This is a genomic window from Streptomyces flavovariabilis (assembly GCF_000725785.1).
Classification (GTDB): Bacteria; Actinomycetota; Actinomycetes; order Streptomycetales; family Streptomycetaceae; genus Streptomyces; species Streptomyces hawaiiensis.
The window spans coordinates 55801-169042 of record NZ_JNXD01000011.1; the positions used below are offsets into that span (position 1 = coordinate 55801).

Here is a 113242-nt window from a genome sequence, read left to right on the forward strand (position 1 = left end):
GGCTCCGGCGGTGCGGCCTGCTGTTCGTCCACCGTCTCGGCGGACAGGGTCCGGCTCTCCGACATGGGTTGCTCCCTCCGGCATGCTCAGTACGAGTCCGTTCGAACTTAACATGCAGTACGATTGAACTCGTACATAGGATTTCGGTTATAGGGAGTTGCCTATGTCTGCGACGGTTCGACAGGAGCCGGTCATCAAGGTGCTGCCGGAGCCGGAAGACCTGCCGGAACCGCTGCCCGAGCCGGCGGTCGCGGAGCTGCGGCTGGAGACCGTGCTGGGCGCGCTGAGCGACCCCCTGCGCCTGCGGATCGTGCGCAAACTCCTGCTCGAGTCGGAGGAGTTCGACCACTCCTGCGGCTGGTTCGGCCTCGACCGCCCCAAGTCCTCCCTCACCCACCACTTCAAGGCCCTGCGCGAGGCCGGCGTCACCCGCCAGCGCCAGTACGGCCTGGAACGCCGCAGCCACGTCCGCGTGGACGACCTCAACACCCGGTTCCCCGGACTGGTGGACCTGGTCGCGGCGTGGACCCCGCCCGACACGCCCTGAACCGGGGCTCGTTCTCCCCGCGCGTGCAGCCGCCGGCCCCGCTACGGTTCCGGGGTCGGGCAGCACGAGACGGGGGTCGTACGTCGCCATGGGCATACGAGGGAAACTGCGCGGGTGGTGGGAGCGGGGGCGGCTGCTCGCGGCGGACCATCCGCTCCTGGCCGACATCGGCGTCGCGCTGCTGGTCCAGGCCGCGATGACCATGCCGTTCCTGGTGCCGCGCGCGCCCGGGCTGCCGCCGGCGACCTGGGGGGCGTACGGGCTGAGCACCCTCACCGTCCTGCCCCTGGTCTGGCGGCGGCGCGCTCCCGTCGCCGTGCTGTTCGCCGTAATGGCCACCACCGCCCTGTACGGGCTGACCTTCGAGGGGCCCGGGCAGCCGCTGCCGTACACCGGGCTGGTCGTCGTCTACACCGTCGCCGCGCTGTCGGCCCCGCGCAGACGGCTCCTCGTCGGGCTCGTGCTGGTGGTCGCCGTACCGGTGGGCGTGTGGCTCAACACCCGGTCGGCGCGGGAACTGACCTTCTCCCTCTTCGTGTTCGCCGCCGCCTACGGGTTCGGGCGGCTGACCGACGCCCGGCAGCGCGCCCACCGCATCCAGGCCGAGCAGGCCGCCGCACGCGAACGGGCCCGGATCGCACGGGAGATGCACGACATCCTCTCCCACGCCGTGAGCCTGATGATCGTGCAGGCCGAGGCCGGGCCGGTGGCCGTGCGGGCCGCTCCCGAGCGGGCCGAGGCAGCCTTCGACGCCATCTCCGCGACCGGGCGGGACGCCATGGCGCAGTTGCGTCACATGCTGGGAGTGCTGCGGGACGGCGGTGACGACACCGGCGGCACCGCCCCGCGCGAACCGCAGCCCGGGCTCGCCGCGCTGCCCGGGCTGCTGGACCGGGTGCGCGGGAGCGGGCTCCACGTGGTGTACCGGACCGTGGGACACATCGGGCCGGTGGCCGACGAGATCGGGGTCACCGTCTTCCGGGTGGTCCAGGAGGCCCTGACCAATGTCGTCAAGCACGCGGACGCGCACACCGCCACTGTCCGGCTCTCTTGCCGGACGGCCGTGTTGGAGATCGTCGTGACCGATGACGGGCGTGGGGCGCACGCGGTGTCCCGGCGGGGCGGGCACGGGCTCGTCGGGATGCGTGAGCGGGCCGCGGCGCACGGGGGCAGCGCGGTCGCCGGGCCCGGAGCGGGCGGGCGCGGGTTCGAGGTGCGGGTGCGGATCCCCGTCTCGGCGGCGGCGGAGGTGGGGCCGTGACGATCCGTGTCGTGGTCGCCGACGACCAGGAGCTCGTGCGCAGCGGCTTCGCGATGATCCTGGACGTACAGCCGGACATCGAGGTCGTCGCCGAGGCGGGTGACGGCGGCGAGGCCGTCGAGGCGGTGCGTCGGCACGCGCCCGATGTGGCGCTGCTCGACATCCGGATGCCCCGCGTGGACGGCATCGAGGCCTGCCGTGCGATCAGCGCGGCGGGCGACTGCCGGACGGTGATGCTCACGACCTTCGACTCCGACGAGTACGTGTACGACGCGCTGCACGCGGGCGCGAGCGGCTTCCTGCTCAAGGACGTCCGCCGGGACGACCTCGTGCACGCCGTGCGGGTCGTCGCCCGGGGCGACTCGCTGCTCGCCCCCTCCGTCGCCCGGCGTCTGGTGGAGCAGTACACCCGGCCCGCCTCCCGGACCCGCCGGCCCGACTCCCGGCTCGACGTCCTGACCGCGCGGGAGCGCGAGACGCTGCTGCTGCTCGCGCGCGGCCTGTCGAACGCCGAGATCGCCGCCGAACTGGTGGTCAGCGACCACACCGTCAAGACGCATGTCGGCAACGTGCTCGCGAAGCTGGGCCTCAGGGACCGGATCCAGGCCGTGATCTGCGCCTACGAGACCGGCCTCGTCGCTGCCGGGGATCCCCCGCCCGGGGGAGCCTCCCGCTCCGGGTCCTCCCCCGCGTCGGCGAGGAAGTGACGTCGCGGGACCGCCTGCGGGGGCGATCCGCGCGGCGGCTCCGCCGCGGAGGATGAAGCCGTCGCACAACGTCGCCCCATCTCACCGGAGTCCGCCATGAAGACCCGTACCAGCCTGCTGACCGCCGCCGTGCTCGTCGTGGGGCTCGCCGCGGGACCGTCCGTGCTCCCGGCCGCGGCCTCCACCCCCTCCGCGTCCACGGCCGCGCCGTCCCCGGGCCCGGCCCTCGAAGCCGCCATCGCGGGCCTTCCCCGCGCCGACGCCACCGCCGCGCTCGTGCGGGTCGGCGGCAAGGAGGGCACCTGGCGCGGCAGTTCGGGCGTGCACGATCTGAAGACCGGCCGGCCCGCCGATCCGGCGGCTCGCTTCCGCGCCGGGTCCGTGACCAAGGTCTTCACCGCCGCGGTCGCCCTGCAACTGGCCGAAGAAGGACGGCTCGACCTGGACCGCAGCGCCCGCTCGTACCTGCCGGAGCTGATCCCCGCGTCGTACGGCGGCGTCACCGTCCGCCAGCTCCTCAACCACACGCACGGCATCCCGGCACCGGACTTCCCCGGCACCACCGTCGAGGAGCGGTACGCGAACCGTTTCCAGGTCCACGACCCCGAGGACATGGTCCGCTCGGCGACGTCGAAGAAGCGCGAGTTCGCGCCGGGCGAGCGCCAGCACTACCTCAACATCGGCTACACCGTCACCGGCCTGCTCATCGAGCGGGTCACCCACGACTCCTACGAGCGTCAGGTCGCCCGGCGCGTGCTCGGGCCGCTCGGCCTGCGGAACACCTACCTCCCGGGATCCGCCCCCCGCATCGCCGGGCCGCACAACCACGGCTACCAGACCATGCGCCTCGACGACGGCACGACCGGGCTCCGGGACGTCTCCGTGTGGGGTGCGACGGACGGATGGGCGGCCGGGGACATCATCTCGACCACCGCGGACCTGGAGCGCTTCACGGGCGCCCTGTTCCGGGGGCGGGTCGTGCGCGGGCCGCTGCTGGAGGAGATGTTCACGCTGCCCGAGGTGACCGACTTCGGGACCGGGGAGCCGGCCGCCTACTCCGCCGGCCTGTCCGTGAAGGTGCTGGGCGGGCGCGAGGTGTGGGGCAAGACGGGCGGGCGCTGGGGGTACAACGCCGCCATCGCCTCCACCCGCGACGGCTCCCGCACCCTCGTCTACAGCGTCAACTCCACCGACGCCAAGGGCCAGGGCATGAACAGGACCGCCGAGAACATCATGGTGGCGGCCTACGGCAGGCCGTAGGGCACCGCGTCACGCCGGTGGCGTCGCCCGTACGAGGCCGGTCTGATAGGCGATGACGACCAGTTGCGCGCGGTCCCGGGCGTGGAGCTTGGTCATGGCCCGGTGGATGTGCGTGCGGACGGTCAGCGGGCTGACCGTGAGGTCCTCGGCGATCTCCGTGTTGGACCTGCCCTCCGCGGCCAGCGCCATCACCTCGCGTTCACGGACCGTGAGGTCGGCGAGGCGTTCGGGGGGAGCGAGGCCGGTGCCGGAGGCCGGCGCCATGAGGAAGCGGGTGATGAGGGAGCGGGTGGCGACGGGCGAGAGGAGGGCCTCTCCGGAGGCCACCGTGCGCAGGCCCGTCAGGAGGGTGTCGGCGGTGACGTCCTTGCCGAGGAAGCCGCTGGCGCCGGCGCGCAGGGCCTGGGCGACATAGTCCTCGGTCTCGAACGTGGTCAGGATCAGCACACGGGTGGCGGACAGCTCCGGGTCCGCGCACAGCTCGGAGGTGGCGGCGAGGCCGTCGGTGCCGGGCATGCGGATGTCCATGAGGACGATGTCGGGGTGCAGTTCGCGGGTCAGGTCGACCGCCTCGGCGCCGTCGGAGGCCTCGGCGACGACCTCCATGTCCGCGCAGGAGTCGATGAGGATGCGGAAGGTGGCCCGCAGCAGGGCCTGGTCGTCGGCGAGCAGCACCCTGATGCTCATGCGGGGGTTCCTTCCGCGAGGTGGACGGAGGGTTGCAGGGGCAGCGCGGTGGTGACCTCGAAGCCGCCCTGCGGGCGGGGGCCGGCGCACAGTTCGCCGCCGAAGGAGAGGGCGCGTTCGCGCATGCCCATGACGCCGAAGCCGCGGCCCCGGGCGACCTCCGGCTTGCTGGGGCCGTCGTTGGTGACCGTGATCAGCAGCCGGGAGCCGGTGTAGGCGAGGAGCACGTGCGCGGCTTCGGCCGTGGCGTGCTTGGTGACGTTGGTGAGGGCTTCCTGCACGATCCGGTACGCGGTCAGGTCGACACCCGGCGACAGCGGCTGCGGCTCCCCTTCCGTGGCGACGGTGACCTCCAGGCCCGCCGACTCGCACGCCGAGACCAGCGCGGGCAGCCGGGACAGGCCCGGGGACGGCTCCAGCGACGTCGAGCCGGGCATCTCGTCGTCGTGGCGGAGCAGGCCCAGCGCGGCCTTCAGCTCCCGCAGCGCGGAGGACGTGGTGGCGGTCAGGTCGTTGAGGATCTTCTGGGTCTGCTCGGGGCGGGTGAGGGCGAGGTGCGCGGCGGTGCCGGCCTGGGCGTTGGCCAGGGCCATGTGGTGGGCCACGACGTCGTGCAGCTCCCGGGCGATGCGCATGCGCTCCTCGGTGACGCGCAGCCGGGCCTCCTCCTCCCGGGTCCGCTCCGCGTGTTCGGCCCGGGCCTGCACGGCCCGGAGGTAGGCGCGCCGCAGCCGCGTCATGTTGCCGGCGGCGAGGGGCAGCATCAGCCAGAAGAACGGGCCGATCGTCCTCAGCAGCAGCGAGAGCTGGTCCATGGAGTCGGTGAAGACGGCCGCGACGACCACCGCCAGCATGGTGCCGATGCCGTAGGCGCGGGTGGTCCTGCGGTCGGTGAGGGCGGCGAGCCAGTACAGCGCCGCCATGATCGGTGCCAGCAGCAGGGGCGTAAGCAGATAGCCCATCACGACCGCCGTCACGGTGCAGCCCATGGTGACGGTGACGACGGCGCGCGGGTACGCGCGGTGCCTGAGCAGGGCGAGGCAGGCCACGCCCATGACCGCGACCCCCGCCTTGTCCTGGGCGGGCGGTTCGGCGCCGGGCAGGGCGAGGGAGGTGCCGAAGGTCGCACAGGCCATCAGTGCCAGGGCCATCGCCAGGTCGACGAGGAAGGGGTGCTGCTCGGCGAATCCCTCCAGGCGATCCGCGTAGCGCCGCTCCAGGGGAATGCTCATCGGGCTCTCCGGTCGGTGGGGCTGGGACCATCGTGGTCGACTTCGGGCCGGAACGCCCGGGGGGCCGCCCGTGTCCTTCGCCACGGGCGGCCCTGGGCGCGGGTTCCTCAGGTGCGCGCCGGCTCCAGGCCGGGTGCGGCGGCGGGGGCCGGTTCCCGCTGGGGCCGGCTGAGGGCCTCGCCCTCCACGTCGACACGGGGCAGCGCCCGGTCCAGCCACTTCGGCAGCCACCAGGCCTTGTCGCCGAGCAGGGCGAGGACGGCCGGCACGATCGCCATCCGGACGACGAAGGCGTCGAACAGGACGGCGGTGGCCAGCCCGAAGCCGATCATCTTGATCATGGAGTCGCTCTCGCCGATGAACCCGGCGAACACCGCGATCATGATCAGGGCGGCGGCCGCGACCACCCGGGCGCTGTGCCGGAAGCCGGAGGTGACCGCCTGGGCGGGCGACTCGCCGTGGACGTACGCCTCCCGCATCCGTGAGACGAGGAACACCTCGTAGTCCATCGCGAGGCCGAAGACGATGCCCACCAGGAAGATCGGCATCAGGCTCATGATCGGGCCGGTCTGCTCCACACCGAGGAGCTCCGCGCCGTGGCCCTGCTGGAAGACCACGACGACCGCGCCCAGGGACGCCAGCACCGACAGCAGGAAGCCGAGGGCCGCCTTCAGCGGGACGAGCAGGGACCGGAAGACCACCAGCAGCAGCACGATCGCCAGACCGACCACGACGATCAGGTACGGGACGAGCGCCGCCTGGACCTTCCCGGCGATGTCGATGTTCATCGCGGTGGTGCCGGTGACCTCGTAGCTCGCGCCGGTGCCGGACTCGATGCCGGGGCGCTCGTCGCGGATGGTGGTCACCAGGTTCTTGGTCTTCTCGTCGGTCGGCGCGGTGGACGGCACGGCCGAGAAGACCGCGGTGTCGCCGGCGCCGTTGAAGCGGGCCGGGGAGACGGACACGACTCCCTCGGTGCCGCCGATCTCCTTCGCGACGGTGGCGGCGGCGGCCTTCGGGTCGGGGGCGCCCTTGGCGTCCACGACGATGGTCAGCGGCCCGTTGAAGCCCGGCCCGAAGCCCTCGGCGAGCGCGTCGTAGGCCCGGCGCTCGGTGGTGGAGACCGGCTTGGCCTCGTCCCCGGGCATGCCCAGCTGGAGGCCGGCCGCGGGCAGCGCGAGGGCGCCCAGGCCGACGACGCCGAGCAGCAGGACGGGTATGGGGCGGCGCAGCACGAACCGCGCCCAGCGGGTGCCGGCGTTGGCCTCGGTGCTCGCCTCGATCCGGCCGCTCCTGCGGGCCCGCCGGCTGAGCACGGCGTTCGGCCAGAAGCCGAGGAGCGCCGGGACGAGGGTGAGGGCGATCAGTACGGCGACGACGACCGCGCCCGCCGCGGCCAGCCCCATCTTGGTGAGCATCGGGATGCCGACCACGGCGAGCCCGGCCAGCGCGATCACGACGGTGAGCCCGGCGAACACGACCGCGGAACCGGCCGTGCCGACGGCCAGCCCCGTCGCCTCCTGCGGTGTGCGGCCCCCGGCGCGCTCCTCCCGGTAGCGGGAGACGACGAACAGGGCGTAGTCGATGCCGACGGCGAGGCCCAGCATCATGGCGAGGGTGCCGGTGGTCGTGGACAGGCCCAGGGCGCTGGCCAGGGCGAGGATCGTGGCCATGCTGACGCCGACGCCGATCACGGCCGTCAGCAGGGGCAGCCCGGCGGCGGCCAGCGAACCGAAGGTGATCAGGAGCACGACGGCGGCGATCGCGACGCCGATCACCTCGGCCGTGCCGCCCGGCCCGCCCTCGGCGGCCAGCGCGGTGCCGCCCGCTTCGACGGTCAGCCCGGAGTCCCGGGCCTGGTCGACGGCCCGCTCCAGGTGGCTGCGGGTGGCGTCGGTGAGGTCGTTCGCGCCGACCTTGTAGGTGACGGTCGCGAAGGCGGTCGTGCCGTCCTCGCTGATCGTCTTCGCCGCGAAGGGGTCGACGGCGCTCGCGACCTGCGAGCCGTCGCCGAGTCCGGCCACGGCCTTCTCGATGGAGGTCCTGTTCCCGGCGGCCGTGACCTTCTCGCCGCCCGGCGCGATGAAGACGACCCTGGCCGTCGCGCTGTCTGCCGTGGCCCCGGGGAAGCGCTGCTCCATCAGGTCGAACGCCTTCTGGGACTCGATGCCGGGCATCGAGAACTCCTCGTCGGCGGCCCCCGGCGCTTTGAGGGCGCCCAGTCCCACGGCGGCCAGGACGGCCGCCCAGACCAGGGCGACGTACCAGCGCCGCCGGAAGGCCAGACGGCCCACTCGATACAGGAAAGTAGCCACGGCAGGAGATCTCCACATCTGGTGTCGAACGTCTGCCAAGCCTGTCCGTGGGCGTGTTGTCCCGTCGTCGTGCGCCTGCCGACAATCCCAGGTACTCGGAACGCAGTACCGGCGGGCGGTCCGCTCCACCTCGGGTACGAGATTCCCGAGCCATCCGCTCCGGCCTGTGCTACCTTGGCTGGTGTTGCAGTTTTGGTTCCCAGAGACTTCGAGTGCTCTATCGACCTTTGTCGACGAGCACTCTTTTTGTTTCCGAGGATTTTCGGATCTCTCCGGAGGGTGATCATCACAGCGACCCCGAATCCGCAAGGTGCGGATCTCGGGTACTGCCCCCCAAGGGAGATGCACATGGCAACTGGCACCGTGAAGTGGTTCAACGCGGAAAAGGGCTTCGGCTTCATCGAGCAGGAGGGTGGCGGCCCGGACGTCTTCGCCCACTACTCGAACATCGCCACCTCCGGCTTCCGCGAGCTTCAGGAAGGCCAGAAGGTTACCTTCGACGTCACGCAGGGCCAGAAGGGCCCGCAGGCCGAGAACATCGTTCCCGCCTGACGCGTACGCGAATGCCCTGAACCGGGGCCCGCACCCTCGCGGTGCGGGCCCCGGCTCGTTTTGCACTTCTCCGGCTCAACTCTTGCGAATCCTGCGGCCCTCCGGTGCCGCCGCGCATTCCTCGACGCGTGCCGCATCGAGGAAGGTTCCCCATGGACCGCACGGCTCGCAAGAACAACGGCTCGTCCCACTCCCGTGGCAACGGCTTCCGGCCCCGAAAGTCGGGCGGCGGTGGCACCGCTTCCCGCCCGGCGGGCGGGTCCCGCGGTGGGCGCCGTCCCGCCCCCAGCCAGGAGTTCGCACCGCCGGCCACCGTCACCCCGGCGCTGCCGGCCGTCGAGGCGTTCGACGACCTCGACCTGCCCGAGCGGCTGCTGGCCGCGCTGCGCGCCGAGGGCCTGACCGCGCCGTTCCCGATCCAGGCGGCGACGCTGCCCAACTCGCTGGCCGGGCGGGACGTCCTGGGCCGCGGGCGCACCGGCTCGGGCAAGACGCTCGCCTTCGGGCTCGCGCTGCTGGCCCGTGTCGACGGACAGCGGGCCGAGGCCCGGCAGCCCCTGGGCCTCGTCCTCGTGCCCACCCGCGAGCTGGCCCAGCAGGTCACCGACGCCCTCGCTCCCTTCGCCCGCGCGCTGCGGCTGCGGCTCGCCACGGTGGTCGGCGGCATGCCGATCGGCCGGCAGGCGAACGCGCTGCGCACCGGTGCCGAGGTCGTCGTCGCCACTCCCGGCCGGCTCAAGGACCTCATAGACCGAGGCGACTGCCGCCTGGACCACGTCGGCATCACGGTTCTCGACGAGGCCGACCAGATGACCGACATGGGCTTCATGCCGCAGGTCACCGCCCTGCTCGACCAGGTGCGCCCCGGCGGGCAGCGGATGCTGTTCTCGGCCACCCTGGACCGCAACGTCGACCGGCTGGTCCGCACCTACCTGCACGACCCCGTGGTGCACTCCGTCGACCCGTCCGCGGGCGCGGTCACCACGATGGAGCACCACCTGCTGCACGTGGAGGACGACGACAAGCACGCCACCACGACCCGGATCGCCGCCCGCGACGGACGCGTGATCATGTTCCTGGACACCAAGCACGCCGCCGACCGGCTGGCCAAGAAGCTGCTGGCGGTCGGCGTGCGCGCCATGGCCCTGCACGGCGGGAAGTCCCAGTCCCAGCGGAACAGGACCCTGGCCCGCTTCAAGGACGGCAACGTCACGGTCCTGGTGGCCACCAACGTCGCCGCCCGCGGCATCCACGTCGACAACCTCGACCTCGTCGTCAACGTGGACCCGCCCGGCGACCACAAGGACTACCTGCACCGCGGCGGCCGTACCGCCCGCGCCGGCGAGTCCGGCACCGTCGTCACCCTGGTCCTGCCCCACCAGCGGCGCGAGATGACCCGGCTGATGGCCGACGCCGGCATCACCCCGCAGATCACCCGGGTCCGCTCGGGCGAGGCCGACCTGAACCGCATCACCGGGGCGCAGGAGCCCTCGGGCGTGCCCGTCGTCCTCACCCCGCCGGCCGCCGAGCAGCCCCCCGCGCGCACGGGCTCCTCCCCGAACGCCCGGCGGGGCAGGCCGCCCCGGGGCCGTCGCCGCTGAACCGGTTCCCGAGAGGCGCTACGTGTTCGGTTACAGCCGCAGCACCGTGCCCTCCCCGTTCGACGACAGGAGCAGGGAGCCGTCCGGGGCCGCGGCGAGGCCGTCGAAACGAGGGGCCAGGCCCGGGCCGCCGTGGGCGAACAGCGCCGGGTCGGGGCGGCGCCCGACGCCCGGGGGAAGACCGACCGGCAGGTCGTCGGCTTCGACGCGGCGCTCGCCCGTGGTCAGGGACACCGACCACAGCCTGCGGTGCTCGACGTCCACGGTGAACAGGGCCTCGCCGTGCCTACAGCATCGGGGTGGCCATGGCGGACTCTGGCAGTCGGCGAGCAGGCCGGGGCAAGAGGGAACGCCCTGAGCGGGTCTCCTTCAGGAGGCTCCTCAGCGTGTGCCTCTTCTCCTACGCCGTTTCCTGGTCCGTACAGGCAGGGCAGTGGTGGTCGACCTCGCTCCTGCTCGTGGCACTCACCGTCATGATCGCCGTTGCCTGAAGCGGCCCGTGCGCTCACCCGCCGGGGCGGCGTCCTCGTCCGCGGCCGCCGGGGCGCCCGCCCGCTGCGTCATCGCCCCCGCCCCGGCGCCGCCGTACTCGCCCGCCGCACCAACCGCGTGGGCACCAGCGTCGTCCCGTGCTCGGCCCCGTCCTCCCGCATCTTGCTGAGCACCCCCTCCACGCACAGCCGTCCCACCTCGGCGAAATCCTGGTGGATCGTGGTGAGGGGCGGAAGGAAGGACGCGGACTCGGGGATGTCGTCGAAGCCGACGACGCTGACGTCGCCGGGGACGCTACGGCCGCGTTCGTGCAGGGCGCGGAGCAGGCCCAGGGCCATCTGGTCGTTGGCCGCGAACACCGCCGTGCAGTCCGGGTCGTCGGCCAGCCGGAGGCCCGCCCGGTAGCCGGATTCGGCCGACCAGTCGCCGCGGACCGGGGGCGGCGGGGTGCGGCCCGCCTCGGTGAGGGTGGTGCGCCAGGCGTTGGCGCGGCGCTGGGCGGCGAAGGAGCCCTCCGGGCCGGCCAGGTGCCACACCGTGTCGTGCCCGAGGTCCAGGAGGTGCCGTACTGCGTCCCGGGCACCGCCCGCCTGGTCGGTGTCGACGACCGTGTAGCGGTCGCCGGCGTCGGAATCGGCGACCACGACCTGCACGCCGGGCGGGAGGGAGACCGTCGCCGCGTCGAGCAGGTGGATCTCCATGATGACGATGACGGCGTCCACGGCGAGCTCACCCAGCCGGGAGAAGGCGCCGTTCACCTCGTCCTGGGTCGGGACGGCCACCGGCAGCAGGGTGACGGCGTAACCGTGCTCGGCGGCGGAGTTGGCGATGGCCTCCAGGGTGCGGATGTTGCCCATGGTGGAGAGGGAGAATGTGATCACGCCGAGGGTGCGGAACTCGCCCCGGCGCAGCGCCCGGGCTGCGCTGTTGGGGCGGTAGCCCAGCTCCCGCATGGCGGCCAGGACCTGCGCGCGGGTGTCCTCGGTGACGCCCGGGAAGCCGTTCGAGACCCGGGAGACCGTCTGGGACGAGACCCCGGCGAGCTGCGCGACGTCCGCCATGGACGCGCCCTGGCGGGGCCGGGCCGCACGCCTTCTCGTACGGCTCGTGCCCCCCGGCGCGCTCTCGCCGTCCACTGTGCCCACCTGCCCTCGTTTCCCCACCGCGCCACCGGCGCGGGTTTTGGTCCGGAACGACTCCTTGACCCCTGAGATTCGGACAGTGTAGACATCCCGCCAGTGGATGTTTACGTAAACATTGCCTAGTCGGAATCGTACGAGAAGGCGTCAGATCCGCACCAGTCGCACCACGTAGGCCCCGATCTCTGCGTCCGCCGGGACGCGCGGCACGCAGAAGAGCTGGAGTACTCGAGATGGCACACCGCACCCGTAAGAGAAGGCTCCTCGGGGCCATCGGCGTCACCTTGGCGACCGGAACCGTCCTGGCCACCGCCACCCTGCCCGCCGCGCACGCCGAGCCGGCCGCTGCCGGGACGGCTGCCGCCGCGGCCGGCGTGACCGTCCGGCCCGACCCCTCCTACTCGGGGGAGAAGTTCGAGGGCTGGGGCACCAGCCTGGTCTGGTTCGCGAACGCCACCGGCGACTACCCGCCCGCGGTCCGCGAGAAGCTCTACAAGCTCCTCTTCGGCGACGAGGGCCTCGCCCTGAACATCGCCCGCTACAACATCGGCGGCGGCAACGCCCCCGACGTCAAGGACTATCTGCGGGCCGGCGGCGCGGTCGAGGGCTGGTGGAAGGCCCCGGCGGGCACCACCCGCGAGGACGTCGACTGGTGGGACGCGGACGACCCCGCCGACTGGAACAAGAACGCGGACAAGACGCAGCGCTGGTGGGTCGACCGCATCAAGAAGGACATCACCCACTGGGAGACCTTCAGCAACTCCCCGCCCTGGTTCATGACCGAGAGCGGCTACGTCTCCGGCAACTTCGACGCCGGCAAGGACCAGCTGAAGACCGGCTCCGTCGACGACTTCGCCAAGTATCTGGTGGGCGCGACCGAGCGGCTGGAGAAGGCGCACGGCATCAAGGTCGACACGCTGGACCCGTTCAACGAGCCGAACACCGACTACTGGGGCACCAAGCTCGGCCCGGACGGCGAGCCGGTCGGCGGCCGCCAGGAGGGCGCCCACATCGGACCCGAGCTCCAGCAGAAGGTGCTCCGCGCGCTGGCCCCGGTCCTGAAGAAGTCCCGGTCGGACGCGGACATATCCGCCATGGACGAGACGAACCCCGGCACCTTCGCGACGAACTGGAACTCCTACCCCCAGGAAGTGCGCGACCTCGTCGACCAGATGAACGTCCACACCTACGGCACCGGCCAGCGCACCACCGTCCGCGACCTGGCCAAGGCCGCCGACAAGCCGCTGTGGATGAGCGAGGTCGAGGGCGACTGGGGCGACGGCCAGAGCTTCACGGACATGCGGCCCGGCCTGGGTCTCGCCCAGCGCATGGTGGACGACCTGCGTGAACTGGAGCCCAAGGCCTGGGTGTTCTGGCAGCCCGTCGAGGACTACGACAACATGAAGCCGGGCGGGGAGTCCGCCAAGGGCGGCAACTGGGGCGAGATCCAGCTCCCGTTCAGCTGCACCTCGAAGGACACCCTGAAGTCCTGCCCGATCTACACCAACACCAAGTTCGACACGGCCCGCAACTTCACGCACTTCATCAAGCCCGGCGACCGCCTGATCAAGACGGACGACACGTCCAGCACGGCGGCCGTCTCCCGCAAGGGCGACGCGGCGACGGTCGTCCACGTCAACAGCGCCACCGAGGCGCGCGAGGTCACGCTCGACCTGTCGAAGTTCGGCCGGGTCTCCTCCCGGGCCACGGTCACCCCGGTGGTGACCAGCGCCGACGGCAAGCTGGAGAAGCAGAAGCCCGTCCGTGTCACCGGCAAGCAGGCCACGCTCGGCGTGCCCGCCCAGTCGGTGACGTCCTTCCTCGTCAAGGGCGTCTCGGGGGTCGCGAAGGACGCGGCCGAACTGCGCAAGGGGCACACCTACCGCCTGACCGGCGTCCAGAGCGGCAAGGACCTCACCATCGCCGGCAACGGCACGGGCCTGGTCATCAGGACCCCGGACGCGGCCGACCCGAGCGGCCGGCAGTGGCGGGTGGAGCAGATCCGCGGCGAGGACAACCGCAAGCGCTACGTCCTCACCGAGACCGGCGCGGACAAGCGCCTGGCCATCCGTGACGGTGCCCTGGTCGCCGAACCCGACGAGGGGCGCCGCGACGAGGCCGCGCAGTGGATCGCGTCCACGACCGGCGACGGCACGTGGACGCTCGTGAACGCGGCGACCGGCCAGCTCCCGGACGTCGGAGGCCAGTCCACGAACGACGGCGCCTCGGTGGGCGTCTGGCAGCCGAACTCCGGGTCCAACCAGCGCTGGAAGGTCACGGAGGTGGCGGCCGACTAGCGCTTTCGCGTCCCGCCCGGCTTCTCCCCGGCGCCCCCGCCCGCCATCGGATGTCGATGGCGGGCGGGGGCGCCGTCCTGGCTTTCCGCCGTCACCTTCAGCGGGTCGGCGGGGTGAACTCCGGCTGGTCCAGCACCCGCAGCCAGCTCCCGTCCGGCTGCCTCCGGACCACCTGTGCCCGGGCCCCCGCGCCGTCCTTCGGCGGGGTGGAGGTGAGGGCGATGTCGCCGTGGATCAGGGTCGGCAGGGGCTCTTCGGGTTCAAAGCGGGGGCGGTCGGCCAGGACCTTTTCCCAGAGGGTGCGGATCGCTTCCCGGCCCACCGTGCGCTCACCGGGCGGGTAGGCCAGGACCGCGTCCTGCGCGTAGAGCGCGGCGACTCCGGCCGCGTCACCGGCGTTGGATCGTTCGACGAACAGGCGGGTGATGTCCTCGGGGCGCATGGCCTTCTCGTACTCCGGCACGGGGTCTCCTGACGTCGGGGTTCCTCGGTGCCTCCCAGCCTCGTCCGGCGGCCATCAGAAGTCCAACAGATGGATGTGATGGGAACTAGAATTCCCAGTCATGGAATTGAGGCAGCTGGAGTACTTCGTCGCGGTCGCCGAGGAGCGGAACTTCACCCGGGCCGCCGAGCGGGTGCACATCAGCCAGTCCGGAGTCAGCGCCCAGATCCGCCAGTTGGAGCGGGAGCTCGGGGCCGAGCTCTTCGACCGGTCGGCGCGCACCGCGACGCTCACCGCCGCGGGCCGGGCGGCGCTCGACCACGCCCGTGCGACGCTCGCCGCGGCCGGGGCGGTCGGGCAGGCCGTGGGTGAGGTGACCGGCCTGATCCGGGGCAGGCTCGTGATCGGGATGGTCATCGGCTGCACCCTCACGCCCCTGTTCGAGGCCCTCGCCGCGTTCCACCGGGCCCATCCGGGGGTGGAGATCTCCCTGCTGGAGGACAACTCCGACCGGCTCGTCGAGGCGGTGCGCCTCGGCACGGTCGACGTGGCCCTCGTCGGGACGGCCGCCGCCCCCCAGGGACTGGAGATGCTGACGATCATCAGCGAGCGACTCGTCGTCGTGGTTCCGGAGGACCACCCCCTCGCGTCCCGGCGGCGGGTCGCGCTGCGGGACGTCATCGCCCATCCGATCGTGTGCATGCCTCCGGGCACCGGCCTGCGCACCGTCTTCGACGGTGCCTGCGCCGCGCGGGATCTGCGGCCCGGGATCGCGCTGCAGGCCAGTGCCGCGGACGCCGTCGCGGACCTGGCGGCCCGCGGGCTCGGTGTCGCCGTCCTCAGCGAGTCGATGGCCGCGGGCCGTGGCGGCCGGGTCGCCGTCCGCGTCATCGACGACGTCGACACACCGGCGCTGCTCGCCCTGGTCTGGCGGAGCGGGCAGAGTCCCGCGGTGCGGGAGCTGCTCGCGCGGTGCGGGCGGGCGTTCGGCGGACCCGGCAGGCCCGCGTAGCGGTCAGCGTCGTCCGATGACCTCCGCGACGCGGATGAAGCCGTCCTGCCCGTGACCCAGCCCGATGGTGCGGCGGGCCATGCCCTCGGCCGCGCGCATGACCCCGGCGTCGATGCCGTGCGACTCGGAGACGTGGACGATGTGGGACATGGACGACACGGCCGAGGTGAGCGGGTTGCCCTCGCCGGAGTAGGTGCCGGCGTCGGCGTCCGCGGCGGTCCCCGCGAACAGCGGCGGGAGGATCGCGCCGATGCCCTGGGCGAAGGGCGCCAGTTCGGTCGCGGTGACGCCCTCGGCCCGGGCCACCGCCAGGGCGTGCGCGTAGCCCGACATCGCCGTCCAGAAGATGTCGAGGAGGGCGATGTCGTAGGCCGCGGCCCGGCCCGCGTCCTCGCCGAGGTGCGTATGCGTGCCGCCCAACGCCTGCCGTACCGGGGCGAGTTCGTGGTAGAGGTCGTCGGGTCCGCTGTACAGGAAGACCGCGTCGGGGGTGCCGATGGTGGTCGTCGGGGTCATGATCGCACCGTCCAGATAGCGGACGCCGTGCGCGGTGGCCCAGCCGGCGGTGTCGCGGGCCCGGGCCGGGGTGTCGGCGGTCAGGTTCACGACCGTACGGCCCTTGAGGGCGGCCGCGACCTCCTCCTGGCGCAGCACGGCGTCGGCGGCGTCGTAGTTCACCACGCAGACGACGGTCACCTCGCTCGCCGCCACCGCTTCGGCCGCCGATGCCGCGCCCGCCGCACCGCGGTCGAGGAGTTCCCGGTCCCGGCCCGGGGTGCGGTTCCAGACGGTGGTGCGCAGGCCCGCGTCGACGAACGCACCGGCCAGGGCACGGCCCATCGGCCCGAGACCGAGGACGGTGACCGTGGCGGACGGGTGATCGGCGGACGGCCGGCCGGAATGCGCCGGGGCCAGGGAAGCGCTGTGCGAGGACACTGTGAACTCCTTTAATATGCACGACAATTGACAGCGAAAGGGGCGGATATGACGCGTCGGCGCCAGGATTCGGACGTCTGCGGAGTGACTGCCGCGATCGCCGTGGTCGACGGCAAGTGGAAGACGGCCCTGCTCTGGCTGCTGGAGTCGGGCCCGCACCGCCCGGCGGAACTGCGGCGGCGGCTGCCGGGCCTCTCCGAGAAGGTGCTGACCGAGGCCCTGCGGGAGATGGCCGCGGACGGGCTGGTGCACCGGGAGGTGTACGACGTGCTGCCGCCGAAGACGGTCTACTCCCTGACCGCGTTCGGCCGTGAACTCGCCGAGGCACTGGCGCCGTTGTCCGACTGGGGCCACCGTCGCCTGGAGAGGCTGGCCGAGGCCGCCCGGCCGGCCTCCTGAGGCGGGTGCCACCTCCGTCCCTTCCCCGTCCTGTGCCTCACCGGCCGCCCACCACCAGGTTCGCCCGGTGCCGGCGCCCCGCCAAGTCCCCACAAAAAAGTGGGTGTTCCGGTCGGCTCCGGGGCGGCCCGCCCGGCCTCGTCCGCGCGTCCCGGACCAGGTCGGTTAGCGTGGCCCGGTAATCAGGCTGTTGCAATGGGAGAAAGGACGCCCCCATGGCCGGGCTCTACCCCGCCGGCATCGAGCCCCACGCGCACGGCATGCTCGACGTCGGCGACGGCAACCGCGTGTACTGGGAGACCTGCGGGAATCCCGCGGGCAAGCCCGCCCTCGTGCTGCACGGCGGGCCCGGATCGGGGGCGGGGCCGTTCTGGCGGCGGCTGTTCGACCCGGCGGCGTACCGCGTCGTACTCCTCGACCAGCGCGGGTGCGGGCGGAGCACACCCGACGCCGCCGACCCGGGGACCTCCCTCGCCGCCAACACCACACCCCGTCTGATCGCCGACATCGAGCGGGTGCGGCAGCACCTCGGCATCGAGAAGTGGCTGGTCCTCGGCGGCTCCTGGGGCGTGACCCTCGCCCTGGCCTACGCCGAGCGGCACCCCGCGTGCGTGTCCGAGCTGGTCCTCTTCAGCGTCACCAGCACCACGCGCCGCGAGGTGGAGTGGGTCACCCGGGACATGGGGCGGATCTTCCCCGAGGAGTGGGCCCGGTTCCGGGACGCCGTGCCGGAGGCGGAGCGCGACGGGAGTCTCGTGGACGCCTACGCCCGGATGCTCGCCGACCCCGATCCGGCCGTACGGGAGCGGGCCGCGCGGGAGTGGTGCCGGTGGGAGGACGTGCACGTCTCCACCCGGCCGGGGCACCAGCCGGACGCCCGCTACGACGACCCGCGCTTCCGGATGCGCTTCGCCCGGCTCGTCACGCACTACTGGCGGCACGCCGCCTTCCTGGAGGACGGGGCGCTGCTGCGCGACGCCGGGAAGCTGGCCGGCATCCCGGGCGTGATGGTCCACGGCCGGATGGACATCAGCGGACCTCCGGACATCGCGTGGCGGCTGGCCCGGGTGTGGCCGGACGCGGAACTCGTCCTGATCGGCGACGAGGGGCACGGGCTGTCGGGGGATGCCACGACGGAGGCGGTGCTGGCGGCGACGGACCGGTTCCGGCCGGCCCGCAGCTCATAAACGGTCCGCACCCCGAAAGACGGGCCGAGCCGGTGCGGACGCCCGTGCCGGATCGAGCCGCTCACCGGCCCCCGGCCGCCCGCTTCGCACCACACGTCGCCAGACTGCACCACCGCCGCCGCCCGCTGTCGTCGAGGAACAGCCAGCCGCAGTCCCGGCTGGGACAGCCGCGGACGGTGAAACGCCTCGGATCGGCGAGCAGTTCGCCCGCGCTGCGGGCCACCGAGCAGACGGGCAGGCGCAGACCGGCGGAGGGCGACGGCTGCCAGCGTCCGAGACCGTCCTCGCCACGCGTGAACACCGAGAGCCGCGCGGCGTCCTCCACCGCCGCGGCCACCGCCTTGAACGCCCGTCCGTCCTGCGGATCGGTCAGGCAGGCGTACAGGCCCGTACGCAGCCGCCGGGCCTCCTCGAGGACGGCGGCGGCCTCGGCCGGCTGCCGCAGGGCCTGTTCGCGCAGCCGGGTGACCTGCCGCTCCTCGACCAGGTCGAGGTGACCGGCCCACACGGCGAGCGTGGCGTAGCCGCGCAGCCAGTCCGACCCGGGCAGCCGCTCCCCGCCCCACCCGGCGTAGGTGTTGCAGAACTCCAGCGCGGGGTGTCCGCTCGTACTCCACGGCAGCCACTGGTCGCCGACCCGGACCGCGTAGACGGGCCCGGGCGGCCGGTCCAGCCGGGGATCGCCGAGCAGGATGCGTTCGTGGAGCGTGCGCAGCTCGCGGCCGGGCTCGGTGCCGAGTTCGTCCGCCAGCAGGTCCCGGGTACGGCCGTACAACCGGAGCGCGTCGGCCTGGCGGCCCACCCGGTACAGGGCGGTCATCTGGGCGCCGACCAGCCGTTCCCGGCTCGGGTGCTCCACCAGCAGAGGCGTCAGGTCCGCCACGACACCGTCGTGCAGACCCAGGGCGAGCTGGGCCTCCGCTCGCCGCTCCACGGCGGACAGGCGCAGTTCGCCCAGTCTGCCGCCGAGGCGTGTGCGCAACCGGTCGTCGGCGACGTCGGCGAGCAGCGGGCCGTGCCACAGCCCGAGGGCCTGGTCGTACAGGCGGATCCGCTCCGCCGGGTCACCGGCATCGGCCGCCTGCCCGACGAGCCCGACGAACTCCTGGACGTCGATCCCATGAGGGCCCTGCTCCACGGCGTAACCGTCGTGCCGGGTCTCGACGGACACCCCGTGCGGTCTGAGCGCGGCGCGCAGGCGGCCGACGTAGGTGTGGACGGTGGCGCGGGCGGAGGCGGGCGGTTCGCCGTCCCACAGCAGGTCGATGAGGCGGTCGGTCGGGACGGCGCGGCCCGCGTGCAGCAGCAGGACCGCCAGCAGGCACCGCTCCTGGCGGCGGCTGCCCACCGGCACCTGCCGTCCCTCGTGGCGGGCGGCGAACGGACCGAGCAGTTGGAACTCCATGGCTGTCGAGCAGCCTAACGGGACGTCCATGGTCAGGCTTTGGTCAGAGACCGGGGAGAGACTGGCGCACGCCGCTTCCTTCACACCTCTGCCCAGGGAGAACCATGCGCCGAACCACCTTCGCCACGCTGGCACTTGCCGCCGTGCTCCTCGGGACGCAGCCCGCGTCCGCGGAGACGGCGACGGAGACGGCGAAGGGCTGGGAACCGGCGCCGTCCGCGCCGTGGGACGTCGGCGCCGGCGTGCGGTGCGACTTCCCCGTCCACGGCGAGCCCGTCGTCGACAAGGTGGTGCGCCGCGTGCTGAGCACCCACCCCGACGGCTCCGTGCGGCGGGTTGCCTACAAGGGAGACCTGGTCGTACGCGTCACCAACACCGGGACCGGCGCCTCCTACGACGCCGACGCGAGCGGCTCGGCGGTCGTCGAGCACCGGCCCGACGGCTCCCAGCACTGGGCCGTGCACGGGCCGGTGCTCGTCGGGGTCGGCCAGGACCAGGGCAGTCTGCCGCGCGGCCTGTACCTCGTCGACGGTGTCTACACGATGGAGATCAGCCCCACCGGATACAAGTCCGTACGGCTCCTGCACGGGACGACGGACGCCCTGTGTGACCGCATCGACTGAACGGGCCTGCCCTCCCGGACAACCGTCAGGGCTCAGTGCGCCTCGTAGCTGCTTTGAAAGTGGACGGAACCACAACTACCGCCGCGTGTCGCAGAGATCGCGTGGAAGTAGGTCCACAGGGTCGATCTCCTGCCCCTCCCCCTCCCATTGAGCTAGAAACTTCAACGACCCAGCCACGCCACAGGGTGCTCGCTGCGGTTCCCACCCCTTGACCCACCTTGCGCAGGCCCGTAGAACTGCACGAAGAAACCGGTTACTACCACTTACTGCCCATCACTGGGGAAGGTCCCACCATGAGAGCTTGGGGAGAACGGGAACAGCCCGCCGCGGGCAGAACGGCCGGCCACCCGGCGCCCGCGTCCCGCCGGGTCGTGCTCAAGAGCGCGGCCGTCACCGCCGGGCTGGCCGCGGCCGGGATCGCCACGACCGGCCCGGCCCGCGCCGCGGACGACCGGACGGGCCGCCCGGAGAGCGTCACCGCCCGCATGGGCGGAACCTCCATCACCCTGTCCCTGGTGGACAACGCGCTCCGCTGGTCCGCCCGCCGCGACGCCCGGACGGTGATCGGCACCTCGGCTCTGGGCCTCAGGCTCGGCGACGGCACCGTCCTCGGCCGTGACGTCCAGCTGATCCGCGGGCGGCACCGCACCCGCCGCACCACCTGGACGCCGGTCTACGGCCGCAACGCGACGGTCACCGACCACTACCAGGAACAGCGCTGGGACCTCAGGGACACGGCCACCGGCATCCGGTTCGGCGTGCACACCCGCGCCTACAAGACCGGCGTCGCCCTGCGCTACGTCTTCCACGGCCAGGGCACCGCCACCATCGCCGATGAGCTGACGACGTTCGTCTTCCCCGACGGCACCACCGTCTACAGCGCCCGCGACGAGAACGCCTACGAGCCGGTGGCGCCGGGTGCCATACCCGTCACCGGCACCTCCGGCACGGACAACGGCCCCCTGACCGACCTGCCGCTGACCGCCACCCTCCCGGGCGGCCTCATCGCCTGCGTCTGTGAGTCGTCGCGGGTGGACTACCCGCGCCTGATGCTCGGTTCGGTGCCCGGCGAGCCGAACGCCCTCTCCACGTTCCTCATGGAGCACACCGCCCGCGGCACCGGCCCGGTGGAGACGACCACGACCGTCACCACGCCCTTCGTCACCCCGTGGCGGGCCGTGGTCATCGGCGCCGGCCACGCCGAACTCGTCGACAACGCCGAGCTGGTCCTCAACCTGGCCCCGCCGAACACCCTGGCAGACACCTCCTGGATCAAGCCCGGCAAGGTCTTCCGCTGCGAACTCACCACCGCCGCCGGCCTCCAGGGCGTCGACTTCGCCGTGGCCCGGGGCCTTCAGTACATCGAGTACGACGCCGGCTGGTACGGCCCGGAGTTCAGCACGCCGGACGCGACCGAGCCGATCGCCGCGATCGACCTGCCGTCGGTCATCTCGTACGCCACGAGCAAGGGCATCGGACTCTTCCTCTACGTCAACCGGCTGGCGCTGACCGAGTCGGACTCTCTCTTCGCCCTCTACAAGAGCTGGGGCGTGCAGGGCATCAAGCTCGGCTTCATCAACGACGGCACCCGGTCGATGACCGACCAGATCATCGACTGGGCGAAGGTGGCCGCCAAGTACGAGCTGCTGATCGACATGCACGACGACGTCCGGCCCTTCGGGTACGAGCGGACGTACCCGAACTGGATCAGCTTGGAGGGCGTGCGCGGCAACGAGCAGTTCCCGACCGCCACGCACAACGTGACACTGCCGTTCACGCGGAACATCGGCGGCCCGATGGACTACACGATCTGCTACGGCCAGTCCCGCGACAGGACGACCAACGCCCACCAGATGGCGATGGCGGCGGTGTACTACCAGCCCCTCAACTTCCTCTTCTGGTACGACAAACCGTCCAAGTACAACAACCCGGCCAACTGGCCCGGCCTGCCCTGGTTCGACGCCGTCCCGGTCACGTGGGACGAGAGCCGCACCCTGGCCGGCTCGATCGGCGAGTACGTCGCGGTCGCCCGGCGCAACGGCTCCGCCTGGTACCTGGGCGCGATGACGAACGAGACGCCCAGGACCCTGTCGCTGCCGCTGTCCTTCCTCGGCGGCGGCACGTACACGGCGACGGTCTACGCCGACGGCACTCCGGGCGCGCACCCGTACCAGACCCCGGTCGTCGTCGGCACCCGGACCGTCACCAGCGGCGACGCCCTCGATGTGGCGATGGCCCCGGCGGGCGGTCAGGCGGTCGTCCTGAAGCCGAGCTGAGCACGCAGGGCGGGGGGTTGTCCCCAGGGTCCGGGTCCACCGACCGGTGGACGGCAGGTTCAACCGAGTGCCTCTGTCCGGCAACCGCCCAGGTCAGCCACGCTTTTGGGCATGAATTCATTGTCTGTGCGCGTGGCGCGCTGGAGTGCCCGGCACCCCTGGCGGGCGATCGTCGGCTGGCTGGTGTTCGTGGCGCTGTGTCTGGGCGCCGGCAGTGCCGTCGGCACGAACAGTGCGAAGACGGCGGACTACCGGGTCGGTGAGGCCGGCCGTGCCGAGGCCCTCGCGGCCGAGGCGCATCTGGAGCGCAGGGCCGCCGAACAGGTGCTGATCTCCTCCCGTTCGGGCGGTGCTCTCGACCGGGGCGCCGCCAGGGAAGCGGCCGAGGAGCTCGGCGACCGGATGCGGGCACTGCCCGAGGTCGCGGGCGTGGCCGCGCCGTCGCTCTCCGGGGACCGGCGGATCCTCATGGTCGAGGTGACGCTGAAGGGCGAGGAGCGGGACGCGAAGGACAAGGTCGACGCGCTGGTGGCGCAGACCTCGGCGGTGCAGAAGAAGCACCCGGCCCTGCTGCTGGAGGAGACCGGAAGTCCCTCCATCAGCAAGGGAGTCGACCAGCAGCGCAGTGACGACCTGGCGCTGTCCGAGGCGATCACGTTTCCCGTCACCCTGGTCACGCTGCTGATCGTGTTCGGGTCGGTGACCATGGCCGGGATCCCGTTGCTGCTGGCGCTGTCGTCGATCGCGGCGGCGGTCGGTCTTTCGATGGTCGTCTCGCACGTGTCGCCCGACGCCGGGGTCGGCACCAACGTCATCCTGATGATCGGCCTCGCGGTCGGCGTCGACTACACACTCTTCTACCTCAAGCGCGAGCGGGAGGAACGGGCCCGCTCGGGCGGCCGGCTCTCCTCCGAGGCACTGGTGGAGCTGGCCGCGGCCACCTCGGGCCGGGCGGTCGTGGTCTCCGGGCTGGCGGTGGTCGCCTCGACGGCGACGCTGTACCTGGCGTCCGACGTGATCTTCTCCTCCCTCGCGACCGGCACGATCGTGGTCGTGCTGGTCGCGGTGGCCAGTTCGCTGACCGCGCTGCCCGCGCTGCTCGTCAAGCTGGGACAGCGGGCGGAGCGCCGGGCACGGCGGCGGCCGGCGCGGCGGGTACGGGACCGGAGCGGTGACAGCCGGGTGTGGAGCGCTCTGCTGAGGCCCGCCGCCCGGCATCCCCTCGCCACCCTGTGCGTGTCGGTCCTCGCGCTGCTCGCCCTCGTCACCCCGCTCGCCGGCCTGAAGATCACCGAGATGAGCCGGGACACGCACTCCCGGGACATCCCCGCGATGCGGGTGTACGACCGGCTCAACGAGGCGTTCCCCGAGCAGCGGGTGACCCACCAGGTCGTCGTCCGGGCCGGCGCCTCCCGGTCGGCGGAGGTCGGTGCCGCCCTGCGGGAGGCGGCCGGGCGGGCGGAGGCCGACCCGCTGTTCACCGGGGCGTCCCGGATCCGGACCTCGTCCGACGACCGCACCCACACCCTCGAACTGAAGGTGCCGTACCTCGGCAACTCCGACCAGGCCCACGACTCCCTCGACCGCCTCCGGGACGGCATCCTGCCCGCGACCGTGGGCCGGATCGCCGGAGCCGAGTACGGAGTGTCCGGGGACGTCGCCCGCTACGCCGACTATCCCGCCCATCAGAACGGCAAACTGCCCCTGGTGCTCGGCGCGTTGCTGCTGGTGACGTTCGCGATGACCGTGTACGCCTTCCGTTCGGTGGTGCTCGGGCTGCTCGGCGTCGCCCTGAACCTGCTGTCCGCCGCGGCGGCGCTCGGACTGCTGGTCCTCGTCTTCCAGGGCACCTGGGCGGAAGGCCTGCTGGACTTCGCCTCCACCGGGTCGATCGGCTCGCGCGTGCCGCTGTTCCTCTTCGTGATCCTCTTCGGGTTGTCGATGGACTACCAGGTGTTCGTGGTGAGCCGGATCCGGGAGGCGGCTCTCGCGGGCGTGCCCACGCGGCAGGCCGTGCTGGACGGGATCCGTTCCTCGGCGAGCGTGGTGACCAGCGCGGCGGTCGTGATGACGACCGTGTTCGCCAGTTTCGTCTTCCTGCACATCATCGAGATGAAGCAGATCGGCTTCGTCCTGGCGGCGGCCGTGCTGATCGACGCGTTCGTGGTCCGGGTCATGGTGCTGCCGGCGGCGATGCTGCTGCTGGGCGAGGCGAGCTGGTGGCCCTCCCGCCCGGGGCCCCGCGCCACCGCCACTGCGGAGAAAAGGCCGTCCTCCCGTCCGGCGGTCGACGTACGTTGATCGGTATGACCGCTCTCGCCGGGTCCACCGCCGACGCCTTCTGGGCCACGTCACTGCGCCGCTGGAACGCGGTGTGCTGGCTGCTGTTCGCCGTGATGGCCGTCGGGCTGGTCGCCATGGACCGGCCCGGCGCCGGCAAGTACGCGGCGCTCGCCCTGCTGGGCGGGATGGTGCTCTGTTACGCGGTCCTGGACCGCTTCCCGTCCAACCCCGTCGTACGGCCGCACGTCTACTTGTCGGTGCTGGTGGTCGCGCTGGGCGGACTGGCGTATCTGCGGGGCAACTACGCTGCACTGTTCATGGTGACGCTGCCGCACTACTGGATGTTCGGGCGGACGCCACGGGCCTCGATGGCGTTCCTGGGGCTCGCCACGGCCGCGACACTCGCCGGGAACGTGCTGCGGCAGGACGGGTGGACGGTGGAGTTCTTCACCGAGGTGCTCGTGTCGACGCTGATCGTCGTCGCCGTGGGGGTGCTGATCGGGCTGTGGGCGCACTCGGTGGTCGCGCAGAGCGCCGAGCGGGCCGGGCTGATCTCCGAACTGGAGCAGGCCCAGGCCGAGTTGTCCGAGGCGCACAAGCGGCAGGGCGCGGCGGACGAGCGGGAACGGATGGCGCGGGAGATCCACGACACCCTCGCCCAGGGCTTCGCCTCGATCATCGTGCTGGCCGAGGCGGCCCGGGCGGGGCTCGGCTCCGAACCGGGCCGCAGCGCCCAGCAGTTGCGGTCGATCGAGTCCACGGCGCGGGAGAACCTGGCCGAGGCCCGGGAACTGGTGGGCTCACCGCAGCGCCCCGGGCAGGCGGCCGCCGGTTCGGTGGCCCGGACACTGCGCCGGACCCTGGACCGTTTCGCCGAGGACACCGGTCTGACCGTCGACGCCGAGCTGGAGGACCTGGAGTGCGACCAGCAGACCCGGATCGCGCTGCTGCGCTGCACCCAGGAGTCCCTGGCCAACGTACGCAAACACGCCCGCGCCTCCACGGTCGGTGTGGTCCTGGCCCGGGGGCCGTACGGGGCGGAGCTCGAAATCACCGACGACGGGGCCGGGTTCGTGGTGGAGGAGTCGTCGGGTTTTGGTCTGGACGGGATGCGCAAACGGCTGGCGGAGCTGGGCGGGAGACTGACGGTGACGAGTTCGGTGGGTGACGGCACGCGCGTGCTGGCGCTGATACCCCTGGGGGCGGCGGCATGACCGGAGGACCGCTGCGCATCATCGTCGTGGACGACCACACCGTCATGCGGGCCGGAGTGGTGGCCCTCCTGGCCTCCGGGACGGGCATCGAGATCGTCGGCGAGGCGGGCGACGGCCGCGCGGCCCTCGGCCTCGTCGAACGCCACGAACCCGATGTCGCCCTGGTCGACCTGCGCATGCCCGTCCTGGACGGAGTGGCCACGACCTCCGAGATCGTGGCGCGCTTCCCCCGCACCCGGGTGCTGATCCTCACGACGTACGACACGGACGCGGAGATCGAACGCGCGGTGGAGGCCGGGGCGATCGGCTACCTCCTCAAGGACACCACCCGCGAGCAGCTGGCCGACGCGATCCACGCGGCGGCGCGCGGGGAGACGGTGCTGGCGCCCCGGGTGGCCGAGCGGCTCGTGGCCCGGATGCGCCAGCCCGCCCAGGTCCCCCTGACGGCCCGCGAGGCGGACGTCCTCAACGCGGTCGCCGACGGCCTCACCAACGCCGAGATCGGCCGCCGGCTCGTCATCGCCGAGGCCACGGTGAAGACGCATCTGCTCCGCCTGTTCGCCAAGCTCGACGTCAACGACCGCACGAGGGCGGTGGTGGTGGCGATGGAGCGGGGGCTGTTGCGCAGGCCGTAGCCCGTCACGACCCGATGTCCACCCCGCGCGCCGGGGCCGCAGTCCCGTCGTTTCGTCGGAGCCCTCGTGCGGCTTTGCCATCTCTTTACAACCCGCGGGGCCGCCGCCTCGTCTCTCCGCACGATCTGTCACCCAGCCCGACCGTCGGGCGGACCGACGAAGGAGTGCGATTCCATGCGCCGAACTGTCCTCAGTGCCCTGGCCCTCGCGGGCACCGCCGTACTGATGGGCACGGGGCCCGCGTTCGCGGACGGGGCGGCGACCCCGAGCCCGGTCCCGGCGTCCGCCGCGCCCACCGCCCAGCCGGAGGAGAGCGCCGAGCCGACCCGGACCCCGGAGCCCACCCGGGCCGCGCCCAGTGCGGAGCCGACCCGGGCGCCCGCCGACGACCAGGTCTCCGTCGTGCCGAGCGGCGCGCCCGACACCGGTGTGACGGCGTCCTCGGCGTCCGGGACCGACGGCACGGCGATCGGCGCGGGCGCCGCCGCGGTGCTCGCCCTGGGCGGCGGCACGGTGTTCGTCGTACGCCGCCGCCGGGCGACCGGGGCATGAGCCCGTTCTCCAGGCGCGCGTTCACGGCCGGGGCGCTGGCGTCCCTGCTGACGGCGTGCGGGGGCCGGGAAGCCACCGCACCGCCGCCGAAGACTCCGCCCCGGCCGGTTCCGGTCAAGGGGGCTCGCCCCCTGGGCCGTTCGGTCCCGGTCCGGCTGCTGATCCCGGCGATCGGCGTCGACACCCCGGTCATCCGGCTGGGCCTGGCGGCCGACGGCACGGTGCGGGTGCCGCCGGTCACGGCCCACGACCGGGCGGGCTGGTACCGGCACTCGCCGACGCCCGGCCAGACCGGCCCGGCGGTGCTCCTCGGCCACGTCACGGTCGGCCCGTACGGCGACGGCGTCTTCCGTCACCTCGCCCGGCTGCACCGGGGCGACCGGATCGTGGCGCGCCTGGAGAACGGCACGGCGGCGGAGTTCGCCGTCACCTCCGTACGCACGATCCCGAAAACCGACTTCCCCGCGGACGACGTCTACGGGAACGTGAACCGCCCGGAGCTGCGGCTGATCACGTGCGGCGGAGCGCGGACCGGCGACGGTTACGCGGACAACGTGATCGTGTTCGCGGCGCTGAGCGGTGCCGGGTCCCCCACCCCTGGAGAGCGTTGAAACGGTCCCGCGAGAAGGCAGCGTCCGAGCTGTTCGCCGCCCTCTACCCGCGCCTCGCCGGCTGGTGCCGCCGGCTCGTCGACGACGACGGCACGGCCCACGAGATCGCCTCGGAGGCGTTCACCCGGCTCTGGGCCCGCTGGACGTCCGTGGAGGAGCCGCGCGGGTTCCTCTACGTCACCGCGGCCAACCTGGTCCGGGACCACTGGCGCAAGCTGGAACGCGAGCGCCGGGCCATGCACCGCGTCACCTCGGAAGCCGCCGTACGGCCCCACCCCGAACAGGCCGACCCGTCGGTGCGGCTGCTCGTGCAGTCGCTGCCGGAACGACTCCGCGTCCCGATCCTCCTCCACTACTACGCTGACATGCCGATCCGGGAGGTGTCCGCACTGACCGGGCGCAAGGAAGGAACCGTCAAGGCCGACCTGCACGCGGCCCGGGAACTGCTCCGCGTCCACCTGAGGAGAAGCCTTGACCACACGCCTTGACGGCGACCCGGGCGACCCGGAGTCCGCCTCCGACGACCCGCTCGCCGTGATCCTGCGCCCCCCCTCCCCCGACTACCTGGGCGCGCCCCCCGGCCAGTACGAGACGATCCGCCGCCGGGCCACCCGGCGCCGCCTGCTGCGCACCGCGGCCGGGGCGGGCCTGTGCTGCGTCGCGGCCGTCCTCATCACGCTCCCGCTGCGCCACACGGCACCCGAGCGCCCCACGACTCCGACGATCCCGATGGCCCCGCCGACCCCGCGGACGACGCCGCCCGGCCCCTCCGCTCCCCCCACCCTTACGCCGTCCCCGTCCGAGTCCCGCCCGGGCACCGACGGCCCCCGCCCGTCCAGCCCCCGTACCCGCGTCCCCGGCGAGGAGACCAGCCCGGCGGCGGTGTCCCGCGTCCCGTCGGCCGCACCCACCTCGATACGGCCCGTACCGTCGGCGGCCCGCCCGAGCACGGACCGGCGGGCGGCGGCCGGCAGCCGCTGACCGGCACCGGCGGGACCCGGGTCAGTCACCCGGCCCCCGCCGCCGCATCCGCTCCGCCACCTCGCCGCCCTCGGTCTCCCACCAGGGTCGGACCAGTTCGGCAGATCCCCGAAAAGCGGGGGCCACGGGAGCGAGTTCGCCGTCGAGACGGCGGTCCAGTACGGCCGTCCGGGCCCGCTCGGCGCGCATCCACTGCGCTAGGACCGCCAGCAGGAAGGGGATCGCGACCAGCTCGGCGATGCCCAGCATGGCGCCGCCGCCCACCTGCTGGTCGTGGTGGACGTCGGGGGACCAGGGCGGCGCGTGGTGCAGGTACCAGGCGCCCGCGATCAGGGTGCCGTGCGTCATGACCACCAGCCCCGGGAGCGCGTCGACGACCCCGTCCAGGAAGACCAGGGCCGCCCGGACCGGGTGGGTGCACCAGGCGGGCAGGGCCTGCTCGCGGGTGAGCACCGGCAGGACGAACAGACAGCCGGCCGCCAGCAGATGCAGATACATCAGCTCGTGCAGCCAGCCCACACGCAGGGCGGTGGCGAAGTACGGCGTGAAGTAGACGGTCAGTTCGGTGGCCGGCACCAGGACCGTGCTGACAAGCGGGAACGTCAGCAGCCTGACCAGCCGGCCGGTCAGCACCCGGCGCACCCGGGCCGCGCCGCCCTCCGGCAGCGCCTCCACCGCGAGCCGCAGCGGGTCGCCCAGGGCCAGGCCCAGCGGCGCGAGCAGATCGAGCCCGACGTTCTGCACGGCGGCGGGCCAGAACAGTTCGCGGTCGTAGACGGCCAGGCCGGACATCGTGGCCACGACGATCGCCCCGAGCCCGAGCAGCACGAAGGCGGCGAGCCGGGCGGGCGGCCAGGACCCGCCCCGCCCGCGCACCCGGACGACACCCCAGCCGTAGAGCCCGCCCAGCACGGCGACGAGCAGCAGCGCGGGTACGTCCGGCTGCCACGATCCCAGCAGCCGCACGGCGGTGGGTTCCGGCAGGTACACAGCCGACAGTTCGCTCACCAGCGGACGATAGCGCCGCGAGCCGCGGGGGCCGGCGGCAGGGTGGGCCGGGCGGGCTCCCGGTAGCCTGGCCGTATGGCACTGGCATGCAACGCCCTGCCTCACTGCTTCCTCTGACGCCGCGGTGAGGACGGCGACGTGAGTTGGTCACGTCGCCGTCCTCGGCGTACCCGCCCCCCGCTGCCGGTTCCCGGCAGCCGGCCGGCGGGCGCCGACGCCCCACCGTCCCGCCGTCCGCACGCGACGCCCCCCGCTTCCCGGCGGAGCGCCGCGCTCCGAGGAGCACCATGCCGTCCGACCGACTCCTGTCGTCCGTCCTGACATGCCCCCTGTGCCCAGCCGGCCTCGAACACACCCGTGGCGCCCTGCGCTGCGCAAGCCGGCACACCTTCGACATCGCCCGCCACGGCTACATCAGCCTGCTGACGGGCCACCGGCGCGCCCCGAGCGCCGACTCCCCCGACATGGTCCGCAGCCGTGCCGCGTTCCTCGGCGCCGGGCACTACGACCCGCTCGCCCGCACCCTCGCGGAACTCGCCTCGGAACTGGCACCGTCCGACGCCACCGTCCTGGACGCCGGTGCCGGCACCGGCCACTACCTCGCGGCAGTCCTGGACGCCCTCCCCCGGGCCCTGGGCCTCGGGCTGGACAGCTCCGTGCCCGCCCTGCGCGCGGCGGCCCGCGCGCATGCCCGTGCGGAGGCCGCCGCCTGGGACGTGTGGCAGCCGTGGCCCGTACGCACCGGCTGCGCCGACCTCGTACTCAACGTCTTCGCACCCCGCAACGGGCCCGAGTTCCGCCGTGTCCTCGGCCCGGACGGGGCGCTGCTCGTCGTCACCCCCACCGGTCGGCATCTGCGCGAACTGCGCGCCTCCGCAGGGCTGCTGGCCGTCGACCCGGGCAAGGAGGAACGCCTGCGCCGGACCCTGGCGGCGCACTTCCGGCACGAGCGCACCGAGTCGCTGGAGCACGCCATGAGCCTCACGGCCGAGGAGGTCGCCGCCCTGGTGACCATGAGTCCGGCCGCGCATCACGTCGACACGGCGGAACTGCGCTGCCGGGTAGCGAAGTTGGCGGCACCGGTGCGGGTGACCGCCTCGTTCGTCGCGTCGGTGTACCGGCCCGCTTCCTAACCGGCCTGGGCCGGCCGGTCCGTGTGCCGCGGCTGTGCCGCCGTCAGCGTGTGGACCATGACGGCGGCGGCTCCGGCCGCGGCCACGATCACCAGGTCGGCGACGAGCAGGGGGAGGACTTCGCTGTAGGCACGGGCGATGACCTCGTCGGTGTCGTCGGCGTAGACGATCCCCACGCCGCCGGCCAGACCGGCCAGCCACAGGCCCCACCACCAGTTGACGACGGCGGGCAGCCGCCGATCGGGGAAGACCGAGCGGTGGACGTCCGCGACGACGCCCCGGGGTATCCACAGGTTCACGACGGGCACGATCCAGCCCAGCCAGAGCCAGAGGTAGCCGTAGCGGGGCTCCGCGCCCGAGAGGGCCTTGGCGTTGTCCCGCATCCGGTCCAGCCAGAACAGGAACACGAGGGCGCAGACGGCCGTGATGCCGCCGCCCACGGACGAGACCAGGTGGTAGGAGTCCTCCAGGGCGTTCAGGGGGCGGTGCACGCCGTCGCCCTGGTCGGGCGGGCCGGACGCCGGCTCTCCGGCCGCGGCGAGCCGGACGTGCCAGAGCGCCCGGGCCAGCCAGGCGGCCCCGGCGAGGGCGAGGGCCGCGATGGCGCAGTGGGCCGCTCCCCGGGCGGGGCGCACGGCGGGGGCGGTGAGGGGGGTCTGTTCTTCGTTCACTTGATCATCCTGTCGTACGGAGTTCCGAGGCCCGGCCCTCCTCGTCGAACAGCACCTCCAGGACGTGGTCGACGGCGTCCCGGTCGAGGGCGCCGAACACGTGCGGGAACAGGGTGTCGCCGGCGGCCCCGGGCGGCGGGGCGGGGGCCGCCGCCTCCCACTCCACCCTGGCGGTGAGCCGCGCCTCGTCGAGGGCGAGCACCAAGAGGGGCCGGGGGGCGTCCCGGTAGAAGGCGTTGACGACGGCCAGCGTGGTCGCCTCGTCCGGGGAGCAGTGCACGAAGCCCTCCTCGGCGAGGGAGGCGGGCGCGTACGCCTGGCCGGTGGCGGTGGTCCAGTCGGTGCGCGGTACGACGTGATAGATCATGGCCCCGTTATAGACGGCGACGGGAGTCCCGGGAGCTTCAGGGCGGCGATGGTCCGCCGGGTCGCCTCGGCGATCAGGGCGTCGGAGGGCTCGGTGTCGTAGCCGGGCCGGTCGGTCATGACGGCCAGGACGAGCGGCCCGGTGCGGGGCGGGTGGACGATCGCGATGTCGTTGGCCCGGCCGTAGTTGCCCGTGCCGGTCTTGTCGGCCACCTTCCAGTTTCCGGGGAGCCCGGCCCGGATGCGGCGGGCGCCGACGTCGGTGGCGTTGCGCGAGAGCCAGTCCATGAGGAGCCGGCGTTCGCGTGCGGGCAGGGCGGTGCCGAGGAGAAGCCGGCGGAAGTCGGTGGCGATCGCCTGCGGGGTGGTGGTGTCGGCGGGGTCGTCCGGCGGTACGTCGTGCAGTTCGGGCTCGTAGTGGTCCATGCGGCTCACGGTGTCGCCGAGTCCGCGCAGATAGGCGGTGAGCCGGGCGGGGCCGCCGATGTCGCGCATCAGGAGGTTGCCCGCCGTGCCGTCGCTGTGGCGGACGGCGGCGTCGCAGAGCTCGCGCAGGGTCATCCCGGTGTCCACGTGCTTGCCGGTGACGGGCGCGGTGGAGCGCAGGTCGGCCTCGGTGTAGGTGACGCGGCGGTCCAGGCCGCCCGGGGAACGGTGGTGCAGGACCGCCGCCGCGGCCAGCGCCTTGAACGTCGAGCAGAACGCGAAGCGTTCGCTCGCCCGGTGGACGACCGTGACGCCGGTGCCGGTCGCGACGGCGTAGACGCCGACGCGGGCGCCGTACGCACGCTCGAGGTCCGCCAGCCGGGCGCGGCGGACCGGGGGCCCGCCCGACGGCGCGCCGGTGGGCGTGGGAGTCCGGCTCACACCGCCTGCGGGACGGTCGTCCGTCCCGCAGGCGCCGAGAGGGACCAGGGCCGCGGCAGCCAGGAGAGCACGCCGGGACGGCCCGATCCGGTCAGCGCTCATACGGCGGGCTCCAGCAGTCCGGTCGGCGGTCATACGGCGGGCTCCTTCACGGCGGACACACGCACGGCCCCGGGCGCTCCCGGCGCGGGCATGCGGGGTGCCGCCGTCATGCGGAGTCGCCCGGGGCCGTGGCGAGCAGGCTGTGGACGATCGGTCCGGCGGAGCCGCCGCCGGTGACGCCCTCCTCGACGACGCAGGCCACGGCGACGTTGCCGCGGTGGGCGACGAGCCAGCCGTTGTTGTCCTGGTCGTCGGAGACCTCGGCGGTACCGGTCTTCGCGCCGATCTCGCCGGGCAGATCCGCGAGGATCTTCGCGGTGCCGTCGGTGACGGTGGCGCGCAGCATCGCGCGCAGCTGGGTCACGACCTTCCGCGGGAGCGGGGTGGTGCGGGTCGTGTCCTCGTTGCCGGCGGTGAGCGAGGGCTGGTGGAAGGTGCCGGTCACGGCCGTCGCGGTCACGGACGCCATGATCAGCGGGTTGGCCTGCACCCGGCCCTGCCCGATCATCGAGGCGGCCTTCTCGGTCTCGTCCTTGGGCGCGGGCACCGACCCGTCGTACGTGGGCGCCCCGACGTGCCACTCCTGGCCCACGCCGAAGTAGGTGCGGGCGACCTCCCCCAGCTTCCCGTCGCCGAGCCGGTCGCGCAGGCTGATGAACGCCGTGTTGCAGGACTCGGTGAAGTCCTTGCGGAAGGTGGCCCCCGGGTGCTCGGAGAGCTCCACGTTCTGGAACTTCTTCCCGACCGTGAGGTATTTGGGGCAGTCCACCACGTCGTCCGGGGCGACGGCGTCCTCGATGAGCAGGGCACTGCTGGTGACGATCTTCCACGTGGAGCCGGGGGCGTAGGTGCCGGAGAGCGCGCGGTTGAAGCCGGTGGCCGGGGAGTTCGCCACGGCCAGGATCTCACCGTCGTCGATGCGCAGAGCGACCAGCGCGGCGTTCCTGCCGTCGGCGTGGGAGGCGAGGGCCTTCTCGGCGGCGGACTGCCACTCGGCGTCGAGCGTCGTGCGGACGGGGCCCTTGTCCGCCCGGGTCGTCTTCGCGCCGAAGGCCGCCTCCGTGCGCTCCACCTCGCCGGTGACCCGGTCCACCAGGCGGATCGCGCCGCGTGCTCCGGAGTCCGTGCCGCCGCCCCCGCCGAGCCGGCTCATCAGAGGTGCGAGCGAGGGGAACGCATCACCGGAGAGTCTCGCGCCGTCCCGGTCGGCGACCTCGGGTGGCTTCGTCTCCTCCCGTTCGAGACGGAACTTCTCGGTGTCGCTCAGGCGCGGGTGGACGAGGGTCAGCGTCCAGTCCACCTTCCAGGTGCCGTCGCCCTGCTCGCGCAGCGGCAGCTTCGACTCGTAGGTCCAGGTGCCCAGGCCGGTGACGGGCATCCGCGCGGTGAACGGGACGGTGACCGCGCCGTCCTCGCTCTCGGCGGCGGGCTCAGCCGTGAGCTCGGGCTCGTCGATGTCGAGTCCGGAGGTGAAACTGGCCAGTACCCGCTGTGCCGTGCCGGGGCTGGTCGTGCGGCCCGCCGCGCTCTCGATGCGGCCGGCGGCCCAGTCGGCGAGGAACGCGCGGGCCTGCTTCCCGGCCGCGGGGTCGGGCCCCGAGTCCCGCTCGAAGGGGCCGAGACCGGCCGCGTACGCCCCACCCGCGACGGCGGCCAGCGCCGCCGTCCCGGCGATGACGGCCCGCGTGGTCTTGCGGCGCGGTCCGGGACCGCCGGTGGTGTGGCCGGAGTAGTGGGCATGAGAGTCCATACGCCGAGAACAGCAGCGACCGGGCACTCTGTCCAAGACGCGTATCGATGTCGGATCAATATGCAGCCGATATGATTGCTGCTCGTGGACCTGGTGCGGCACCTGGAGTGCTTTGTGGCTGTTGCAGAAGAGTCACACTTCGGCCGTGCCGCGACCCGCCTGGGCATGGCCCAGCCTCCGCTCTCACAGCGCATCCAGCGCCTGGAGAAACATCTGGGCGTCCGCCTCTTCGAACGGACGAGCCGGCAGGTGACCATCACCGAGGCCGGGGCGCTGCTGCTGGCCGAGGCGCGGGAGGTGCTCGCCCGCTCGGAGGCGCTCATGGCCACCGCCCGCCGGATCCGCGACGGCGAGACCGGCCTGCTGCGGGCCGCACTGCCGCCGGACGTGTCCGGCGAGACCGTCGCCGCACTGCTCGCGCACTTCTCCGGCGCCGCTGCCGCGGGCCTGGAACTGGAGCTGCACGAGCTGCCCACCGCCCAGCAACTGGAGCGGTTCGCCGCGCACGACCTGGACGTCGGGCTCATCCACCACCCCTGTGACGTCTCCGGTCTCGAGCTGGGCCCGGTGCTGCGGCGCGAGCTGGGCGTCCTGCTGCCCGGCGGCGCGGCGGCGGCGGGCCTCGACGAGGTGCCGCTCGCCTCCCTCACCGGCTACGACCTGATCCTCTTCCCCCGCGCCGGCGCCCCGGCCGTCTACGACGACCTCCTGACCACCTGCGCCCGCAACGGCTACACCCCACCGGCCGTGCGCCACGCCCAGGGCATCAGCTTCGTACGCGGACTGGTGCTGTCGGCGGAGGCGGTGGCGTTCAGTCCGCGTGACACGCATGCCCATGGGGAGGGGGTTCAGCGGCAAGGCCCCGCCTCCGGCGTCGTCTGGCGTCCCCTCACCGGCGCCCCGCTCGCCCTGCGGCACTCCGTCGCCTGGCCCGGCGGGCGGGGCGACGCCGCCGTCGCCGTGTTCGCCGAGGCCGCCACGCGGGCGCTGCGCGACACCGCCGGGGCGAGCCCCGATTCGCCCGCTCGTCCGCTGCATCTGCGCCCGGCCTCGGAGTACTGGCTGTGACCGACGCTCTCGCCCGTATCCACGCGGCCTTCGCCGACGCCGGGGTCACCGGCCGGCTGCACGCCCTGGACATCGACTCCGGTGCGCAGCTCGACGCCGGTGCGGACCAGCCGGTCTGCACCGCCAGCGTCCACAAGCTGTGTCTGCTCGTCACGCTCCACGAGCAGGCCGCGGCCGGGATCCTGGACCTCACCGAGCAGGTCGAGTGCCCTCCGCAGAGCCGCACCACCGGTCCGACGGGCCTCGCGGCGATGCTCGACGGCGCCCGGCTGTCCCTGCGCGATCTCGCCTACCTGATGATGTCGGTCAGCGACAACGCGGCCGCCGATCTGCTGCTGGAGCGCGTGGGCCTCGACGCCGTCAACCGCAGCACGGCCCGGCTCGGCCTCGGGCACACCCTGGCCGTGCACACCTTCGGTGAACTCCTCGCCACCATCAAGGAGGACGCCGGGCCGGGCGGCGCCCGGTCCCTGGCCGACCCGCTCGTCGTCACCCGGCTGCGCGCGCTCGACCCGGCCCGCAGCAACCGCAGCACCCCGCGCGACATGACCCGGCTGCTCGCCGCCGTCTGGCGCGACGAGGCGTGCACACCCGAGCACGGCGCGGCCATCCGCCGCATCCTCGGCCTGCAGGTGTGGCCGCACCGGCTGGCCTCCGGCTTCCCCTTCGACGACGTCCACGTCGCGGGGAAGACGGGCAGCCTGCCGACGGTGCGCAACGAGGTCGGCGTCGTGGAGTACCCCGACGGGGGCCGCTACGCCGTCGCCGTCTTCACCCGCACGGCCCGCACCTCCGCGCTCCTGCCCGCCGCCGACGCCGTCATCGGCACGGCGGCCCGGCTGGCCGTGGACGCCCTGCGCGCTCCCTGAGCAGCAGAGCCCCGCTGGTCAGAGCTGGAACTCGGCGGGAGACACCCCCAAAGACGCGCAGGCCTCGCGCAGGACCGTCGCCTCGGCCTGGGAGAAGTGGCCGTCCGCACCGGCGATGACCATGCCCGTCTGGATCACGGCCCTCGCCTCGGTGGGCTTCTTGGCGGCCTTGGCGATCTCCTGCATCGCCTCCGCCTTGCCGAGCTGGAAGTTGGCGATCAGCTGGTCCACGTGCTTGTTGAAACGCGTGCGCAGTTGCTCCGGCGGGAAGTTCTGCAGCACGTCGTTGCTGAGGATCATCGACTCGACCTGCTGGCGCTCGGCCGGGTCCACCTGCCCGTCGGCCGCCGCGACCAGGGCGCACATCGCCATGCTCGCGTCCCGGTACGCACCGCTCTTCAACTCGTTCTTCAGCGACCCGAGCTGCGTCTTCAGCAGACCGACCAGCTGGGCCTTGCCGCCACCACCGGACCTCGTCCCGCCGCTGTGCCCACCGGCCGTGGCGCCGCTGTGCCCACCGGTCGCCGCACCCCGCCCGCCCTGACCCTGCTGGAGAGCCTTGGCCTGGTCCTTGAGCCGGTCCCACACTGCCATTGACGTCACCTCGGTACTAGTCGGCATCACCTGCGCACTCGCTCACGCGCGCACACCCACCCAACGCCCGACCCCCGGGCAAAGGTTCCGCAAAACGAAACGGAGACCGCCCGCCCCCGGAAGCCGGGTGCGGGCAGTCTCCGTGACGGGGTGTCAGGCGTTGTCGCGTGAGCGGAGCTTCAGGCGTTGTCGCGTGAGCGGAGCTTCAGGCGCGGGGCGAAGCGGAACGCGGCGAAGCCCACTGCGGCCAGGGCCGCGGCCGCCGCGAGGACGAGGCCCATGCCGCCCGCGCCGGTGGAGGCGAGGCTGCCGCCGTCGAGGTCGGTCGACGTGCCGCCCGTGGTCGAGGTGCCGTCGCCGCCGGTCGTGCCGGCGGTGCCGGTGCCGGTGGCCGACGGGCTCGGCTCCGCGGTGGGGCTGGGGTCGGTCGTGGGGCTCGGGGACGGGGAGCCGGACTCGTCGCCGGGGCCGGGCTCCTCCGAGCCGTCACCGGGGACGACCTCGACCGCGAACTGGGTCATGGCGTCACCGACCGACGCGGCGACGGTGTACGTGCCCGTGCCCTCACCGGCGGTCAGGGCCGGGGCCGTCGCCTCGCCGGAGTCGTCGGTCTTCACGCGGACGACCCGGTCCTCGCCCTCGAAGCGGGGAGCGTCCTCGGCCGTGTCCTCGACGCGGAACTCGACCTCGGTGCCGGCCGGCGCGGTCTTGCCCGACTTGACCACCCGGGCGAGCAGCGCGTCGGCGAAGTCCTGCCCCTGCTCGGTCTTCTGCTTGTCGCCGGCGGCGGCGCTCACGACGTACGGGGACTCCTTGACCCGCACGGTGAAGGCCGTCGACGCGCCCAGTGTCTCGGCCCGGACGGTGAACGAGCCCTCCTTGCCGCCGCTCAGGTTGATCCACGGGCTCTGCGCACGGCCCTGGGCGTCGGTCGCCACCACGGTCTCGTCGTCGTCCGGCCCGCCGGTGAGGTAGAAGAGCGGCTTCAGACCGTCCGGGTCCTCGATCGTGTACGTGACCGAGGCGTCCGCGACCGGCTTGCCGTCCTTGCCCCGGGCCACCACGGCCAGCGGTTTGACGTCGTGGCCCGGCTGGGTCGTCACGTCGGTGCCGGAGACCTGGGCCAGCCGGTCGACCGGGAGGCCCCGCCACTGCAGGACGATCCGGCCGGGGCCGCCGGGCGCATTGACGCCGCCCTCGGCCACACCGGAGTCGATCGGGTTGTCGGAGTCGGCCCAGAACGGGTCGGTCTTCTCCGGCGCCTTGTAGCCGCTGCCGACGACGAACCGGGCGTCGTCCACCCGGGCCGGTTCGGCGTAGCTGGAGCCGCCGCCGCCGCTGCCGGTGGTGGGGTCGTTGCCGGTGGACGAGCCGGTCTCGGCGCCAGTGCCGCCGCCACCGCCCGCGTAGCCGGCACCGCCGCCGCCACCGGCGTAGCGGCCCGCGCCGCCGGTGCCACCGGCACCGCCCTTGGCGTGGTCGGCACCCGCGGCGCCGTTGCCGGTGCCCGCGCCGCCCTTCGCGCCGGTGGCACCCTTGCCGCCGCGGCCCGCCTCGGAGGCGTCCTGGCCCGACTCGCCGCCGGCGGCGCCCGCCTGGCCGTGGGCCATGTCGCCGCCACCGCCGCCACCGCCGCCGGCGATGACCAGCGCCGAGCCGGTGCTCGTGCGGATGCCGCTGCTGTTGCCACCGCGCTCGGCGCCGGTGTTGCCGCCCTTGCCGCCGGGGGCGTCACCGGCGTTCAGTCCCGCGACGGCGAGGCTCAGCGCCTCGCCAGGGCTGACCTTCAGGGTGCCGGCGACGAAGCCGCCCGCACCGCCGCTCGTCATGGAGTTGCCGGCGCCGCCCTCTCCCCAGGCCCGTACGTCCAGGCTCGTCACCCCGGACGGCACCTCGAACCCCTGCTTCCCCTCCGAGGGAAGGAACAGGCGGCAGCCGGAGAAGCCCTCCGTCGGTGTGCAGGCCTTCCCGGCGAGCGCCGTGCTGCCGGCGGCCGTCGCGGCAGGGGCGCCCGTCAGGGCGGTGCCGGCGGTCAGCGCCACGAAGGTCAGGGCCGCGGCGCCGCGCCGGAATGCGGCGCGGCGCAGCACGGCGGAAGCGTGATGCATCAAGGAAACTCCCCAACTTGTCACAAGCTCCCCCCCGGGAGCCATGAACTGCTCGATCAGAATCGAACACGACTAGTGGGACAGCTGATCAAACCTGAGGCTGTCGGTCAACCGAGAATGGTTGATTCCGGACCTGGGCGCATGGGGGTCCTTCGGCACGCCGTCACCCCGCAAGGCTTCTCACGTCCGGCTCGTGGCGCATGCGGGAAGGCCGGGCCCGGCTCCCGAGCGGCACACGCGGGGACGCGACGGCCGGGCCCGGCCTTCCTCTGGCCGCAATCTGCCACCCGCCGGACCGGTCCGCCTCCCGGGCGGGCCCGAACGGGGACGGGGGCCGGGCCGGGCGGGCCTGTGATGATGAGCGCCTGCCGCCCTCGCCACCCTCACGGTGCCGGCCCTCGCGGCCGGCCTGGTGTGGGGCGCGGTGGCGTCCGGCCCGGTGGGCTTCCAGGTCTCGGTGTTCTTCCTGGTGTGCGTGGCGGTCGCGGGGCTCCGCGGGGCCGCGACCGCCGCCCGTAAGATCCTCTTCGTCCGGACCGTCCCGCGCCGGCCGCCCTGGCCCTGGCCCTGGTGCTGCTCGCGCGCCGAGTCAGACGCCCTGCGTCACGGCCCGCTCCATGATCCGGCCGGCCTCCGCCTCGTCGGTGTCGGGCGGCACCACCAGCAGGTCCCAGCGGCCCCGGCCGGGGACCAGCAGGCAGACGGTGTGCGGGGCGGTCGGCGAGTCCGTGCGCCCCACGTGCACCGCCTGGCCCGCGACGACCATCCGCTCCGGGCAGGCCGGCCAGCTGTCCCCGTTGACCAGGACGCTGCTGATCCGGCCCCAGCCGCCCGGCAGTCCGCCGAGCAGCCCGGGCAGTTCGGCGGCCAGGTCGTACGAGCGGGGCCACCACGCCCCGTCGATCTTGCGGGCCGTGCGGCCTTGGCGGGGCTGGTCCGCGATGCGCAGCCGGGCCTCGGACGGCGCGGGGACGGACGGCGGGGGCGAAGAGGCGGAGGTCATCGAGGGGCTCCTGCTGCGGTGGGGGTGCGTGGCCAGGAGGTGGCGAAGCCGCGGGCCCGGCGGGGAAGGTCCTGGAGTGCGTGGAGCGCCGAGGGCGAGACCGGTTCGGCCACCGGTTGCGGCATACCCCCGGTTCCTCCACCGTACCCCGCGGGGCGGCACGGGGGCCGGGGCCGCCCGTACCGCCCCGGTCGGTCACAAGCCGTAGCGGCTCTTCAGGTGGCGCCAGAAGTCGCGCAGCATCCACGTGTCGAACTCGGTGATCTGCGCGGCGCTGCCCGCCTTCATCAGGAAGCAGCACTGGCCGGTCGGCGACCAGTCGTAGAAGTCGTCGAGGCCGAAGGTGTGGCCGACCTCGTGCAGGTAGATGTGGATGTTCTCCTGGCCGAGGGCGCCGGTGAAGTACTCCTGGCCCATGCGCTGGCCCCAGTCACCGCCCGCGCCGCCCTGGAAGCCCTTGGTCAGCCACAGCGACTGGTCGTAGTGGCGGGCGGCGCCGCCCGGGCACCTGGAATAGTCGCCGTCCTGGTGGAAGAAGCGCCCGCAGTCCGGGGCGCACTGCGGGGAGCCGCCGCTGTCGAGGACGCCCGCGTAGATGTCGACGGAGTTGTCGGTCCACTGGAGGGTGGAGCGGTTCTTCACCGCCCAGCCGACGATGTTGACGGGGACGGTGGTGTACGGCCAGGCGTTGTGCCCCTTGCCGTTCACCACCATCGCGGACATCCACTTGCCGAACTGCTTCTTCAGCGCCCCGTGGATCCGGTCACGGAGGGCGGCGCTGACGGGGGCGTCGGACTCCCAGCGCACGCAGTAGTTGACGCTTCCGCGGTTGGCCATGACCTGGTCCCAGCCGTAGTTGCGGAAGCCGTACAGGTTGCCGTAGGTCGACTCGACGTGGTTCCACACCTCGTTCAGGGGCTGGACGAGGTGTGCGGGCGGGTTCCACTCGTCGGCGGCCTGCGCCCTGCCGGACGCCATGCCGGGCGTGGCGAACGCCGCCGCCAGGACGGCGAGCACGGTGACGAGCCGCGCGAGGTGTCTGCGCATGGTGATCTCCTCGTGTGGGGGGAGAGTGTCACCGTGAGGTCGTCACCGGCGCGGCCGAGGTTGCCCGGTGTGCGGCAAGGGGCATTCCGGGCGCTTTATCGCATTTTGTCGGTGATACTTGGGGCATGAATACGGCAACGTATGCAGAACTGGCGGCGTCGTCAGATCACGCGGTCGCCGTGACCATCGCCTTCGTCGGCGGGCTGATCGTGGCCGTCGGGCTGATCTGGGCCGTGCGGGTCGGGATGCGGGTCATGGACAAGGACACCCATCACCCCGCTCCGGAGGAGCAGCCGCACATGCCGGACACCGGTCCGGTCCGCGAGATGCGGGAGATGCGGGAGCCCGACGACGTGCCGGTCGTGTCGCGCGACGGTCAGCGGCTCATGCCCCATGAGCTCCACCGTGCGAGCACCAGGACCGGGAAGGACCAGAAACCGCGCCGCTGGTCGCCCGGATCCAGTGGATCCTTCGGCGGCGGCGGACTCGGACGCACGTAAGGCCCGAGAGCCGGAGAACCCCAGGGAGGCGACATGGCTGCCCGCCACCGGACGCGCTGGGCGACGGGAGGGGCGGCCCTGGCGCTGGCCCTGTCCGCCGCGCTCGCGGGCTGTGGCGGTGACGACAGCCCCGCGGACGCCGCGAGCAAGGCGGAGTCCGCGGTGGGGTCGATCGCCTCGGCGGCCGGCGAAGCGGTGGAGTCCGCCTCGGCCGAGGCCAAGCAGCGGCTCGACGACATCCAGGACGGTGCCGATGCCAAGGACGACGTGACGGCCGGCCCGCCCGTCTCCGGGTCCGACGGCCGGGTCCGCACGGAGCTCACCGCCCGCAACACGGACGACTCGGCCCGGTCCTTCGCCGTCCAGGTCGACTTCCGGGACGCCGGGGGACAGCTGGTCGACACGGTCATCGTCACGGTGGACCACGTGCAGGCCGGCCAGTCCGCCACGGCCACCGCCCGCAGCACCCACGACCTGTCCGGTCAGGTCCGGACCGAGGTGGCCCGGGCGGTCCGCTACTGACCCTCGTCGTCCTGCACTACCGCACCACGCGAGTGCCCCGCGCCCCCGGGGGGCGCGGGGACCTGCGCGACCAGCCACGCCCCTCAGGGGCGCGGGGAACTGCGCGACCAGCCACGACGGCGCCGCAGACCGAACACGGCCTGACACGGCCTGACACGGCACGCCACGGCACGCCAGGCACGCCACGGCACTCCCCGCGGAGCGCTCAGCGTCCGAGCCACACCGTCGTGTCCGGCCCGAGCCTGCCGTCCTCCAGGGGCGCGCTGCTCAGCAGGACCTCACCGGCCGGCAGGTCGACCGCCGCGCCGGACAGGTTGGCGACGCAGCGCCAGCCCTCGCAGCGGTCGAACCGGAGCACGCCGTCCGGGGCGTCCGCCGCCCAGGTCAGTTCCTCTCCGTCGAGGAGTTTGCGGCGCAGTCGCAGGGCCGTGCGGTACAGCTCCAGGGTGGAGCCCTCGACTCCGTCCTGGGCGTCGACGGCGTACACGGCGAAGCCGGGCGGCTGCGGCAGCCAGGCACCGCCGGGCCCGAAGCCGTACGACGGTCCGGCCGTCGTCCAGGGCAGCGGCACCCGACAGCCGTCGCGGCCCTTGCGGACGTGACCCGTCTGCTCCCAGATCGGGTCCTGGAGCACCTCGGTGGGCAGGTCGGCGACCTCGGGCAGGCCGAGCTCCTCGCCTTGGTAGAGGTACGCCGAGCCGGGCAGCGCCAGCATCAGCAGGGTGGCCGCCCGGGCCCGGCGCAGCCCGGCCGCCTCGTCGACGGCCGGGGCGTGGCCGCCGGAGAGAAGCCAGGCGTTGAGGTCGGTGTCCGGCGGCAGCGTGAGGCGGGAGGCGTGGCGGATCACGTCGTGGTTGGACAGCACCCAGGTGGCCGAGGCGCCCGCCGCCCGGGCGGTGGCGAGCGAGTCGGTGATGACCTGCCGCAGTTCCTCCGCGTCCCAGCCGGCCTGGAGGTACTCGAAGTTGAAGGCCTGGCCGAGCTCGTCCGGGCGGGCGTACAGCGCACGCCGGGCGCCGGGCACCCAGGCTTCGGCGACGGCCATGCGGGGCGGGCGGTAGGCGTCGAGGATCTTGCGCCAGTCGCGGTAGATCTCGTGCACGTCGTCGCGGTCGTAGAAGGGGTGCGTGCCGGGCGGCATCGCGGTGAGTGCCTCCTCGCGGCTCAGCTCGGGCCGGCCGAGGTCGCGCAGGGGTTCGCTCAGGTCCTTGACGAGGGCGTGGGCGACGTCGATGCGGAAGCCGTCGACCCCGCGGTCGGACCAGAAGCGCAGGGTGGTGCGGTAGTCGGCGCGGACCTCCTGGTTGTCCCAGTTGAGGTCGGGCTGCTCGGGGGCGAACAGGTGCAGGTACCACTGGCCGTCGGGCACCCGCTTCCAGGCGCTGCCGCCGAAGACGGACTGCCAGTCGGTGGGCGGGAGTTCGCCGTGTTCGCCGCGGCCGTCGCGGAAGACGTACCGGTCGCGGGCCGCCGAGCCGGGCCCCGCGTACAGGGCCTCCTGGAACCACGCGTGCCGGTGTGAGGAGTGGTTGGGCACGATGTCGACGATGACCTTCAGGCCGAGGCGGTGGGCCTCGGCGACCAGGGCGTCGAAGTCGTCGAGGGTGCCCAGGCGCGGGTCGACGCCCCGGGGGTCGGCGACGTCGTAGCCGCCGTCGGCAAGCTCGGACGGGTAGAAGGGGCTCAGCCACAGGGCGTCCACGCCCAGGGCGGCGAGGTGGGTGAGGCGGCGGGTGATGCCGCGCAGATCGCCGAGTCCGTCGCCGTCGGCGTCGGCGAAGCTGCGGGGGTAGATCTGGTAGACGACGGCCTGGCGCCACCAGTCGGGGTCCCGGGACGACAGGTCGAGGGTCGAGCGATCGGTCACGCGGTCTCCTTCGCAGGGCATACGGGCGACAGCATTGAATCTGTCCAGAATGCCGGGAAAAGGAACCATCGCGCTGATCGGAGTGATCCATTCCTGCTGTGATGAAAGTGTGATAGTGGCGCAACTTCCTTTGCATCACCGCAGGTTGACAGCGTGCTGCGGCGCCGCCACGATGGGGCTCACTGAGGCGCATGTGACCAATGGGCCCAGTGTTTCTCAGACCACTCACCCCCCGGTGCGGCCCCGGCAGCCGTGCGCCGCGCGCTGCCCGCATGCCGTCACCCGGGCTCTGCACACGCCAAGAAATGGGATACGCATGTCCATAGCGAGACGTGTCACCGCGCGCCGCCTGCTGGGGACGGGCGCCGCGGCCCTCGCCCTCTGCGCCGCCTCCGCCACCACCGCGTTCGCCACCGGTACGCCCGGCGGCGACGGCTGGTCGTCCGGCGGCAGCTACAAGCCCGGCACGGGTGCGGGCACGGAGACCGGGACCGATCGCTGCCAGTTCTCGCTCGACGGCACGAACTTCTACGACTCGGTCAAGGTCGACGACCAGAACCTGAAGCCGACCCAGGACGGCAAGGTCCACATCAAGGTCCGCACCGCCGGTGACGCGGCCACCTGCACGGCCTCCCTGGCCTCCTACCTCGCCCACGGCGCGACGTTCGCGACCTCCGGCGAGCAGGTGTTCGTCGACTTCGACACGGTGACGGTCAAGCCGGGCGGCACCGACTCGCTCGACATCGCCATCCCGGACCAGGGCTGCTTCGGGCAGATCGACCTTTACCGGGGCGCGGTCAAGTTCGACGGCGAGCTCGACGCGAAGGACGGCTTCGAGCACGGCGAGCTGCCCAAGGGCCCGGACCGCCCGGTCATCAAGGACAAGCTGATCGCGGCCTGGAACGGCGGCACGAAGAACTGCACGACCCCGCCGCCGGCGGAGGAGGAGCCGCCCGCCTCCACGCCGCCCGCGACCCCGACCGAGCCGGCCGAGGAGACCACGCCCCCGGCGTCCCCGTCCGAGCCGGCCGAGCCCTCGACGCCGCCGTCCTCCGACACGGACACGCCCACCCCGAGCGCCTCCGAGTCGACGCCCGTCGCGCCCGAGCCGAACGGCGGTGGCGGCGACCTCGCCGAGACGGGCGCCAACAGCAGCACGGGCCCGATCGCCATCGGCGCGGCCGCCCTGCTGGCGGGCGGCGCGGCCCTCGTCGTCGCGACCCGCCGTCGCGCGGCCAAGCGCAACGCGTAAGCACCGCAACCGGCCCACGCCGGGCCGCGGCCCGGCGTGCCGCGTGGCCCGGTAGCCGCGGCAGTCGCGCCGCTGGGGCGGCACCCGTCCCGAAGAGGCGGCACCCCGTAGCGCCGGGCTGCGCACGCCCCCGCCCTGACGGTGTCCCACCAGGACTCCGTCGGGCCGGGGGCTTCGGACGGGGCCGCTACACCGTCTGCAGGTACAGGTTCACGTACCGCTCCACGTCCACGTCCAACGCCACCTCCACCAAGGGCTGTTCGCGCATGCCCTCGTGGATCTCGGACTCGCCGGGGACCGGCCGGCGGTCGACGATCGTCTGGCCGCGCGCGGGCCCCGGCGCCAGGACGACCTCGACCGGCAGGCGCTCGGTGGTCAGGCCCTTCGGGTCGACGACCGCGCAGACCGCACCCGCGTCACCGAGGCCGCCCATCGGCGTGGGATCGCCGGACGTGGCCGGGTCCCGGTGGGCGAGCAGCTCACCGGCCATCCGCAGGCTCGGCTCCGCGCTCGCCCGCAGCCGCTGCACCTCCCCCGCGGGCACCAGGACCTTCTTGAACACGTCCAGTCCGTACATCGTGATCGGCACCCCCGCGGTGAGCAGCACCGCGGCCGCCTCCGGGTCGTGCCACACGTTGAACTCCGCGACCGGTGTGGCGTTCCCGGTCGCCACCGCGCCGCCCATGAACACGATCCGCTCGATGTTGCGGGTCACCTCGGGGTGCGTCCGCAGCAGCAGCGCGATGTTCGTCAACGGCGCCATGGGAATCAGCGTGACCGGCCTCGGCGAGGCGAGGATCTCGCGGCGCAGCAGCGTCACCGCGTCCACGTCGACCGGCACGCGGGTCGGCGCGGGCAGCCTCAGGTCGGCCATCCCGTCCTGCCCGTGCACATGCCGGGCCGTCCGTACGGGCTCGATCAGCGGACGCTCGGCACCCCGGGCGACGGGGATGTCACCGGCGCCGGCCACCTCCAGCACGGTCAGAGTGTTGCGGACGACGCCGTCCACGTCCGTGTTCCCGGCCACGCAGGTGATGGCCCGCACGTCGAGCGCCGGGTGCCGTACGGCGAACAGCAGGGCGAGGGCGTCGTCGACGCCGGTGTCACAGTCGATGATCACCGGGATGCGCTGACCGTCCGTCACGGCGAGGACTCCTTCCAGTGGGGCGGCGGAAAAGCTCCGCAGCAGCGACCTTACGGCCTGGGCTGCGGCCCGCTCCGGGCTCCTGCCCGCGTCAGGACCGGCGTATCGCCGTGACGTCGGACTCCAGCGGCCGTCCGGCCCCGGAAGGCGGCCCGGAAGGACGGCGTCACCGTGTCGGTGCCGGCGTTCGACGTCGCGGGCGACCGGATCCAGCACGTCTATGCCGTGCTCAACCCCGACAATCCGGCCCTGGACGGCCCACTGACCGGCGCCGCCCGCCACACGAACGGACGCGGCGATGATTCCGGCCCCGGTGGCCGGTCGTTACGGGCAGGAGACGACGAAGGAGTACCGCCATGCCCGCACAGCGACCGACCACCGAGCTCGACGCCCGCTACAGCTCGGCGCTCAACCCCCGCCCGGGCGCCCCGGAGGTGACGGCCACCGAATGGGCCGAGGCGCAACGGCGGTTGGAGGCCGCCGAGATCTTCTGGGTGTCCACGGTGCGGCCCGACGGCCGGCTGCACGTCACGCCCTGCATCGCCGCCTGGCACGACGGGGTGCTGTACTTCTCCACCGGCCGCGGGGAGCAGAAGGCGAAGAACCTCGCGCACGTCGCGCACTGCGCGCTGACCACCGGGACGAACTCCCTCACCGACGGGTTCGACCTCGTGGTCGAGGGCACCGCCGAGCCGGTCGGCGACCGTGCGCGGCTGGAGGAGGTGATCACGGCGTTCGAGACGAAGTACGGGCCGCACATCACCTCCCCCGAGGGCACGTTCCACGGCCTCGGGGACGAGTTCCGCAGTGGCGACGCGGTGGTGCTCGCGGTGGCCCCGGGCACGGCGTACGGCTTCGGCCGGGACAACGGGGTCTACAGCCACACGCGGTGGACGTTCTGACCCCGTCCCGGCCTGCGGTGATCCCGTCCTACGACGGGTCCCAGAGCCCGGGGCCGCGGGCCGCCACCCGGTCGCCGACACGGCGCAGCAGCTCGGCGCCGGGCAGCACCTCGGGCCGGCGGCCGTCGCGCAGGCGCGGCGCCACGAGACCGGCGGCGGCCTCCCGCCCGCCGATCACCGCCTGGTACGGCACCAGCCGGGCCGCGCGGATCCGGGCGGCGAGGGTGCCCTGGTCGGGTCCGGCGACCTCGGCGCGCAGACCGAGCTCCCGGGCGCGTCCGGCCAGGGCGTGGGCGGCCTCGAACTGCTCCTCCCCGACCGGCAGGACCGCCAGCTGCACCGGTGCCAGCCACGGCGGGAAGGCGCCGCCGTGCTCCTCGAGGAGGTGGGCGACCGCGCGCTCCACGCTGCCGATGATGCTGCGGTGCACCATGACCGGGCGGTGTTTGGCGCCGTCGGGGCCGATGTAGTGCAGGTCGAAGCGTTCCGGCTGGTGGAAGTCGATCTGGACGGTGGAGAGGGTGGATTCCCGGCCCGCGGGGTCGGTGATCTGCACGTCGATCTTGGGGCCGTAGAAGGCCGCCTCCCCCTCGGCCGCCTCGTACGGGATGCCGGAGCCGTCCAGGACCTCCCTCAGCAGGGCGGTGGCGCGCCGCCACAGCTCCGGGTCGGCCACGTACTTGCCGCCCTCGCCGGGCAGGGACAGCCGGTACCGGGCCGCGCGGATGCCCAGGTCCGCGTAGGCGCGGCCGATCAGCTCCAGGGCGGCCCGGGCCTCCTGGACGGCCTGCTCCAGGGTGCAGAAGATGTGCGCGTCGTTGAGGGTGATGGCCCGCACCCGGGTCAGACCGCCGAGGACGCCGGACAGCTCCGAGCGGTACATGCCGCCCACCTCGGCCATGCGCAGGGGCAGTTCGCGGTAGCTGTGGGAGCGGGAGCGGTAGATCAGGGCGTGGTGGGGGCACAGGCTGGGGCGCAGCAGGACCTGCTCGGCGCCCAGGTCCATCGGCGGGAACATGTCGTCGCCGTAGTGGTCCCAGTGCCCGGAGATCTCGTACAGCTCCCGTTTGCCGAGGGCCGGTGAGTAGACGTGCCGGTAGCCGGCCCGGCGTTCCGCGTCGCGGATGTACTCCTCCAGGGTGTGCCGCACGATCGCGCCGTCGGGCAGCCAGTACGGCAGCCCGGCGCCCATCAGCGGATCGGTGTCGAACAGGTCCAGTTCACGGCCGAGTCGGCGGTGGTCGTGCATGGTGACTCCTCGCGGTCGGGAGGCGAGCACCACGCGGCGAAGCCCCGGGGCACTCGCCCCGGGGCTTCGGACATCTGGGTCAGCTGTCAGCGCGCCGGGACACTCTCCGGCGTCGTCGTGGCGGACGGGTACGACTGGGCGCGCTGCATGGACGGGACCGTAACAGCGGGGCCGGGGGCGGGGCGACGGATTTTCGGGCAGGGGGCCGCGGGTGTCCCGGTCCGCTCACCCGGACGGCCCGTATCGCTGGTGGGCGGGCGGTCGCGGTGGTGCCGTAAGAGCACCCACCCGATCTTGGAGAGCCGCCCGTCCGGAGGCGCCTCCATGAGCCCCCCGCAGGAGGCACCCCGATGACCCGAGCCCCGGCCACCCGTACCCTCCTCGCCTCCGCGCTGTCCGTGACCGCCCTGCTGGCCACGGCCGGCTGTTCCGTGGAGGACGAGCCGCGGCCCCGGTGGTTCTCCGCCTCCCCGTCCGCCTCCGGCGCGTCACCCGCCGTCGAGCAGCCCGCCGGTTCCGGCGCCGCCCTCACCGAGGCGCAGGCCCGGGCGGCGCTGGTCACCGAGGCCGATCTGGGGGAGCCGTGGGGGCCGACCCGGGGCGCGCGGACCTGGCGGGACGGCCTGCTCAAGGCGACCACGGAGGACCGGGAGTGCCAGCGGCTGCTGGACGTCCTCTACACGGAGGAGCCCTTCGGCGCCCCCGAGGGCCCGCAGGCGACGTCCGCGCTCGACGACGGCGACACCGACGCCCAGTTGCGCTACCGGGTCGCCGCCCATCCCCCGGCGGAGGTGGACCGCACCCTGGACTGGATGAAGTCGCTGCCCGGCAGGTGCGGCCAGTTCACGGCCGCGACCCCCCGCGGCGGCGTCCAGGGCGTGGAGGTCCGCGACCTGCCGCTGCCGCCGGTGGGGGATGCCCGGCAGGCCCTGCGGGTCACGCTGGCCGGCGAGACGGAGGAGGGGGAACTGACGTACCTCACCATGGATCTCGCCGCCGTCCGCGCCGGCGAGGAGACGATCACCCTCACCCACGCGGGCCTCGACGAGGTGTACGCGGAGGCCACCCAGCGGGCCGTGGAGCTCGGGGCGCGGCGCCTGGCCGAGATCAGGAAGCAGGGCAGGGCACAGATCTGACGCTCCCGTCCGGGCGGTCAGTACCGGTCGAAACGCGTGCGGTGGGCGATCACGTCCCGCGCCACGTCCACGGCCGTACGCCCGCGGGCGAAGGCGTCCGCCCGCAGTCGCGCGAGCGCGTCGTCCGCGCCCACGCCGAGCTGCGCCATGATCATTCCGACGGCCTGGTAGACCTCGTCGTGGTCGGTGGCGAGCCCGCTCAGCCAGTCCTGCCCGTCCTGCGTCTCCGGCTCGTCCCCGTGCGGCAGTGCCATCAGGGCCACGGTCATCACACCGGCCACGATCCGGGCCACGTGCAGCTGGCGGTCGGTGAGTCCGCCCGGGCGGTCGCGGTACAGGTCGAGCGTGCCCACGCACACCTCGCCGCTGCCCAACGGCACCGCGTACACCGCCCGTACCCCGGCCTCCGTCGCCTGCTGGGCGAAGACCGGCCAGCGTCCCGCGTCCCGGCCCGTGGTCAGGTCGCAGGCGAGCACCGGCGCGCCGTCCTCCAGCGCGCTCTGGCAGGGGCCGTCGCCCAGCGTCGCCTGGATGTGCGCCAGGTGCGCGGCCTGGGCGCTGCTCGCGCTCAGCTGCACGGGCATGCCCTCGCTGCGCAGCGACACGCTCGCTCCGATCACCGGCAGCAGTTCCACCGCCACCTCGCACAGCCGCCCGGGCACCTCTCCGGGCTCGGCGCCCCGCACACCCCTGGCGATCACGTCCGCGGCCCGGGCTCCGTCCGGGTCCGGACCACCGCCCCCGGTGCGGCCGGGGCCCCGGCCGCCACCGAAGGCGCCTCGGGGATCGTCCCTGGGCCGCACGGGCCACCGCCTCCTTCGATCACCGCGGCTTGCGCCATTGCCGGGTCCGGGGCGGGCCGTTGGCGGCGGCAGGACGTCCTGCCGTCCGCGGCCGGCAACGCGAGAGGCGTCGGCGGACCGGCCGTGCGGTGACCGGCTCACCGGTTGCCGCCACCCGCCGGGCCGCGGCCGGCCGCCGGACCACCGGTACAGCCGCCCACCGGGCCGTGTAGCCGCCCGGATCACTCCGGGTCCTCCCGGGATGGTGCCCCGACTACCCGTTGCCGGTGCGGCAAAACCCCTGGACGGGGCCGTCCCCGTGGGGGCTCGGCCTCAGCGTTTCTCGTACGGGTCGTCCGGCTGCGGCACCCGTCGTACGGAGGTGGCGTCGATGACCGGTGGCCAGGCGGCTTCCGAGCCCGGCTCCCCCTCGGGGTGCCACGTGCCGGTGACCGTCACCCATGTGTCGACCGGCGGCGCCTGCGCACCGCGTACCTCGGCCTTGGCGGCCGTGGCGTCGGCGGCGCAGCAGGAGACGAGGAGGCGGGTGACGTACCAGGTGCCGTCGCCGCCACGGGTGACGAAGCCGGTGAGCCGGAGCGTTCGGCCCTTCAGGGAGCGGCCGCTGTCGTAGACCGCGCGGGAGCCGAACTCTCCGAGGGTGAGGCCGAGCGGGTTCCCGGACGGCAGGGCCGGGAAGGTGCCGACGCCCTGGGTGGCACGCCGGGCCGCCTCGCGCTCCGCGCTGTAGGAGCCGAGGGCGGGCGGCGGGAACAGCAGGAGGGCGAGGGCGGGAAGCGTGAGGAACCAGGCGACCCGGGGGCCGGCGGGGCCGTGGCTGTGCCCTGCGTGGCCGCCGTCGTCCCCGTGTTCGGGCGCGTCCTGCCCCCTGGCCGTCAGCACCGCCACGGCCACACCCAGCAGCACCAGCGTCACCCCGGACACCACCAGATACGGCCGCAGTCCCGTCTGGACGTAGCGCAGATACAGCTCGCTGAAGAGCGACACCCGCAGGATCGCCGCGCCCACGAGCGCGAGCAGCACGGCCGGTCCGTAGCGCCTCACAGCAGCCACCACCCCACCAGGACGCTGCTCGTCACGGCCACGACCCACGTCGCCGCCGAGAAGCGCACCGCGAAGGCCCTGCCGAACGTGCCCGTCTGCAACGCGATCAGCTTCAGGTCCACCATCGGCCCGACCACCATGAACGCCAGCCGCGCGGTCGGGGAGAAGCCGCTCAGCGACGCCGCCACGAACGCGTCGGCCTCACTGCACACGCACAGCACGACCGCCAGCACGGCGAGCAGCAGCACCGACAGCCAGGGCGACCCGGTGAACACCTCCAGCAGCGACCGGGGCACGACGATGGCGAAGGTGGCCGCGGCCGCCGCCCCGAGAACGAGGAACCCGCCCGCGTGCAGGAAGTCGTGCTGAAGTCCCGAGACGAAGGCGCGCGGTCCGCCGCCCGGCGCCGGCCCGCCGCTCCGCTTCGGCAGCCGCAGCCATTCCTCCCGCCCGAACCGCGCCCACAGCCAGCCCATCACCACGGCCGTGCCGAGCGAGGCGAGCAGCCGGCCGAGGACCATCTCGGGTTGCCCCGGGAAGGCGATCGAGGTCGCCACCAGGACGACCGGATTGATCGCGGGCGCCGACAGCAGGAAGGCGAGCGCGGCCGCCGGCGCGACACCCCGCCGCATGAGGCTCCCGGCCACCGGCACGGACGCGCACTCGCAGCCGGGAAGCACGACCCCCGCCGCCCCCGCGACCGGCACGGCGAGCACCGTACGGCGGGGCAGCACCCGCTGGAACACCCGCTCGGGCACGAACGCGCCGATCGCCGCCGACACGACCGTGCCCAGCAGCAGGAACGGCACGCCCTGGACGGTGATCGCGGTGAACACCGTCCACCAGGCCGCGACCGGCGGCGTGTAGAGGTCGAGCGCCAGCATGGGCCCGAGCACGGACGCCACCGTCGTGATGGCGAGCAGGGCGGCACCGCCGAGGACGGCGTACACCAGGGCCCGCAGGCCCAGCCGTATACCGTCGGCCACTGTCCGTTGGTTCTCCACGCGCCCGCCCCGGTCGTTCACATCCCGAGAGGGAGGCTAACCCGCACGGCCGTGTGAAGGCCCTGCCGTCTCACAGAGGGGGCTGTGCGGGCGCGGGACCGAGGGTGGTGGTGCCGGGGGCCGTACGGTGCCCGAGGCCCGTCCGGTAGGCGTCCAGGGCCGCCTCCACCCGCCCGGTCCGCCGCAGCAGGTCCCCGAGCAGCCGGCACAGGTCGGCCAGGTCACCGGCGGCACCGGCCCGCTCCAGCAGGCTCAGGGCGCGGACGTAGTGCTCCTCGGCGTCCTCCGTGCGGCGGGCGTCCTCGGCGATGATGCCGAGCAGCCGGTGCGCGGCGGCGGAGTGGACGGCGCCGCGCTCGGAGGACAGGTGCCCGAGGACGTCGTGCAGCAGGGCCGCCGCCTCGTCGGACCTGCCGCGCCGGTGCAGCACGTCGGCCAGCTCCACGGCGACCTGGCTGCTGTAGAGGGCGGCCCGCTTGGCCGACAGCATGCCGAGGGCCTCCCGCAGCTCGGCCTCCGCCCGCTCCAGCCGGCCGTCCTGGGCGTAGACGTAGCCGCGCATCCAGTGGCAGTTGGCGAGTTCGGTGCGGATCTGCAGGCCCCGGTACAGCTCGGCGGCCTTGGCCAGGGAGGCGTCGGCCTCGGCGAGACGGCCCTCGGCGACCAGGGTGCGGGCGACGGACCGGTGCATGCGGGCGACCAGGGCGGGATCACCGGACTGCGGGGCGAGGGCCAGGGCGAACTCGGCGGCCTGGGCGGCGCGGGCGTGCGCGCCCATGTCCATGTACGGGCCGATGGCGCTGGCGTAGAGCAGCAGCAGGGCGTCCGGGTCGTGCAGGCCGCCGCGGTTCAGTTCGTCGAGGGCGGTCTCCAGCAGATAGACGGCGTACCGGAGCTCACCGGCGAGGTAGTGCGCCACGGCCCGGCCGCGCAGGGCCGGGACACGGGCGGGCAGCGGCGCCCCGGCCAGACACTCCTCGGCCCGCTCGAAGTACTGCCGGCCCGCCACGAGCTCGCCCGTCTCCAGGGCGCACTCGCCGAGTCCGAGCAGGGCGGCGGACTGCTCGGGGGCCAGGCCGTGCGTCTCGGCCTCGGCGAGCAACTCGGCGTACTGCCCGGCCGCCGCCTCCGTCTCGCCGACGGCGAGAGTCCGCTGGGCGTCGGTCAGCCGCAGCCGCAGCTCGGTCACGAGCCGGGCGGAGTGCCCGGTGGCCAGCTCGTCGAACGCGACACCGAGCCGGTCCGCGAGATGCCGCAGGGCGTCGTCGGAGGGCCGCACCCGGCCCGACTCCAGGGTGGAGATGTAGGCGGGGGTGTACGCAGGTTCCGCCAACTGCCGCTGGGTCAGCCCCTGTTCGACACGCAACCGCTGCACCCGGCGTCCGATGACCCCCGGGTCGTCACGCTCCCCCACGCCAACTCCCCCTGCCCCTCTTGCCGTTCGCGGCGAACAGCCCCTAGGTTAAACGGAGGGTTAAGCAGAATTGTCGAACACGCTTAACACGTCGCCACCGTAGTCGCCGCCCCAGTTGCGAGGTCGCCGTGCTCGAACGCACACGCACCGCCGAGCGGTACGCCCGCGGCTTCACCGCCGCCCTCGTCGCCGTGGCGACCCTGCTCCTCGCGGCGAACGCGGGCCCGGCGAGAGCCGAGACCCCGCAGCCGGGCCCGCGGGCGGTCACCGACTCCCGCTGAAGCAGGGGTGCTGCTCTACGGCACCCCGGCCTTCACGCGCTGACGTACGTCACGAACGCGGCGTACGTCTGCGGCGAGAGCGTGAGTGTCCCGACCTCGGGGTCCTTGGAGTCCCGGACGGCGACGCGGGCTCCGAGGTCGGCGACCTCCACGCAATCACCGCCGGTGTTGCCGCTGTACGACGACTTACGCCACCGCGCGTTGGTCAGGTCCGTGCTGGTCCCCATAGCGCTCCTCCATCACGCGTGCGATCAGTACCGCCGAGTCCTTCACCGAAAGGGCAGCGGCCTGCAAGGAAGCGTAACGGCGGGCGGCCTCTCTGACAGTGTCGGGATGGGCCGTCATGTGTCCCGAGATCAAGTCCTCGGTGTAGACGATCTCGGGGTCGTCGTCGAAGCGAAGGGTGTTGAACGATCCGACCAGACTGGCGTGTTCTCCCGCTCCGAAGGGCAGCACCTGCATGCTCAGCCAGCGCTTTTCGCACAGACTCAACAGGTGCGCCAGTTGGTTCCGCATGGTCTCGCGACCGCCGATCGGCCGATGCAACGCCGCTTCGTCCAACACCACCAGTGTGAGCGGCGGTTGCTTTCCCTGTAGGAGGAGCTGGCGCTCCATCCGGGCCGCCACCAGATCGTCGAGGTTGTCCGGCCTGCCAGTCGCCAGCACGGCCCGCGCGTAATCCTCCGTCTGCAAGAGCCCGTAGACCAGCTGAGCCTGATACGTGGAGATGTAGGTCGCCTTGGCCTCCATCTCCGCGTACGCCTGAAACCACGTAGGCAACTGGCTCCGCAGAACCAGCCCCACGAGCCTCGAAAAGCAGCCGTCTGTCATCAGCGCCGCATCCGCTCGCTCCGCGAACTCTCTGGTCGGGACCTTGTGGGCGGTTTCGATCTGGCCGACGAGAGAGCCCGTGCAGAAGATGCAGTCCCCCAGCTCCTTCTGGGACAGCCCCGCACTCTCCCGGTAGCGGCGGAGCTCCGAGCCGAAGTAGTCCAGCGGCGAGGCGGTGGGGTCGAGTCGGCGGATGTTGGGCATGGAAGCGGTCACCCCCGGATCCGAACGCCGCTCGGCGTTCTTTTCGTTCTGTAGCCGAGAGTAACCACATGACTCCACGCTGGTGGCATGAATCAGGTAACCCACCAGGCGGGGCCAGGACTTGGGCCCAGGTATGGCATCGACTTCACCCTCGGTGAGCACTCCGCCCGGCATCTGCGCCGCATCCTGCGGGTGTATCTCACCGCCTGGGAGATGGCGGATCTGTGCGACTCCGCCTCGCTGGCCCTCACCGAGCTGGTCGCGAACGTCGTACGCCACACGCCCGACCGGCGGGCCGCGGTACTGCTTCTGCGGCGGCCGGACGGGCGTGGAATGCGCGTGGAGGTCACGGACAGGAGCCCGCACCCGCCGGGTTCACCCACGGCTGTGGACGACCTCGCCGAGGACGGACGCGGCGTGCTGATCGTCGGCGCCGTCACGGACCGGTGGGGATGGGACCCGCTTCCCCACCGGTCCGGCAAGACCGTCTGGTTCGAGTGCGACGCGAAGGACGGCTAGGACGCGTCACCGCGTGAGCGAAGGAAGCGCCACCCGAAGTAGCACACCCCCACCGCTCCGGCGGCCGCGCCGGCGGCGCAGGTCGCCGTGGCCCACGTGGCCATGTCCTGAGTGATCCACAGCAGGCTCACCACGGCCAGCGCCACGGAGAACAGGAACCGTTCTCCATAGCCCGGTCCGCGGCGGCCGGTCAGTCCCCGGTGGCCGTGCACTTGTACGTCACGCCCTTCATCCTGATGTCGCGGTAGCCCACCTTCACGGAAACATCGTTGGGAGCGATATCGGTGCCGCCACCGCCGCCGCTTTCCTTCTTGCGGCAGTAATAACCGAGTGCGTCGAGCTTCTTGATGTCACTCATCGCCTGGTATTTCTTGTACGACGCGATCATGGCCGCTCGCCTTTCCGCAGGCGTGGCTTCCTTCGCCTTCGTGTAGGCGTAGCACCCGATGCTGGCGCCGATTCCCACCCACGAGGCACCCTTGGCCAGGGCCTTGGTGAGGCCGGCCGCGCCGCTGCCGATCCCCAGGACCGCGCAGATCTCGTCCGCTCCGGCGCGCACCTCCGGCTGTGCCGGAGCCGCCTGTGCGGCCTGTGCCCCGACACCGCACAGCGTGCCGGTCATGGCGAAGGCGATTACGGAAGAAATTCCCTTGCTTCGTACGCTCACGAAGTCCATCCCCGTTTTCATTTACCGTATGCCTGGATCGCATACTCGGATTGCATGGTCAGTGCGAAATTGAGGCTACCCACGGGGGACGGGCGTTCGCAATGGAGAACTTGTGAACATCACCGGGAGGAAATTCAACCGGGTAAAACCTTGCTCAATGCCTCGTCAAGACTCTTCGCCACCTGTGCCGCCTCCGGCCGGGCCGCACCCGTCGGCCGGGGGCCGCACAGGGCGTCCAGTTCGGTGATGAGGGTCTGGGTGACGGCGCCGTACAGGGGCGTGCGGGGGCGCTGTACGGCCTCGCTCAGGGCGGGCAGCAGGATGTCGCGGGAGTAGCTGACGCCGTCGGCGAGCCGGTCCGGGGCCTTGACCTCGGCGCTCTCGCCGGTGGGGGACGGCGAGGCGCTCCCGGAGTACGCCGAGGCGTGCCGGCACTCGGGGGTGCTGCCGGGACTCTGGTAGGCGGAGACGCGGGTCGGGGCGAACCCGGCGCGCAGCAGGCAGCGTTCACTGTCCGGGTCGGTCAGGAACGCGATCAGCTCGGCGGCCTTCGCGGCCCGCTGCTCGGAGGTGGAGGAGGTGACGGCCAGGTTCTGCCCGCCGAGCACGGCCTTGCCGGGCAGCCTGGTCACACCGAGTTTCCCCTTGAACGTCTCGTACAGGGCCGGGTAGACGTACGGCCAGTGACGCAGGAAGGTCGTGCGGCCCTCCGCGAAGGCGCTGAGCGATTCGGCCTCGCGGGAGCCGGAGGCCTCCGCGAGCATGTACGACGACGCCGTGCGCTCCCGCAGTTCGCTCACCGCGGCCGTCAGCTGCTCCTCGTCGGCGGTGTACCGGCCGTCCTGGTCGGTCAGCGCGAAGCCCGGGACGGCCGAGGCGAACGCCTCGATCGCGTTGACCGTACGGCCCTCGTAGGCGGCGAGCTGCGTGGTCCACCCCTCCTGATAATCCCGGGGCTTCGGCCGGTCGTTGACCGCGTCGATCAGTTCCCTCAGGTCGCCCCAGGTCACGCCGCGGCCCAGTTCGGTCCGGGCGGTGCCGGCCTCCCGCAGGTGGTCCTTGCGGTAGTACAGCAGGCCGACATCGCTGTTGAAGGGGACCGCGTACCGCTCGCCGTCCCAGAACGACGTGCTGTCGACGGACGGGATGAGGTCGCCGGGCGACTTCACCGCCGCGCCGGTCAGCGGGCGGATCAGCCCGGCGGCGGCGAACTCCGGGATCCAGGTCACGTCCAGGTTCACCACGTCGTACTCGGCGCCCCCCGACTGGAGCGCGCCGAGCAGCTGGCTGCGCTGCTGGTCGGCGGAGCCGGGGAGCTCCACCAGGCGGGCCCGGTAGCCGCCTTCGCCCTCCTTCTCGTTCCAGGCGTCGATGAGCTGCTGACGGATGCCGTTCTTGCCGGTGACGTCCTGGCCGCTGGCCACCACGATCCGCGGCGGTCCGGCGGCGCCCTGCGGCTGCTCCCCCGCCTCCTTGCCGGTGCAGGCGGTGAGCGCGAGCAGGGACAGCAGCGACAGTGCGGCAGCCGTCAGGCGAGCGGCTGCCGTCGGGCGGCGTGCCATCATTCCTCCCCCGATCCGACATGGGCGACCTCGTCGTGCAGTGCGGGTACGAGGTCGTCCCCGGTGTCCAGGCAGCGGCCCCGGCCGGCCTCGGCGATGCCCGTGGCGGGGCGGCCCTGGTCGCAGCCCGAGCTGCTCAGGGACACCATGGCGACCGGGACACCCGCGCCGCCGGCCCGTTCGAGGACCTCCTCGAGGGCCTTGCCGGTCAGGCGGCCGTCGTCCTCGCCGTCGGTGAGGTAGACGATCAGCTGCGGCCGGTCGTCGCCGGTGCCGCGCTCCCGCATGAAGGCCAGGGCGTCCAGCAGGGCGCCGTGCGGATCGGCCTCCGCGTCCCGCACCTCGGCGGAATCCAGGCGGTCTTCGGCGTCGGAGCGCTTGTGCGTGCCGAATTTCAGCAGTTCGGTGTGCGTACGGTCGCCGGTGCCGTGCACCGCCCACACCCCGTACTCGTCCTCCCCGCCGAGCCCGGGCAGGGTCTGCTTCAGGATGCCCGGGCCGCCGCTGGGGCCGTCCCACCGGCCCGCCATCGAGCCGGAGCTGTCGAGGAGGTACAGGACCCGGCCGGGCCCGTGCGCGTTGCCGTAGCGCACCAGTGTCCGTTCCATGTCCACGGGGTCGGCGGCCTTCGCCGGGCGGACCGACTCGGTGAGGCCCTTGGGAACCGGCTCCGTGTCGAGCAGGTCGCGCTCACCGGTCGCGGACCGGAAGCCGTGTCCGCCGAGCACCGTCCGGCCGTCCTGCCCGGTCAGCCAGGTGTGGAAGCGGTCCACGGCGTCGTCCCGCGCGTCGGCGTCCCGGTCACCACCCTCCCAGCGCACCCGCACGAACGCCGGTTCCAGGCCGGGCACGTCGTCGGGGTAGGCGGCGACGCGCGGAGCGCGGGTGGCACGGTGGCAGCCGATGCCGCTCTTCAGCAGGAACTCCGGGACCAGCGCCGCGCTGCGGTCGTCCACGGCGTCGTCGGCGGGCAGCGTGCACAGCAGCCGCGCGGCCGAGGGCTCGGGCCGCCCGACCCGGGCGAGACTCTGCTCGGCACCGCGCGCGTCGGCGTCGTCGTACAGTCCCGTCGTGGCCAGCAGCGCCGAGCCCGTGAACTCCGGGTCGGGGCGGTGCAGTTCGACCTCGCTGTCGACCCGATCGAGGGCGGTGAGCAGCCGGGACAGTGGCTGCCCGGTGGGTTCGAGGCCCGCGCCGAGTTTCTTCGGTACGGCCAGCACGACCGGCGAGTACGCGATCGGCTCGGCCTCCGGCTCCAGCAGGGCGAAGACCCGGTCCTCCTGGGCCGCGGCATCGGTGACCCGGTCGACGTCGGCGCGGGTGGCGGGAATCCACACGTCCGGCTGCGGGCCGATGTCCCGCTGCGGGTTCTCGTCCTCCCGGGGCTGCTGCCAGGCGTCGGTCCGCTCGCCCAAGGCGGTCACCACGGCTGCGGCACCCGCGCTGTTGACCGTGATGCCGCTGCGTCGGCAGCCGTGGGCGGTGGTGTTGGCGTCCGACGTGACGTAGTCGTCCGCGGCCGCCCGCATCGCCGGCTCCAGGTCGGGGTCGACGAGGACGCGCAGTTCCAGGGACGGTACGCAGGGGCCCGAGTCGCCGGTCAGGGCCAGGATGCCGTAACCGCCCGCACCGGTGGCGAGCACGGCGAGCAGAGCCGCCAGCGCGGTACGGCCGGACCGGCCGACGGCCTTGCGGGCGCGGTCGAGCAGATCCTGGAGCCGGGCGAACCAGGGAGGCCGCGGGTCGCCCGGGGGAGAGGGCGGGGGCACCTCGGGGCCGGCCGCCAGCAGCACGTCCGCTTCCCGGTCCCAGGGGGGAGCCAGTGCCTGCGGACGCTGCGGATCTTCGTCCTCCGCCTTGTACTTCGCCGCGGCCATCCGCTCTTTCACCGCGGTGTACAGATCGGAGAGCCACACGTCGCCGCCCTCGTCGAGGACGCGCGTGAGTTCGCGGGTGAACGGTGTCGCCACGTCGGCGTCCCCGCCCAGGATGCAGCGGTTGGGCTGCACGCTCATCAGCAGCAGGATCTTGTGCTTCTTGCGCTTCGGATCGTCGAAGCGGTGCCAGATGCCCGCGGCGTTGCCCGCGTAGCAGCAGTCGAGGATCACCACCACCTGCTCGGCGTTGCTCTCGGCGAGCTCGCCCAGCACCTGGCTGAAACTCACCGAGCCGGGCAGCCCGTGGCCCGTGAGCACCCGCGCGGTGCGCATCTGGAGGTGCAGCTCGTTGCCGGAGGTGGAGGTGACGGCGTGCCCGGCGAAGTAGAGCAGCAGCAGCCCCCTGGCCTCACGGCAGGCGCGGCGCAGCGCCCCCGTGAAGTCGTCCGGGGCCGGCGAGGCCAGGGTCCGCACCTCGCCCGTGCCGAACACCCCGCCCCGGTGCAGCGCGTCCTCGAGAGTCGTCCGGTTGTGCCGCACGGCCGGGAGCTGACCGTTGACGCCCTGGGGATCCGGTGCCGTGTGGTCGTACTCGGACACACCGGCCAGCAACGCCCGGTTCGCCTTGCCGCGCGGGTCGAAGCGGCTCACCGGCCTACTCCCCGTCGGGGTCCAGTGGGCGGATCTGCGGATCGGGATCGCCGCCCTGGAGCCTGCGGCGGTTGTTCGTCCAGGTCTTCACCGCGCGGGCGGTGTACTCGGTCAGTGCCGCGACCGTGACGACGTCACCGATAATTCTCAGCACGAGTTCGAGGTCGGGCCCGAGCCGCCCCCTGGTCCCGTCCGTGCCGGTCCGCTCCTCGATGCGCAGGTGCCGCCCGGAGAGCAGTTCCTCCAGCGGCTCCTCGCGCTCCAGCCACGTCTTCAGAGCTCTGACATCATCCACGGTCGCGCCGGCGCCCAGCCGGACGCGCACGCCTAAGACAGCCACTTCGTCCCCCTCTGTCATGCCCGACATCATGACACCGGGTCGGGCCCCGGCGGCAGACCTGTGACGTGACCCGCGCAAGCGATTGCACGCCCCCTTCACGCCACGCGCACACGGCGCACGCGGCTCAGGGGCCCTCAGCCCTGGGTCTGCAACTGCCTCAACTGCCGCTGCACATGGTCCAGTGCGCCTTCGCGCCGCCCCGGCACCCGCCCGCGCAACGCGGCCAGCGCGGCGCCCAGTTCGCGGGCGGGGGCGGTGTCGCGGACCTGGCCCCACTGGTGGTGTGCCCGGTCCACGGCGGCCTCGACGGCGGGGGCGTCCGGTGCCTGCCCGGCGTTCAGGCGGGCGGTGGCGATCATCAGCCAGGTGCGGCAGCTGCGCGCGGCGTCCCCGGCGAACATCGCCAGGTCGGCGCGTACTTCGGCCCAGTGCAGGGCCTCTTCGGACGCGGGCCCGTGCGCGGTGACGGCGATCCGCTCGTGCCGGGCGGCGAGTGCGTCGGCGTCGGCGTGCCGGCCGGACTGGACGGCGGCGGTGATGGCGGCGTGCGGGTCCCCGGCCGTCGGGCCGGGCGCGCTCAGCACCAGGTCCGTGCCCGCGCTCTCCGGCGCGATCCGGGCCAGCGCCTGCTGGTGCAACTGCTCGACCGGCGGCCGGAACCCGCTGCGCAGGATCGTCGCGACGGCCTTCATGTACGTGGGTTGCGCGACCGTGCGTCTGGACGGCGGTGGCGCGATGCGACCGTGAACGGCGTTGCCGCGGCCCGAGTCCAGCGGGGTGCCGCGCAGCAGCTCCCAGGTCTCGGCGTCGGCGTGCAGGTCGAGCAGGAGGGTCGTGGCGCCGGCGGGCCTGAGCCGCAGTTCCTCCCGGAACCAGTGCCATGGGAAGGCGGTGTAGCGGGCGGTGGAGGCGGTGGTGCGGGCCAGCGCCAGGTGGGGCAGGCGCTGGCGGCGGTCGAGCTGGAGCTGGCCGGTGACGTACACGGTGAGCGGGCCGGGGGCCGCGGCGGCGGCGCGGAGCCGGGTGAGGACGGCCTGCGGCTCCAGCGGGTCGGCGAGTTCGACGACGTTCGCGGTGTCGGTGCCGGCCAGCACGGCGGGCGCCACGGCGGCGAGGACGGGGAGTACGGAGGCGGCGTCCACCAGGCGCCCCTTGCCGACCGGCGAGGCCGCCAGCAGCAGCACGGTTCCGGGCATCGCCCCACCCCCTGTGTCGATCACGTACGTCAGCACCGTAACCGCTGCGGCTGCGACGGTGGGTGCCAGGACCGCAAACGTCCGCCTTCGGGGGCTTCGCCCCCCGGTCTCCGCGGACGGCGAACACGGTCGTGTCATCGGCGAGGTGCCCGCCGCCGTGCCGCGGTGTGCCGTCCGTCACCGGCAGCAGCGTCTCGTCACCGGCGATCCGTCAGCGCCGGATCTCCGGCGGTCCGGGCGCGAGGTCACCCGGCAGCTGGGCGGCATGACGGCCCCGGCCGACAGGGTGCGCAACGAGCGGGCCGTGCTCCCTGCGGTGCCGGCTCACGGCCCCGGCGGGACACGGGGCGGCACCGGCCGCATCCCCTTCCCGCCGCTCCGCCGACTTGCCAGGGGCTGCCCGCCGGTGTGCCCTGGATCCAGGGGCAGGGACAGAGAGGAGAGCTGTCATGGCTCATGCGGCACCCGCCTCACCCAAGATGATCACGCGGCGGCGCAGGCCCGATGTCTTCAGTGCCCGGACCCACGCCGCCGCGCAGGTCGCACTGCCCGTCGTGCTCGGGCTGGTCTACGGCTTCTGGGCCGCGGCCAACCAGCGTCACGGCGGACCCATCACGGGCTGGAACCTGCTGTTCGGCTTCGTCACGGCGCTCGTGTTCGCCGTGGTGTTCGCCGCCCTGTGGCGACTGGCCCCGCGGCTGCCGCGCGAACTGCACGCGCTGAGCTGGTTCGCCTTCACGGGCTGTGCGATCGGCTTCCTGTACAGCCAGACCGGTGCGTCCGTGTTCAGCTCCAGCGGCCTGGGGCTGCTGGTGGGAGCCGGCGTCCTCGCCATGGTGTTCTACCGCTACTACACGCGCGAGGACGCCGCCGGTCAGCGCGTCGACTGACGGGGCCGGGACACCCGTTCGGGGGAGCCGCGCTCGCGGAACGGGCCCGGGGCGCCTTGCCTGGAAGAGTGTCCGAGCACGACCGGGCGCCCGTACCCGAGAAGGCGCCCCGACGATCACGGAACGTCCTGTCGGCCGTTCTGCTCCTCCTGGCGTGCCTGCTCGTGCCGTTCGGGGCGCTCGCCTCCTGGGCGGCCCACGGGCTCACCGACACCGGCCGCTACGTCCGGACGATGGCGCCACTCGCCGCCGACCCGGGCGTGCGGCGCGCGGTCGCGGACGCCGTCGGCGACGGCGTCCTGCGGGAGGCCGGGCGCTCGGCCGACACCGGCCCGCTGCGCGGGGCGGTCGGGCCCTTCGTGCACGACGCGGCGCGTTCCTTCACCCGCACCGAGGCGTACCGCACGGCCTGGGACGCGGCGAACCGGGCCGTGCACGACGCGGTCCTGCGCGCCCTGCGCGACGACACCACCCGCGGGGCCCCGGTCACCGTGGACCCCGCCCCCGTCATCACCCGCGTCAAACAGCAACTCTCCGAAGACCACGTGCCGTTCGCCCACCGCATCCCGGTCACGCACACGCGGATCCCGGTGCTCCCGGCCGAGGACGTGGACCGACTGCGCAAGGGGTACCACGTGCTGGACACCGCCGCCTTCGGGCTGCCGCTCGCCGCCGCCGTCCTCGCGGTCGCCGGGATCCTCGTCGCCGTGCGCCGCCGCCACGCCGTCACCGCCCTCGGCCTGGGCACGGCCCTGGGCGGCGCGCTGCTGGTCCTCGCCGTCGCGATCGGCCGCCGCCTCACCCTCGCCGACCTGCCCGACGCCCTTCACCGCCCCGCTGCCGGAGCGGTCTACGACGCCCTCACGGCCACCCTGCGCACGGTGTCCTGGCTCCTGTGCCTGCTGGGACTGGCGGTGGCGGCCGGCGCCTGGCTCACGGGCCGGTACGGTCCCCGGCTCGCCGCGCGGCGATCTGCGCGAGTGTCCGCAGGGCCCGTCGCAGATGCGCCTCCGGAGCCGACGCGAGCCCGAGCCTGACGGCGTCGGGCGTGTGCCCGGGGGCGACGGCGAAGGCGGGGCCGGGCGTGACGGCGATGCCGTGCGCGGCGGCGGCGGCCGTGAAGGTGTCCGCGCGCCACGGGGCGGGCAGCTCCCACCAGGCGAAGCAGGAACCCGGGTCGGACCGTACGGCGAAGCCCGCGAGTTCCTCGGCGAGGATCCGCTGCCGCCGTACCGCGTCCGCCCGCTTGGCCTGCACCAGCCGGGCCACCGTCCCCTCCGCGGCCCACCGTACGGCCGCCTCCAGCGCGAACCGCCCCGCGCTCCAGCCGCCCGAGCGCACGGCGTCGGCCACGGCGGCGACCCGGTGCGGCGGCACGACGAGGAACCCGGCGGTGAGCCCGGGGGCGACCCGTTTGGAGAGCCCGTCGACGACGTGGGTGAGGGCCGGGGCGTGCACGGCGAGCGGATCACCGGGCTCCCGGAGGAAGGACCAGATCCGGTCCTCCACCACCGGCAGGTTCAGGTCGTGGACCAGCTGGGCGAGTTGCAGCAGCCGTGGCCGGCTCGTCGTCAGGGACGTCGGGTTGTGCAGCGTCGGCTGCACGTAGAGGGCGGACAGCGGCGCCGAACGGTGCGCGGCCGCCACCGCCTCCGGGAGCAGCCCGGCCGCGTCCCCGGCCAGCGGCACCAGCGTGCAGCCGAGCCGCGCCGCGATGTCCTTGACCAGCGGATACGTCAGGTGCTCCACGCCCACCCGGCCGCCCGGCCGGACCAGTGAGGCGAGGACGGCGGCGATGGCCTGCCGGGCGTTGCCGGTGAACAGCAGCCGTTCGGGGGCGGGGCGCCAGCCCGGGGTGGTGAGCAGGGTGGCCGCGGCCTCCCGCGCGGCCTCGGTGCCGGTGGCGGCCGCCGGTAACAGCGCCTCGGCCAGCACGTCGGGGCGCAGCAGCGGCGCGAGAACGGGGGCGAGCAGCTCCGCCTGGCCGGGCGCGGCGGGGTAGTTGAGCTCCAGGTTGACGGGGGTGACGGCCGGACCGGGCTCGATGAGCGCCTGCCCCACCGGCCCGGCCGGCGCGGCCCGTACGAAGGTGCCGCGCCCGACCTCCCCGACGACCAGCCCGCGCCGCACGAGTTCGCCGTACACCCGCCCCGCCGTCGACGGGGCGAGGCCCCGGCGCCGCGCGAACGCCCGCTGCGGCGGCAGCCGTTGTCCGGGCCGCAGCCGCCCGGTGGCGATGTCGTCGGCGATGCGGTCGGCGATACGCCGGTAGTCACTCATCGGCCGGACTCCCTTGGATTGCACCGAGAGCAAAGATCTTATTGCACCGAGTAGTCGAGCCGCCTAGGGTCGACGCCATGGCACCCTTCCTCGCATACGAGGACAAAGACCCCGACACCGATCGGGTACCCCTGGTCCTCGTTCACGGCCACCCCTTCGACCGCACGATGTGGGCACCGCAGCTCGACAGGTTCCCGGGTACCCGCCGCGTCATCGCCCCCGACCTGCGCGGCTACGGCGCCTCCCCCACGGCCCCGGCCGTCACGGACTTCTCCGGATTCGCCCGGGACATCGAGGCCCTGCTGGACGAGCTCGAGGTGGAGTCCTTCGTCCTCGCGGGCCTGTCGATGGGCGGGCAGATCGTCATGGACTGCTACCGCCTGTTCCCCGAGCGCGTGCGCGGCCTGGTCCTCGCGGACACCTTCCCGTCGGCGGAGACCCCCGACGGCGTGCGCGCCCGTGACGCCATGGCGGACCGTCTCCTCGCGGAGGGCATGCGCGGCTACGCCGACGAGGTCCTGGAGCGGATGGTCGCCCCGCACGCGCCCGCCGAGGTCAAGGCGCACGTCCACGGCATGATGACCGCCACCGCCCCCGAGGGCGCCGCCGCCGCCCTGCGCGCCCGCGCCCGGCGCCCCGACTACCGCGCCCTGCTGCGCCGCGTCTCCGTGCCGGCCCTGGTCGTCGTGGGAGCCGACGACACCTTCACGCCGGTCTCCGACGCCCGGGCCATGCACGCGGCCCTCCCGGACGCGGCACTGCACATCATCGAGGGCGCGGCCCACATGCCGAACCTGGAACGCCCGGAGGAGTTCGACCAGGCGCTGGAGGAACTGCTGGCCCGGGTCGATGCCCGGCAACCTTCCCCCGCCCCACCCCGTCTTTGAGGGAGGATTCGGGCATCCCACCCCGCGAACGGAAGGCCGGGCCTTGGACACCGCCGCTGCCGAGTGGACCACCAGGGGCGACGGGCGCGAGCACCGTCCGCCCGGACGGCGGCCCGGCGCCCGGTGCGCCGGACTGCTGTTCGCCGGGGTGAGCGTGATCGTCGGCTTCCGGGCCGCCGACAGCGACGGCATCACCCCCGTCCCGCAGCTCCTCGCCTTCCTCCCCTGGCTGCTCGCCCCCACCGCCGTGGCGCTGCTGCTCACCCTGCTGTCCCGCTGGTGGCCCGGGACGTTCTGGGGCGTCGTCCTGCTGGGCCTGCTGGCCTGGTACATCGAGCCGTACGGCAAGGTCGGCGATCCCACGGGCCGCCCGGTCGCCGCGCTGCGCGTGCTGACCTCCAACGTCGAGTTCGGCCAGGGCACCGGCTCCCTGATCAACGCCGTGCGCCGGGAGAAACCGGACATCGTCTTCGTGGAGGAGTGCGACTTCGGGTGCGACGCGCTGCTGAAGCGGGACCTCTCCCAGGACTACCCGCACCGCCGGGCCGTGGAGGGCGGCGGCTCCGAGGGCTCCGTCATCCTCAGCCGCTTCCCGCTCCGGCCCACCGAGGGCGTGCGCGGCACGATGGGCATGCCCGGGGCGGTCGCCGACGTGGACGGGCACGCCGTAAAGCTGCAACTCGCCCACCCCATGCCCCCGCTGCCCGGCCAGGTGGACCTCTGGCGCCGGGAACTCGACGCCCTGCGCGACGCGGCCACCGCCGACCCGGACACCCCCCTCGTCCTGGCCGGCGACTTCAACGCCTCCCAGGACCACGCGGTCTTCCGCCGCATCCTCGACACCGGCCTGCGCGACGCCTCCCGCCTGGACGGCGCCGACCGCACGGCCACCTGGCCGGCACAGACCGCCCCCACGCTCGGCGTGCAGATCGACCACGTCCTGGTGTCGGAGGATTTCGGCGCGAGCCGCACCCGCATCCTGGACCTGGCCGACACCGACCACCGCGCGGTCGTCACGGACCTGACGCTGCACGAGGACCGCTGACCACTGACCACTGCGCGTACCGGGAACGGGCCGCAGCGGGAACGGCCGGCACCCGGTGGCCCTCTCGGACCGCCGGGCCCAGCCCTCCCCCCTACCGCCGGTACCGACCGGCTCAGACGCCGATGTCACACCCGTCGGCACGCCACACGGCCACGACGGCCGGCCGGACGTACGTCCCGGGCCCGTCGGGCCAGGTGCTGGCGGGCTTCTCCACGGACGCGCCGTCGATCTCGCCCGGGTGCTGCACGGCGACCAGCACGCGCCGGTCCTGGATGATCGGGCCGCAGGTCTCGGCCCCCTTCGGCACGGTCAGGAACTGCTTGAGCTCACCGCGCCGCTCACCCCGGGTCGCCACTCCGAACAGGCCGTCGTGCGAGCCGAGCTGGGCGCCGTCGGTGGAGATCCACAGGTTGCCGTAGGGGTCGAAGGCGACGTTGTCCGGGCAGGAGATCGGGCTGACGGCGTCCTTCGGGAACCCGGCGAAGTACGTCGCCGGGTCCTCCGGGTCCCCGGCGACGAGGAACAGCGACCAGGCGAAGCGGGTGCTCTCGGGCCGGTTCCACCGCTCGGTGAGCTCCAGCACGTGCCCGTGCTTGTTGGCGTGGCGCGGGTTGGCCTCGTCGGCCTTGGCATTGCCGCCCACACCACGGTTGGTGTTGTTGGTCAGCGCGACGTACACCTTGCCGGTCACCGGGCTGGGCTCGATGTCCTCGGGCCGGTCCATCTTGGTGGCGCCCACCTTGTCACCGGCGAGCCGCGTGAAGACGAACACCTCCTCGGCGCTCATCCCCTCCACGTGCGAGACGGCGCCCTTCGCGGTGGCGGTGGCCAGCGGGATCCACTCACCGCTGCCGTCGAACTCGCCGTCCTCCGGCAGCTTGCCCGTGCCGTCGATCTCGAGGGCGGGGGAGTCACCGGTGAGCTTGGCGACGTACAGCGTGCCCTCGTCGAGCAGGGAGAGATTGTGCTCCCGCACGGAACGCGACGGCCCGTGCCGCATCCGCTTGCTGCCGACGAACTTGTAGAAGTAGTCGAACCGCTCGTCGTCACCGGAGTACACGACCGGCCGCCCGTCGTGCGTCAGCCGCACCGTGGCGGCCTCGTGCTTGAACCGCCCGAGAGCGGTGTGCTTGCGGGGCGTGGAGGTGGGGTCGTACGGATCGAACTCCACCACGTACCCGAACCGGTGCACCTCGTTCGGCTCCCGGGCGACGTCGAACCGCTGGTCGAACCTCTCCCACTTGCGCTCGGTGGCGCCGGTGCCGATCCCGTAGCGCTTGTCGGTCGCCCGGACGCCGTTGGCGAAGTACTGGTTGAAGTTCTCCTCGCCGTGCAGGGTCGTGCCCCACGGGGTGACACCGCCGGAGCAGTTGTTGAGGGTGCCGAGCACCTTGGTGCCGGTGGGGTCGGCGGAGGTCTTCACGAGCTCGGACCCGGCGACGGGCCCGGTGAGCCGGAACTCGGTGGTGGCGGTGACGCGCCGGTTCAGCTGATGCCGGGACACCGCGGTGAGCTTCCCGCTCTTGCGGTCCCCCTCCACCACGACGGCGGACAGCCCGTGCGCGGCCCAGGCGATCTCGGCCTGCTCACGGGTCGGATCGGCGGCGTCGTAGCCGCGGAACATAAGAATTTCGTCGGTGTACTCGTGATTGGCGACGAGGAGCTGCCTGTTCCGCTCACCGGGCAGGGGGAGCAGGGCGAGGAAGTCGCAGTTGTACCCGAACTGCCCGGCCTGGGCCTTGGCGGTCTGCTTCTCCGGGTCGAAGGCGGGGGCACCGCGCAGGATGGGCTCGCCCCAGCGGATGACGACGTTCTGCCGGTAGCCCTCCGGCACGGTCACGGCGTCGGCGGTGTTGGGCGCGACGGACGCGAAGCGCAGCCCGCGCGCGCCCTTGTTCTTACGCCGGGCGGCCTCGGAGGGGGCGCCGGCCGGTACGGCACCGGCCTGCGGAGCCTGCCCGACACCCACGGCACCGGCGCCCGCGGCGGCCACGGTCACCACGGCCGCGGCACGCATCATCGACCGGCGGCTGAGCGCACCGGCGATCACGTCACCGACGTACTCGTTGGAGCTGGTGTTGGGCACCTCGTGGAAGCAGGCGTCACCACACCGGAAACGACAGGTCATGGCGGACCGGCCGCCGGGGTGCGAACCGGACGGCGTTCCGATCAACGGCAACAGCTTGCGCACTTTACTCTCCCCATGGATGCCCTTGGTGTCAGCGTGACCGTAGGGGCACATACGTGCGGTAGCCGGGCGCCCTGGTGAACAAGGGATGAACCCATGGCTGCCGTACGGGGGTTGCGGCGATTAAGCCCGGTGTCACCCGCACCGGCCGGATGTCCTCTTGACAGGGTGGACCTGGCACAACAGACCCTGCCCAAGATCACTCAGGAGGGCCGCTAACCTTACGTGTCCGTCCTGGCCAGGGATTGACGGGCTTCAACTCACGCGAAGGGTTGCGCGCACATGGGCATTCTCACTCGGTTGCGGAACGCGTTCGGACGATCCCGCAAGACACAAACCGCCGAGGCGGAGAGTGCGGCGCAGACCACGCCGACGGAACCGACGACCTCCGAGGACACTCCGACAGCACCCGCGGCGACCCCCAAGGTCCCGTCCCCCTCCCCGGAACCCACTCCGGGGCCGACGGCGAACGTCCCCGAACCGCGCGACGACGAACACGACCTCGTGTCGGCGGCCTTCGACAAGGTCGCAGTCCCGCGCCCCGCCGGCTCGACGGAGGACGCACCGACCGAGGAGAAGGCGCCGGCTGCCGAGGGACGGAAGGTCGCCGAGGAGCCGACGGTTGAGGAGAAGCCGGACGCTGTCGCGGAGCCGGCGACCGTCGAGAAGGCGGCTGCTGCCGAGGAACCGACGGTTGAGGAAAAGCCGGACACTGTCGCGGAGCCGGCGACCGTCGAGAAGGCGGCTGCCGCCGAGGGCCCGGAGACTCCGGAGTCGGCTGCCGCGGAGCAGGCGACGGAGGCGAAGGTGGAGGCGGCTCCGGTGGAGACGCCGGTCGCCGAGGAGCCGACGGTGACGGACGAGGCCACGGCGGAGAAGCCGGAGCCGGGCGAGGAGACGGTCGAGCAGGAGAAGTCGACCGCGGCGGCCGAGACGACCGAGAAGCCGGAGGCCGGCCCGGCGAACGAGGAGCGCCCCGAGCCCGCGCCCCCGACGGATCCGAAGGCCGAGGCAGAGCCCGAGGCCGCCAAGAAGACGGCCGAGCCGAAGGCCGCCGCGAAGACCAAGGCCACGAAGGCAGCCGAGCCGAAGGCCGAGGCCGAGGCCGCACAGAAGACGGCCGAGCCGAAGACCGCCGCACAGGCCAAGGCCACGAAGGCAGCCGAGCCGAAGGCCGAGGCCGAGGCCGCACAGAAGACGGCCGAGCCGAAGGCCGCAGCCGAGGCGGCCGCCCTCGAACCTGCGGCCGCCGACGGCGACGCGGCCCCACAGGGGCCACCCGCACCCGAAGACGAAAGCAGCACGGGTGGTGCGGGTGGGAACAAGACGGCCGAAGGCGAAGCCGAGGCCAAGCCGAAGCGGAAGGCCGCACCGAAGGCTAAGGCCGAGGCCGACGCCGACGCCGACGCCGAGTCGAAGCCCGACACCGAGCCGAAGCCCGACACCGGCCCCGCCCTCCCCCTCACTCGCGTCAAGACCCGCGCCCCCGGCCTCACCACCGCCTACAAGGCCGCCACGACCGCCCTCGAGACCAACAACCTCACCGGCACCCGGGCCAAGGTCTACCTCGTCCTCGACCGCTCCGCGTCCATGCGCCCGTACTACAAGGACGGCTCCGCCCAGGCCCTCGCCGAGCAGACCCTCGCCCTCGCGGCCCACCTCGACCCCGAGGCGACCGTCCCGGTCGTCTTCTTCTCCACCGAACTCGACGGCACCGGCGAGATCACCCTCACGGACCACGAGAACAAGATCGACGACCTGCACGCGAGCCTCGGCCGCATGGGCCGCACCAGCTACCACGTAGCGGTGGAAGCCGTCCTCGCCCACCACGACAAGACGGCGGCAGCCCCCGGCACCCCCGCCCTGGTGGTCTTCCAGACCGACGGCGCCCCCGACGCGAAGACCCCCGCCACCCAGGCCCTCACCGACGCCGCCGAGACCCACCCCGCCGTCTTCTTCTCCTTCGTCGCCTTCGGAGACCCGGAGAACAAGGCCTTCGACTACCTCCGCAAGCTCAAGACCCCCAACACGTCCCACTTCCTCGCCGGCGAGACCCCCCGCGAGCTCACGGACAAGGAGCTCTACGAGGGCGTACTGGCGAACTGGCGCCCGTAACCCTCCCCGGCCTCCCTACGCCGCCCGCTTCCCACCCCGTAAAAGGGGAGGCGGGCGGCGTACCCGTGTCAGCTACGATTTCAAGGTTCGTAGACGACCCCGACCACGAGATCGTCACCCCACGTAGCGACTTGGGAGCAGCCCGCGATGGCTCGACACCTCATCACCAGCGCCCTTCCGTACATCAACGGGATCAAGCACCTGGGCAACATGGTGGGGTCCATGCTCCCGGCGGATGTCTACTCCCGCTATCTGCGCCAGCGGGGCCATGAGGTCCTGTACATCTGCGCGACGGACGAGCACGGCACCCCCGCGGAGCTCGCCGCCAAGGAGCAGGGCGTGCCCGTGGACGAGTTCTGCACCGAGGCGCACCACCAGCAGAAGGCCATCTACGACGGCTTCAACCTGGCCTTCGACTACTTCGGCCGCAGTTCCTCCCCGCAGAACCACGAGATCACGCAGGAGATCGCCCGCGAGCTGAAGGCGAACGGCTTCATCGAGGAGCGCGCGATCCGCCAGGTGTACTCGAACGCCGACGGCCGCTTCCTGCCCGACCGCTACATCATCGGCACCTGCCCGCACTGCGGCTACGACAAGGCCCGCGGCGACCAGTGCGAGAACTGCACGCGCGTCCTGGACCCGACGGACCTGATCGACGCCCGCTCCGCGATCAGCGGCAGCAGCGACCTGGAGATCCGCGAGACCAAGCACCTGTTCCTCCTCCAGTCGGCGCTGGCCGGCGAGGTCGAGGCATGGGTCGACGAGCGCGCCGACAACTGGCCGGTGCTGGCCTCCTCCATCGCCCGCAAGTGGCTCACGGAGGGCCTGCACGACCGCGCGATCACCCGTGACCTGGACTGGGGCGTGCCGGTCCCCGCCGACACCTGGCCGGACCTCGCCGCGGAGGGCAAGGTCTTCTACGTCTGGTTCGACGCCCCGATCGAGTACATCGGCGCGACGAAGGAGTGGGCGGACCAGGACCCGGAGAACCGCGACTGGCGCTCCTGGTGGTGGAAGTCGGACGCGAGCGTCCACTACACGCAGTTCATGGGCAAGGACAACGTCCCCTTCCACAGCGTGATGTTCCCGGCGACCCTGCTGGGCACCCGCGCCCCGTGGAAGAAGGTCGACGTCATCAAGGCCTTCAACTGGCTGAACTACTACGGCGGCAAGTTCTCCACGTCCCAGCGCCGGGGCGTCTTCACGCACGACGCCCTCGACATCCTGCCCGCCGACTACTGGCGCTACTTCATGATGGCGAACGCCCCCGAGTCGGACGACTCGTCCTTCACCTGGGAGCACTTCACCGCCACGGTGAACAAGGACCTTGCCGACACCCTCGGCAACTTCGTCAACCGCGTCCTGTCCTTCTCCAAGAAGCGCTTCGGCGAAGAGGTCCCGGCAGGCGCCGAGCCCGGCGAGGCGGAGGCGAAGCTGGGTGAGGAGATCGCCCGGCTGCTCGCGGAGTACGAGTCCCAGATGGAGGCCATCCAGTTCCGCAAGGCGGCGGCCGCGCTGCGCGCCCTGTGGTCGGCGGGCAACTCCTACCTGGAGGAGAAGGCCCCCTGGCTGGAGATCAAGACCAACCCCGAGGGCGCCGCGCTCACCCTGCGCACGGCGATGAACCTGATCCACCTGTACGCCGTGGTCTCGGAGCCGTTCATCCCGGCGTCGGCGCAGAAGATGCGCGAGGCGTTCTCCCTGGAGCACGACACCGCGGTCTGGGTCACGCAGGACCAGGCACGCTCCCTGACCGCGGTCCCCGCCGGCACCCCCTTCACCATCCCGCCGGTCCTGTTCGCCAAGCTCACGGACGACGACCTGGAGTCGTACAAGGAACGCTTCGGCGGCGAGTCCGCCTGACCCGCGCCGCACACCCGCCCCTGGGAGGATCGCTTCCCGGGGGCGGTCCCGTTTCCCCGGCGGTCCGATGCGAGGAGCTGAGACGGATTGACTCGTCCTGACAGCCACGGGCGGCCGGCGAGCCCGGGCCGAAGGTTCCTCATCGCGATCGGTTGTTCCCGCTACGACGATTCCGGCATCGCCGATCTCCCCGGCGTCCCGGAGGACGTCGGGCGGGTGTGCTCCCTGTTGGAGCCGATGGGGTACGTACGGGTGTTGGCCGAGGCGTCGTACGATCCGCCCGCCCACGATGTGGCGCGGGCGATCGACCGCTGGGCGAACCAGACCGGTCTGGGCGAACACGACGTCGTGGTGCTCTACTTCGCCGGGCACGGCGTCCGTGGCGAGGACCGCCACTACCTGCTCTGCGCGAACTCCGAACCCGGTTTGTGGAGCACCGCCCTGGCCACCGAGGATCTGGCCCGGCCCCTGGTCAACAGCGCCCTGGGCCATCTGCTCGTCATCCTGGACACCTGCTACGCCGGCGCGGGCATCGGGGAGATCGCCGTCCACGCGCACGAACTGGCCCACACTCGTCGCGGTACGGCCGGCCGGTGCCTGCTGGCCGCGGCCCGGGGCAAGGAGGCGGCCGCGGAGAACGTCTTCGTCGAGGCGCTGGCCGAGGCCATCGGCCAGCCCCGCGCGGGCGCCTACCAGGAATTCATCGGCGTCCGGGAGGCGACGGAACGCGTCAACCAGTACCTGCGCCTGCGGCAGGCACGCCAGCACGCACGGCACGCGGTCGTGGACAGCGACGGCCAGGACCCGTTCTTCCTTAACCCCGCCCACATCCCGGGGCTGCCCGTCGACGAACTGGACGTGGCCACGCTGGACCGGCTGCGAAGGAGCCAGCACGGCCACTTCGATTCCCGGGGCCGCGGCGTGGAACACGCCGGCGAGAAGGGCGACCACTTCTCGGGCCGCCGACGCGCCTTGTCCGAACTGGTCCGCTTCCTGTCCGGTGGACGGCACGACCGGAAGGCCAGGGTGGTGACCGGGGCTCCGGGATCCGGAAAATCGGCTCTCCTGGGGCGGTTATGGGCCCTCTCGGACCCCGGCCATCCGGTGCACACCACCCACGGCTCGCGCCCCGGCCGTCCGGCTCTTCCGGTCGTCCCCCTGCACGCCCGTCGGGCCACGGCGCAGGCACTGGTCACCGAACTCTCCGGGGCGCTCGGTCTGCCTCACCCCGACCGCGACGACGTACTGAGAGCCCTCGGCGAACGTGAGCGGCCGATCGCCGTCCTGATCGACGCCCTCGACGAGGCAGGCACCGCCGGCGACGCGGCGGAGGGCGCGCGGATCGCCCGTGAACTGCTCCAGCCGCTCAGTGTCCTGCCCGCGGTACGGCTGGTCGTGGGCACCCGGCGCCCGCTGATCCCGGCTCTCGGACGCGCCGTCGACGTGATCGACCTCGACCGGCCCGAGTACATCGGCCCCGACGACGTCCGCGCCTACGCCCGCAGCCTGCTGCTGGACGAGCACGATCCGGAGAGCCTCTCGCCCTACCGTGACCGGGAGGCGCTCGCGGCGGCCGTGGCCGCGGGCATCGCCGCACGCGCCGGCGGTTCCTACCTCGTGGCCCGCATGACCGCGCGAGCCCTGGTACACGGGCAGATCACCGTCGACCCGACACGGCCGGGCTGGCAGGATGCCCTGCCCAGCGACGCCGACCAGGCGTTCGCCGCCTACCTCGACCGGTTCGGACCGCACCGGGCCAGGGTGGAACGGCTGCTGCGCCCCCTGGCGTACGCCCAGGGTGCCGGCCTGCCCTGGTCGACCGTGTGGGCCCCGGTGGCCGAAGCGCTCTCCGGCATGCCCTGCCCCCAGGAGGACCTGCAGTGGCTTCATGAGCACGCCGGCGCCTACATCGTGGAAGCCGCCGCCCCGGGCGGATCGGTCTTCCGGCTCTTCCACGAGACCATGGCCGAGTATCTGCGTCGGCCCGGGGGTGACGCGGACGCGCACCGTGCCATCGGAGAGGCCCTCACCGCACTGGCACGCACGAGCGGTTCCCGTTCCGCGGAACCGGACTGGTCCGCCGCCCCCGCCTACGTCCGGGAGCACCTCGCCACCCACGCCGCCGCCGGGGGCGCCCTCGACCTCCTGATCGACGACCCCGGCTTCCTGGTCCACGCGGCCCCTGCCCCGCTGCTGCGCGCTCTGGAAGCCGTGACCACCGACGAGGCGCACCGCATCGCCCGCCTCTACAGGACCTCGGCGGCCGTCCACGCCCCGGCGGACACCAGGGCCCGCCGGCAGATCCTCTCCGTGGACGCGGCCCGGCACGGGGACCGCCACCTGGCCCGCCGGCTCGCGGCGGACGAACGCTGGCGGGTGACGTGGGCGACCGGCTCGCTCGTGAGCTCCGCGCACCAAGCCACCCTGCGAGGACACGAGGAACTCGTCCAGCAGGTCTCGTACATGGACGTCGACGGCAGACCGGTCGCCGTGTCGGTGGGCGACGATTCCGCCGTGGTGAAGTGGGATCTGCTCGACCGGCAGGAGATCGACAGGACGTATCTGGACAGCGGCTGGCTCGCATCGGTGCACTGTGTCGAGCTCGACGGCCGCCCGCACGCGGTGGTGGGCACGGCACACCACACGGTGGTGATCCTGTCCCTGGACGACCTGGCCGTCAGCGGCGAACTGCACGGGCACGAGGGCTACGTGATGGCCATCGCGCACTACCGGCACGAGGACGGACTCCGTCTGGTGACGGCGTCGGCGGACGGCAGTGTGCGCGTGTGGGATCCCGCCCGGCTGGAACAAGTCGCCGTGCTCGGCGATGACATGGACCATGTGAGCGCCGTCAGATGCCTGTTCCACGACGGCCTGCCGCACGCTCTCGTCGGTTCCTGGGACGGGGCCGTACGCCTGTGGAACCTGGCAGACCTCTCCCTCACGGCGGAGCTGGAGCCGGGCCACGTCGATGCGCTGGACTACTGCCGGGTGGACGACCGGCTGCGGGTGCTCGTGGCGGGCCGCTGGGGCGAGGTCGAGATGTGGGACCTGTTCTCGGGGGAGCGCGTCGCCGAACTGGTCGGCCCCACAGTCGAGTCGGGCACATCCCTCGACCACTGCACCATCGGCGGGATCCCCCATGTACTCATCGGATGCGACGACGGCACGATCCGGCTGTGGGACCTGGCCCGACGCGCCGAGGCAGCGAAGGTCACCGGCCACACCTCCGCCGTGACCTCCATCGCCTGCTTCGACATAGGCGGCCGTCCCCATGCCTGTACGACCTCCGGTGACGACACGGTCAGGATCTGGGATCTGGCCGACGCGCTCACCGCCGAGACCCCGGTGGGGCATACCGACTGGGTCGATGACGTGAAGCTCGTCGAGTCGGGGGAGGGCCACCTGCGGGCGTTGAGCGCCTCCCGCGACTACACGGTGCGTCTGTGGGACACCGAGACCGGCGCGGAAGCCTGCCGCCTGGACGCGAGAGTCGGCTGGCCACGCTCGATCACCCTGCTCACCGTCGACGGCCGCACGTACGCCGGGATCGGTCACACGGAGGGGGCACTCCTCTGGGACCTGCAGGACCACACCGACGTCTTCGCCTCCTGGTCGCCGGAGGTCGGAGACGGGGGCTTCTTCACCGTGCGCGGGAGCCACTACGCGGCATTGTCCGCCGGTGTGAAGCCCATTGAGATCTGGGACGCCGAGAAGCGCGAGAAACTCTGGGTGGTCTCCTCGGTGACCGACTGGACCTGCCAGGCGGTCCTCGACAGCACCGGGCCGAGCCCCCTTCTCCTGCTCGGAACGCGGTCCGGACGCGTGGAGGTGTGGGACTTCGACGCCAGGACCCGGCTGACGACTCTCGAGGGCCACACGGACCACATCTCCGCCCTGGTCGTCGTACCGGTCGACGGCCGCCCCCACCTCCTGACCGGCTCCTGGGACGGCACCATCGGCGTATGGGATCTGCCGGGCCTCACGCCGCGTACGTTCCTGCGCGAACACGCGGAACGGGTCACCGCCATCTCCCCGTTCACGGTTCACGGCCGCTCCCACGCGGTCACGGGCGGCTGGGACCGAACCCTGCTGACCTGGGACCTCGAAACGCTCCGCGTGGTCGACCGGCTGCATCTCCCGTTGGAGGTGGAGTCCACGCACGTGCGGGACGGCCTGCTGCTCGTGGGCGCGAAAAACGAAGTCATCGCCCTGCAAGGCCCCTGTTCCTAAGATGATCGGGGGACACAGCCAACCAAGTGGGGGGACACCCATGGCACTGTTCGGCAACGCACACACCGTCAACCCGGCATCCGCCCAGCAGGACTACGCCCGCCTCCTCGGCCACGGCGAGCAGGTCCACGCCGCGTACCTGCTGATCCGCGACACCATCCTCTTCACCGACCGCCGCCTGATCCTGATCGACAAGCAGGGCATCACCGGCAAGAAGGTCGAGTACCACTCGGTCCCCTACCGCAGCATCACCCACTTCGCGGTGGAAACGGCCGGCACCTTCGACCTGGACGCCGAACTCAAGATCTGGCTCTCCGGCTCCCAGCTCCCGATCCAGAAGACCTTCACCAAGGGCGTCGACATCTACGAGGTCCAGGCGATCCTGACCCAGTTCGTGGCGAGGTAACCACTTCGGCAATGCGCTGAACGTTTCTCCGACTCTCGAAAGAGTGAACGCAGCAACACTCCGGTCCTTCCCGGGCAGGGGAACCCTCTTCGAGGAGACGTACCTGGAAGGCAAGGCCGAAAGCAAAGCCGAGTCCATCTTGAGCGTGCTGGAGAAACGCGGCATCCCCGTTCCCGAAGTCATCCGCGACCGCATCACCACCTGCACCGACCTCGATACCCTCACCCTCCGGTTCGACCGCTCCCTGACGGCCACCACGGCGGAGGACCTGTTCGCCGACGCGTGATCGGCCGACAAAGGCAAGGGCCCGCCCCCATACATGGAGCGGGCCTCAAGCCTCAGTCGGCTCGGGTCAGCGTGCCTCGCCCGCGACCGGCTGCCCCGTCACCGCCGCGGGTCTCCCCGCCGGACGGCGTCCGCTCGCCCCTGTTGGTGTGCCGCACGAACGCCACCCCCACCACCGCCAGGATCGACGCCGCCGAGAGCGTGTACAGCCCTCCGTTCGTGGTGCCCGTCGTGTCCTTCAGATAGCCGAAGAGCGTCGGCGATACGAAACCGCCCAGGTTTCCGATCGAGTTGACCAGGGCCAGCCCCGGTGCCGCGATCTTCAGGTCGAGGCCCGACTGGGCCATCGGCCAGAACAGGGTGGCCGCGCACTTGCCGCCGACCGCGGCGAGGGTCAGGGCGGCGAGGCCGAACCAGGGGGAGCCGAGTGTGGCAAGGAACGTGCCGGTGGCGGACAGGACCAGGGCGATCGCCAGGTAGGGGCGGCGGTCCGGGGCCCGGTCCGTGAAGTGGCTCATCGTGTACATCGCGATCACCGCGCAGATCCACGGGATCGCCGACAGCAGCCCGATCTGGAAGGGCGACAGTCCGCCGATCTCCTCCACCAGACTCGGCAGCCAGAACGTGATCGCGTAGCCGGTGAGCGCCATCGCGAAGAAGACCGCCGTCAGCACGGCCACCTGGGGGTGGAAGATCAGCTTCATGCGCGACACCGACGGCGCGCGGTCCCGTGTCTCCTTGTCCCGTGCCACCGCATCGCTCAGCGCGTCCTTCTCCTCCTGCGTGAGCCACTTCGCGTCCTGGATGCGCGAGACCAGGAAGAACCCGGCGATGAACCCGACCACGATGGAGAAGGCGCCCTCCAGGGCGAACATCCAGCGCCAGCCGGCGATGCCGCCCGCGCCGTGCAGTTCCAGCAGCGCGCCCGTGATCGGGCCCGTCACGATGTACGCCGTCGCCGAGCCGCCCAGGAAGATCGCGCTCGCCCGGCCGCGGCTGGAGTCCGGCAGCCACTGGGTGAAGTAGAGCAGCACACCGGGGAAGAAGCCGGCCTCCGCGACACCGAGCAGGAAGCGCAGGCCGTAGAACATCCACACGTTGTGGATGAAGCACATCGCCACGATCACCAGACCCCAGGTGATCATGATGCGGGTCAGCCAGACCCGGGCGCCGAACCGTTCCAGCCACATGTTGCTGGGGACTTCGAACAGCGCGTATCCGATGAAGAACAGGCCCGCGCCGAGCCCGTAGGCCGTGGCGCTGACCCCGACGTCGGCTCGCAGTTCGTCCTGGACGAAGCCCACGTTCGTCCGGTCCATCTGGTTGACCAGCAGCATCAGGACCAGGATCGGCAGCATGCGGCGCAGGAACTTGCTCACCGCTCGCTGCTCGGCCTCGGGTATGGCGGTCGCGGCTTCTGACATCGTTGTCTCCCTTGCTGTACACGTACATGAACAGCAATCACGTACGCGTTCTCGAAGGGACCTTAGGGAGGCTCAGGTTCCGGGTCAACGGGTTGAGTAGAAGTCCATGTATGTGAATGCGAGGCGGACGGTCAGGACCTGCCCGCACACGTCCGCCTCACATGTCCGCATCAGCTCGCGGTCGCCGACGCCGACGCGCCCGGCCGGGTCGAATCCCCCGTGCCGTCCTGCGTCGCCTCGGGATCGACGCCCATGGTGAGCGTCGCGACGACGCCCTTCGATATGGCGCCCTTCTTGTACTTCAGCTTCAGCAGCCCGCCCTCGGTGCCGTTACCCGGGTAGATGGTGTCCTCGTCGAGGGTGGTGCGGGTCGTGGTGTTGGTGGAGTACGGCTCGACCTCGGCCGTGGCCAGCACGGACGCCTCGTCGAAGAAGAGCTGCCCGGTGTGGCAGGTCGTGCCGCCCTCGTAGCCCGCGTCGGTCCAGGTGCCGTTCACGTGCACCTTGGTGTGGATGTGCACGCAGCGGCCCTGGTACCAGCCGGGGAAGACCGTGCGGAAAGCGACCTCGCCCTTCTTGTCCGTCCGCCACGTGCCGCGCAGATAGCGCTCGTCGTCGGTGGGCTCCTCGTGCCCCCCGCCACCGCCGCCACCGCCGCCGCCTCCCGGAGGCCCGCCCGTGGGGGTTCCGGTCGGGATTCCGGTCGGCGTGCCGGAGGGTGGCGTACCACCGCCGCCTCCGCCGCCTGCGCCCCCGCTGCCCATCGACTCGTACCCGGAGTACACGCCCAGCGCGTTGCAGTGCCAGATGTCGACGGCGGCGTTCGCCAGGGGCTTGCAGGTGTCGGAGTCGATCACCTTCAGGCGCAGGGTGAGCGGAATGCCCTCCTGGTCCTCGGTGACGTCCCGGCGGAGCTTGTCCGCGTCGATGTAGTAGGGGCCCTCGGTCGTCTCGGAGGTCAGCTTGTAGCAGGCCTCGCCGAAGGCCCCGGCGCTCTTCCCCTCGGCGGCCGTCGTCCCTTCGCCGGCGAACGCGCCGGCCGCGAAGGAACCGCCGACGCCCGCCGCCACCACCGCACCGGCGCCCGCGGCGACGACCTTACGGCGTGTCAGGTCCCTTTTGCGTTTCGGCCCTTGGGCCGTCTCGTGTCCCGTCATGGGAAGGGAAGCTAGGCAGCGCGGCTGTCAGGAGCCTGGGTGCGAGCTGGGTGAGAGCCCTGGGTGTGAAAGTGGCTCGGAACCGGCGCCGGTTCCGAGCCACTCCCCACAGGTCGCCTACTTCGGCTGCGGCTTGCGCACCGACAGGTGCAGCTCCTTCAGCCGCGCCTCCTCCAGCTCCGTCGGCGCACCCATCATCAGGTCCTGGGCGTTGCCGTTGAGCGGGAAGGCGATGGTCTCGCGGATGTTGGGCTCGTCGGCGAGCAGCATGACGATGCGGTCGACGCCCGGGGCGATGCCGCCGTGCGGCGGGGCGCCGAAGCGGAAGGCGCGCAGCATGCCGGCGAACTTCTCCTCGACGGTCTCGCGGTCGTACCCGGCGATCTCGAAGGCCTTGAGCATGATCTCCGGCTCGTGGTTCCGGATCGCGCCGGAGGACAGCTCGACGCCGTTGCAGACGATGTCGTACTGCCAGCCGAGGATGTCCAGCGGGTCCTGGGTCTCCAGGGCCTCCAGACCGCCCTGCGGCATGGAGAACGGGTTGTGCGAGAAGTCGATCGCGCCGGTCTCCTCGTCCTTCTCGTACATCGGGAAGTCGACGATCCAGCAGAACCGGAAGACGTTCTCCTCGAAGTGCCCGGCACGCTTGGCGGCTTCCACCCGCACCGCGCCCATGATCTTGGAGACCTCGTCGAACTCGCCCGCGCCGAAGAAGACCGCGTGGCCGGCCGCGAGCGACAGGCGCTTGGTCAGCTCGGCGACGTTCTCCTCGGTGAGGAACTTCGCGATCGGGCCGGACAGCGAGCCGTCCTCGGCGACGCGGACCCAGGCCAGGCCCTTGGCGCCCTGCGAGACGGCGTAGTCGCCGAGCTGGTCGAAGAACTTGCGGGGCTGGCCGGAGACGTCCGGCACGGGCAGGGCCCGCACGTGCTTGCCGGCGAACGCCTTGAACTCCGAGCCCTCGAAGATGTCGGAGATGTCGACGAGCTCGAGCTGGGCGCGCAGGTCGGGCTTGTCGGAGCCGTACTTCAGCATCGCCTCGCGGAACGGGATCCGCGGGAACGGCGAGGTGACGTGGCGGCCGCCGCCGAACTCCTCGAACAGCTCGGTCATGAGCTTCTCGACGGGCTGGAAGACGTCCTCCTGCTCGACGAAGCTCATCTCGACGTCGAGCTGGTAGAACTCGCCCGGCGAGCGGTCGGCGCGCGCGTCCTCGTCACGGAAGCAGGGCGCGATCTGGAAGTAGCGGTCGAAGCCGGAGATCATCAGCAGCTGCTTGAACTGCTGGGGCGCCTGGGGGAGGGCGTAGAACTTGCCCGGGTTCAGGCGGGAGGGGACGACGAAGTCGCGGGCGCCCTCGGGGGAGGTCGCCGACAGGATCGGCGTCGCCATCTCGTTGAAGCCCAGCGCCGTCATCTTGTGGCGGATCGCCGAGATGACCGACGTGCGCAGCAGGATGTTGCGGTGCATGCGCTCGCGACGCAGGTCCAGGAAGCGGTACTCCAGGCGCCGCTCCTCGTTGACGCCGTCCTCGGTGTTGATCGTGAACGGCAGCGGGGCGGCCGCGCCGAGCAGTTCGACCTCGCCGACCTCGACCTCGACCTCACCGGTCGGCAGCTCGGGGTTGATGTTCTCGGCGCCCCGGGAGACGACCTTGCCGTCGACGCGGACGGTCGACTCCTTGGAGAGCTTGTCGAGGGCCTCGTAGGAGGGGGTGCCGGGACGGGCCACGAGCTGCGTGATGCCGTAGTGATCGCGCAGATCGATGAAGAGGATGCCGCCCAGGTCGCGCCGATTGTGCAGCCAGCCACTCAGCCGGACGTCGCTGCCGACGTCAGAGGAGCGGAGCTCGCCGCAGGTGTGGGACCTGTACCGATGCATCGTCGTTCATCCAGTCTTCGCTGATCGGGGTCTGTGTTTCACGTGAAACTGGTCCCCAGCGTACCGGGCAGGCGAAGATCGGCTCTCCACAGTTTGACGATCGGGCACGCGGTCGCCGTCGGTCGGGCACACGTCCGCTATCGGTGGCAGTGTTCGACCGCCTGTTCTTAAGGTAGGGCAATGCGCACTGGCGAGCCCCTGCCCGCCGTGGGGGAGGCCCTCGCCGCCCTCGCGACCGGCCTGTGGCACTGGGACACCGCCACCGGGCTGGTCACGGTCGACGCCGAGGCGGCACGGTTGCTCGGGCTGCCCGCCGAGCAGGTCAGCCTCACGGAGGCCCAGGCCCGGGCCCGGCTGCACCCGGTCGACTGGAACGAGATCACCGGCGTGATCCAGCTGGCCGTGGCCGAGGGAACCCTCGCCGAGGTCCGGATCCGGATCATGGACGAGCAGAGCCGGGTCGTCCGGATCGTCCGCAGCCGCTCCAAGCCGTCCTTCGACCGGGTCCACAAGGCGTACCGGCTGATCGGCACCCTCCAGGAGGTCACCGAGCCGACGCCCGGCACCCCGGCCGGGCGCAGCGCGGTGACCGGGGACTGGCGGCGTTCGCGGGAGGCGTTCCTGCTGGACGCGGGCCGGGCGCTGGCCGAGGCGCGCTCCACCCAGGAGGTCCTGCGGGTCACGGCGAATCTGTCGATGCCCGGCTTCTCCCCGGACGGGCTGGCGGTGTTCGGCGTCTCGGGCGATCGCCTGACGATCATCGGCCACCACGGGCAGCAGACCGGCACCGAAAGCCCCTTCTCGGACATGCCGCTGGACACGGACTACCCGGCCGCCGAGGTGGTGCGGACCGGCCGCGCCGTGTACCTGTCCTCCGCCGAGCAGTACAAGGCCCGCTATCCGCTGACCTGGCCGCTCGCCGAGCGCTTCGGCCGCCGCTCCTGGGCGTTCCTGCCGCTGACCGTGGCCGGGCGCACGATGGGCGCGTGGATGGCGGCGTTCACCTACCCGGTGGCGTTCACCCCGGACGAGCGGTCCGTGCTGGCGACGGTGGCACGGATGCTGGCGCAGGCCCTCACCCGGGCGGGCGTGGCCGAGAGCGAGCGGGCACTGACCGACGGGCTCCAGCGCACGATGCTGCCGAGGCTCGGGCCGCAGCGCATCCCGGGCATGAGCGTCGCCGCCCGCTATGTCCCCACCGGCGGCGGACTCCAGGTCGGCGGCGACTGGTACGACGTGATCCCGCTGCCCAGCGGGCGGTTCGCCCTGGTCATCGGTGATGTCCAGGGCCATGACGTACGGGCGGCGGGCCTGATGGGCCAGCTCCGCATCGCCCTGCGCGCCTACGCCTCGGAGGGCCACCGCCCCGACGCCGTCCTCTCCCGTGCCTCCCGCTTCCTGCACGGCATCAGCGACGAGGACCCGGCCGACCCGCGCTTCGCGACCTGCGTGTACGTCGAGGTCGACCCGGCGACCGGGGTGCTGGACATCGCCCGTGCCGGGCATCCGGACCCGGCGATCCGGATGGCCGACGGCACGGTGCTGACCCGGCCGACGTCGGGCGGTCTGCCGCTGGGCATCGACCCGGACGCCGACTACCCCACGACCCGGCTCGCGCTGGAACCCGGCGAAACCATGCTGATCTGCACGGACGGCCTGCTCGAGACCGGCGGCCACGACCTGGACACCGGCTGGCGGCGACTGCGCGTGATCCTGGAGGACCACAAGGGCGATCTGGAGGAGCTGGCCGACACCCTCGTGCAGGCCGTGCACGGGCCGTCCTCGCATCACACCACCGGCCCGCTGGCGGACCGCCGCGAGGACGACATCGCGATGCTGCTGCTGAGCCGGGACGGCGAGGGCTGCGGCTGCGGTGACGCGATGACCGTACGGCCTCAGGTGCGGCGCTCGGTGCTGACCGTCGCTCAGGCCGAACCCGAGCGGGTCGCCGTCGCCCGGCAGCAACTGCGCGAGCTGCTGCACGACTGGGCCTCGCCCGACCAGGTCGACTCGGCGGTGCTGCTGCTGTCCGAGCTGCTGACGAACGTCCTCGTGCACACCGACTCCGACGCGCTGCTGGTCGCCGAGATCACGGGCGAGGTGGGAGGGCGGCGGCTGCGGATCGAGGTCACGGACGGCGGCGACGACCTGCCGCACAAGCGCAGCCCCGGGGAGCTGGCGTCCTCCGGCCGCGGCCTGGTGCTGATCGAACTGCTCGCGCACGCCTGGGGCGTGGACCCGCGCGGCGAGGGCAAGAGCATCTGGTTCGAGCTCTACGAGTCCCTGAACGGCTCGGGAGACGGCTCCTGGTCGCCGTAGCGGGTGCGCAGTTCCTGGACGACGCCGAAGGCCGCGGCGGTGAGCGGCACGGCGAGGAGCATGCCGAGCACTCCGGCGACGGACGCTCCGGCCGTGATCGTCACCATCACCACCGCCGGATGCATCTGCACGGTCCGGCTCTGGATCATCGGCTGGAGCACGTGCCCTTCCAGCACCTGCACCGCGAGGACCACGCCGAGCGCCCACAGCGCGATGACGAACCCCCGGTCGGCCAGCGCGACCAGCACGGCCACGGCGCCCGAGAGGAACGCCCCGAGGTAGGGGATGTAGGCGCCGACGAAGACCAGCGCACCGAGTCCGGCCGCGCCGGGCACGTCGAGGACGAGCAGTCCCACGGTGATGCAGAGCGCGTCGATGAGGGCGATGAGGGTGGTGCCGCGCATGAACCCCTCGACGGCCCTCAGGGCCCGCCGCGCCATGGCCTCCAGGGTGTCGGCCGACCCGCGGGGCGACAGGGATCGCAGCGTTCCGGCGGCCTTGTCGGAGTCGCGCAGGAAGAAGAAGACGAGCAGCAGCGCGAGGACGGCCATGGCGATGGACTCGCCGACCACGCTGACGCCGCTGATCACGCCGGAGGCAGCCGTACCGCCGAACTTGCGGAGCAGTTCCCGGGCGTTGGAGGCGAGGTCGTCCAGCGAGGTGCCGGCCGCCCCGAAGTGCTCGGAGACGCCCCGGGCGGCCTCCTTGAGCGAGTCGACGATCTCGTCACCGGTGTCGATGAGCGCGGCGACCACGATGTACACGGCCCCGCCGACCACGGCGACCACCGCGATACAGGTGAGCCCGGCCGCGACCGACCGGGGCACCCCCGCCTTCACGAGCCGCCGGTGCAGCGGCCCGAGCAGCGCCGTCCCGAGCAGCGCGAGCAGCACGGGCACGACGGCGGTCCGGAACTCCACGACCAGCCGGATGCCGACGTAGACGACACCGGCGACGAGCAGGAGCAGCGCGCACCAGGCGGCGAGGCGCCGGGCGGGGCCGGGGAGGTAAGGGGCCTGCTGGGTGTCCTGCACCCCTCCACCCGATCACGCACCCGGCGAGCCGTCCCGTCAGGGAGGCCCGCCGGGGTGACGGGGCGTCAGCCGCCCCGGTGCCGCGTCAGTCCTGCGGACCGCTCGCGGTCATGCCGTGCACCGCCGGCACCGTGCCCAGGCGGCCCTTCTGGAAGTCCTCGAAGGCCTGCATGAGTTCTTCCTTGGTGTTCATGACGAACGGGCCGTAGTGGGCCATGGGCTCGCGGATGGGCTGTCCGCCGAGCAGCACGACCTCGAGGTCCGGCGTGTGGGAGTCCTGCCTCTCGTCCGCGCGGACGGTCAGCGAGGAGCCCGCGCCGAAGACAGCGGTCTGGCCCATGTGGACCGGGCGGCGGTCGGGGCCGACACTGCCGCGGCCGGCCAGCACGTACGCCAGCCCGTTGAAGTCCTCGCGCCACGGCAGCGTGAGCTCCGCCCCCGGTGCGACGGTCGCGTGGACCATCGTGATGGGGGTGTGGGTGATGCCGGGGCCCGCGTGCCCGTCCAGCTCACCGGCGATGACCCGCAGCAGGGCGCCGCCGTCGGGGGTGCTGAGCAGCTGGACCGAGCCGCCGCGGATGTCCTGGTAACGCGGGGCCATCATCTTGTCCTTGGCCGGGAGGTTCACCCACAGCTGCAGGCCGTGGAAGAGGCCGCCGGACACGACGAGATGCTCGGGTGGGGCCTCGATGTGCAGCAGGCCCGAGCCGGCGGTCATCCACTGGGTGTCCCCGTTGGTGATGGTGCCGCCACCGCCGTTGGAGTCCTGGTGGTCGAAGATGCCGTCGATGATGTACGTGACGGTCTCGAAGCCGCGGTGCGGGTGCCACGGCGTGCCCTTGGGCTCGCCCGGCGCGTACTCCACCTCGCCCATCTGGTCCATCATGATGAACGGGTCGAGATGGCGGTAGTTGATCCCCGCGAACGCCCGGCGCACCGGGAAGCCCTCGCCCTCGAAACCGCTCGGAGCGGTCGTGACGGCGAGCACGGGACGTGCCACGGCGTCGGCCGGCGCGGTCACGCGGGGCAGCGTCAACGGGTTCTCGACGGTCACTGCAGGCATGTCGGTTCCTCCTCGTGTACGCCCAGTTTAGTTGAGCGTTGAACTTCCTGCCACCCCAAACAGAGAAAACCGGGAGGGCATTCCCGCCCGGGGGACGGCGCAGCGAACCACGGGAGACCGGCATGGCGAAAGGCCGCCGCCCCGGCAGCGGGGTGACGGCCTTCGTACGACCCTGTCAGGCGACCAGCTCGCGCTCCTCGCCCACGGCCCCGGCCGGTGCGGGCTTGCGGCCCCGCATGACCAGCGTGGCCACGACCGCCGCGGCCAGAACGCCGATCGCGCTGATCGTGAAGGTCGTCGACATCGAGGCGGCGAAGGCCTCCCGCGCCGCCCGCACCAGTTCCGCGTCGCCCCCGGCGACGGCCAGCGCCCCGCCGATGGACTCGCGGGCCTGCTCCGGGACACCGGCCGGCATCTCGTCCGCGTAGCCGCCGGAGAGCAGGGAGCCGAGGATCGCGATGCCGAGGGCGGTGCCGGACTGCTGGACGGTGTCGTTGAGGGCCGAGCCGACGCCCGCCTTGTCCTCCGGGATGGTGCTCATCAAAGCGGCCACCGCGGCCGGCATGGCCAGACCGGCGCCCAGCCCCAGGATCCCCAGCGCCACGGCCGGGACCGTGAACCCGCTGTCGGCGCTGAGCGTGGTCAGCAGCCCGAAGGAGGCGGCCATCAGCAGCATCCCGCCGAGGATGACGAACCGGTTGCCCGCCTTCACGGCGAGCTGCGCCCCGGCCGCGTTGCCGGCCAGCGCGGCCACGGCCAGCGGCAGGAAGGCCAGGCCCGCCTTGACCGCGGACCAGCCGAGCACGAACTGGAGGTACTGGGTCAGGACCAGCAGCAGACCGGCGTTGCCGATCTGGACGAGCGCCAGGGAGAGCGAGCCGCCGCTGAAGTCGCGATGCCTGAAGAGGACCAGCGGGACCATCGGCGTGGGCGTGACGTTCTGCCAGATCACGAAGCCGGCCAGGGCGGCCACCGCGACGGCCAGGATGACCAGGGAGCGGCCGCCGAACGCGCCGTGCTGCGGGATCTCGATGATCCACCACACCAGGGCCGTCATGCCCACCGCCGACAGCACCGCGCCCAGCGGGTCCGGCTTCTGCCAGGGAGCTTTCGACTCCGGCATCAGCAGCACCCCGGCCAGCAGCGCGAGCGCGACGATCGGCACGTTGATCAGGAAGATCGCCTGCCAGGCGAAGTGGTCGATCAGCACCCCGCCGAGCACCGGACTGCCGACCAGCCCCAGCATCGACACCGAGCCCCACGCGGCCATCGCCTTGGGCCGCTCGTCCTCGTCGAAGACGGTGATCAGGATCGACAGCGTCGAGGGCATGATCAGCGCCCCGCCGACGCCCATCGCGATCCGCACCGCGATCAGCTCGGCCGGAGTGGAACAGAGCACCGCCCCCAGCGACGCGGCCCCGAACAACAGCAGCCCGATCAGCATCACCTTCCGGCGCCCGAAGCGGTCCCCCAGGCTTCCCGAGGTGAGCAGCAGCCCGGCGAAGACCAGGACGTAGGAGTCGAGGATCCACTGGGTGTCCTGGGCGCTCGCCCCGAGGTCCTCGGTCAGCGCGGGCACCGCGACCGTCAGCGCCATGTTGTCGACGACCAGGACCAGCGTGCTGAGGCACAGCACGATCAGGATCCACCAGCGGCGTGGATTGCGGGCTTCCGTCACAGTTCCCCTCCGACTCACTCGGCTCGCTCACTGCGAACACCGTTCCTTCGATGCGCACACTGTACGCACAGCGGAACAGTGTGCGCAATACTTGAGTTCTGTACGCTGGTTGCGCACGCTGTTCGCACACAGAGGGTCCACCCCGGAGGAGCACGCATGAGCAGGAGCAGGACGACGGACAAGAGCCCGATCCCGTCCGTCTGGGCCCGTGAGCAGCGCCGGACCGACCAGCCCGCGCTCAGCCGGGACGCGATCGTGCGCGAGGCGATCGTGATGCTCGACGCCGAGGGCATCGAGGCGCTCAGCATGCGCAAGCTCGGCGCCCGCCTGAACGCCGGCGCGACCTCGCTGTACCGGCACGTCGCCACCAAGGACGAGCTGATGGAGCTCGCGGTGGACGAGGTCGCCGCCGAGATCCACGTCCCGTCGGCGGACGGTCCCGACTGGCGCGCGGCCGTCACCGATGCGGCCGGATCCTTCCGCACGACGGCGCTACGGCACCCCTGGCTGCCCCTGGTGCTGGGGCAGGCGGGGCTCGCCTACCTGGGACCCAACTACATGAGTTTCTCGGAGCGCCTCGCGGCCCTGTTCACCGCCGCGGGGTTCCCCGAGCCGAGCCGCGCGATCGACGCCGTCTTCTCGTACGTCATCGGCATGAGCACCACCGAGGCCGCCTGGCTCACCACGGTCGCCCGTTCCGGCGAGAGCGAGTCGGAGTTCGTCGCCCGGCTGCTGCCCACGGCCCGGCAGGTCTCCACCGGCTACGACCACCTGGCGGCCGCCGATGCCGGGACCACCGACCTGGCCGTCGACCCGGCCCGGATCCGCGACGACAAGTTCGCCTACGGCCTGGAGGTCGTCCTGGACGGCCTGGCGCTGCGCCTGCCGCAATAGCGCAGGGGCGGGTGTCAGCCGCCGTCTGCGCAGCAATGGCGTCTAGCCATACATGCGGCGCATGGCGAACTCGACCATCTGCTCCACGGCCTTCGCGTCGAACACCATGCGGTGCTCGCCCTCCATGTCGAGGACGAAGCCGTAGCCGGTCGGCAGCAGATCCAGCACCTCGGCCCCGGTGATCACGAAGTACTTGGACTCCTTGCCCGCGTACCGGCGCAGCTCCTTGAGCGTGCTGAACATCGGGATCACCGGCTGCTGGGTGTTGTGCAGGGCGAGGAAACCGGGGTTGTCGCCGCGCGGGCAGTAGACCTTCGACGTCGCGAAGACCTGCTGGAAGTCCTCGGCGGCCATCTGCCCGGTGGTGAAGGCGCGCACCGCGTCCGTGAGGGAGGGCGGGGACGGCTCGGGGTACAGCGGCTGCTGCTGCCCGTACCCGCCGGACATCGGCTGCTGCGGAGGGGCGTACTGCCCTTGGGGGCCCGCTGTCTGGTCGTAGCCGTACATGAGCGCAAGCGTACCGAGAGCGGACGGGCCGGCGGGCCGGTACGGCGGTCCCGGCAAACCGACAGCGACTTGACAGCGCCCGCTCTGTGGATCGCCGCGGCCGCCGCTCGTAGCGTCGTGTCATGAACGGACGCCATGACGAGGACCCGCCCGAGCACGGCGGAGGCCTCTCCCACGACCTCCCCGTCCTCGCCCGCCGCCGGATGATCCGGCTGATGGCGGGCGCGAGCCTGCTCCCGCTGGTGGGCTGTACGCCGGAGGGGACGACCTCGGCTTCCCCCTCCTCGTCCGCCTCGTCCGCGGGGTGTGCGGAGATCCCCGAGGAGACGGCCGGCCCTTTCCCCGGCGACGGCTCCAACGGCGTGAACGTGCTCAAGGAGAGCGGGGTCGTCCGCAGCGACATCACCCGGAGCTTCGGCGACTCCGCGGGCGGCACCGCCGAGGGGGTGCCCCTGACGATCACGCTGACGGTGGTGGACGCGGCCTCCGGCTGCGGGACGCCGAAGCGGGGCGCCGCCGTCTACGTGTGGCACTGCGACCGGGAGGGCGCCTACTCCCTGTACTCCGAGGGCGTCACCGGGGAGAACTACCTGCGGGGCGTCCAGGAGACGGACGAGAAGGGCCGGGTCACGTTCACGAGCATCTTCCCTGGCTGCTACCCGGGCCGCTGGCCGCACGTCCACTTCGAGGTCTACGGCTCTCTGGCCGACGCCACCGCGGCCACGTCGATCACGAACACCTCGCAGCTCGCCTTCCCGGAGGACGTCTGCGACGCGGTGTACGCCGCGGACGGCTACGGCGACAGCGTGCGGAACCTGAGCAGCCTCTCCCTGGAGGACGACGGCATCTTCAGCGACGGCCACGACCGGCAGCTGGCGGCGATGACGGGCGGCACGGCGGACGGCTACACCGCGGCCTTGACCGTTCCGGTGTGACCTGTCACAGATGACCGGATGGGGTTGCATCTTATTACTGACGGGTAGCATCATTCGTAGCTACTTGTTGGTACGTGAACTAGCGCGAGGATCCAGTGCCTCGCCGATCTCTCTACGGAGCCGGGAGCCGTCGCCATGGGGCACTACAAGTCGAATCTCCGCGACATCGAGTTCAACCTCTTCGAGGTACTCGGGCGCGACAAGGTGTACGGCACCGGTCCGTTCGAGGAGATGGACGTCGAGACCGCGAAGAGCATCCTGGAGGAGCTGACCCGCCTCTCGGAGAACGAGCTGGCCGAGTCCTTCATCGACGCCGACCGCAACCCGCCGGTCTTCGACCCGGAGACCAACACCGCGCCGGTCCCGGCGTCCTTCAAGAAGAGCTACCAGGCCTTCATGGACTCCGAGTACTGGCGCCTCGGCCTGCCCGAGGAGATCGGCGGCACCACCTCGCCCCGCTCCCTGATCTGGGCCTACGCCGAGCTCATCCTGGGTGCCAACCCGGCCGTGTGGATGTACTCCTCGGGCCCGGCGTTCGCCGGCATCCTCTTCGAGGAGGGCAACGAGGTCCAGAAGCACATAGCCAAGTTCGCCACGGAGAAGCAGTGGGGCTCCACGATGGTGCTCACCGAGCCCGACGCGGGCTCCGACGTGGGCGCCGGCCGCACCAAGGCCGTGCAGCAGGAGGACGGCTCCTGGCACATCGAGGGCGTGAAGCGCTTCATCACCTCCGGTGAGCACGACATGTCGGAGAACATCCTCCACTACGTGCTGGCCCGCCCCGAGGGCGCCGGCCCCGGCACCAAGGGCCTGTCCCTCTTCCTCGTCCCGAAGTACCTCTTCGACTTCGAGACCGGCGAGCTGGGCGAGCGCAACGGCGTCTACGCCACGAACGTCGAGCACAAGATGGGCCTGAAGGCCTCCAACACCTGCGAGATGACCTTCGGCGACCGGCACCCCGCCAAGGGCTGGCTGATCGGCGACAAGCACGACGGCATCCGCCAGATGTTCCGCATCATCGAGTTCGCCCGCATGATGGTCGGCACGAAGGCGATCTCCACGCTCTCCACGGGCTACCTGAACGCGCTGGAGTACGCCAAGGAGCGCGTCCAGGGCCCCGACCTGGCGAACTTCATGGACAAGACCGCGCCCAAGGTCACCGTCACCCACCACCCCGACGTGCGCCGCTCGCTGATGACGCAGAAGGCGTACGCGGAGGGCATGCGCGCCCTGGTGATGTACACCGCCTCGATCCAGGACGCGATCCAGATCAAGGAGGCCGCCGGCGAGGACGCCGCCACCGAGCACGCGCTGAACGACCTGCTCCTGCCCATCGTCAAGGGCTACGGCTCCGAGAAGGGCTACGAGCAGCTCGCCCAGTCGCTCCAGACCTTCGGCGGCTCCGGCTTCCTCCAGGAGTACCCGATCGAGCAGTACATCCGGGACTCCAAGATCGACACCCTGTACGAGGGCACCACGGCCATCCAGGGCCAGGACTTCTTCTTCCGGAAGATCGTCCGCAACCAGGGCGCCGCCCTGAACTCCCTCGCCGAGGACATCAAGAAGTTCCTGGCCCTCGGCACGGGCGGCGAGGAGCTGTCCGGTGCCCGCGAGCACCTCGCCAAGGCCGCGGTCGAGCTGGAGGCCATCGTCGGCCTGATGCTCACCGACCTCGCCGCCACCGAGCAGGACGTCAAGAACATCTACAAGGTCGGGCTGAACACCACCCGCCTGCTGATGGCCTCCGGTGACGTCGTGGTCGGCTACCTGCTCCTCAAGGGCGCCGCGATCGCCGCCGAGAAGCTGGAGACCGCCTCCGCCAAGGACAAGGCCTTCTACACCGGCAAGATCGCCGCCGCGAAGTTCTTCGCCGCCAACGTCCTGCCGGGCGTCACCCTGGCCCGCAAGGTCGCCGAGGGCGTCGAGCTGGACCTGATGGAGCTGGACGAGGCCGCGTTCTAGACCCTCACGTCCTCCGACGAGGGCCTGTTCCCCACACAGGGGGACAGGCCCTCGTCCGTCGTTAAGGTGAACCCATGACCGAACCAGCCCGCTTCGACCGCGGCCACACCGACGACCTCATGACCTTCCTGGCGGCGAGCCCCTCGCCGTACCACGCCGTGGCCACAGCGGCCGAGCGGCTGGAGAAGGCCGGCTTCAGGCAGGTCGCCGAGACGGATGCCTGGGACGGGACGAGCGGCGGCAAGTACGTGCTGCGCGGCGGCGCGATCGTCGCCTGGTACGTGCCGGAGGGCGCCGCACCCCACACGCCCTTCCGGATCGTCGGCGCCCACACCGACTCCCCCAACCTGCGCGTCAAGCCGCTCCCCGACACCGGGGCGCACGGCTGGCGCCAGGTGGCCGTGGAGATCTACGGCGGACCGCTGCTCAACTCCTGGCTGGACCGCGATCTGGGTCTCGCCGGCCGGCTGACCCTGCGCGACGGCTCGACGCGCCTGGTCAACGTCGACCGGCCGCTGCTGCGCGTCCCGCAGCTCGCCATCCACCTGGACCGCTCGGTGACGGCCGACGGCCTCAAGCTCGACAAGCAGCGGCACATGCAGCCCGTCTGGGGCCTCGGCCAGGACGTCCGCGACGGCGACCTGATCGCCTTCCTGGAGGAGACGGCCGGCATCCCGGCGGGCGAGGTCACCGGCTGGGACCTGATGACCCACTCCGTGGAACCGCCCGCCTACCTCGGCCGCGACCGCGAACTGCTGGCCGGCCCGCGCATGGACAACCTCCTGTCGGTCCACGCCGGCACGGCCGCGCTCGCCGCCGTCGCCTCGTCGTCCGCGCAGCCGGCGTCCATCCCGGTCCTGGCCGCCTTCGACCACGAGGAGAACGGCTCCCAGTCGGACACCGGCGCGGACGGGCCGCTCCTCGGCAACGTGCTGGAACGCTCGGTCTTCGCCCGCGGCGGCTCCTACGAGGACCGGGCCCGCGCCTTCGCCGGCACGGTCTGCCTGTCCTCCGACACGGGCCACGCCGTGCACCCCAACTACGCGGAGCGGCACGACCCGACGCACCACCCGCGCGTCAACGGCGGCCCGATCCTCAAGGTCAACGTCAACAACCGCTACGCCACGGACGGTTCGGGCCGCGCGGAGTTCACGGCCGCCTGCGAGGCGGCCGACGTGCCCTTCCAGTCGTTCGTCTCCAACAACTCCATGCCCTGCGGCACCACGATCGGCCCGATCACCGCCGCGCGGCACGGCATCAGGACCGTCGACATCGGCGTGGCCATCCTGTCGATGCACAGCGCCCGCGAACTGTGCGGCGCCGACGACCCGTTCCTCCTCGCCAACGCGCTGACGGCGTTCCTGGAGAGGTAGAACGGGCCGTCACCGCATGGGTGTTCCCCTCGGGGGTACCCGGTGTTCCGGGACCGGAACGACCGGACCGTACAGGGAGGCGACACACATGGGCCTCGGCGGATGCATCATCCTCATCGCCGTGGGAGCCATCCTCACGTTCGCGACCGACTGGGACATGCAGGGGGTCAACCTCGACCTGGTCGGCATCATCCTGATGATCGTCGGACTGATCGGCGTCACCACGTTCAGCAGCATCGCCAGGCGCCGGCGCGTGGTGGTACCCCCCACGACACAGGTCGTCGAAGACCCGGCGGCACACCACCACCGCCGGGACGGCTACAGCGACGGATACGGGGTTTGAATCCTCCCCTCCCTAACGGAAGGGGATTCCTGGCTCAGGCCGCCTCATGGAGCAGCGCTCCAAAAGGTCTTGCGCCATCGGCACCAGCCGGGTTGAGACCAGCCCGGACAAGCATCACGCGTGCGGAGTTTTTGTCCCGTGGGGACACGGCTCCGCACGCGGTGCAGGTGTAGGTGCGCTCACCCAGCGGCAGTACATGCTTGGCTCTCGTCATGCAGTTGCCGCAGTCCATCGTGGTGTGCGCCGGGTGGACCAGGCGAATGTCCCGCCCGTGCTTGCGGCCCATCTCGACCAGAGCCCTCTTGGTGGCGCCGATGGCGGCGTCCGCGGCCTTGCCGGCCATGGTCGTCTTGGCCAGAAACTTGGGACGGAAGTCCTCCACCGCGACAGCGTCGTGGTCCCGGACCACCTTCTTCGCCCATTTCCGGCCGGTGTCGGCACGCTGCCTGGCGACCTTCTTACAAGCCTTCGCACGCAGCTTCCGCGCCTCGCGGTAGCCCCTCGATCCAGGCTGCCCCTTCTTCGGCCTGCGGCGGGCCATCATCCGGTCGTACCGGGCCAGCCTCTTCTGGGCCTTCCTGCCGTGCCCGGCGTGGGGAAGATCGTGCGCGTCGGACGTGGTGGTCGCGGTCTCCTTCACCCCCCGGTCGACACCAAGCACGCGACCGGCTCCCGGCAACGGCTGCACCTCAGCGGGCACGACGAAGGAGCCGTACCAGTGCCCGAGACTGTCCCGGTACACACGCACCGAGGACGGCTCAGCAGGCAGCTTCCGCGACCACACCACGGTCACGACGATCCCGCCCGCCAGATGCAGACGGCCGTCTCTCAACCGGAATCCGCGCTTGGTGTAGTTCAGGGTCGCCAGCGCCTCACGCTTCTTCTTGTGCGTGGGCATCCCCGCCCGACGAGCCTTGGGCAGGCGCTCGTTCCGCCGGCTGCACCCGAAGGTACTGCTGGAGCCGGACGTGCTGTTCGTGGACGAGGGCGACATCCTCACGGCCGCCGGCAGCGCGGCGGCGCTCGATCTCGGGCTGTACATCTGGCGGCGCGACCACGGCGCCGAGACCGCCAACCACGTCTCGCGCCGGCTGGTGTTCGCCGCGCACCGGGACGGCGGGCAGCGGCAGTTCGTGGAGCGGGCGGTGCCGGACGTGCGGGACGAGTCCCTGGCGCCGCTGCTGGCATGGGCGCAGGAGCGGCTGGGCGATCCGCTGACGGTGGCGGACCTGGCCGCACGCGCGCGTGTCAGCCCCGCCACGCTCCACCGGCGCTTCCGCGCCCAGCTCGGGACGACACCACTCGCCTGGCTGATCGAGGAGCGGGTGGCGCTGGCCTGCCGGCTGATCGAACGGGGCGAGGAACGGCTGGACGTGGTGGCGGCCCGGAGCGGGCTCGGTACCGCCGCCAACCTGCGCACGCGCCTGCGGCGGGCGACCGGCCTCAGCCCGTCGGCCTACAGACGGCGTTTCGGACCGGGCGGCGGGGAAGCCCTGGTGTCATGAGATTCCTCGTGTACGACCGGCTCCTCGGCTTCGGTGACGACTACTGGATCGAGGACGAGCACGGCAGCAAGGTGTTCCTCGTCGACGGCAAGGCCCTGCGGCTGCGGGACACCTGGGAGCTGAAGGACACCCAGGGACGCGTCCTCGTCGACATCCATCAGAAGATGCTCGCCCTGCGCGACACCATGGTGCTCCAGCGGAGCGGGGAGCCGCTCGCGACGATCCGGCGGAAACGGCTGTCCCTGCTGCGCAACCACTACCGGGTGTCCCTGGCCGACGGCAACGAGCTGGACGTCAGCGGCAAGATCCTCGACCGGGAGTTCGCCGTCGAGTACGACGGGGAGCTGCTGGCGGTGATCTCCCGGCGGTGGCTGACGGTGCGGGACACCTACGGAGTGGACGTCGTCCGCGAGGACGCGGATCCCGCGCTGCTGATCGCGGTGGCCGTGTGTGTGATCCATCTGGCGGAGAAGGAGCGGGAGGACTGAGCCGCCCGCGGGCGTGCTCTCAGGGCCGGCGAGGAGGCCGGAGTCCCAGCATCCGGTCCTTCAGCGCCGGGAACTGCTCCCGGGTCGTCGCGACCTTCCCCGTGTCGAACTCCACCGTGAGGACCTCCTCGCCGGCACCGGCCTGAGCCAGCACCTCGCCCCACGGGTCGACCACGATCGAGTGACCGGCCTGGGGAACTCCGGCGTGCGTCCCGGCCGTTCCACACGCGACGACGAACGACTGGTTCTCGACCGCCCGTGCCTGGGCCAGCAGCGTCCAGTGGGACCGGCGGCGCTCCGGCCAGCCCGCCGACACCACGAGCGTCTCGGCACCGGCGTCGACGAGGCCGCGGAACAGTTCGGGGAAACGCAGGTCGTAACAGGTGGACAGGCCCAGGGTCGTCGCCGGCACACGCACCGTCACCAGATCGGTGCCCGCGCCCATCAGCACGGCCTCGCCCTTGTCGAAGCCGAAGCGGTGGATCTTGCGGTAGGCGGCGGCCAGGTCGCCGGAGGGCGAGAAGACGAGGGAGGTGTTGTAGAGCGGTCCGTCCGGGTCACGCTCGGGGATCGAACCGGCGTGCAGCCACACCCCCGCGTCGCTCGCGGCCTTCGCCATCGCCTCGTACGTCGGCCCTTCGAGCGGCTCGGCCTCGCGCCCGAACTCCTCGTAGGCGAAGGCACCCGTGGTCCACAGCTCCGGCAGGACGACGAGGTCGGCCCCGGCCTGCTCACGGACCATCGCCGCCACGCGTCGGCGGCGCGCTTCGACCGATTCGTCCTCGTTTACGGCGATCTGGATCACAGAGGCGCGCACACTACCACCGTCCTGGCATTCGAGCCGTCCACTCGGGCCTACGATCGTCACACGAAAGCACTGCCGGGGTGCCTCACAGCAGCGTAACTTAGCTCGCAAGACGCCCGCCGACAGCCGCCACCTCACACTGGCAACGCCGCCACCACCTGCCCGTGACCGAACCGCCGAGGGGTCCCGTTCCGTGAGTCTGCATCCCACCCTCCAGCCCTACGCCGACGCCTGGACCCACTCCGTCGAAGCGATATCCGAGCTGCTCCAGCCGCTCGCGGAGGCCGAATGGAACCGGCGGACGCCGTGCCCCGGGTGGTCGGTGCGGGACGTGGTCTCCCATGTCATCGGTCTGGACTGCGAGATGCTCGGCGACCCGCGCCCCATCCACAGCCTCCCGCGCGACCTCTTCCACGTCACCAACGAGCACCAGCGCTACATGGAGATGCAGGTCGACGTCCGCCGCCACCACACGGCGCCGGAGATGACCTCCGAGCTGGAGTACGTGATCATCCGCCGCAACCGGCAGCTGCGGAACGAGTCGCGTGACCCCGGCACGAAGGTGCGGGGGCCGTTCGGCAGCGAGCTCACCCTCGAGGAGTCGATGCGGCGGCACGCGTTCGACGTGTGGGTGCACGAGCAGGACCTGCGCACGGCCCTCGGCCGGCCCGGCAACCTCGACTCCCCCGGCGCGCTGATCGCCCGTGACGTGCTGCTCGGCGAACTCCCGCGCGTGGTGGCCGAGGACGCACAGGCACCGCGCAGCTCGGCGATCGTCCTCGACGTGCACGGGCCCGTCGAGTTCCTGCGCACGATCCGCGTCGACATCCAGGGTCGCGGCACCCTGGAAACGGCCCCGGCTCTCGGCCCGGCCGCGACCCTCACCCTCGACTGGGAGACCTACGTCCGCCTGGCCTGCGGCCGGGTGAACCCGGAGTCGGTCTCCGACCGCCTGAAGACGGAGGGCGACCCGGAGCTGACGGCGGCGATCCTGAGGAACTTCACGGTGACGCAGTAGGGACGTCCTGGCTGCGGGCATGCGTGCCGCTAGGGGCGGCACGGGTGGGCGCAGCGGCACCCCGCTCCGCCGGGTTGCGGACCCACCCGACCCCAGCACCAAGGCCCAGGGCCCGAAAACCCCATGCCGTAGCCCAACCCCAGCCCATACCGTCCTTGACCATGACCACACCACCCCACCGCACCCGCCTCACCTTCCACGGCCCGCTGTCCGAAGCCCGGGCCGACGCCCTCGTACAGCGCCTCACCCGCCACCGCCCCACCACGGTCCTGGACATCGGCTGCGGCACGGGCGAGCTGATGCTCCGCATCCTCGCCGCCGCGCCGGAGGCGACCGGCACCGGCATCGACCTGGACGCCGACGACCTGGCACGAGGGCGCAAGGCCGCCGCAGACCGCGGACTGACGTCCCGGGCCCGTTTCCTTCAGGAGTCCGCCACGGGCACCACCCAGGGCCCTGCCGACCTCGTCCTGTGCGTGGGATCGAGCCAGGCCCTCGGCGACCGGCTCCCCGAGGCGCTCAGGGAACTCCGCCGCCTCGTCACCGGCCACGGCCGCGTCCTGCTCGGCGAGGGCTTCTGGCAGCGCACCCCCACCCCGGGCGAATTGTCCCGCATGTGGCCGGACGCCGCCGCGACGGACCACCCCGACCTCGCGGGCCTCATCGGCCTGGCCATCGACGCGGGGTTCAGGCCGGAGTGGACGGAGACCGCGAGCCTCGACGAGTGGGAGCAGTTCGAGTCGGGATACCTCGCGGACACCGAGGTGTGGCTCGCCGAGCACCCGGACCACCCCCTGGCGGCCGAGACGCGCGAGCGGGCCGACCGGCACCGCGCCAGGTGGCTCACCTACCGCGGCGTCCTCGGCCTCGCGTACCTCACCCTCGTACCGGTGGCGGCCCGCTGACCTACGCCGGCACGTGCACCGTCTCCACCCGGCTGGCCACCAGCCGCTCCCGCTCCCGCCGAGCCGCCTGCCGGCGCAGCCGCAGGATCTGGGAGACCCCGGCCGCCTGGAGCACGAACACCACCGAGAAGGCCAGGGAGTAGTCGTCGCCGGTGGCGTCCAGGAGCACGCCGATCGCGAACAGCGTGGTCATGGAGGCCACGAAGCCGCCCATGTTGGTGATGCCGGAGGCGGTGCCCTGCCGTTCGGGCGGGTTGGCCGGGCGGGCGAAGTCGAAGCCGATCATCGACGCCGGTCCGCACGCCCCGAGCACCGCACACAGCACGATCAGCAGCCACATCGGGGCGTGCGCGCCCGGGTAGGCGAGGGTCGCCGCCCACAGGACCGCCGTCGTGCCGACCGTTCCGAGGGCGAGCGGCAGCCGCGCCCCGTGGTGCCGGGCGACGATCTGGCCGTAGACCAGGCCCACCACCATGTTGGACAGCACGACGAGCGTGAGGAGTTCACCGGCCACCGCCCGGGACAGCCCCTGCGCCTCGACGAGGAAGGGCAGGCCCCACAGCAGCAGGAACACCATCGCCGGGAACTGGGTGGTGAAGTGCACCCAGAGGCCGAGTCGCGTCCCGGGCTCCCGCCAGGAGGCGGCGATCTGCCGCCGTACGTAGGCCGCGCCCTGGTGCGTCAGCGGTTCCGGCTCGTGACCCTCCGGGTGGTCCTTGAGGAACAGCAGCACCAGGACGAGCACCACGGCCCCGGCGGCGGCGCTGCCCGCGAAGGCCGCCGTCCAGCCGATGCCGTGCAGCAGCCGGGCCAGGACGAGCGTGGAGACCAGGTTGCCCGCCATGCCGGCCAGTCCGGCGAACTGGGCGACCAGCGGCCCGCGCCGGGCCGGGAACCAGCGGCTGCCGAGGCGCAGCACGCTGATGAACGTCAGCGCGTCACCGCAGCCGAGCAGCGCCCGGGAGGCGAGCGCCGTTCCGTACGACGGGGAGAAGGCGAAGCCCAGTTGCCCGGCCGTGAACAGCACCGCGCCGAGGGCGAGCACCTTCTTGGTGCCGAGCCGGTCGACGAGCAGGCCGACGGGGATCTGCATGCCCGCGTAGACCAGCAGCTGGAGGATGGAGAAGGTGGAGAGGGCGGAGGCGTTCACATGGAAGCGGTCGGCGGCGTCGAGGCCGGCCACGCCCAGGGACGTGCGGAAGATGACCGCGACGAAGTAGACCGAGACGCCGACGCCCCAGACGGCCAGCGCCCTGCGGCCGCCCGGCGGGTCGCCCGGTATCGCGGTGGCGCTCATCGGACCTCCCCGCGGGCCAGGTGCGAGAACCAGCCGATGTGCCGGTGGACGAGGCCGACGGCTGCCTCCGCGTCACCGGAGCGCAGCGCGTCGAGGATCTCCTCGTGCTCGGCGAGGGTTTTGGCGATGCGGTCGGGGTGGGAGTGCATGACGGCGACGCCCATGCGCAACTGGCGGTCCCGCAGCTGGTCGTAGAGGCGGGAGAGGATCTCGTTGCCGCCGCTGCGGACGATCTCGGCGTGGAAGCAGCGGTCGGTGACGGCGGCCCCCGCGAGGTCCCCGGCGGCGGCCTGCTTCTTCTGCCGGGCCAGCAGTTCCTCCAGGCGCTCGATGAGCCCGGCCGGTGCGGGCACGGCCTTGCGCGCCGCGTGCTCCTCGACGAGCAGCCGCGTCTCGACGACGTCGGCGATCTCCTGCGCGGAGACGGGCAGGACGAGGGCGCCCTTCTTGGGGTAGAGCCGGATCAGCCCCTCGGCCTCCAGCCGGAGCAGTGCCTCGCGGACCGGCGTGCGGGAGACACCCACGGCTTCGGCGAGCTCGCCCTCGGTGAGGAGGGTCCCGCCCTCGTAGCGGCGCTCCAGGACGCCCTGTTTGACATGGGCGTAGACGCGGTCGGCGGCGGGCGGTTGCTTCACGGCCAGGGTCATGCCGACAGCATAGATACAACAGGTACCCATGGATGGATACGTCCAATATGCGGACTCGAATGTCACACATCCGTGGCAAAGCGGGGGTCCCCCTCGGCAACAGCACAACCACGTGTGCTAGTTACAAGTCAGACACGTGCGGCCCCCTTTCCCCTCGTCCTCAACCTGGCCGCATCGTTGGGGCATTCGACGCAATCGGGGTACTTCACTTGATAACCGGCATTCAGGGCACCCGTCTCCGCAGAGCAGCGGCCGTCGCCGTCACCACCGGCGCCATGCTCGCGACCGGTGCCCTCACCGTCGCGCCGGCGCAGGCCGCCTCGGCGCCCTCCATCGCCGCCAAGGGCGGCTACGTGATGAACAACGCGACCGGCAAGTCGCTCTACACCAAGGCGGCCGACACGCGCCGTTCGACCGGCTCGACCACCAAGATCATGACGGCGCTGGTGGTGCTGAAGCAGTCGAACCTCAACATGGACAGCAAGGTCACGATCCAGAAGGCGTACAGCGACTACATCGTCGACAACAACTACGCGTCCAACGCAAAGCTGATCGTCGGCGACAAGGTCACCGTCCGCCAGCTGCTGTACGGGCTGATGCTGCCGTCCGGCTGCGACGCGGCGTACGCGCTCGCCGACAAGTTCGGCTCGGGCTCGACGCGCGCGGCGCGCGTGAAGTCGTTCATCGGCAAGATGAACACCACCGCCAAGAACCTGGGTCTGAAGAACACCCACTTCGACTCGTTCGACGGCATCGGCAAGGGCGCCAACTACTCCACGCCGCGCGACCTGACCAAGCTCGCCAGCGCGGCAATGAAGAACTCCACGTTCCGCACGGTCGTCAAGACGAAGAAGTACACGGCGAAGACGACCACCAAGACCGGCGGCACGCGGACGATGAAGCCGTGGGAGAACACCAACCCGCTGCTCAGCAGCTACAGCGGCGCGATCGGTGTGAAGACCGGCTCCGGCCCGGAGGCAAAGTACTGCCTGGTCTTCGCCGCCACCCGCAACGGCAAGACGGTCATCGGCACGGTCCTCGCCTCGACCGGTCCGGAGGCCCGCAAGGCGGACGCCACGAAGCTGCTCAACTACGGCTTCACCAGGTAGGACGCACGCAGGACGAAGGGGGGCTCCGCCGCACACCGCGGCGGAGCCCCCCTTCGTCATACGGCTCTCATGCCGTGCTGCGCTGACGGCGCTCCAGTGCCCTGGCCGCCTTGCGCCGGCCGCCCGACAGCACGTTCACCGCGGTACCCGCACCGGCGCCCGGCTCCAGCTGCCAGCCGCGGATCCGCGCCGCGACCTGTACCAGCCGCTCGTTCCCCGGCCGTACGTCGACGCAGAACAGCGACTCGTCGGGCGTACGGTCGTCGCCGCCCCAGCGGACCACGCCGTCGAGCTCGGCGAGGATGTCGCGGATCACGACCTCCTGCTGCGGGAAGAAACCACCCCGGGCGCCGCGCGGGTAGGAGCCGGGCCGGATCCGCACGGCCGTACCGGACGCCAGATTGGACTCGGGCCCGCTCCTGGCGAGACCGGCGGGGTCGTGCCATCCGCGCACGTCGCCCCGGCGCAGCGGGTCGACCTCGTAGTGGAACCGGCGCACCAGGTGGACGAGAACGGTCTCCACGTCGCCCATGCGCACGGCGACGCCCTTGAGCGGGGTGCCGGGGACGGGGCGGGTGTAGACGGTGCCGCCGCCGTCGGCGACGTTCTCCATCTCCCAGCCGTTGTGGGAGCGCGAGCCCGCCAGCACGCGCCGGGTCCGGTCCTGCGCGCTGCGCAGGGCGTCCCGTACGCGGGCCGGTATGGGGTTGTTGGCGTCGGCGTACGCCTGGGACAGGAAATGGGACAGGGGCAGGGCGGCTACGCCCACGGCACCGCCTATGGCGGCGACACGGCCGAGCAGGGCGCGACGGGACAGGCCGCGGCGGTGGGCGGCGCCGGGCGCCGACGATCCGCGGAGGACGCGGGGGAGGCTGAGCTTCAACGGAGTCTCTTCCTGAAGTTCTCCGCGCACACGCGCTCAGGCGTTGCGGAGGATGCTGTTGTACTTCTCGAAGATCTGGTAGACGGCCAGGCTCTGGTGCGTCTGGGACTCCACGTCGGGGTCCCAGGCCCGGTAGCGGCGCAGGAGTTCGGTGATCTCGAACTCGACGAGGTCGAGGCGCATGGACCGCGGGGTGGTGACGCGGTCGCCCGGGGGCAGTCGGCCGCCGGGCCTGCCCCGGGTGCCCCACAGGTGGATCAGAGCCGCGGTGCGCACACTGAACGCGTTGTCCTTGTTCAGCTGTTGCCACACGGTCCACAGGTCGGCGTCCTTGGCCGGGTCGCGCCGCTCGCCGGTGGTGAAGCCCCAGCCGATGCAGTGGTTCCAGGCCTGGATGGCGTCGCTCGCGCTGATCTCGCCGATGCCGGTGTGCGAGTCCCGGACGGAACCGGAGCCCGTGAGGTGGTGGTCGGCGACCTGCTGGTCGGCGGACTGGGCGGCGAGGCCGTAGTCACGCATGGCCCAGTAGACGGCCGTCTGGATCAGCGCCTTGCGCATCGTGTACGTCTTCGACAGCTCGGTGATCAGCCCGTCCTGGTCCTGGATCGCGGCGACGGCCTGCGCGTTGCTGTAGAGCCGCGCGTCGCTGCCGATGCCGCCCGTGTCCGGGCGGCCGATCGACTGCATGTAGCGCGAGAGGTCGGCCCGCAGCGCCGGCACCTGGCGCTCGTCGAGGGCGACGTCCGGTACGGCGGGACGCGGCCGGTCGAACGAGCCCTGCCCGGTGTCCCGACCCGAGGCGATGTCGGCGTCGATCTCCAGCTGCCCGTCCCCGGAGCCGAGGGTGCGGATGACGAACTGGTCGTAGGCCCAGTCCTGCGGCAGCGGATGCCCGGCGTTGCCGTCGAAGCCCGAGGACATGCCGGCGACGAAGCTCGCGGTCGAGTAACCGGCCGCGCCGACCTGCGCGCACACGTTGCGGGAGCCGTAGACGCCGATCCGGTACGGATGGCCGGAGTCGGCCATCGCCTCCTTGATGCCCTTGAAGTGGGGCAGGACCCTCGCGGTGATCTCGGTGTCGATCGCGTCGAAGTCCACGGCGAAGAAGATCCGGCTCCCCCGGCGGAAGCCGTGGTCGCGGGCGGCGTTGACCGCGGCGTATCCGGCGGTCCGCCCGGCGACGTAGTCGAAGTCCGAGGCGTCGTTGTTGACGGTCTGGTAGATCGGGAAGCAGCGCAGACCCTGCTGGGCGATGGTGGCGAGCTCACCCGGCTGGATGGCCTTCTCCGGCAGGGAGGTGGCACTCGGGTTGGTGAGGTAGCGGCCGATGTACGTGATCCCGGCCGCCTTGAGCGACGCCGCCCGGGACGGAGTGATCTTCGCGATGGTGTCGCAGGCCCCGGCCGGGCGGGACTGGTCGCCGAAGGACGCCAGCAGGGAGGCGAAGGTGGCGAAGTCGCCCTCGCCCGTGGCCGGGAGAGCGGCGAAGGTCTGGAAGGCCCGGACCGCCGCGGCGAGGGAGGAGTCGAAGGTGTCGGTGAGGGCCGCGGGCCGCCGGTTGACGACCATCCCGGCGGAGAACAGCTGGACGAAGACGCCCTTGTCGCCCTTGGTCACGGGGTGCGACTTCAGGCCCGACTGGGTACCGGGCCCGAAGTTGCCGTTGGCGGTGCCGTCCGCCATGCCCAGCTCGTACTGCACGCCGAAGAGCAGCGCCTTGACGGTGTCCCGGGTCACGAGCCCGTCGCAGGCGATGACGTAGAAGTCCTGCCGGTCCAGGTAGCGGCCGTTGAGCCACTGCTGGACGGCCCTGACCTGTCCGGTGCCCGACGCGCCGGGGACGTAGGAGTCCATCGTCAGCAGCGCCTTGACCACCTTCGGCGTCAAGCCGGCTCCCGGGAGGGCCTGTTCGACTCCCATGTCGGTCTTGAGCCGGGTGACGGCCGTCTGCACCCGGGCACCGTAGCTGCCGTCGAGGTCGCCGCCGTCGTAGCCCTTGCAGTACAGGCCGGCCTGGAGGATGCGGCAGAAGTCGGGCGAGGGGACGGTGTCCGCGTCGAGCTGGGGGTACTTGGCGGTCAGCGTGTTGAGGGTGGTGGGGCCGAAGTTGTCGGAGAGTGCTGTGATGCCCAGCTCGTACTGCAGGGCACGGGTCAGGGCGTACAGGGTCGCCCAGTCGGCCTCGCCGCTCTCGGGCACGGTCGTGCCGATACGGCTGCCGTAGACGGAGTTGACGAATCTCTGGGCCTTGAGGACCATCGCGTCGCGCATGAAGAGTGATCGTATGTCCGGCTAAACCGCTTACTGTGGGGTACTTGGGCGGGTCCCGGGAGCTTCTTGTGCTCTTCGTACCGCCGTCGGTCAACCCCACGGGCGAACGCCGGCGGCCCCCCCGCCCGGTGGGTCGGGGGGCCGCCGCGGCCGGATCACGCCCAGGTGATCAGGCGCTTGGGCTGCTCCAGGATCGCCGCCACGTCCGCCAGGACCTTCGAGCCCAGCTCGCCGTCGACCAGGCGGTGGTCGAACGACAGCGCCAGGGTGGTGACCTGACGGGGCTTCACCTTGCCCTTGTGGACCCACGGCTGCGGCTTGATCGCACCGATCGCGAGGATCGCGGACTCGCCCGGGTTGAGGATCGGCGTGCCCGTGTCGACGCCGAAGACACCGACGTTGGTGATCGTCACCGTGCCGCCCTGCATGGCCGCCGGGGACGTCCTGCCGTCCCTGGCCGTCGCCACCAGCTCGCCCAGGGACTCGGCCAGCTGCGGCAGCGTCTTGGCGTGGGCGTCCTTGATGTTCGGCACGATCAGGCCGCGCGGGGTCGCGGCCGCGATGCCCAGGTTCACGTAGTGCTTGACCACGATCTCCTGTGCGGCCTCGTCCCACGACGCGTTGACGTCCGGGTTGCGCCGGATCGCGACGAGCAGGGCCTTGGCGATCAGCAGCAGGGGGTTCACGCGCAGGCCCGCGAACTCCTTGTCCGCCTTCAGTTCCTCGACCAGTTTCATCGTGCGCGTCACGTCGACCGTCACGAACTCCGTGACGTGCGGCGCGGTGAACGCCGAGCCGACCATCGCCGCCGCCGTCGCCTTGCGGACACCCTTGACCGGGATGCGGGTCTCACGCCCGGTGTCGTACGACGCCGGCGCCTGGGCCGCCGCCGGGGCGGACGCGGCCGGCGGCTCGGGGACCGCCGGGACGGCCGATGCGACCGCCGCGTGCACGTCCTCGCGGGTGATGATGCCGTCCGGGCCCGTCGGGACGACCGTCGTCAGGTCGACGCCCAGGTCCTTGGCCAGCTTGCGGACAGGGGGCTTGGCCAGCGGGCGTTCCGTGCCGGCCGGAGCCGCAGGGGCGGCAGGGGCGGTCGCGGCCGGGGCCGCCGGCGTGTGGCCGTTCAGCTCGGCCTGGATCACCGGCGAGGCCTGCCGGGCCGGGACCTCCGGGCCCTTGCGGGGGCGGCGGCGGGTGGACGAGGTCGCCACCCCGTAGCCCACCAGGACCGGCTGGCGTCCCGAGCCCGCCGCCTTCGGCTCCTCGGCGGGCTCGGCTGCCGCGGGCTGCTCGGCGGCGGGCTGCTCGGCGGGTGCGGCGCCGCCACCGCCCACGTCCACCGAGATGATCGCCGTGCCCACGTCGACCGTGGTGCCCTCGGGGAAGTGCAGGTCCCGGACCACGCCGTCGTACGGGATGGGCAGCTCCACGGCCGCCTTCGCCGTCTCGACCTCGCAGACCACCTGGCCGTCGGTGACCGTGTCGCCGGGCTGGACGTACCACTTGAGGATCTCGGCCTCGGTGAGTCCCTCGCCCACGTCGGGCATCTTGAACTCGCGCACGGACGCTTCCGTCATCGTCGTCACGACCCTCTCCTCAGTACGCCAGCGAGCGGTCGACGGCGTCCAGCACCCGGTCCAGGTTCGGCAGGTACTCCTCCTCCAGGCGGGCCGGCGGGTACGGGGCGTGGTAGCCGCCGACCCGGAGCACCGGGGCCTCCAGGTGGTAGAAGGAGCGCTCCGTGATCCGCGCGGCGATCTCCGCGCCCGACCCGAAGAACACCGGGGCCTCGTGGACGACGACCAGGCGGCGCGTCTTCTCCACCGACGCCTGGATCGAGTCGAAGTCGATCGGGGAGACCGAGCGCAGGTCCAGGACCTCCAGGTTCTTGCCCTCCTCGGCGGCCGCGTCCGCGACCTCCTGGCAGAGCTTCACCATCGGGCCGTAGGCGGCCAGGGTGAGGTCGGTGCCCTCGCGGACCACCTGGGCCTTGTGCAGCGGGCCCGGGATCGCCTCCGTGTTGACCTCGCCTTTGTCCCAGTAGCGGCGCTTGGGCTCGAAGAAGATCACCGGGTCGTCGCTCTGGATGGCCTGCTGCATCATCCAGAACGCGTCCGCCGCGTTCGACGGGCTGACGATCTTCAGGCCCGCCACGTGCGCGAAGAGCGCCTCGGGCGACTCGGAGTGGTGCTCCACCGCGCCGATGCCGCCGCCGTACGGGATGCGCACGACGACCGGGAGCTTGACCTTGCCCAGCGAGCGGGCGTGCATCTTCGCGAGCTGCGTGACGATCTGGTCGTACGCCGGGAAGACGAAGCCGTCGAACTGGATCTCCACCACCGGGCGGTAACCGCGCAGGGCCAGGCCGATCGCCGTGCCGACGATGCCCGACTCGGCGAGGGGGGTGTCGATGACGCGGCTCTCGCCGAAGTCCTTCTGCAGGCCGTCCGTCACCCGGAAGACGCCGCCGAGCTTGCCGACGTCCTCGCCCATGATCAGGACCTTGGGGTCGGACTCCAGAGCGCGGCGCAGCGATTCGTTGATCGCCTTGGCCAGTGCCATCTTGTCGGCCATCTCAGTTACCCCCCTCGTCGGCGAACGACGCCTGGTAGGCGGCGAACTGGGCGCGCTCCTCGTCGACGAGCGCGTGTCCGTCCGCGTAGGCGTTCTCGAAGATCGCGAAGTGGTCCGGGTCCGGCATGGAACGGACCGCCTCGCGCACTCGTTTGCCCAACGCCTCGGACTCGGCCTCCAGTTCCTCGAAGAATCCCTCGTCCGCGTGGTTTGAGGCCTCCAGATACCGGCGAAGGCGCAGGATCGGGTCCTTGGCCTCCCAGGCCTGGCGCTCCTCGTCACCCCGGTAGCGGGTCGGGTCGTCGGAGGTGGTGTGGGCGCCCATGCGGTAGGTGAACGCCTCGACGAGGGTCGGGCCCTCGCCGGCGCGGGCCCGCTCCAGGGCCCACCGGGTGACCGCGAGGACGCCGAGCACGTCGTTGCCGTCGACCCGGACGCCCGGGAAGCCGAAGCCCTGGGCGCGCTGGTAGATCGGGACGCGGGACTGCTTCTCGGTGGGCTCGGAGATGGCCCACTGGTTGTTCTGGCAGAAGAACACGACCGGGGCGTTGTAGACCGCGGAGAAGGTGAACGATTCGGCCACGTCGCCCTGGCTGGAGGCGCCGTCGCCGAAGTAGGCGATCACCGCGCTGTCGGCGCCGTCCTTGGCGACGCCCATGGCGTAGCCGGTGGCGTGCAGCGTCTGGGAGCCGATGACGATCGTGTACAGCTGGAAGTTGTTGCTGTTGGGGTCCCAGCCGCCGTTGTTCACGCCGCGGAACATCCCGAGCAGGTTGGCCGGGTCGACGCCGCGGCACCAGGCCACACCGTGCTCCCGGTAGGTCGGGAAGACGTAGTCGTCCTCCCGGGTGGCCCGGCCGGACCCGATCTGGGCGGCCTCCTGGCCGAGCAGCGACGCCCACAGGCCCAGCTCGCCCTGGCGCTGCAGGGAGGTGGCCTCGGCGTCGAAGCGGCGGGTGAGCACCATGTCGCGGTAGAGGCCGCGGAGCTCGTCCGGGGTGATGCCGGCGACGTACTTGTCGTACTCGGCATTCTTGACGCGCTTGCCCTCGGGCGTCAGCAGCTGCACGAGCTGGGGCTCGGCGCCGGCGTCCTTCTTGGCGGTCGGGCGGGCGCGCTTGGTGCCGGTGGTGCCGGCCTTGCTTCCGGCGCTGCGTCGCGGTGTGCGCGCGGCAGTGCTCTCCACGGTCACGTGTGCTCCTCCGTCGGTCCGGGCCACGGGGTTGCCGGTGGGCCTGGGGGTCCCCCCTGCTCTTTTGAGCTTGGGGGAGCGGCTCACCTGTTCTCGACCACCGGGGCACGGGGTGGGTGCCACTGGGCCGGGAACAGGCGTGACAGGTGCCCCGGCGAGCGCCCTGCAGAAAGCACGTTACCCAGTGCGCCACATTTCTGTGAAACCCCCTCTGACCTGCGATTTTGCTTGGATATCCAAGTAAATCGGGAAGGCGGTGAAGGGTCCCAGGTCACAGCCTTGCAGGAGGCCGGAGCAACCGCACGTTAACCCGGTGACCCAGGTCACGGGAAGAGTCCTTTTGTCGGCGCGCCGAAACGACACGCGCGCGTGGGCCCCGTTTCCGGGCCCCACGCGCGCGTGGATCATGCGTTTTCTCTGCCTGTCAGGTGCCGCCGTCGCCGCCACCCGCGCCGCCCACGACGCCGGCCGTGGTGCCGCCGTCGGCACCGCCCGTGTCGTCCGGCGGTGTCTGCGGGTCCGAGGGCTCCGGGTCCGTGGGCTCGTCGGTCGGCTCCTCGGTCGTCGGCTGGTCGCTCGGTTCACCGGTGGGCGACTCGGGAGCGCTCTGCGACGGCGTGTAGGAGGGCGTGTACGACGGGGTGAAGTTGCCGTTGCCCGAGCCGGTGCCGGTGCCGTTGTCCGTGTTCGTGTCGGTCGGCTCGTCGCTCGGTTCGTCGCTCGGCGTCTCGCTGGGCGTCTTCTTCTCCGTCGTCTGCGAGGTGGTCGGCTTCTGCTCCTTGCTCGGGCCGTCCTTGTCGCCGCCGGTGTTCTGCAGCGCCAGCGCGACGCCCGCGGCGACGGCGATCACCGCGAGCACGGCGAGGATCCACAGCTTGCCGCGGCCGCTGCCCCTGTTGCCGTGGCCCTCGAAGCCGCCGTCGTCCCCGCCGCCGTAGCCGCCGGGCAGGATCGGCGAGGGGATCTGCGCGGTGCCGGAGGGGTCACCGGGGTGGCCCATCACGGCCGTGCCGGCGAAGCCGCCCGACGGGGTGTGCCGGCCCTCGTGCATGTCGACCGGGCCGGTGTTCCAGGTGCCGGTGTGGCCGCCCTGGTCGTAAAGCATCTGGAGCGCGTACTGGACCAGCCCGCGCATCTCCTCGGCCGTCTGGAAACGGTCGTCGGGCTCCTTGGCGAGGGAGCGCATGACCAGGCCGTCCAGCTCCGGCGGGCAGGCGTCGGAGGCCTCGGACGGCGGCGTCGGGATGTCCTGGACGTGCTGGTAGACCACCGACAGCGGGGTCTCGCCCGTGAACGGCGGGCGCAGCGAGAGGAGTTCGTAGAGCAGGCAGCCCGTCGCGTACAGGTCGGAGCGGTGGTCGACGGCCTTGCCGAGCGCCTGCTCGGGGGAGAGGTACTGCGGGGTGCCCATGACCATGCCGGTCTGCGTCATCGTCGTGGACGCGCCGTGCAGGGCCCGGGCGATGCCGAAGTCCATCACCTTCACGGCGCCGTTGTGCGTGATGATGACGTTGGCCGGCTTGATGTCGCGGTGCACGATGCCGTGCTGGTGCGAGTAGGCGAGCGCCTCCAGGACGCCCGAGACGATGATCAGCGCCTGCTCGGGGCCGGGTGCCTCCGCGTTCAGCAGCAGGTCGCGGATGGTGCGGCCCTCGACGATCTCCATGACGATGTACGGCACGGACTGGCCGCCGACGAAGTCCTCGCCGGAGTCGTACACGGCGACGATCGAGTGGTGGTTGAGACCGGCCACCGACTGCGCCTCGCGCGTGAAGCGCGCCTTGGACACCGGGTCCTCGGCGAGGTCTGAGCGGAGCAGCTTGACGGCGACGGTGCGTCCGAGGCGGACGTCCTCGGCTGCGAACACCTCGGCCATGCCGCCCCGGCCGAGTCTGCGGGTCAGCCGGTACCGGCCGTCCCCGACCAGCCCGCCGTTCCCCCAGAGCTCCGGCGCGTCCGACATGCCGCCGCCAGACGCCTCGGGGTCGGACGGGCCCTGAGCGGCCTGCTGCTGTGCCATCAGTCCTCGCCGTCGTTTCTGCCCGCGGTGCGCGCGGTGTTGTTACGGTCTCCGTCGGCCACGCTACAGCCTCCGCGCAAGCCTCCGGCCCGAGAAGGGGTGCCGGGACCGGCACGAGACGGACCGGCCATGAAACCTTCACTCCGTACTCTCGTGCAAATTCCGTGCCCTCGCCGTACGCCCCCTGTAACGCTTACGCGACTCTTCTTTCGCGTACGGTCACGGAACGGGCACCGAGCTTGACGTGTCAGTGCCCTGGGGCAGACTTGGCCGGGAATGACGGTTTGGATCAACGACGGATCAGCGGCAGTCGGCGGCGCCTGCAGGGGCTACGGGGGACGGGGAACATGAGCCAGGACGGCGCACAGGGCCAGTACACGGGGCGGGCGCTCGCCAGTGGCCGCTATCAGCTGCGTGACCTCCTCGGCCAGGGCGGCATGGCCTCGGTGCACCTCGCGTACGACAGCGTGCTCGACCGGCAGGTCGCCATCAAGACACTTCACACGGATCTCGGACGGGAACAGGCCTTCCGCGAGCGGTTCCGCCGCGAGGCCCAGTCCGTGGCCAAGCTCACGCACACCAACATCGTCTCCGTCTTCGACACCGGCGAGGACACCCTCGACGGCATGACGACGCCGTACATCGTCATGGAGTACGTCGAGGGCCGCCCGCTCGGCTCGGTCCTCGACGAGGACGTGCGGCAGCAGGGCGCGATGCCCGCCGACAAGGCGCTGAAGATCACCGCCGATGTGCTGGCCGCGCTGGAGATCAGCCACGAGATGGGCCTGGTCCACCGCGACATCAAGCCGGGCAACGTGATGATGACCAAGCGCGCCGTGGTCAAGGTCATGGACTTCGGCATCGCCCGCGCCATGCAGTCCGGCGTGACGTCGATGACGCAGACCGGCATGGTCGTCGGAACCCCGCAGTACCTCTCACCCGAGCAGGCCCTCGGCCGCGGTGTGGACGCCCGCTCCGACCTGTACTCGGTCGGCATCATGCTGTTCCAGCTCGTCACCGGGCGGCTGCCGTTCGAAGCGGACTCGCCACTGGCCATCGCCTACGCGCACGTGCAGGAAGAGCCGCCGGTCGCGTCCTCGATCAACCGCTCGCTGCCCCCGGCCGTGGACGCGCTGATCACCCGTGCGCTGAAGAAGAACCCGAACGAGCGCTTCCCCAGCGCCGAGGCCATGCGCGACGAGTGCCTGCGCGTGGCGGCCTCCTTCCACGCCGCGCCGCCGAGCATCGTCCCGGGCACGCAGGCGCAGAGCGGCTCGGGCGTCGGCTCGGCCGTGTTCCCGCCGGTCGACCAGGCGACCGCGGCGCCCTCGGGCCAGGTCCAGACGCCGTACCAGCCGACCCCGCCCCCGAACCCGTACGGCACGCCCGCCCCGACGGGGCCGTCCCCGGCGTACGGCTACCCGCAGCAGGGCGGCTACCCGACGCCCTCGGCGGCGTACTCCCCGCAGTCCGGCCCGTCGACGCCGCCCCCGTACAACCTGACGCCCCCCGCCGCGTCGGCCCCCTCCGGCGGCAGGAACAACAAGCCGGTGATCATCGGCTCGA

Annotated in this window: 100 protein-coding genes and 3 pseudogenes (2 of these 103 running past the window's edge); 51 read left to right on the forward strand and 52 right to left on the reverse strand. The window is 72.2% G+C overall.

Annotated features, from left to right (window positions below; translation table 11 throughout):
* A protein-coding gene (locus IO24_RS0119505; RefSeq protein WP_031137376.1) for an MFS transporter crosses the window boundary here: on the reverse strand, positions 1 to 65 show its beginning. The gene continues 1216 nt to the left of window position 1, outside the view; 65 of the gene's 1281 nt are visible here — the first part of the coding sequence; its start codon is at positions 63 to 65; the stop codon falls past the left edge of the window.
* Between the two features lie 98 nt (positions 66 to 163).
* Here IO24_RS0119505 and IO24_RS0119510 point away from each other — a divergent pair, with 98 nt between their 5' ends.
* The 4 genes from IO24_RS0119510 to IO24_RS0119525 all read left to right on the forward strand — a co-directional run bounded on the left by IO24_RS0119510 (position 164) and on the right by IO24_RS0119525 (position 3775).
* The gene (locus tag IO24_RS0119510; RefSeq protein ID WP_031137377.1) at positions 164 to 547 is read left to right on the forward strand and encodes an ArsR/SmtB family transcription factor; all 384 of its coding nucleotides are present in this window, start codon (positions 164 to 166) and stop codon (positions 545 to 547) included.
* A gap of 88 nt (positions 548 to 635) precedes the next feature.
* Complete coding sequence (locus IO24_RS0119515) at positions 636 to 1808, forward strand: sensor histidine kinase (RefSeq protein WP_031137379.1); 1173 nt, start codon at positions 636 to 638, stop codon at positions 1806 to 1808.
* Positions 1805 to 2515 carry a response regulator gene (locus IO24_RS0119520; protein WP_031137380.1) on the forward strand — a complete coding sequence of 237 codons (711 nt, stop codon included), beginning with the start codon at positions 1805 to 1807 and terminating at the stop codon, positions 2513 to 2515. Before IO24_RS0119515 ends, IO24_RS0119520 begins: the two co-directional genes overlap by 4 nt.
* A 96-nt stretch (positions 2516 to 2611) precedes the next feature.
* On the forward strand, positions 2612 to 3775 hold the full coding sequence (locus IO24_RS0119525; RefSeq protein ID WP_031137382.1) for a serine hydrolase domain-containing protein: 1164 nt from the start codon (positions 2612 to 2614) through the stop codon (positions 3773 to 3775).
* Positions 3776 to 3784: 9 nt separating this feature from the next.
* Here the strand turns inward: IO24_RS0119525 and IO24_RS0119530 are convergent, their stop codons facing one another.
* From IO24_RS0119530 to IO24_RS0119540, 3 genes are all read right to left on the reverse strand, one after another.
* Positions 3785 to 4462: a response regulator transcription factor gene (locus tag IO24_RS0119530; protein WP_031137384.1), complete on the reverse strand. Its 678-nt coding sequence runs from the start codon at positions 4460 to 4462 to the stop codon at positions 3785 to 3787.
* Entirely contained in the window at positions 4459 to 5694 is a 1236-nt protein-coding gene (locus IO24_RS0119535; RefSeq protein WP_031137386.1) for a sensor histidine kinase, read from the reverse strand. The genes IO24_RS0119530 and IO24_RS0119535 overlap by 4 nt, the downstream gene beginning before the upstream one ends.
* 107 nt (positions 5695 to 5801) lie before the next feature.
* Entirely contained in the window at positions 5802 to 8009 is a 2208-nt protein-coding gene (locus tag IO24_RS0119540) for an MMPL family transporter (RefSeq protein ID WP_031137387.1), read from the reverse strand.
* A gap of 348 nt (positions 8010 to 8357) precedes the next feature.
* Here IO24_RS0119540 and IO24_RS0119545 point away from each other — a divergent pair, with 348 nt between their 5' ends.
* Positions 8358 to 8561, forward strand: coding sequence for a cold-shock protein (locus tag IO24_RS0119545; protein ID WP_030846597.1), 204 nt, complete (start codon positions 8358 to 8360; stop codon positions 8559 to 8561).
* Between the two features lie 152 nt (positions 8562 to 8713).
* On the forward strand, positions 8714 to 10162 hold the full coding sequence (locus tag IO24_RS0119550; protein ID WP_031137390.1) for a DEAD/DEAH box helicase: 1449 nt from the start codon (positions 8714 to 8716) through the stop codon (positions 10160 to 10162).
* 30 nt (positions 10163 to 10192) lie between these two features.
* Here the strand turns inward: IO24_RS0119550 and IO24_RS0119555 are convergent, their stop codons facing one another.
* Both IO24_RS0119555 and IO24_RS0119565 read right to left on the reverse strand, forming a co-directional pair.
* On the reverse strand, positions 10193 to 10426 hold the full coding sequence (locus IO24_RS0119555) for a hypothetical protein (protein ID WP_031137391.1): 234 nt from the start codon (positions 10424 to 10426) through the stop codon (positions 10193 to 10195).
* 296 nt (positions 10427 to 10722) lie between these two features.
* Positions 10723 to 11715 carry a LacI family DNA-binding transcriptional regulator gene (locus IO24_RS0119565; RefSeq protein WP_031137392.1) on the reverse strand — a complete coding sequence of 331 codons (993 nt, stop codon included), beginning with the start codon at positions 11713 to 11715 and terminating at the stop codon, positions 10723 to 10725.
* A 311-nt stretch (positions 11716 to 12026) separates the two neighbouring features.
* On the opposite strand from IO24_RS0119565, the gene IO24_RS0119570 reads away from it, so the two are divergent.
* Positions 12027 to 14090: a glycoside hydrolase gene (locus tag IO24_RS0119570; protein ID WP_031137394.1), complete on the forward strand. Its 2064-nt coding sequence runs from the start codon at positions 12027 to 12029 to the stop codon at positions 14088 to 14090.
* Positions 14091 to 14187: 97 nt separating this feature from the next.
* Here IO24_RS0119570 and IO24_RS0119575 read toward each other — a convergent pair whose 3' ends face one another.
* Positions 14188 to 14553, reverse strand: coding sequence for a YybH family protein (locus tag IO24_RS0119575; protein ID WP_031137395.1), 366 nt, complete (start codon positions 14551 to 14553; stop codon positions 14188 to 14190).
* A gap of 100 nt (positions 14554 to 14653) precedes the next feature.
* On the opposite strand from IO24_RS0119575, the gene IO24_RS0119580 reads away from it, so the two are divergent.
* Entirely contained in the window at positions 14654 to 15544 is an 891-nt protein-coding gene (locus tag IO24_RS0119580) for a LysR family transcriptional regulator (protein WP_031137397.1), read from the forward strand.
* A gap of 3 nt (positions 15545 to 15547) precedes the next feature.
* Here the strand turns inward: IO24_RS0119580 and IO24_RS0119585 are convergent, their stop codons facing one another.
* Positions 15548 to 16459, reverse strand: coding sequence for an NAD(P)-dependent oxidoreductase (locus IO24_RS0119585; protein WP_031137398.1), 912 nt, complete (start codon positions 16457 to 16459; stop codon positions 15548 to 15550).
* Between the two features lie 69 nt (positions 16460 to 16528).
* On the opposite strand from IO24_RS0119585, the gene IO24_RS0119590 reads away from it, so the two are divergent.
* Together IO24_RS0119590 and pip are read left to right on the forward strand one after the other, a co-directional pair.
* Positions 16529 to 16879 carry a winged helix-turn-helix transcriptional regulator gene (locus tag IO24_RS0119590; protein WP_031137400.1) on the forward strand — a complete coding sequence of 117 codons (351 nt, stop codon included), beginning with the start codon at positions 16529 to 16531 and terminating at the stop codon, positions 16877 to 16879.
* Between the two features lie 215 nt (positions 16880 to 17094).
* A complete protein-coding gene (pip, locus tag IO24_RS0119595) occupies positions 17095 to 18066 on the forward strand; it encodes a prolyl aminopeptidase (RefSeq protein WP_031137401.1) in 972 nt (323 codons plus the stop codon).
* Between the two features lie 61 nt (positions 18067 to 18127).
* On the opposite strand, the gene IO24_RS0119600 is transcribed toward pip, so the two are convergent.
* Positions 18128 to 19501, reverse strand: coding sequence for a BTAD domain-containing putative transcriptional regulator (locus tag IO24_RS0119600; RefSeq protein ID WP_476718212.1), 1374 nt, complete (start codon positions 19499 to 19501; stop codon positions 18128 to 18130).
* 74 nt (positions 19502 to 19575) lie between these two features.
* Here IO24_RS0119600 and IO24_RS0119605 point away from each other — a divergent pair, with 74 nt between their 5' ends.
* The 9 genes from IO24_RS0119605 (at position 19576) to IO24_RS0119645 (ending at position 28646) form a co-directional block, all read left to right on the forward strand.
* Entirely contained in the window at positions 19576 to 20094 is a 519-nt protein-coding gene (locus IO24_RS0119605; protein ID WP_031137403.1) for a hypothetical protein, read from the forward strand.
* A 293-nt stretch (positions 20095 to 20387) separates the two neighbouring features.
* Positions 20388 to 22370 (forward strand): glycoside hydrolase family 97 protein, encoded by a 1983-nt coding sequence (locus IO24_RS0119610; RefSeq protein WP_031137405.1) that lies wholly within the window; start codon positions 20388 to 20390, stop codon positions 22368 to 22370.
* Positions 22371 to 22481: 111 nt separating this feature from the next.
* Positions 22482 to 24671 (forward strand): MMPL family transporter, encoded by a 2190-nt coding sequence (locus tag IO24_RS0119615; RefSeq protein WP_031137406.1) that lies wholly within the window; start codon positions 22482 to 22484, stop codon positions 24669 to 24671.
* A gap of 5 nt (positions 24672 to 24676) precedes the next feature.
* Complete coding sequence (locus IO24_RS0119620) at positions 24677 to 25867, forward strand: sensor histidine kinase (protein ID WP_199808817.1); 1191 nt, start codon at positions 24677 to 24679, stop codon at positions 25865 to 25867.
* Positions 25864 to 26502 carry a response regulator gene (locus IO24_RS0119625; protein WP_031137409.1) on the forward strand — a complete coding sequence of 213 codons (639 nt, stop codon included), beginning with the start codon at positions 25864 to 25866 and terminating at the stop codon, positions 26500 to 26502. Before IO24_RS0119620 ends, IO24_RS0119625 begins: the two co-directional genes overlap by 4 nt.
* A 174-nt stretch (positions 26503 to 26676) precedes the next feature.
* A complete protein-coding gene (locus tag IO24_RS0119630; RefSeq protein ID WP_031137410.1) occupies positions 26677 to 27054 on the forward strand; it encodes a hypothetical protein in 378 nt (125 codons plus the stop codon).
* Entirely contained in the window at positions 27051 to 27665 is a 615-nt protein-coding gene (locus IO24_RS0119635; RefSeq protein WP_031137412.1) for a class F sortase, read from the forward strand. Before IO24_RS0119630 ends, IO24_RS0119635 begins: the two co-directional genes overlap by 4 nt.
* Positions 27662 to 28153: an RNA polymerase sigma factor gene (locus IO24_RS0119640; protein WP_031113208.1), complete on the forward strand. Its 492-nt coding sequence runs from the start codon at positions 27662 to 27664 to the stop codon at positions 28151 to 28153. The genes IO24_RS0119635 and IO24_RS0119640 overlap by 4 nt, the downstream gene beginning before the upstream one ends.
* Positions 28137 to 28646: a hypothetical protein gene (locus IO24_RS0119645; RefSeq protein WP_031137413.1), complete on the forward strand. Its 510-nt coding sequence runs from the start codon at positions 28137 to 28139 to the stop codon at positions 28644 to 28646. Before IO24_RS0119640 ends, IO24_RS0119645 begins: the two co-directional genes overlap by 17 nt.
* A 21-nt stretch (positions 28647 to 28667) precedes the next feature.
* Here the strand turns inward: IO24_RS0119645 and IO24_RS0119650 are convergent, their stop codons facing one another.
* Positions 28668 to 29654: a cytochrome c oxidase assembly protein gene (locus IO24_RS0119650; protein ID WP_037668066.1), complete on the reverse strand. Its 987-nt coding sequence runs from the start codon at positions 29652 to 29654 to the stop codon at positions 28668 to 28670.
* Between the two features lie 287 nt (positions 29655 to 29941).
* On the opposite strand from IO24_RS0119650, the gene IO24_RS0119655 reads away from it, so the two are divergent.
* Positions 29942 to 30787: a putative RNA methyltransferase gene (locus tag IO24_RS0119655; RefSeq protein WP_031137416.1), complete on the forward strand. Its 846-nt coding sequence runs from the start codon at positions 29942 to 29944 to the stop codon at positions 30785 to 30787.
* On the opposite strand, the gene IO24_RS0119660 is transcribed toward IO24_RS0119655, so the two are convergent.
* From IO24_RS0119660 to IO24_RS0119675, 4 genes are all read right to left on the reverse strand, one after another.
* Positions 30784 to 31458, reverse strand: coding sequence for a DUF4328 domain-containing protein (locus tag IO24_RS0119660; RefSeq protein ID WP_031137418.1), 675 nt, complete (start codon positions 31456 to 31458; stop codon positions 30784 to 30786). The genes IO24_RS0119655 and IO24_RS0119660 overlap by 4 nt on opposite strands.
* A 4-nt stretch (positions 31459 to 31462) precedes the next feature.
* Positions 31463 to 31825, reverse strand: coding sequence for a DUF952 domain-containing protein (locus IO24_RS0119665; protein ID WP_031137419.1), 363 nt, complete (start codon positions 31823 to 31825; stop codon positions 31463 to 31465).
* Positions 31822 to 32793 carry a class A beta-lactamase gene (bla, locus tag IO24_RS0119670; protein ID WP_045296007.1) on the reverse strand — a complete coding sequence of 324 codons (972 nt, stop codon included), beginning with the start codon at positions 32791 to 32793 and terminating at the stop codon, positions 31822 to 31824. Before bla ends, IO24_RS0119665 begins: the two co-directional genes overlap by 4 nt.
* 106 nt (positions 32794 to 32899) lie before the next feature.
* Positions 32900 to 34543 (reverse strand): penicillin-binding transpeptidase domain-containing protein, encoded by a 1644-nt coding sequence (locus IO24_RS0119675; protein ID WP_031137422.1) that lies wholly within the window; start codon positions 34541 to 34543, stop codon positions 32900 to 32902.
* 114 nt (positions 34544 to 34657) lie between these two features.
* Here IO24_RS0119675 and IO24_RS0119680 point away from each other — a divergent pair, with 114 nt between their 5' ends.
* Positions 34658 to 35611 (forward strand): LysR family transcriptional regulator, encoded by a 954-nt coding sequence (locus tag IO24_RS0119680; protein ID WP_234335185.1) that lies wholly within the window; start codon positions 34658 to 34660, stop codon positions 35609 to 35611.
* Positions 35608 to 36480 (forward strand): serine hydrolase, encoded by an 873-nt coding sequence (locus IO24_RS0119685; protein WP_031137425.1) that lies wholly within the window; start codon positions 35608 to 35610, stop codon positions 36478 to 36480. Before IO24_RS0119680 ends, IO24_RS0119685 begins: the two co-directional genes overlap by 4 nt.
* 18 nt (positions 36481 to 36498) lie before the next feature.
* Here IO24_RS0119685 and IO24_RS0119690 read toward each other — a convergent pair whose 3' ends face one another.
* Both IO24_RS0119690 and IO24_RS42135 read right to left on the reverse strand, forming a co-directional pair.
* Positions 36499 to 37074 carry a tellurite resistance TerB family protein gene (locus IO24_RS0119690; RefSeq protein WP_031137426.1) on the reverse strand — a complete coding sequence of 192 codons (576 nt, stop codon included), beginning with the start codon at positions 37072 to 37074 and terminating at the stop codon, positions 36499 to 36501.
* 179 nt (positions 37075 to 37253) lie between these two features.
* A complete protein-coding gene (locus tag IO24_RS42135; RefSeq protein WP_051905953.1) occupies positions 37254 to 39182 on the reverse strand; it encodes a glycine-rich domain-containing protein in 1929 nt (642 codons plus the stop codon).
* Between the two features lie 397 nt (positions 39183 to 39579).
* Here IO24_RS42135 and IO24_RS43140 point away from each other — a divergent pair.
* A pseudogene (locus IO24_RS43140) lies at positions 39580 to 39803 on the forward strand (DUF1304 family protein); the annotation flags it as partial.
* Here the strand turns inward: IO24_RS43140 and IO24_RS0119700 are convergent.
* The gene (locus tag IO24_RS0119700) at positions 39772 to 40185 is read right to left on the reverse strand and encodes a DUF5994 family protein (RefSeq protein WP_031137429.1); all 414 of its coding nucleotides are present in this window, start codon (positions 40183 to 40185) and stop codon (positions 39772 to 39774) included. The pseudogene IO24_RS43140 and the gene IO24_RS0119700 overlap by 32 nt on opposite strands.
* A gap of 195 nt (positions 40186 to 40380) precedes the next feature.
* Positions 40381 to 41232 (reverse strand): hypothetical protein, encoded by an 852-nt coding sequence (locus tag IO24_RS0119705; RefSeq protein ID WP_031137432.1) that lies wholly within the window; start codon positions 41230 to 41232, stop codon positions 40381 to 40383.
* Positions 41233 to 41357: 125 nt separating this feature from the next.
* On the opposite strand from IO24_RS0119705, the gene IO24_RS0119710 reads away from it, so the two are divergent.
* Positions 41358 to 41732 (forward strand): DUF6479 family protein, encoded by a 375-nt coding sequence (locus tag IO24_RS0119710; protein WP_031137434.1) that lies wholly within the window; start codon positions 41358 to 41360, stop codon positions 41730 to 41732.
* A gap of 33 nt (positions 41733 to 41765) precedes the next feature.
* Positions 41766 to 42254: a hypothetical protein gene (locus IO24_RS0119715; RefSeq protein ID WP_031137435.1), complete on the forward strand. Its 489-nt coding sequence runs from the start codon at positions 41766 to 41768 to the stop codon at positions 42252 to 42254.
* A gap of 205 nt (positions 42255 to 42459) precedes the next feature.
* On the opposite strand, the gene IO24_RS0119720 is transcribed toward IO24_RS0119715, so the two are convergent.
* Entirely contained in the window at positions 42460 to 44121 is a 1662-nt protein-coding gene (locus IO24_RS0119720) for a glycoside hydrolase family 13 protein (protein WP_031137436.1), read from the reverse strand.
* A gap of 316 nt (positions 44122 to 44437) precedes the next feature.
* Here IO24_RS0119720 and IO24_RS0119725 point away from each other — a divergent pair, with 316 nt between their 5' ends.
* The gene (locus tag IO24_RS0119725; protein WP_031137437.1) at positions 44438 to 45373 is read left to right on the forward strand and encodes an LAETG motif-containing sortase-dependent surface protein; all 936 of its coding nucleotides are present in this window, start codon (positions 44438 to 44440) and stop codon (positions 45371 to 45373) included.
* 187 nt (positions 45374 to 45560) lie between these two features.
* Here IO24_RS0119725 and IO24_RS0119730 read toward each other — a convergent pair whose 3' ends face one another.
* Positions 45561 to 46517 carry a nucleoside hydrolase gene (locus IO24_RS0119730; protein ID WP_031137439.1) on the reverse strand — a complete coding sequence of 319 codons (957 nt, stop codon included), beginning with the start codon at positions 46515 to 46517 and terminating at the stop codon, positions 45561 to 45563.
* A gap of 356 nt (positions 46518 to 46873) precedes the next feature.
* Between IO24_RS0119730 and IO24_RS0119735 the strand changes: the two genes are divergently transcribed.
* Positions 46874 to 47419, forward strand: coding sequence for a pyridoxamine 5'-phosphate oxidase family protein (locus tag IO24_RS0119735; protein ID WP_031137441.1), 546 nt, complete (start codon positions 46874 to 46876; stop codon positions 47417 to 47419).
* A 28-nt stretch (positions 47420 to 47447) separates the two neighbouring features.
* Here IO24_RS0119735 and thrS read toward each other — a convergent pair whose 3' ends face one another.
* Positions 47448 to 48668 (reverse strand): threonine--tRNA ligase, encoded by a 1221-nt coding sequence (gene thrS / locus IO24_RS0119740; RefSeq protein ID WP_031137442.1) that lies wholly within the window; start codon positions 48666 to 48668, stop codon positions 47448 to 47450.
* Positions 48669 to 49018: 350 nt separating this feature from the next.
* On the opposite strand from thrS, the gene IO24_RS0119745 reads away from it, so the two are divergent.
* Entirely contained in the window at positions 49019 to 49804 is a 786-nt protein-coding gene (locus IO24_RS0119745; protein WP_031137444.1) for a hypothetical protein, read from the forward strand.
* Positions 49805 to 49821: 17 nt separating this feature from the next.
* On the opposite strand, the gene IO24_RS0119750 is transcribed toward IO24_RS0119745, so the two are convergent.
* From IO24_RS0119750 to IO24_RS0119765, 4 genes are all read right to left on the reverse strand, one after another.
* Positions 49822 to 50607 (reverse strand): GAF and ANTAR domain-containing protein, encoded by a 786-nt coding sequence (locus IO24_RS0119750; protein WP_031137445.1) that lies wholly within the window; start codon positions 50605 to 50607, stop codon positions 49822 to 49824.
* 312 nt (positions 50608 to 50919) lie between these two features.
* Positions 50920 to 51651 carry a TIGR03943 family putative permease subunit gene (locus tag IO24_RS0119755; RefSeq protein ID WP_031137446.1) on the reverse strand — a complete coding sequence of 244 codons (732 nt, stop codon included), beginning with the start codon at positions 51649 to 51651 and terminating at the stop codon, positions 50920 to 50922.
* Positions 51648 to 52637 (reverse strand): permease, encoded by a 990-nt coding sequence (locus IO24_RS0119760; RefSeq protein ID WP_234335184.1) that lies wholly within the window; start codon positions 52635 to 52637, stop codon positions 51648 to 51650. The genes IO24_RS0119755 and IO24_RS0119760 overlap by 4 nt, the downstream gene beginning before the upstream one ends.
* Before the next feature lie 88 nt (positions 52638 to 52725).
* Positions 52726 to 54069 (reverse strand): helix-turn-helix transcriptional regulator, encoded by a 1344-nt coding sequence (locus tag IO24_RS0119765; RefSeq protein WP_031137449.1) that lies wholly within the window; start codon positions 54067 to 54069, stop codon positions 52726 to 52728.
* A 128-nt stretch (positions 54070 to 54197) separates the two neighbouring features.
* Here IO24_RS0119765 and IO24_RS45705 point away from each other — a divergent pair, with 128 nt between their 5' ends.
* Positions 54198 to 54350: a hypothetical protein gene (locus IO24_RS45705; protein ID WP_167551626.1), complete on the forward strand. Its 153-nt coding sequence runs from the start codon at positions 54198 to 54200 to the stop codon at positions 54348 to 54350.
* A 32-nt stretch (positions 54351 to 54382) separates the two neighbouring features.
* Here IO24_RS45705 and IO24_RS0119775 read toward each other — a convergent pair whose 3' ends face one another.
* Together IO24_RS0119775 and IO24_RS0119780 are read right to left on the reverse strand one after the other, a co-directional pair.
* A complete protein-coding gene (locus IO24_RS0119775) occupies positions 54383 to 54577 on the reverse strand; it encodes a DUF397 domain-containing protein (protein WP_031137450.1) in 195 nt (64 codons plus the stop codon).
* Entirely contained in the window at positions 54537 to 55385 is an 849-nt protein-coding gene (locus tag IO24_RS0119780; RefSeq protein ID WP_031137452.1) for a helix-turn-helix domain-containing protein, read from the reverse strand. Before IO24_RS0119780 ends, IO24_RS0119775 begins: the two co-directional genes overlap by 41 nt.
* An 87-nt stretch (positions 55386 to 55472) precedes the next feature.
* Here IO24_RS0119780 and IO24_RS0119785 point away from each other — a divergent pair, with 87 nt between their 5' ends.
* Positions 55473 to 55904 (forward strand): ATP-binding protein, encoded by a 432-nt coding sequence (locus IO24_RS0119785; RefSeq protein ID WP_045296006.1) that lies wholly within the window; start codon positions 55473 to 55475, stop codon positions 55902 to 55904.
* On the opposite strand, the gene IO24_RS0119790 is transcribed toward IO24_RS0119785, so the two are convergent.
* From IO24_RS0119790 to IO24_RS0119815, 6 genes are all read right to left on the reverse strand, one after another.
* Positions 55901 to 56116 (reverse strand): hypothetical protein, encoded by a 216-nt coding sequence (locus tag IO24_RS0119790; RefSeq protein WP_031137455.1) that lies wholly within the window; start codon positions 56114 to 56116, stop codon positions 55901 to 55903. The genes IO24_RS0119785 and IO24_RS0119790 overlap by 4 nt on opposite strands.
* Positions 56095 to 56580 carry a hypothetical protein gene (locus tag IO24_RS0119795; protein ID WP_031137456.1) on the reverse strand — a complete coding sequence of 162 codons (486 nt, stop codon included), beginning with the start codon at positions 56578 to 56580 and terminating at the stop codon, positions 56095 to 56097. The genes IO24_RS0119790 and IO24_RS0119795 overlap by 22 nt, the downstream gene beginning before the upstream one ends.
* 125 nt (positions 56581 to 56705) lie before the next feature.
* The gene (locus tag IO24_RS0119800; protein WP_341866244.1) at positions 56706 to 58136 is read right to left on the reverse strand and encodes an extracellular solute-binding protein; all 1431 of its coding nucleotides are present in this window, start codon (positions 58134 to 58136) and stop codon (positions 56706 to 56708) included.
* The gene (locus IO24_RS0119805) at positions 58133 to 60661 is read right to left on the reverse strand and encodes a VWA domain-containing protein (protein ID WP_031137459.1); all 2529 of its coding nucleotides are present in this window, start codon (positions 60659 to 60661) and stop codon (positions 58133 to 58135) included. The genes IO24_RS0119800 and IO24_RS0119805 overlap by 4 nt, the downstream gene beginning before the upstream one ends.
* A 4-nt stretch (positions 60662 to 60665) precedes the next feature.
* Complete coding sequence (locus IO24_RS0119810) at positions 60666 to 61001, reverse strand: hypothetical protein (protein ID WP_234335183.1); 336 nt, start codon at positions 60999 to 61001, stop codon at positions 60666 to 60668.
* 134 nt (positions 61002 to 61135) lie between these two features.
* A complete protein-coding gene (locus tag IO24_RS0119815) occupies positions 61136 to 62197 on the reverse strand; it encodes a serine/threonine-protein kinase (protein ID WP_031137462.1) in 1062 nt (353 codons plus the stop codon).
* Positions 62198 to 62646: 449 nt separating this feature from the next.
* On the opposite strand from IO24_RS0119815, the gene IO24_RS0119820 reads away from it, so the two are divergent.
* Positions 62647 to 63087, forward strand: coding sequence for a hypothetical protein (locus IO24_RS0119820; protein WP_031137463.1), 441 nt, complete (start codon positions 62647 to 62649; stop codon positions 63085 to 63087).
* Positions 63088 to 63155: 68 nt separating this feature from the next.
* Positions 63156 to 64124 carry a hypothetical protein gene (locus IO24_RS0119825; protein ID WP_045296005.1) on the forward strand — a complete coding sequence of 323 codons (969 nt, stop codon included), beginning with the start codon at positions 63156 to 63158 and terminating at the stop codon, positions 64122 to 64124.
* On the opposite strand, the gene IO24_RS0119830 is transcribed toward IO24_RS0119825, so the two are convergent.
* Complete coding sequence (locus IO24_RS0119830) at positions 64021 to 65367, reverse strand: aminotransferase-like domain-containing protein (protein WP_031137466.1); 1347 nt, start codon at positions 65365 to 65367, stop codon at positions 64021 to 64023. The two genes, IO24_RS0119825 and IO24_RS0119830, sit on opposite strands and share 104 nt — an antisense overlap.
* 77 nt (positions 65368 to 65444) lie before the next feature.
* On the opposite strand from IO24_RS0119830, the gene IO24_RS0119835 reads away from it, so the two are divergent.
* The gene (locus IO24_RS0119835) at positions 65445 to 66254 is read left to right on the forward strand and encodes an alpha/beta fold hydrolase (protein ID WP_031137467.1); all 810 of its coding nucleotides are present in this window, start codon (positions 65445 to 65447) and stop codon (positions 66252 to 66254) included.
* 43 nt (positions 66255 to 66297) lie between these two features.
* Positions 66298 to 67299 (forward strand): endonuclease/exonuclease/phosphatase family protein, encoded by a 1002-nt coding sequence (locus IO24_RS0119840; RefSeq protein WP_031137469.1) that lies wholly within the window; start codon positions 66298 to 66300, stop codon positions 67297 to 67299.
* A 112-nt stretch (positions 67300 to 67411) separates the two neighbouring features.
* Here IO24_RS0119840 and IO24_RS0119845 read toward each other — a convergent pair whose 3' ends face one another.
* Positions 67412 to 69490, reverse strand: a complete 2079-nt coding sequence (locus IO24_RS0119845) for a PhoX family protein (RefSeq protein ID WP_031137470.1) — start codon at positions 69488 to 69490, stop codon at positions 67412 to 67414.
* 279 nt (positions 69491 to 69769) lie between these two features.
* On the opposite strand from IO24_RS0119845, the gene IO24_RS0119850 reads away from it, so the two are divergent.
* The 5 genes from IO24_RS0119850 to IO24_RS0119870 all read left to right on the forward strand — a co-directional run bounded on the left by IO24_RS0119850 (position 69770) and on the right by IO24_RS0119870 (position 78390).
* On the forward strand, positions 69770 to 71602 hold the full coding sequence (locus IO24_RS0119850) for a VWA domain-containing protein (protein WP_031137472.1): 1833 nt from the start codon (positions 69770 to 69772) through the stop codon (positions 71600 to 71602).
* A 147-nt stretch (positions 71603 to 71749) separates the two neighbouring features.
* Positions 71750 to 73465 (forward strand): methionine--tRNA ligase, encoded by a 1716-nt coding sequence (gene metG, locus IO24_RS0119855; RefSeq protein ID WP_031137473.1) that lies wholly within the window; start codon positions 71750 to 71752, stop codon positions 73463 to 73465.
* Between the two features lie 87 nt (positions 73466 to 73552).
* Positions 73553 to 77698 (forward strand): caspase family protein, encoded by a 4146-nt coding sequence (locus IO24_RS40865; protein WP_078899092.1) that lies wholly within the window; start codon positions 73553 to 73555, stop codon positions 77696 to 77698.
* Between the two features lie 40 nt (positions 77699 to 77738).
* Entirely contained in the window at positions 77739 to 78104 is a 366-nt protein-coding gene (locus tag IO24_RS0119865) for a PH domain-containing protein (protein ID WP_031137474.1), read from the forward strand.
* A 43-nt stretch (positions 78105 to 78147) separates the two neighbouring features.
* On the forward strand, positions 78148 to 78390 hold the full coding sequence (locus IO24_RS0119870; protein WP_031137475.1) for a hypothetical protein: 243 nt from the start codon (positions 78148 to 78150) through the stop codon (positions 78388 to 78390).
* A 52-nt stretch (positions 78391 to 78442) separates the two neighbouring features.
* Here the strand turns inward: IO24_RS0119870 and IO24_RS0119875 are convergent, their stop codons facing one another.
* The 3 genes from IO24_RS0119875 to aspS form a co-directional block, all read right to left on the reverse strand.
* Positions 78443 to 79813 carry an MFS transporter gene (locus tag IO24_RS0119875; RefSeq protein WP_078899090.1) on the reverse strand — a complete coding sequence of 457 codons (1371 nt, stop codon included), beginning with the start codon at positions 79811 to 79813 and terminating at the stop codon, positions 78443 to 78445.
* Between the two features lie 170 nt (positions 79814 to 79983).
* Positions 79984 to 80970: an intradiol ring-cleavage dioxygenase gene (locus IO24_RS0119880; RefSeq protein WP_031137477.1), complete on the reverse strand. Its 987-nt coding sequence runs from the start codon at positions 80968 to 80970 to the stop codon at positions 79984 to 79986.
* Between the two features lie 117 nt (positions 80971 to 81087).
* The gene (gene aspS / locus IO24_RS0119885; RefSeq protein ID WP_031137478.1) at positions 81088 to 82851 is read right to left on the reverse strand and encodes an aspartate--tRNA ligase; all 1764 of its coding nucleotides are present in this window, start codon (positions 82849 to 82851) and stop codon (positions 81088 to 81090) included.
* Between the two features lie 180 nt (positions 82852 to 83031).
* Here aspS and IO24_RS0119890 point away from each other — a divergent pair, with 180 nt between their 5' ends.
* Positions 83032 to 85170 (forward strand): SpoIIE family protein phosphatase, encoded by a 2139-nt coding sequence (locus IO24_RS0119890; RefSeq protein WP_031137479.1) that lies wholly within the window; start codon positions 83032 to 83034, stop codon positions 85168 to 85170.
* On the opposite strand, the gene IO24_RS0119895 is transcribed toward IO24_RS0119890, so the two are convergent.
* The 3 genes from IO24_RS0119895 to IO24_RS0119905 all read right to left on the reverse strand — a co-directional run bounded on the left by IO24_RS0119895 (position 85125) and on the right by IO24_RS0119905 (position 88945).
* Entirely contained in the window at positions 85125 to 86204 is a 1080-nt protein-coding gene (locus IO24_RS0119895; protein WP_031137480.1) for an AI-2E family transporter, read from the reverse strand. The genes IO24_RS0119890 and IO24_RS0119895 overlap by 46 nt on opposite strands.
* An 85-nt stretch (positions 86205 to 86289) precedes the next feature.
* A complete protein-coding gene (locus tag IO24_RS0119900) occupies positions 86290 to 87267 on the reverse strand; it encodes a pirin family protein (protein WP_031137481.1) in 978 nt (325 codons plus the stop codon).
* A gap of 175 nt (positions 87268 to 87442) precedes the next feature.
* Positions 87443 to 88945: an MFS transporter gene (locus tag IO24_RS0119905; RefSeq protein ID WP_037668073.1), complete on the reverse strand. Its 1503-nt coding sequence runs from the start codon at positions 88943 to 88945 to the stop codon at positions 87443 to 87445.
* A 156-nt stretch (positions 88946 to 89101) separates the two neighbouring features.
* Here IO24_RS0119905 and IO24_RS0119910 point away from each other — a divergent pair, with 156 nt between their 5' ends.
* Positions 89102 to 89839, forward strand: a complete 738-nt coding sequence (locus IO24_RS0119910) for a TetR/AcrR family transcriptional regulator C-terminal domain-containing protein (protein WP_031137483.1) — start codon at positions 89102 to 89104, stop codon at positions 89837 to 89839.
* A gap of 42 nt (positions 89840 to 89881) precedes the next feature.
* Here IO24_RS0119910 and IO24_RS0119915 read toward each other — a convergent pair whose 3' ends face one another.
* Positions 89882 to 90346, reverse strand: a complete 465-nt coding sequence (locus tag IO24_RS0119915) for an SseB family protein (RefSeq protein ID WP_031137485.1) — start codon at positions 90344 to 90346, stop codon at positions 89882 to 89884.
* Between the two features lie 122 nt (positions 90347 to 90468).
* Between IO24_RS0119915 and IO24_RS0119920 the strand changes: the two genes are divergently transcribed.
* The 4 genes from IO24_RS0119920 (at position 90469) to IO24_RS0119935 (ending at position 94959) form a co-directional block, all read left to right on the forward strand.
* Positions 90469 to 91281, forward strand: coding sequence for an intradiol ring-cleavage dioxygenase (locus IO24_RS0119920; RefSeq protein ID WP_031137486.1), 813 nt, complete (start codon positions 90469 to 90471; stop codon positions 91279 to 91281).
* A gap of 135 nt (positions 91282 to 91416) precedes the next feature.
* Positions 91417 to 93243 carry an acyl-CoA dehydrogenase gene (locus IO24_RS0119925; RefSeq protein ID WP_031137488.1) on the forward strand — a complete coding sequence of 609 codons (1827 nt, stop codon included), beginning with the start codon at positions 91417 to 91419 and terminating at the stop codon, positions 93241 to 93243.
* Positions 93244 to 93317: 74 nt separating this feature from the next.
* Entirely contained in the window at positions 93318 to 94616 is a 1299-nt protein-coding gene (locus tag IO24_RS0119930; protein WP_031137489.1) for a M18 family aminopeptidase, read from the forward strand.
* An 88-nt stretch (positions 94617 to 94704) separates the two neighbouring features.
* Entirely contained in the window at positions 94705 to 94959 is a 255-nt protein-coding gene (locus IO24_RS0119935; RefSeq protein ID WP_031137490.1) for a DUF6458 family protein, read from the forward strand.
* A 34-nt stretch (positions 94960 to 94993) separates the two neighbouring features.
* Here IO24_RS0119935 and IO24_RS0119940 read toward each other — a convergent pair.
* A pseudogene (locus IO24_RS0119940) lies at positions 94994 to 95887 on the reverse strand (RNA-guided endonuclease InsQ/TnpB family protein); the annotation flags it as partial.
* On the opposite strand from IO24_RS0119940, the pseudogene IO24_RS0119945 reads away from it, so the two are divergent.
* Together IO24_RS0119945 and IO24_RS0119950 are read left to right on the forward strand one after the other, a co-directional pair.
* Positions 95886 to 96464 (forward strand): annotated as a pseudogene (locus IO24_RS0119945) (helix-turn-helix domain-containing protein); the annotation flags it as partial. The pseudogenes IO24_RS0119940 and IO24_RS0119945 overlap by 2 nt on opposite strands.
* Positions 96461 to 96952 carry an LURP-one-related/scramblase family protein gene (locus IO24_RS0119950; RefSeq protein ID WP_031137494.1) on the forward strand — a complete coding sequence of 164 codons (492 nt, stop codon included), beginning with the start codon at positions 96461 to 96463 and terminating at the stop codon, positions 96950 to 96952. The pseudogene IO24_RS0119945 and the gene IO24_RS0119950, both read left to right, overlap by 4 nt.
* A 19-nt stretch (positions 96953 to 96971) precedes the next feature.
* Here IO24_RS0119950 and IO24_RS0119955 read toward each other — a convergent pair whose 3' ends face one another.
* The gene (locus IO24_RS0119955; protein WP_031137496.1) at positions 96972 to 97769 is read right to left on the reverse strand and encodes a carbon-nitrogen family hydrolase; all 798 of its coding nucleotides are present in this window, start codon (positions 97767 to 97769) and stop codon (positions 96972 to 96974) included.
* 181 nt (positions 97770 to 97950) lie between these two features.
* On the opposite strand from IO24_RS0119955, the gene IO24_RS0119960 reads away from it, so the two are divergent.
* Complete coding sequence (locus IO24_RS0119960) at positions 97951 to 98775, forward strand: maleylpyruvate isomerase family mycothiol-dependent enzyme (protein ID WP_031137497.1); 825 nt, start codon at positions 97951 to 97953, stop codon at positions 98773 to 98775.
* Between the two features lie 161 nt (positions 98776 to 98936).
* A complete protein-coding gene (locus IO24_RS0119965) occupies positions 98937 to 99680 on the forward strand; it encodes an SAM-dependent methyltransferase (RefSeq protein WP_031137499.1) in 744 nt (247 codons plus the stop codon).
* Position 99681: 1 nt separating this feature from the next.
* On the opposite strand, the gene IO24_RS0119970 is transcribed toward IO24_RS0119965, so the two are convergent.
* Positions 99682 to 100977 (reverse strand): MFS transporter, encoded by a 1296-nt coding sequence (locus tag IO24_RS0119970; RefSeq protein ID WP_031137500.1) that lies wholly within the window; start codon positions 100975 to 100977, stop codon positions 99682 to 99684.
* Positions 100974 to 101624, reverse strand: a complete 651-nt coding sequence (locus IO24_RS0119975; protein ID WP_031137501.1) for a GntR family transcriptional regulator — start codon at positions 101622 to 101624, stop codon at positions 100974 to 100976. Before IO24_RS0119975 ends, IO24_RS0119970 begins: the two co-directional genes overlap by 4 nt.
* Before the next feature lie 209 nt (positions 101625 to 101833).
* On the opposite strand from IO24_RS0119975, the gene IO24_RS0119980 reads away from it, so the two are divergent.
* Positions 101834 to 102733, forward strand: coding sequence for a D-alanyl-D-alanine carboxypeptidase family protein (locus IO24_RS0119980; protein WP_031137502.1), 900 nt, complete (start codon positions 101834 to 101836; stop codon positions 102731 to 102733).
* 67 nt (positions 102734 to 102800) lie between these two features.
* Here IO24_RS0119980 and IO24_RS0119985 read toward each other — a convergent pair whose 3' ends face one another.
* The 6 genes from IO24_RS0119985 to IO24_RS0120010 all read right to left on the reverse strand — a co-directional run bounded on the left by IO24_RS0119985 (position 102801) and on the right by IO24_RS0120010 (position 111676).
* Positions 102801 to 103550: a twin-arginine translocation signal domain-containing protein gene (locus IO24_RS0119985; RefSeq protein ID WP_031137503.1), complete on the reverse strand. Its 750-nt coding sequence runs from the start codon at positions 103548 to 103550 to the stop codon at positions 102801 to 102803.
* 102 nt (positions 103551 to 103652) lie between these two features.
* Positions 103653 to 105887, reverse strand: a complete 2235-nt coding sequence (locus IO24_RS0119990; RefSeq protein ID WP_031137504.1) for a glycoside hydrolase domain-containing protein — start codon at positions 105885 to 105887, stop codon at positions 103653 to 103655.
* 155 nt (positions 105888 to 106042) lie between these two features.
* A complete protein-coding gene (locus tag IO24_RS47195; RefSeq protein WP_031137506.1) occupies positions 106043 to 107476 on the reverse strand; it encodes a dihydrolipoamide acetyltransferase family protein in 1434 nt (477 codons plus the stop codon).
* 10 nt (positions 107477 to 107486) lie between these two features.
* Positions 107487 to 108464 carry an alpha-ketoacid dehydrogenase subunit beta gene (locus IO24_RS0120000; protein WP_031137507.1) on the reverse strand — a complete coding sequence of 326 codons (978 nt, stop codon included), beginning with the start codon at positions 108462 to 108464 and terminating at the stop codon, positions 107487 to 107489.
* Position 108465: 1 nt separating this feature from the next.
* The gene (pdhA, locus tag IO24_RS0120005; RefSeq protein ID WP_031137508.1) at positions 108466 to 109656 is read right to left on the reverse strand and encodes a pyruvate dehydrogenase (acetyl-transferring) E1 component subunit alpha; all 1191 of its coding nucleotides are present in this window, start codon (positions 109654 to 109656) and stop codon (positions 108466 to 108468) included.
* A 424-nt stretch (positions 109657 to 110080) separates the two neighbouring features.
* The gene (locus IO24_RS0120010) at positions 110081 to 111676 is read right to left on the reverse strand and encodes a protein kinase domain-containing protein (RefSeq protein ID WP_031137509.1); all 1596 of its coding nucleotides are present in this window, start codon (positions 111674 to 111676) and stop codon (positions 110081 to 110083) included.
* A gap of 347 nt (positions 111677 to 112023) precedes the next feature.
* Here IO24_RS0120010 and IO24_RS0120015 point away from each other — a divergent pair, with 347 nt between their 5' ends.
* A protein-coding gene (locus IO24_RS0120015; protein WP_031137510.1) for a protein kinase domain-containing protein crosses the window boundary here: on the forward strand, positions 112024 to 113242 show its 5' portion. Its footprint extends 422 nt past the window's final position; the window shows 1219 of its 1641 coding nt (coding positions 1–1219); it begins with the start codon at positions 112024 to 112026; its stop codon lies off the right edge, out of view.

Excerpts from the sequence above, each read along its gene's own strand:
- IO24_RS0119510 (WP_031137377.1), top strand. The coding sequence starts at position 164 with ATGTCTGCGACGGTTCGACAGGAGCCGGTCATCAAGGTGCTGCCGGAG.
- IO24_RS0119515 (WP_031137379.1), top strand. The coding sequence starts at position 636 with ATGGGCATACGAGGGAAACTGCGCGGGTGGTGGGAGCGGGGGCGGCTG.
- IO24_RS0119525 (WP_031137382.1), top strand. The coding sequence starts at position 2,612 with ATGAAGACCCGTACCAGCCTGCTGACCGCCGCCGTGCTCGTCGTGGGG.
- IO24_RS0119530 (WP_031137384.1), bottom strand. The coding sequence starts at position 4,462 with ATGAGCATCAGGGTGCTGCTCGCCGACGACCAGGCCCTGCTGCGGGCC.
- IO24_RS0119535 (WP_031137386.1), bottom strand. The coding sequence starts at position 5,694 with ATGAGCATTCCCCTGGAGCGGCGCTACGCGGATCGCCTGGAGGGATTC.
- IO24_RS0119545 (WP_030846597.1), top strand. The coding sequence starts at position 8,358 with ATGGCAACTGGCACCGTGAAGTGGTTCAACGCGGAAAAGGGCTTCGGC.
- IO24_RS0119550 (WP_031137390.1), top strand. The coding sequence starts at position 8,714 with ATGGACCGCACGGCTCGCAAGAACAACGGCTCGTCCCACTCCCGTGGC.
- IO24_RS0119565 (WP_031137392.1), bottom strand. The coding sequence starts at position 11,715 with ATGGCGGACGTCGCGCAGCTCGCCGGGGTCTCGTCCCAGACGGTCTCC.
- IO24_RS0119570 (WP_031137394.1), top strand. The coding sequence starts at position 12,027 with ATGGCACACCGCACCCGTAAGAGAAGGCTCCTCGGGGCCATCGGCGTC.
- IO24_RS0119580 (WP_031137397.1), top strand. The coding sequence starts at position 14,654 with ATGGAATTGAGGCAGCTGGAGTACTTCGTCGCGGTCGCCGAGGAGCGG.
- IO24_RS0119590 (WP_031137400.1), top strand. The coding sequence starts at position 16,529 with ATGACGCGTCGGCGCCAGGATTCGGACGTCTGCGGAGTGACTGCCGCG.
- pip (WP_031137401.1), top strand. The coding sequence starts at position 17,095 with ATGGCCGGGCTCTACCCCGCCGGCATCGAGCCCCACGCGCACGGCATG.
- IO24_RS0119600 (WP_476718212.1), bottom strand. The coding sequence starts at position 19,501 with ATGGACGTCCCGTTAGGCTGCTCGACAGCCATGGAGTTCCAACTGCTC.
- IO24_RS0119605 (WP_031137403.1), top strand. The coding sequence starts at position 19,576 with ATGCGCCGAACCACCTTCGCCACGCTGGCACTTGCCGCCGTGCTCCTC.
- IO24_RS0119610 (WP_031137405.1), top strand. The coding sequence starts at position 20,388 with ATGAGAGCTTGGGGAGAACGGGAACAGCCCGCCGCGGGCAGAACGGCC.
- IO24_RS0119615 (WP_031137406.1), top strand. The coding sequence starts at position 22,482 with ATGAATTCATTGTCTGTGCGCGTGGCGCGCTGGAGTGCCCGGCACCCC.
- IO24_RS0119620 (WP_199808817.1), top strand. The coding sequence starts at position 24,677 with ATGACCGCTCTCGCCGGGTCCACCGCCGACGCCTTCTGGGCCACGTCA.
- IO24_RS0119625 (WP_031137409.1), top strand. The coding sequence starts at position 25,864 with ATGACCGGAGGACCGCTGCGCATCATCGTCGTGGACGACCACACCGTC.
- IO24_RS0119630 (WP_031137410.1), top strand. The coding sequence starts at position 26,677 with ATGCGCCGAACTGTCCTCAGTGCCCTGGCCCTCGCGGGCACCGCCGTA.
- IO24_RS0119635 (WP_031137412.1), top strand. The coding sequence starts at position 27,051 with ATGAGCCCGTTCTCCAGGCGCGCGTTCACGGCCGGGGCGCTGGCGTCC.
- IO24_RS0119655 (WP_031137416.1), top strand. The coding sequence starts at position 29,942 with ATGCCGTCCGACCGACTCCTGTCGTCCGTCCTGACATGCCCCCTGTGC.
- IO24_RS0119665 (WP_031137419.1), bottom strand. The coding sequence starts at position 31,825 with ATGATCTATCACGTCGTACCGCGCACCGACTGGACCACCGCCACCGGC.
- bla (WP_045296007.1), bottom strand. The coding sequence starts at position 32,793 with ATGAGCGCTGACCGGATCGGGCCGTCCCGGCGTGCTCTCCTGGCTGCC.
- IO24_RS0119675 (WP_031137422.1), bottom strand. The coding sequence starts at position 34,543 with ATGGACTCTCATGCCCACTACTCCGGCCACACCACCGGCGGTCCCGGA.
- IO24_RS0119690 (WP_031137426.1), bottom strand. The coding sequence starts at position 37,074 with ATGGCAGTGTGGGACCGGCTCAAGGACCAGGCCAAGGCTCTCCAGCAG.
- IO24_RS42135 (WP_051905953.1), bottom strand. The coding sequence starts at position 39,182 with ATGCATCACGCTTCCGCCGTGCTGCGCCGCGCCGCATTCCGGCGCGGC.
- IO24_RS0119700 (WP_031137429.1), bottom strand. The coding sequence starts at position 40,185 with ATGACCTCCGCCTCTTCGCCCCCGCCGTCCGTCCCCGCGCCGTCCGAG.
- IO24_RS0119705 (WP_031137432.1), bottom strand. The coding sequence starts at position 41,232 with ATGCGCAGACACCTCGCGCGGCTCGTCACCGTGCTCGCCGTCCTGGCG.
- IO24_RS0119710 (WP_031137434.1), top strand. The coding sequence starts at position 41,358 with ATGAATACGGCAACGTATGCAGAACTGGCGGCGTCGTCAGATCACGCG.
- IO24_RS0119715 (WP_031137435.1), top strand. The coding sequence starts at position 41,766 with ATGGCTGCCCGCCACCGGACGCGCTGGGCGACGGGAGGGGCGGCCCTG.
- IO24_RS0119725 (WP_031137437.1), top strand. The coding sequence starts at position 44,438 with ATGTCCATAGCGAGACGTGTCACCGCGCGCCGCCTGCTGGGGACGGGC.
- IO24_RS0119735 (WP_031137441.1), top strand. The coding sequence starts at position 46,874 with ATGCCCGCACAGCGACCGACCACCGAGCTCGACGCCCGCTACAGCTCG.
- thrS (WP_031137442.1), bottom strand. The coding sequence starts at position 48,668 with ATGCACGACCACCGCCGACTCGGCCGTGAACTGGACCTGTTCGACACC.
- IO24_RS0119745 (WP_031137444.1), top strand. The coding sequence starts at position 49,019 with ATGACCCGAGCCCCGGCCACCCGTACCCTCCTCGCCTCCGCGCTGTCC.
- IO24_RS0119775 (WP_031137450.1), bottom strand. The coding sequence starts at position 54,577 with ATGGGGACCAGCACGGACCTGACCAACGCGCGGTGGCGTAAGTCGTCG.
- IO24_RS0119780 (WP_031137452.1), bottom strand. The coding sequence starts at position 55,385 with ATGCCCAACATCCGCCGACTCGACCCCACCGCCTCGCCGCTGGACTAC.
- IO24_RS0119785 (WP_045296006.1), top strand. The coding sequence starts at position 55,473 with ATGAATCAGGTAACCCACCAGGCGGGGCCAGGACTTGGGCCCAGGTAT.
- IO24_RS0119795 (WP_031137456.1), bottom strand. The coding sequence starts at position 56,580 with ATGGACTTCGTGAGCGTACGAAGCAAGGGAATTTCTTCCGTAATCGCC.
- IO24_RS0119800 (WP_341866244.1), bottom strand. The coding sequence starts at position 58,136 with ATGATGGCACGCCGCCCGACGGCAGCCGCTCGCCTGACGGCTGCCGCA.
- IO24_RS0119815 (WP_031137462.1), bottom strand. The coding sequence starts at position 62,197 with ATGCCCGGAACCGTGCTGCTGCTGGCGGCCTCGCCGGTCGGCAAGGGG.
- IO24_RS0119820 (WP_031137463.1), top strand. The coding sequence starts at position 62,647 with ATGGCTCATGCGGCACCCGCCTCACCCAAGATGATCACGCGGCGGCGC.
- IO24_RS0119830 (WP_031137466.1), bottom strand. The coding sequence starts at position 65,367 with ATGAGTGACTACCGGCGTATCGCCGACCGCATCGCCGACGACATCGCC.
- IO24_RS0119835 (WP_031137467.1), top strand. The coding sequence starts at position 65,445 with ATGGCACCCTTCCTCGCATACGAGGACAAAGACCCCGACACCGATCGG.
- IO24_RS0119850 (WP_031137472.1), top strand. The coding sequence starts at position 69,770 with ATGGGCATTCTCACTCGGTTGCGGAACGCGTTCGGACGATCCCGCAAG.
- metG (WP_031137473.1), top strand. The coding sequence starts at position 71,750 with ATGGCTCGACACCTCATCACCAGCGCCCTTCCGTACATCAACGGGATC.
- IO24_RS0119865 (WP_031137474.1), top strand. The coding sequence starts at position 77,739 with ATGGCACTGTTCGGCAACGCACACACCGTCAACCCGGCATCCGCCCAG.
- IO24_RS0119875 (WP_078899090.1), bottom strand. The coding sequence starts at position 79,813 with ATGTCAGAAGCCGCGACCGCCATACCCGAGGCCGAGCAGCGAGCGGTG.
- IO24_RS0119880 (WP_031137477.1), bottom strand. The coding sequence starts at position 80,970 with ATGACGGGACACGAGACGGCCCAAGGGCCGAAACGCAAAAGGGACCTG.
- aspS (WP_031137478.1), bottom strand. The coding sequence starts at position 82,851 with ATGCATCGGTACAGGTCCCACACCTGCGGCGAGCTCCGCTCCTCTGAC.
- IO24_RS0119890 (WP_031137479.1), top strand. The coding sequence starts at position 83,032 with ATGCGCACTGGCGAGCCCCTGCCCGCCGTGGGGGAGGCCCTCGCCGCC.
- IO24_RS0119900 (WP_031137481.1), bottom strand. The coding sequence starts at position 87,267 with ATGCCTGCAGTGACCGTCGAGAACCCGTTGACGCTGCCCCGCGTGACC.
- IO24_RS0119910 (WP_031137483.1), top strand. The coding sequence starts at position 89,102 with ATGAGCAGGAGCAGGACGACGGACAAGAGCCCGATCCCGTCCGTCTGG.
- IO24_RS0119915 (WP_031137485.1), bottom strand. The coding sequence starts at position 90,346 with ATGTACGGCTACGACCAGACAGCGGGCCCCCAAGGGCAGTACGCCCCT.
- IO24_RS0119920 (WP_031137486.1), top strand. The coding sequence starts at position 90,469 with ATGAACGGACGCCATGACGAGGACCCGCCCGAGCACGGCGGAGGCCTC.
- IO24_RS0119925 (WP_031137488.1), top strand. The coding sequence starts at position 91,417 with ATGGGGCACTACAAGTCGAATCTCCGCGACATCGAGTTCAACCTCTTC.
- IO24_RS0119930 (WP_031137489.1), top strand. The coding sequence starts at position 93,318 with ATGACCGAACCAGCCCGCTTCGACCGCGGCCACACCGACGACCTCATG.
- IO24_RS0119935 (WP_031137490.1), top strand. The coding sequence starts at position 94,705 with ATGGGCCTCGGCGGATGCATCATCCTCATCGCCGTGGGAGCCATCCTC.
- IO24_RS0119950 (WP_031137494.1), top strand. The coding sequence starts at position 96,461 with ATGAGATTCCTCGTGTACGACCGGCTCCTCGGCTTCGGTGACGACTAC.
- IO24_RS0119965 (WP_031137499.1), top strand. The coding sequence starts at position 98,937 with ATGACCACACCACCCCACCGCACCCGCCTCACCTTCCACGGCCCGCTG.
- IO24_RS0119970 (WP_031137500.1), bottom strand. The coding sequence starts at position 100,977 with ATGAGCGCCACCGCGATACCGGGCGACCCGCCGGGCGGCCGCAGGGCG.
- IO24_RS0119975 (WP_031137501.1), bottom strand. The coding sequence starts at position 101,624 with ATGACCCTGGCCGTGAAGCAACCGCCCGCCGCCGACCGCGTCTACGCC.
- IO24_RS0119990 (WP_031137504.1), bottom strand. The coding sequence starts at position 105,887 with ATGCGCGACGCGATGGTCCTCAAGGCCCAGAGATTCGTCAACTCCGTC.
- IO24_RS0120000 (WP_031137507.1), bottom strand. The coding sequence starts at position 108,464 with ATGGCCGACAAGATGGCACTGGCCAAGGCGATCAACGAATCGCTGCGC.
- IO24_RS0120010 (WP_031137509.1), bottom strand. The coding sequence starts at position 111,676 with ATGGCACAGCAGCAGGCCGCTCAGGGCCCGTCCGACCCCGAGGCGTCT.